The organism is Sphingobium cupriresistens (genome assembly GCF_004152865.1).
Classification (GTDB): domain Bacteria; phylum Pseudomonadota; class Alphaproteobacteria; order Sphingomonadales; family Sphingomonadaceae; genus Sphingobium; species Sphingobium cupriresistens.
Map to the genome: position 1 here is coordinate 169521 of NZ_SEOO01000001.1, position 89504 is coordinate 259024.

Annotated in this window: 90 protein-coding genes, 2 tRNA genes and 1 pseudogene (1 of these 93 only partly in view); 45 read left to right on the forward strand and 48 right to left on the reverse strand. The window is 64.3% G+C overall.

Translation table 11 applies throughout. The features are described 5' to 3' along the window. A protein-coding gene (cyoB, locus tag EWH12_RS00820) for a cytochrome o ubiquinol oxidase subunit I (RefSeq protein ID WP_066600962.1) crosses the window boundary here: on the reverse strand, positions 1-1293 show its 5' portion. Its footprint begins 726 nt before the window's first position; the window shows 1293 of its 2019 coding nt (coding positions 1-1293); it begins with the start codon at positions 1291-1293; the stop codon falls past the left edge of the window. Positions 1294-1349: 56 nt separating this feature from the next. After that, positions 1350-2501, reverse strand: a complete 1152-nt coding sequence (cyoA, locus tag EWH12_RS00825) for a ubiquinol oxidase subunit II (protein ID WP_129925395.1) — start codon at positions 2499-2501, stop codon at positions 1350-1352. A gap of 163 nt (positions 2502-2664) precedes the next feature. On the opposite strand from cyoA, the gene EWH12_RS00830 reads away from it, so the two are divergent. Then, on the forward strand, positions 2665-3999 hold the full coding sequence (locus EWH12_RS00830) for an MFS transporter (protein ID WP_129925396.1): 1335 nt from the start codon (positions 2665-2667) through the stop codon (positions 3997-3999). Here the strand turns inward: EWH12_RS00830 and EWH12_RS00835 are convergent. After that, the gene (locus EWH12_RS00835; RefSeq protein WP_129925397.1) at positions 3996-4856 is read right to left on the reverse strand and encodes a glycosyltransferase family A protein; all 861 of its coding nucleotides are present in this window, start codon (positions 4854-4856) and stop codon (positions 3996-3998) included. The two genes, EWH12_RS00830 and EWH12_RS00835, sit on opposite strands and share 4 nt — an antisense overlap. 4 nt (positions 4857-4860) lie before the next feature. Beyond that, positions 4861-6132: an ammonium transporter gene (locus EWH12_RS00840; protein WP_129925448.1), complete on the reverse strand. Its 1272-nt coding sequence runs from the start codon at positions 6130-6132 to the stop codon at positions 4861-4863. A gap of 408 nt (positions 6133-6540) precedes the next feature. Between EWH12_RS00840 and EWH12_RS00845 the strand changes: the two genes are divergently transcribed. Continuing rightward, positions 6541-6879 (forward strand): hypothetical protein, encoded by a 339-nt coding sequence (locus EWH12_RS00845; RefSeq protein ID WP_066605010.1) that lies wholly within the window; start codon positions 6541-6543, stop codon positions 6877-6879. Positions 6880-7057: 178 nt separating this feature from the next. Here EWH12_RS00845 and EWH12_RS00850 read toward each other — a convergent pair whose 3' ends face one another. Then, positions 7058-8194 (reverse strand): pyridoxal phosphate-dependent aminotransferase, encoded by a 1137-nt coding sequence (locus EWH12_RS00850; protein WP_129925398.1) that lies wholly within the window; start codon positions 8192-8194, stop codon positions 7058-7060. A gap of 59 nt (positions 8195-8253) precedes the next feature. On the opposite strand from EWH12_RS00850, the gene EWH12_RS00855 reads away from it, so the two are divergent. Then, positions 8254-8517 carry a hypothetical protein gene (locus EWH12_RS00855; RefSeq protein ID WP_129925399.1) on the forward strand — a complete coding sequence of 88 codons (264 nt, stop codon included), beginning with the start codon at positions 8254-8256 and terminating at the stop codon, positions 8515-8517. Between the two features lie 129 nt (positions 8518-8646). Here the strand turns inward: EWH12_RS00855 and pgl are convergent, their stop codons facing one another. From pgl to EWH12_RS00880, 5 genes are all read right to left on the reverse strand, one after another. Beyond that, complete coding sequence (gene pgl / locus EWH12_RS00860) at positions 8647-9339, reverse strand: 6-phosphogluconolactonase (protein WP_129925400.1); 693 nt, start codon at positions 9337-9339, stop codon at positions 8647-8649. Between the two features lie 5 nt (positions 9340-9344). After that, positions 9345-9821, reverse strand: coding sequence for a YbaK/EbsC family protein (locus EWH12_RS00865; protein ID WP_066600971.1), 477 nt, complete (start codon positions 9819-9821; stop codon positions 9345-9347). Continuing rightward, a complete protein-coding gene (gene galE, locus EWH12_RS00870) occupies positions 9818-10831 on the reverse strand; it encodes a UDP-glucose 4-epimerase GalE (protein WP_066600972.1) in 1014 nt (337 codons plus the stop codon). Before galE ends, EWH12_RS00865 begins: the two co-directional genes overlap by 4 nt. A gap of 142 nt (positions 10832-10973) precedes the next feature. Further along, the gene (locus tag EWH12_RS00875) at positions 10974-13145 is read right to left on the reverse strand and encodes a 3-hydroxyacyl-CoA dehydrogenase NAD-binding domain-containing protein (RefSeq protein WP_129925401.1); all 2172 of its coding nucleotides are present in this window, start codon (positions 13143-13145) and stop codon (positions 10974-10976) included. 176 nt (positions 13146-13321) lie between these two features. Continuing rightward, positions 13322-14530: an acetyl-CoA C-acetyltransferase gene (locus EWH12_RS00880; RefSeq protein ID WP_129925402.1), complete on the reverse strand. Its 1209-nt coding sequence runs from the start codon at positions 14528-14530 to the stop codon at positions 13322-13324. A gap of 218 nt (positions 14531-14748) precedes the next feature. Here EWH12_RS00880 and EWH12_RS00885 point away from each other — a divergent pair, with 218 nt between their 5' ends. Together EWH12_RS00885 and EWH12_RS00890 are read left to right on the forward strand one after the other, a co-directional pair. After that, on the forward strand, positions 14749-15483 hold the full coding sequence (locus EWH12_RS00885; RefSeq protein ID WP_129925403.1) for a metallophosphoesterase family protein: 735 nt from the start codon (positions 14749-14751) through the stop codon (positions 15481-15483). A gap of 49 nt (positions 15484-15532) precedes the next feature. Beyond that, positions 15533-17194, forward strand: a complete 1662-nt coding sequence (locus tag EWH12_RS00890) for an MFS transporter (protein ID WP_422917705.1) — start codon at positions 15533-15535, stop codon at positions 17192-17194. Here the strand turns inward: EWH12_RS00890 and EWH12_RS00895 are convergent, their stop codons facing one another. Continuing rightward, positions 17195-17797, reverse strand: coding sequence for a nucleotidyltransferase family protein (locus EWH12_RS00895; RefSeq protein WP_066600983.1), 603 nt, complete (start codon positions 17795-17797; stop codon positions 17195-17197). Between the two features lie 157 nt (positions 17798-17954). Between EWH12_RS00895 and folE the strand changes: the two genes are divergently transcribed. The 5 genes from folE (at position 17955) to EWH12_RS00920 (ending at position 24125) form a co-directional block, all read left to right on the forward strand. Then, positions 17955-18560 (forward strand): GTP cyclohydrolase I FolE, encoded by a 606-nt coding sequence (gene folE, locus EWH12_RS00900; RefSeq protein WP_066605013.1) that lies wholly within the window; start codon positions 17955-17957, stop codon positions 18558-18560. Then, the gene (locus EWH12_RS00905; protein WP_129925405.1) at positions 18557-19396 is read left to right on the forward strand and encodes an SDR family oxidoreductase; all 840 of its coding nucleotides are present in this window, start codon (positions 18557-18559) and stop codon (positions 19394-19396) included. The genes folE and EWH12_RS00905 overlap by 4 nt, the downstream gene beginning before the upstream one ends. Positions 19397-19479: 83 nt before the next feature. Then, positions 19480-20259 (forward strand): enoyl-CoA hydratase-related protein, encoded by a 780-nt coding sequence (locus EWH12_RS00910; RefSeq protein WP_129925406.1) that lies wholly within the window; start codon positions 19480-19482, stop codon positions 20257-20259. 258 nt (positions 20260-20517) lie between these two features. Then, a complete protein-coding gene (locus EWH12_RS00915) occupies positions 20518-22902 on the forward strand; it encodes a TonB-dependent receptor (RefSeq protein WP_129925407.1) in 2385 nt (794 codons plus the stop codon). Next, on the forward strand, positions 22902-24125 hold the full coding sequence (locus tag EWH12_RS00920; RefSeq protein WP_129925408.1) for a dipeptidase: 1224 nt from the start codon (positions 22902-22904) through the stop codon (positions 24123-24125). The genes EWH12_RS00915 and EWH12_RS00920 overlap by 1 nt, the downstream gene beginning before the upstream one ends. Before the next feature lie 83 nt (positions 24126-24208). Here the strand turns inward: EWH12_RS00920 and mmsB are convergent, their stop codons facing one another. The 3 genes from mmsB to EWH12_RS00935 form a co-directional block, all read right to left on the reverse strand. Next, a complete protein-coding gene (gene mmsB / locus EWH12_RS00925) occupies positions 24209-25117 on the reverse strand; it encodes a 3-hydroxyisobutyrate dehydrogenase (RefSeq protein WP_269076442.1) in 909 nt (302 codons plus the stop codon). Between the two features lie 4 nt (positions 25118-25121). Next, complete coding sequence (locus tag EWH12_RS00930) at positions 25122-26210, reverse strand: enoyl-CoA hydratase/isomerase family protein (RefSeq protein ID WP_129925409.1); 1089 nt, start codon at positions 26208-26210, stop codon at positions 25122-25124. Positions 26211-26345: 135 nt separating this feature from the next. After that, a complete protein-coding gene (locus EWH12_RS00935; RefSeq protein WP_066605016.1) occupies positions 26346-27485 on the reverse strand; it encodes an acyl-CoA dehydrogenase family protein in 1140 nt (379 codons plus the stop codon). Positions 27486-27638: 153 nt separating this feature from the next. On the opposite strand from EWH12_RS00935, the gene EWH12_RS00940 reads away from it, so the two are divergent. From EWH12_RS00940 to bluB, 5 genes are all read left to right on the forward strand, one after another. After that, positions 27639-28532, forward strand: a complete 894-nt coding sequence (locus EWH12_RS00940; RefSeq protein WP_129925449.1) for a LysR family transcriptional regulator — start codon at positions 27639-27641, stop codon at positions 28530-28532. An 80-nt stretch (positions 28533-28612) separates the two neighbouring features. After that, a complete protein-coding gene (locus EWH12_RS00945) occupies positions 28613-29242 on the forward strand; it encodes a class I SAM-dependent methyltransferase (RefSeq protein ID WP_066600999.1) in 630 nt (209 codons plus the stop codon). Between the two features lie 59 nt (positions 29243-29301). Beyond that, positions 29302-30234 (forward strand): ABC transporter ATP-binding protein, encoded by a 933-nt coding sequence (locus EWH12_RS00950; protein WP_066601000.1) that lies wholly within the window; start codon positions 29302-29304, stop codon positions 30232-30234. Further along, on the forward strand, positions 30231-31001 hold the full coding sequence (locus tag EWH12_RS00955) for an ABC transporter permease (protein ID WP_129925410.1): 771 nt from the start codon (positions 30231-30233) through the stop codon (positions 30999-31001). Before EWH12_RS00950 ends, EWH12_RS00955 begins: the two co-directional genes overlap by 4 nt. Next, on the forward strand, positions 30998-31657 hold the full coding sequence (gene bluB / locus EWH12_RS00960) for a 5,6-dimethylbenzimidazole synthase (protein ID WP_129925411.1): 660 nt from the start codon (positions 30998-31000) through the stop codon (positions 31655-31657). Before EWH12_RS00955 ends, bluB begins: the two co-directional genes overlap by 4 nt. A gap of 31 nt (positions 31658-31688) precedes the next feature. On the opposite strand, the gene EWH12_RS00965 is transcribed toward bluB, so the two are convergent. The 5 genes from EWH12_RS00965 to EWH12_RS00985 form a co-directional block, all read right to left on the reverse strand. Beyond that, positions 31689-32009, reverse strand: a complete 321-nt coding sequence (locus EWH12_RS00965; protein WP_066605019.1) for a hypothetical protein — start codon at positions 32007-32009, stop codon at positions 31689-31691. Between the two features lie 92 nt (positions 32010-32101). Then, positions 32102-33412: an MATE family efflux transporter gene (locus EWH12_RS00970; RefSeq protein WP_066605032.1), complete on the reverse strand. Its 1311-nt coding sequence runs from the start codon at positions 33410-33412 to the stop codon at positions 32102-32104. A gap of 73 nt (positions 33413-33485) precedes the next feature. Beyond that, entirely contained in the window at positions 33486-34421 is a 936-nt protein-coding gene (locus EWH12_RS00975) for a DUF808 domain-containing protein (protein ID WP_066601005.1), read from the reverse strand. Between the two features lie 106 nt (positions 34422-34527). Then, the gene (locus EWH12_RS00980) at positions 34528-34761 is read right to left on the reverse strand and encodes a hypothetical protein (protein WP_129925412.1); all 234 of its coding nucleotides are present in this window, start codon (positions 34759-34761) and stop codon (positions 34528-34530) included. Next, positions 34758-35090, reverse strand: coding sequence for a hypothetical protein (locus EWH12_RS00985; RefSeq protein WP_066605034.1), 333 nt, complete (start codon positions 35088-35090; stop codon positions 34758-34760). The genes EWH12_RS00980 and EWH12_RS00985 overlap by 4 nt, the downstream gene beginning before the upstream one ends. 119 nt (positions 35091-35209) lie before the next feature. Between EWH12_RS00985 and EWH12_RS00990 the strand changes: the two genes are divergently transcribed. Together EWH12_RS00990 and EWH12_RS00995 are read left to right on the forward strand one after the other, a co-directional pair. After that, complete coding sequence (locus EWH12_RS00990; RefSeq protein ID WP_066601010.1) at positions 35210-35515, forward strand: plasmid stabilization protein; 306 nt, start codon at positions 35210-35212, stop codon at positions 35513-35515. 178 nt (positions 35516-35693) lie between these two features. Next, positions 35694-37847: a TonB-dependent siderophore receptor gene (locus EWH12_RS00995; RefSeq protein WP_129925413.1), complete on the forward strand. Its 2154-nt coding sequence runs from the start codon at positions 35694-35696 to the stop codon at positions 37845-37847. A gap of 114 nt (positions 37848-37961) precedes the next feature. Here EWH12_RS00995 and EWH12_RS01000 read toward each other — a convergent pair whose 3' ends face one another. Both EWH12_RS01000 and EWH12_RS01005 read right to left on the reverse strand, forming a co-directional pair. Next, complete coding sequence (locus EWH12_RS01000; protein WP_129925414.1) at positions 37962-38684, reverse strand: head GIN domain-containing protein; 723 nt, start codon at positions 38682-38684, stop codon at positions 37962-37964. Then, on the reverse strand, positions 38636-39400 hold the full coding sequence (locus EWH12_RS01005) for a head GIN domain-containing protein (RefSeq protein WP_129925415.1): 765 nt from the start codon (positions 39398-39400) through the stop codon (positions 38636-38638). Before EWH12_RS01005 ends, EWH12_RS01000 begins: the two co-directional genes overlap by 49 nt. 120 nt (positions 39401-39520) lie before the next feature. On the opposite strand from EWH12_RS01005, the gene EWH12_RS01010 reads away from it, so the two are divergent. Further along, entirely contained in the window at positions 39521-41110 is a 1590-nt protein-coding gene (locus EWH12_RS01010; RefSeq protein WP_129925416.1) for a M28 family metallopeptidase, read from the forward strand. Positions 41111-41140: 30 nt separating this feature from the next. Here EWH12_RS01010 and gloA2 read toward each other — a convergent pair whose 3' ends face one another. Continuing rightward, positions 41141-41527 (reverse strand): SMU1112c/YaeR family gloxylase I-like metalloprotein, encoded by a 387-nt coding sequence (gene gloA2 / locus EWH12_RS01015; protein ID WP_129925417.1) that lies wholly within the window; start codon positions 41525-41527, stop codon positions 41141-41143. Between the two features lie 190 nt (positions 41528-41717). Here gloA2 and hemB point away from each other — a divergent pair, with 190 nt between their 5' ends. The 3 genes from hemB to EWH12_RS01030 are packed head-to-tail and all read left to right on the forward strand — an operon-like array spanning position 41718 to position 45521. Next, a complete protein-coding gene (hemB, locus tag EWH12_RS01020) occupies positions 41718-42713 on the forward strand; it encodes a porphobilinogen synthase (RefSeq protein ID WP_066601022.1) in 996 nt (331 codons plus the stop codon). Continuing rightward, the gene (locus EWH12_RS01025; protein WP_129925418.1) at positions 42713-44920 is read left to right on the forward strand and encodes a fused MFS/spermidine synthase; all 2208 of its coding nucleotides are present in this window, start codon (positions 42713-42715) and stop codon (positions 44918-44920) included. Before hemB ends, EWH12_RS01025 begins: the two co-directional genes overlap by 1 nt. Positions 44921-44933: 13 nt before the next feature. Beyond that, entirely contained in the window at positions 44934-45521 is a 588-nt protein-coding gene (locus tag EWH12_RS01030) for a gamma carbonic anhydrase family protein (RefSeq protein WP_066601028.1), read from the forward strand. Between the two features lie 48 nt (positions 45522-45569). Here EWH12_RS01030 and EWH12_RS01035 read toward each other — a convergent pair whose 3' ends face one another. From EWH12_RS01035 to EWH12_RS01050, 4 genes are all read right to left on the reverse strand, one after another. After that, complete coding sequence (locus EWH12_RS01035; RefSeq protein ID WP_129925450.1) at positions 45570-46877, reverse strand: sensor histidine kinase; 1308 nt, start codon at positions 46875-46877, stop codon at positions 45570-45572. Between the two features lie 171 nt (positions 46878-47048). Then, positions 47049-47714, reverse strand: a complete 666-nt coding sequence (locus EWH12_RS01040) for a response regulator transcription factor (protein ID WP_066601032.1) — start codon at positions 47712-47714, stop codon at positions 47049-47051. A gap of 145 nt (positions 47715-47859) precedes the next feature. After that, positions 47860-48210 carry a hypothetical protein gene (locus tag EWH12_RS01045; RefSeq protein ID WP_129925419.1) on the reverse strand — a complete coding sequence of 117 codons (351 nt, stop codon included), beginning with the start codon at positions 48208-48210 and terminating at the stop codon, positions 47860-47862. 84 nt (positions 48211-48294) lie between these two features. Beyond that, positions 48295-49026: an SIMPL domain-containing protein gene (locus EWH12_RS01050; protein ID WP_129925420.1), complete on the reverse strand. Its 732-nt coding sequence runs from the start codon at positions 49024-49026 to the stop codon at positions 48295-48297. Between the two features lie 138 nt (positions 49027-49164). Between EWH12_RS01050 and EWH12_RS01055 the strand changes: the two genes are divergently transcribed. The 5 genes from EWH12_RS01055 (at position 49165) to EWH12_RS01075 (ending at position 54402) form a co-directional block, all read left to right on the forward strand. Further along, a complete protein-coding gene (locus EWH12_RS01055; RefSeq protein ID WP_129925421.1) occupies positions 49165-50946 on the forward strand; it encodes an ABC-F family ATP-binding cassette domain-containing protein in 1782 nt (593 codons plus the stop codon). Positions 50947-51020: 74 nt separating this feature from the next. Continuing rightward, entirely contained in the window at positions 51021-51740 is a 720-nt protein-coding gene (locus tag EWH12_RS01060; RefSeq protein WP_066601040.1) for a VIT1/CCC1 transporter family protein, read from the forward strand. Between the two features lie 38 nt (positions 51741-51778). Then, positions 51779-52324, forward strand: a complete 546-nt coding sequence (locus EWH12_RS01065; RefSeq protein WP_066601041.1) for a glutathione peroxidase — start codon at positions 51779-51781, stop codon at positions 52322-52324. 59 nt (positions 52325-52383) lie between these two features. Then, positions 52384-53646 carry a M20/M25/M40 family metallo-hydrolase gene (locus EWH12_RS01070; protein WP_408021503.1) on the forward strand — a complete coding sequence of 421 codons (1263 nt, stop codon included), beginning with the start codon at positions 52384-52386 and terminating at the stop codon, positions 53644-53646. Between the two features lie 102 nt (positions 53647-53748). Next, positions 53749-54402 carry a trimeric intracellular cation channel family protein gene (locus EWH12_RS01075; RefSeq protein WP_066601044.1) on the forward strand — a complete coding sequence of 218 codons (654 nt, stop codon included), beginning with the start codon at positions 53749-53751 and terminating at the stop codon, positions 54400-54402. A gap of 45 nt (positions 54403-54447) precedes the next feature. Here EWH12_RS01075 and EWH12_RS01080 read toward each other — a convergent pair whose 3' ends face one another. The 5 genes from EWH12_RS01080 to zwf all read right to left on the reverse strand — a co-directional run bounded on the left by EWH12_RS01080 (position 54448) and on the right by zwf (position 60016). Then, a complete protein-coding gene (locus EWH12_RS01080) occupies positions 54448-54960 on the reverse strand; it encodes a hypothetical protein (protein ID WP_066605038.1) in 513 nt (170 codons plus the stop codon). 52 nt (positions 54961-55012) lie between these two features. Then, positions 55013-55633, reverse strand: coding sequence for a bifunctional 4-hydroxy-2-oxoglutarate aldolase/2-dehydro-3-deoxy-phosphogluconate aldolase (eda, locus tag EWH12_RS01085; RefSeq protein ID WP_066601046.1), 621 nt, complete (start codon positions 55631-55633; stop codon positions 55013-55015). Positions 55634-55635: 2 nt separating this feature from the next. Next, positions 55636-56610 carry a glucokinase gene (gene glk, locus EWH12_RS01090; protein WP_129925422.1) on the reverse strand — a complete coding sequence of 325 codons (975 nt, stop codon included), beginning with the start codon at positions 56608-56610 and terminating at the stop codon, positions 55636-55638. A 111-nt stretch (positions 56611-56721) separates the two neighbouring features. Then, on the reverse strand, positions 56722-58548 hold the full coding sequence (gene edd / locus EWH12_RS01095; protein WP_129925423.1) for a phosphogluconate dehydratase: 1827 nt from the start codon (positions 58546-58548) through the stop codon (positions 56722-56724). Beyond that, the gene (gene zwf, locus EWH12_RS01100; RefSeq protein WP_129925424.1) at positions 58541-60016 is read right to left on the reverse strand and encodes a glucose-6-phosphate dehydrogenase; all 1476 of its coding nucleotides are present in this window, start codon (positions 60014-60016) and stop codon (positions 58541-58543) included. The genes edd and zwf overlap by 8 nt, the downstream gene beginning before the upstream one ends. Before the next feature lie 282 nt (positions 60017-60298). Between zwf and EWH12_RS01105 the strand changes: the two genes are divergently transcribed. The 4 genes from EWH12_RS01105 to EWH12_RS01120 are packed head-to-tail and all read left to right on the forward strand — an operon-like array spanning position 60299 to position 63162. Then, on the forward strand, positions 60299-61120 hold the full coding sequence (locus EWH12_RS01105) for an alpha/beta fold hydrolase (protein ID WP_066601051.1): 822 nt from the start codon (positions 60299-60301) through the stop codon (positions 61118-61120). A gap of 3 nt (positions 61121-61123) precedes the next feature. Further along, entirely contained in the window at positions 61124-61741 is a 618-nt protein-coding gene (locus EWH12_RS01110) for a flavodoxin family protein (protein WP_066601053.1), read from the forward strand. A 51-nt stretch (positions 61742-61792) separates the two neighbouring features. Then, positions 61793-62242, forward strand: coding sequence for a hypothetical protein (locus EWH12_RS01115; protein ID WP_066601054.1), 450 nt, complete (start codon positions 61793-61795; stop codon positions 62240-62242). Continuing rightward, complete coding sequence (locus tag EWH12_RS01120; RefSeq protein ID WP_066601055.1) at positions 62239-63162, forward strand: cation efflux transmembrane domain-containing protein; 924 nt, start codon at positions 62239-62241, stop codon at positions 63160-63162. The genes EWH12_RS01115 and EWH12_RS01120 overlap by 4 nt, the downstream gene beginning before the upstream one ends. Before the next feature lie 4 nt (positions 63163-63166). On the opposite strand, the gene EWH12_RS01125 is transcribed toward EWH12_RS01120, so the two are convergent. Then, positions 63167-63586 carry a MerC domain-containing protein gene (locus tag EWH12_RS01125; protein ID WP_129925425.1) on the reverse strand — a complete coding sequence of 140 codons (420 nt, stop codon included), beginning with the start codon at positions 63584-63586 and terminating at the stop codon, positions 63167-63169. Positions 63587-63739: 153 nt separating this feature from the next. Between EWH12_RS01125 and EWH12_RS01130 the strand changes: the two genes are divergently transcribed. Together EWH12_RS01130 and EWH12_RS01135 are read left to right on the forward strand one after the other, a co-directional pair. Continuing rightward, positions 63740-63824, forward strand: a tRNA-Leu gene (locus EWH12_RS01130). 65 nt (positions 63825-63889) lie between these two features. Beyond that, complete coding sequence (locus EWH12_RS01135) at positions 63890-64075, forward strand: hypothetical protein (RefSeq protein ID WP_129925426.1); 186 nt, start codon at positions 63890-63892, stop codon at positions 64073-64075. A gap of 174 nt (positions 64076-64249) precedes the next feature. On the opposite strand, the gene rplI is transcribed toward EWH12_RS01135, so the two are convergent. Genes rplI through rpsF form a run of 3 tightly spaced genes read right to left on the reverse strand, consistent with a single transcriptional unit; the run spans position 64250 to position 65548 of the window. Beyond that, positions 64250-64855 (reverse strand): 50S ribosomal protein L9, encoded by a 606-nt coding sequence (rplI, locus tag EWH12_RS01140; RefSeq protein ID WP_066601062.1) that lies wholly within the window; start codon positions 64853-64855, stop codon positions 64250-64252. A gap of 14 nt (positions 64856-64869) precedes the next feature. Then, positions 64870-65094 carry a 30S ribosomal protein S18 gene (rpsR, locus tag EWH12_RS01145; RefSeq protein ID WP_004212076.1) on the reverse strand — a complete coding sequence of 75 codons (225 nt, stop codon included), beginning with the start codon at positions 65092-65094 and terminating at the stop codon, positions 64870-64872. Between the two features lie 13 nt (positions 65095-65107). Beyond that, the gene (gene rpsF / locus EWH12_RS01150; RefSeq protein WP_066601064.1) at positions 65108-65548 is read right to left on the reverse strand and encodes a 30S ribosomal protein S6; all 441 of its coding nucleotides are present in this window, start codon (positions 65546-65548) and stop codon (positions 65108-65110) included. A 286-nt stretch (positions 65549-65834) separates the two neighbouring features. On the opposite strand from rpsF, the gene EWH12_RS01155 reads away from it, so the two are divergent. Beyond that, positions 65835-67235, forward strand: a complete 1401-nt coding sequence (locus EWH12_RS01155) for a GntP family permease (protein ID WP_129925427.1) — start codon at positions 65835-65837, stop codon at positions 67233-67235. Positions 67236-67238: 3 nt separating this feature from the next. Here the strand turns inward: EWH12_RS01155 and EWH12_RS01160 are convergent, their stop codons facing one another. The 6 genes from EWH12_RS01160 to EWH12_RS01185 all read right to left on the reverse strand — a co-directional run bounded on the left by EWH12_RS01160 (position 67239) and on the right by EWH12_RS01185 (position 73458). Continuing rightward, positions 67239-67646, reverse strand: a complete 408-nt coding sequence (locus EWH12_RS01160; RefSeq protein ID WP_242495914.1) for a BLUF domain-containing protein — start codon at positions 67644-67646, stop codon at positions 67239-67241. 152 nt (positions 67647-67798) lie between these two features. Then, positions 67799-68170 carry an RcnB family protein gene (locus tag EWH12_RS01165; protein ID WP_129925428.1) on the reverse strand — a complete coding sequence of 124 codons (372 nt, stop codon included), beginning with the start codon at positions 68168-68170 and terminating at the stop codon, positions 67799-67801. Between the two features lie 204 nt (positions 68171-68374). Then, positions 68375-69580 carry an ABC transporter permease gene (locus EWH12_RS01170; protein ID WP_066601070.1) on the reverse strand — a complete coding sequence of 402 codons (1206 nt, stop codon included), beginning with the start codon at positions 69578-69580 and terminating at the stop codon, positions 68375-68377. Positions 69581-69761: 181 nt separating this feature from the next. After that, positions 69762-70466: an ABC transporter ATP-binding protein gene (locus EWH12_RS01175; protein WP_066601071.1), complete on the reverse strand. Its 705-nt coding sequence runs from the start codon at positions 70464-70466 to the stop codon at positions 69762-69764. Positions 70467-70472: 6 nt separating this feature from the next. Beyond that, positions 70473-72005 carry an efflux RND transporter periplasmic adaptor subunit gene (locus EWH12_RS01180; RefSeq protein ID WP_129925429.1) on the reverse strand — a complete coding sequence of 511 codons (1533 nt, stop codon included), beginning with the start codon at positions 72003-72005 and terminating at the stop codon, positions 70473-70475. Continuing rightward, entirely contained in the window at positions 71995-73458 is a 1464-nt protein-coding gene (locus EWH12_RS01185; protein WP_129925430.1) for an efflux transporter outer membrane subunit, read from the reverse strand. Before EWH12_RS01185 ends, EWH12_RS01180 begins: the two co-directional genes overlap by 11 nt. Positions 73459-73640: 182 nt before the next feature. Here EWH12_RS01185 and fabD point away from each other — a divergent pair, with 182 nt between their 5' ends. Beyond that, complete coding sequence (gene fabD / locus EWH12_RS01190; RefSeq protein ID WP_129925431.1) at positions 73641-74576, forward strand: ACP S-malonyltransferase; 936 nt, start codon at positions 73641-73643, stop codon at positions 74574-74576. Positions 74577-74595: 19 nt separating this feature from the next. Further along, positions 74596-75336, forward strand: a complete 741-nt coding sequence (gene fabG / locus EWH12_RS01195) for a 3-oxoacyl-[acyl-carrier-protein] reductase (RefSeq protein WP_066601078.1) — start codon at positions 74596-74598, stop codon at positions 75334-75336. 3 nt (positions 75337-75339) lie between these two features. Here the strand turns inward: fabG and EWH12_RS01200 are convergent, their stop codons facing one another. Continuing rightward, positions 75340-76233: a phosphatase PAP2 family protein gene (locus EWH12_RS01200; RefSeq protein ID WP_165363554.1), complete on the reverse strand. Its 894-nt coding sequence runs from the start codon at positions 76231-76233 to the stop codon at positions 75340-75342. A 503-nt stretch (positions 76234-76736) separates the two neighbouring features. Between EWH12_RS01200 and EWH12_RS01205 the strand changes: the two genes are divergently transcribed. From EWH12_RS01205 to EWH12_RS01220, 4 genes are all read left to right on the forward strand, one after another. Beyond that, complete coding sequence (locus EWH12_RS01205) at positions 76737-76970, forward strand: acyl carrier protein (RefSeq protein WP_007689016.1); 234 nt, start codon at positions 76737-76739, stop codon at positions 76968-76970. A 179-nt stretch (positions 76971-77149) separates the two neighbouring features. Beyond that, positions 77150-78409, forward strand: a complete 1260-nt coding sequence (fabF, locus tag EWH12_RS01210; RefSeq protein ID WP_066601081.1) for a beta-ketoacyl-ACP synthase II — start codon at positions 77150-77152, stop codon at positions 78407-78409. Between the two features lie 22 nt (positions 78410-78431). Further along, on the forward strand, positions 78432-79427 hold the full coding sequence (gene mltG / locus EWH12_RS01215; RefSeq protein WP_066601083.1) for an endolytic transglycosylase MltG: 996 nt from the start codon (positions 78432-78434) through the stop codon (positions 79425-79427). Next, on the forward strand, positions 79424-79795 hold the full coding sequence (locus tag EWH12_RS01220; RefSeq protein ID WP_129925432.1) for a hypothetical protein: 372 nt from the start codon (positions 79424-79426) through the stop codon (positions 79793-79795). Before mltG ends, EWH12_RS01220 begins: the two co-directional genes overlap by 4 nt. Before the next feature lie 14 nt (positions 79796-79809). Here EWH12_RS01220 and EWH12_RS01225 read toward each other — a convergent pair whose 3' ends face one another. After that, positions 79810-80232 carry a sugar transporter gene (locus EWH12_RS01225; protein ID WP_129925433.1) on the reverse strand — a complete coding sequence of 141 codons (423 nt, stop codon included), beginning with the start codon at positions 80230-80232 and terminating at the stop codon, positions 79810-79812. A gap of 87 nt (positions 80233-80319) precedes the next feature. Between EWH12_RS01225 and EWH12_RS01230 the strand changes: the two genes are divergently transcribed. Beyond that, on the forward strand, positions 80320-80838 hold the full coding sequence (locus EWH12_RS01230; RefSeq protein WP_129925434.1) for a 2'-5' RNA ligase family protein: 519 nt from the start codon (positions 80320-80322) through the stop codon (positions 80836-80838). A 125-nt stretch (positions 80839-80963) separates the two neighbouring features. Here EWH12_RS01230 and EWH12_RS01235 read toward each other — a convergent pair whose 3' ends face one another. The 4 genes from EWH12_RS01235 to EWH12_RS01250 form a co-directional block, all read right to left on the reverse strand. Then, positions 80964-81701, reverse strand: a complete 738-nt coding sequence (locus tag EWH12_RS01235; protein ID WP_066601087.1) for a proteasome-type protease — start codon at positions 81699-81701, stop codon at positions 80964-80966. A 79-nt stretch (positions 81702-81780) separates the two neighbouring features. Next, positions 81781-82653: a transglutaminase family protein gene (locus EWH12_RS01240; protein WP_066601088.1), complete on the reverse strand. Its 873-nt coding sequence runs from the start codon at positions 82651-82653 to the stop codon at positions 81781-81783. A 45-nt stretch (positions 82654-82698) separates the two neighbouring features. Then, complete coding sequence (locus EWH12_RS01245; protein ID WP_066601090.1) at positions 82699-83631, reverse strand: alpha-E domain-containing protein; 933 nt, start codon at positions 83629-83631, stop codon at positions 82699-82701. 49 nt (positions 83632-83680) lie between these two features. Continuing rightward, positions 83681-85090, reverse strand: a complete 1410-nt coding sequence (locus EWH12_RS01250; RefSeq protein ID WP_066601093.1) for a circularly permuted type 2 ATP-grasp protein — start codon at positions 85088-85090, stop codon at positions 83681-83683. 220 nt (positions 85091-85310) lie between these two features. Between EWH12_RS01250 and EWH12_RS01255 the strand changes: the two genes are divergently transcribed. The 5 genes from EWH12_RS01255 (at position 85311) to EWH12_RS22590 (ending at position 89011) form a co-directional block, all read left to right on the forward strand. Then, entirely contained in the window at positions 85311-86159 is an 849-nt protein-coding gene (locus EWH12_RS01255; RefSeq protein WP_129925435.1) for an alpha/beta hydrolase, read from the forward strand. A 95-nt stretch (positions 86160-86254) separates the two neighbouring features. Further along, positions 86255-86331: transfer RNA gene (locus EWH12_RS01260), tRNA-Met, on the forward strand. 164 nt (positions 86332-86495) lie between these two features. Continuing rightward, positions 86496-87746 (forward strand): tyrosine-type recombinase/integrase, encoded by a 1251-nt coding sequence (locus EWH12_RS01265; RefSeq protein ID WP_129925436.1) that lies wholly within the window; start codon positions 86496-86498, stop codon positions 87744-87746. Beyond that, positions 87715-88575: a hypothetical protein gene (locus EWH12_RS01270; protein ID WP_129925437.1), complete on the forward strand. Its 861-nt coding sequence runs from the start codon at positions 87715-87717 to the stop codon at positions 88573-88575. The genes EWH12_RS01265 and EWH12_RS01270 overlap by 32 nt, the downstream gene beginning before the upstream one ends. 163 nt (positions 88576-88738) lie before the next feature. Further along, positions 88739-89011: a helix-turn-helix domain-containing protein gene (locus tag EWH12_RS22590; protein WP_242495916.1), complete on the forward strand. Its 273-nt coding sequence runs from the start codon at positions 88739-88741 to the stop codon at positions 89009-89011. A 43-nt stretch (positions 89012-89054) separates the two neighbouring features. Here the strand turns inward: EWH12_RS22590 and istB are convergent. Continuing rightward, a pseudogene (gene istB, locus EWH12_RS01280) lies at positions 89055-89504 on the reverse strand (IS21-like element ISSsp5 family helper ATPase IstB); the annotation flags it as partial.

Consider the following 89504-nt stretch of genomic DNA (forward strand, 5'->3'; position numbering starts at 1 on the left):
CAGGAACAGCGAGTTGTGCAGCACGAAGTCGGCGGGCGGCACGGCGAGCAGCACGCCGGTCATCCCGCCGACGGTGAAGGTCAGCATGAAGGCCACGGTCCACATCATCGGCAGGTCGAACCGGATGCGCCCGCGATACATGGTGAACAGCCAGTTGAACAGCTTGGCGCCAGTCGGGATGGAAATGACCATCGTCGTGATGCCGAAGAAGCTGTTGACGCTGGCGCCCGACCCCATGGTGAAGAAGTGGTGCAGCCACACGAGATAGGACAGGATCGCGATAACGACCGTCGCATAGACCATCGAACTATAGCCGAAGAGCCGCTTGTTCGAAAAAGTCGAGGTGACTTCGGAGAACACGCCGAACAGCGGCAAGATGAGGATATAGACTTCCGGGTGACCCCAGATCCAGATCAGGTTCACATACATCATGGGGTTGCCGCCCATGTCGTTGGTGAAGAAGGCGGTGCCGACATAGCGGTCCAGCGACAGCAGCGCCAGCACGGCGGTCAGCACCGGGAAGGCCGCGACGATCAGTATGTTGGCGCACAGCGAAGTCCAGGTGAAGACCGGCAGCTTCATCATGTTCATGCCCGGCGCGCGCATCTTGACGATGGTCGCGATCAGGTTGACGCCCGACAGCAATGTGCCGATGCCTGCGATCTGCAAGCCCCAGATATAATAATCGACGCCGACCCCTGGCGAATAGGCGATGCCCGACAGCGGCGGATAGGCCAGCCAGCCGGTGCGCGCAAATTCGCCCACGAACAGCGACATCATGACGATCACGGCGCCCGCCGTGGTCATCCAGAAACTGAAATTGTTGAGGAAGGGGAAGGACACGTCGCGCGCGCCGATCTGGAGCGGGACGATATAGTTCATGATGCCCGTAATCATCGGCATCGCGACGAAGAAGATCATGATGACGCCATGCGCCGTGAAAATCTGGTCATAATGATGGGCGTTGAGATAGCCCTCCGACCCGTTGAACGCCATCGCCTGTTGCAGGCGCATCATCACCGCATCGGCAAAGCCGCGCACGAACATGATGAGGCCCAGGATCATGTACATGATGCCGATGCGCTTATGGTCGACGGTGGTGAACCAGTCGCGCCACAACATGCCCCATAATTTATATTTGGTGATGCCCGCGACGACGACGAGGCCGCCGAGCATGACCATGATGAAGGTGCCGACGACGATCGGCTCGTGCAGGGGCAGCGAACTCCAGTCGAGCCGACCGAATATCAGCTTCCAGATGCCGCTATTTTCAGAGGCGGGGGAGGGGGACATGGCGTCTAGCCTTCAGGCGAGAGAGGAAAGAAAGAACGGGGGCAGGGCATGGGCGATCACATGCCTTCATGACCGGCATGGCCACCGCCATGCCCATCGCCGTCCTGCTGGCCGGGGGCTTGCTTGCCCCGCGCGGCCGGGGTGCGGTCCGCGGCCGGGGTCATGCCCGCGGGCTGGGCGATTTCGCCCTTCTTGCCCGGTTCGACCGGATGATAACCGCCGACGTCGATCGTGCCGTCATGGCGTAGCCCTTCGACGTTATGCGCGGACTCCTTGCCCGCGCCGCCTCGGCTGTCGGTCATCATCACCGCGTCCATGCACTTCTTGCCCGGCTGCACGCACATGTTGAGCGCAGCGTGGAAAAGCCTGGGCTCGACGCCGCTGAAATACATCGGCGGCACCTTTTCGCTGGGCTGCTCCAGCTTGACATAAGTCGCCCGGTCCAGCGTCGCGCTGCTGGCCTTCACCTTGGCGACCCACTGGTCGAAACCGGCCTGGTCCACGGCGTGGAAGCGGAAGCGCATGTTGGAGAAACCGGCACCCGAATAATTGGCGGAGAAGCCCTCATAATCGCCCGGCTTGTTGGCGACCGCGTGCAGCACCGTCTGCATCCCCGGCATGGCGTAAATCTGACCAGCGAGCGCGGGCACGAAGAAGCTGTTCATGATGGTCGAGGAGGTGATTTTGAACTCGATCGGCCGGTCGACCGGCGCGGCCAGTTCGTTCACCGTCGCGATGCCCAGTTCAGGGTAGATGAACACCCATTTCCAGTCCATCGCCACCACTTCGACCTGCAACCGCTTGGCGGCCGGATCGACCTTGCGCGCATGATCGACGCGATCGAGCGGGCGATAGGGGTCGAGCAGATGGGTGCTGCTCCACGTCACCGCGCCCAGCGCGATGATGATCAACAGCGGCGCCGACCAGATCAGCAGTTCCAGGCTGGTCGAATGATCCCAGTCGGGGTCATAATCCTCCGCTCGTCCCTTTTCCCGATATTTCCAGGCGAACCAGATGGTCATCGCCATCACCGGAATGATGATCAGCAGCATCAGCGCGGTGGAAATCAGGATCAGGTCGCGTTGCTGCATTGCAACGTCGCCGGCGGGGGACAGGACCACCCAGTTGCATCCGCCCAGCGGCAGCAGCAGGAGTGGCGCGATTCGGCGCAGGAATGCGCGCTTGGTGGCGGGATGACGGGCTATCATGCGGCCCGCATTATCAGGATGGCCGGCGCGCGACATTGGACCTTTTGTCCTATCCCTGTGCATCTGCAAAATAGGGCATGGGTGAATTTATCACCGGGATGATTCGTCGCGCAACGAAGTGCGGCACGGATCGTTCCCGCAGCATGAAGGTCCGTTTTACCCCATGACTTCCGCGACGACCACGCCCAATTCGACCCAGGCGGAACGCGACGTGCGCCAGCTTCATGCCCATGGGCACAAGAAGATCGCGCCCGGCGAGATCGCGATCGGCGTCATCATCGGGCGGACGTCGGAATTTTTCGACTTCTTCGTCTATGCGATCGCGTCCTGCATCGTCTTCCCGGCGCATATCTTCCCCTATATGTCGCCGCTGATGGGGACGCTCTGGTCCTTCGCCATCTTCGCGCTCGCCTTCATCACGCGCCCGATCGGGTCGTTCATCTTCATGGCGGTCGATCGCGCTTATGGTCGCGGCGTCAAGCTGACCATCGCATTGTTCCTGCTGGGCGGATCGACGGCGGCCATCGCCTTCCTTCCGGGCTATGACACGATCGGCCATGGCGCCGCCTTCCTGCTGGCGCTGTTCCGCGCCGGACAGGGCGTGGCGCTGGGCGGCACCTGGGACGGCCTCGCCTCCTTGCTCTCGCTCAACGCGCCGCAGAACAAGCGCGGCTGGTATGCGATGATGCCGCAACTCGGCGCGCCGCTGGCGCTCATGGTGGCGGCCGGCCTGTTCGCCTTCTTCCTCAACACCCTCTCGACCGCGGACTTCCTCGACTGGGGCTGGCGCTATCCCTTCTTCGTCGCCTTCGCGATCAACGTGGTGGCGCTGTTCGCCCGCCTGCGGATCGTCGTGACGCACGAGTTCGAGCGCCTGTTCGAAAGTCGCGAGCTACAGCCTTCGCCGGTTATCGAAACCGTCCGCAGCGAAGGGCGCAACATCGTGATCGGCGCTTTCGCGCCTATGGCCAGCTTCGCGCTGTTCCACATGGTCACCGTGTTCCCGCTGTCCTGGATCGCGCTCTATACCGACCAGCCGCTGGAACGATTCCTGATGATCGAGGTAATCGGCGCGTTCGTCGGCGTGCTGGCGATCATCGTGTCGGGCTTCGTCGCCGACATGGTGGGCCGCCGGACCCTGATTGGATGGTCGGCCGTGGGGATCGCCATCTTCGCCGTCGCCGCGCCCTTGCTGCTGAACGGCGGCGATCTGGGCGAAGTCGCGTTCATGGTGCTGGGCTTCATCCTGCTGGGCCTCAGCTTCGGCCAGTCGTCGGGCATCGTGGCCTCCAACTTCCGCACCGCGACCCGCTATACCGGGTCGGCCCTGACGTCGGACCTCGCCTGGCTGGTGGGCGCGGGTTTCGCGCCACTGGCGGCGCTTTTGGTGTCCGCCGAATTCGGCCTGGCTGCGTCGGGCGTCTATCTTTTGTCGGGTGCGGTGGTGACCGGGGTCGCCCTGTTCGTGAACAAGGAACTGGCCGGCCGCGATCGTTAAGAGGCCGCGCGCATCCTTTTGAGCGCCTTGCGGTCGAACCAGGCGGTGAGGCCGGGGCGCGGGCGGAAACGCGGCAGCCATTCGGAATAGAGGATGGCAAGACGCGCGGGGAGGCCGGCCGGCCCCTCGCGCGTCATGATGTCCGACACGATCCGGTTCTGGTAGAAACGCACCGAATAGTTGACCAGCCGCTTATAATGCATGTGCCAGGTTTGGGGCCGGGCCAGGCTGACCTGTTCGCACAGGAAACCCGCATCGTCGCAGGGCACGACCCCCGCCAGATCCCAGGCGATATCCTTTTGCAGTCCGGTATGCGCCCAGGACGCCACCAGCCCGTCGTCGCCGATCAGGTCGTCGGGCAGGCGCAGCCCGCGGGCGCGGATATCCCGCACGAAATTCCCAGACAGTGCATAGAGATCGCCGAACAGCCCGCCTTCGCTGTGGAGCGTGCCGCGATAGGTTGCCGCCATCCGCCCGTTCATCGGCATTCCCGATGCGGCATTGGCGCGGGGGTGGGCGGCCAGATCGGCGACCAGCGCGTCGATCGAGCCCGCCACGATCTGCGCATCTCCATCCAGGAAGACGACCGCATCCTCGGACCCGGTCAGCAGGTCATGGACCATATGGTTCCAGGTCCGCGACTTGCCGCCCGCCTGAATGTCATGGACGATGACATTAGCCCGGCCGGTCGCCGCTGCCCGCGCCCGCGCGACCGTGGCGTCGGTCGTGCCGTTCACCAGCACATGGAAGATTGTGTCCGCCCGGTCGAGCGGCAGGGACGCCAGGCAGGCGCCGATCCGGCGTTCTTCCTGATGGGCGAAGATGGCGACGGCGACGGAAGAGGGGGGGACCGTCATTGCCTTAACGGAAGTCCCAGCCCTGCTGGCCATGCTGGCTGGCGTCGAGGCCGTCGGCCTCTTCCTGCGCGCTTACCCGCATGGGGATGACGACCGAAACGACCAGCGCGGCGATCGCGCTGCCGACCATCGCCCACAGCGCAACCACGACCAGGCCGATGGCCTGAGAGGTCAAGGCTCCGAGCAGGCTGATATTCGCGTCGAAGCCGACCCCGCCCAGCAGCGGCAGGACGAACAGCGGCAGCAGCAGTATGCCGGTCAGGCCGCCCAGCCCATGGATGGCGAAGACGCTCGCGCCGTCGTCGACCCGGCCGGACAGCAGCCCCATGCCGATGCGGGACACGCAGGCGGCGATGACGCCGATCAGCATCGCGCCGCCGGTGCCGACCAGCGCGGCGCTGGCCGATATGGCGGCGATGCCCGCCAGCGCGCCGGACAGGATGCCCGTCGCACTGGTGCGGGCGCTCAGCATCCGGTCGAGTAGCCCCCAGGTCAGCGCTGCGGCGCAGGCGGCGAAGAGGTGATTGAGGATGGCGGTCGCGGCGTCGTCCGTCGCGCCCAGCGCCCAGCCGCCGACCACGCCGGACAGGCCGATCCAGAGCAGCCCGCCGCCGGCCAGGCTGAGCAGGGGAGCATGGCCGGGATCGGACGGCTCGCGTCGTGGGCCTGCGATCAGGGCGAGAGCGAGCGCGGAAAAGCCCGCCACGCCATGCAGCACCAGCCCGCCGGCGAAATCCATGACTCCCAGGTCCGCGAGCCAGCCGCCGCCCCACACCGCATGGGCGACCGGGGCATAGACCAGCAGCAGCCAGAGCGGGGTGAAGGCGATCCACCAGCCGATCCGCGTCCGCTCCGCCACCGCGCCCACCAGCAGGCAGGCGGCGAGCAGCGCAATCGACAACTGGAACAGGATGAATGCCGATTCGGGCACCGTCAGCCCGTCACGCAACTGGGCGAGATTGGCGAGCAGCAAATTCGCGTCGCCGCCCAGCCAGGCGCTGCCCGGCGCATAGGCGATGCTGTAGCCCGCAATGGCCCAGGTCAGCGCGGCGACCGCCGCGACCGAGGCTCCCTGCGCCGTCACCGACAGGGCGCTGCGCACATTGACCTGCCCCGCATGGCGCAGCATCAATCCCGGCAACGCGGCCAGCAGCACCAGCAGCGCGCACAGGATCATCCAGCCGGTGTCGCCGCTGTCGGCCACGGCCACCTGCGCCCAGGCAGGTTGCGGCATCGCCAGCATGGTCAGAAGGGGCAGGGCGAAGTAAATGCGCATCATCAAAACCCGGCTATGGACAAGTCCGCTGTGTCTAGCGGCGCTCTGGTAAAGTTTTCGATAAGCAAGGTCGATGGCGGTAGAGGATGGCGCGGGGGTGACGCCCGGTCGAAGCGACCGCGACGCGCCACATGGGTCACATTCATGCGACAGCGGCGCGACGCCTACGTGACAGTGATGCGCCGATGGCGGAGCGCCAGGGCTGTCGGGGAGAGGCGGGTTCATCCAGAAGGATAGACCAGACAAAATCCTATGTTGAAAGCCTTCCGTGGACGGGCGTCTGGCTCGTCTTTCCGCCGATGGGTGGCGAGAGGCGGTTTACAGATGCCGCTATGGTAATGGCGCTCCCTTCCCTTTAGAGGGGCGGCGCAGTTCCAAGACATTCATGCAGACGATGGCAGGTAGATGATGGCCCGCAAATATTCGAAACATGGTCGCTACGAAGACGTGGCTGTCGAGGAGGATGCGCCCGCGCCGGTGATAGACTGCTGGCTGTGCGGGCGGCCGACCGGCAAGACAATCGTCTGGCATCATCCTGTTCCCAAAAGCCGGGGCGGGCGCGATGTCGTTCCCATGCATGGCATCTGCCAGCAGACGCTGATCGCCAATTTCACCAATTCCGAATTGCAGCGCCATGGCACGGATGTCGAGGGCCTGCTGGCCCATCCCAATGTGCGCAAATTCGTCGACTGGGTGGCGAACAAAGACCCCGATTTTACCGCGACCACGGCCAAGAAGCAGCGTTAGGGCGCGCGACGATTTGCCTGCTGCGCTCGGATATGAGCAGGATGCCGGGTCAAGCCCGGCATGTGGAAGGGAATGCAGGCGACCGGAAGCGGACTGTCCCGCTTTGCCCTCTTCCGCCTTCGCGGGAGAGGGCTCAGGCAGCAGAACGTCTGCTACCCACCTCACTATCGCCACTAACTTAACGCTCGCCCTGCGCCTGAAACCACGGCGCCATCCGCGTGATCGCGTCCTCCACCCGGTCGGTGGACACCGCGAAGCTGAATCGGATGAAGCGATGGCCGTCCACGGGATCGAAATCGATCCCCGGCGCGGTCGCCACGCCGGTTTCGCGCAGCAGCTTCTGGCAGAAGCGCAGGCTGTCTTGGGTCAGGTGGCCGATGTCGGCATAGATGTAGAAGGCGCCGTCGGGCGGCGCGATGCTGGCCAGGCCCATTGCGGGCAGGGCGTTCAGCAGCAATTGCCGGTTGCGGCGATAGCTGGCGACATGCCCGTCCAGTTCGTCGGTGCAATCGAACGCGGTCAGCCCGGCGCGCTGGGCCAGCACCGGCGGCGTCAGGAACAGATTGCCCATCCGCGCGCGCGCCGCGTCGATCAGGGCGGGCGGCACCACGATCCAGCCCAGCCGCCAGCCGGCCATGCTGTAATATTTGGAAAAGCTGTTCACGATCACCGCGTCGGGCGCATATTCCAGCATGGAGTGAGCCGGTTCGCCAAAACTCAACCCATGATAGATTTCGTCGGAAATGATGCGGATGTCGCGATCGGCGCAGACCGCTGCGATCCGCGCCAGTTCGTCCGACGGGATGATCGTGCCGGTGGGATTGGCCGGGCTGGCGAGGATCAGCCCGTCCGGCGCGGGATCGATCGCCGCCAGCGCATCGGCGCTGATCTGATAGCGTTCGGCCGGGCCGCAGGAGATCTCGACCGGCTCCAGATAGAGCGCCTTTAAATTATTGCGATAGGCGACATAGCCCGGCCGCGCCGTCGCCACCCGCGCGCCCGGCGCGAACAGGCAGGTCAGCGCCAGCACCAGGCCGGGCGACGCGCCGCAGGTCAGCAAAATCTGTTCGGGGTCCACCGCCACGCCATGCCGCTCGCCATAATGGCGGGCGATCCGTTCCTTGAGCGGCATGCTTTCCCAATAGCCCATGGCCTCCGTGTCCAGCACATGATGCGCCGTGGCGATGGCGTCGGCGGGCGCGCCGGTGGAGGGCTGGCCGAATTCCATATGCAGGATGGACCGGCCCGCCGCTTCGAGCGCATGGGCTTCGCGGCTGATGGCGATGGCGTGGAAGGGGGATATGTCGGCGATCATGGCCGCGCTGGGTAGAGGGGCGTCGCAACCATGTCCATGGCCGCTACGTTCTAGCCGGCATGAACCAGACCCTGCTTGCCGCTTTACAATATTATGGTGCGGGCGCGGCGACGATCGCCGCGCTAATCGTATCGCTCAACCTGGGACGACGCATAACCGGATGGGCATTCGTCCTGTTCGTCACCTCCTCGATCGCGCTCACCGCCTGGGGTTTCCTGGACAAGGACAGCGAGGGGATAGGCTGGCAGAATGTCGCCCTGCTGCTCATCAACGCGGTCGGCGTGTGGCGCTATCTGATTTCCAAGCATGAGGTGCGGGATTGAATCCTGTCCTGCAAGGGGAGGGGGACCGTTCGCGAAGCGAATGGTGGAGGGGTGTCACCCTATCGATAGCGCGCTACCCCTCCGTCACGCGCTTCGCGCGCGCCACCCCCCCCCTTTGCAGGGGAGGATTTATGCTTCCGCGATCCACACCTCAACCGGCACGACATCCTGCAACAGCGCCAACCGGATCGGCAATTCCTCGACGACGCCACCCGCCAGCGCGCGATCATAGACCGCTTTCTTGGCCGCGCCGCTGATCTGGAGGAAGATATGGCGGCTCTGCGAAATCCCGTGCGCCGTCAGGGACATACGCTCGTGCGGCGCGAACGGGGGCGTCGCCGCGATCGTCAGCGCTTGGCTCGTCAGCCCTTCGGCCAGTTCCTTGCCTTCCGGGAAAAGCGACGCCGTATGTCCGTCATCGCCCATCCCCAGCAGGATGATGTCCAGCGGCCAGGGCAGGTCGGCGAAGGCCGCCTCGACCGCGGCTTGCCCCGCATAGGCGTTCGCGGCCGGCGTCTTCATCGGCACGAAGCGCGCCTGCGCCGCCGCGCCCCTGAGCAGCGTGTCGCGGACCAGCTTCTCATTGCTGTCGGCGTTGTCGGGCGCGACCCAGCGTTCGTCGACCAGTGTCACCACGACCTTGCCCCAGTCGAGATCGACCTGGCTGAGCGCTTCCAGCACTGGCCGGGGCGAACGGCCACCCGACAATGCGATGCTGGCGACGCCGCGCTGCGCGACCGCATCGGACAGGATCGTGGCGATGCGCGCGGCGATGTCGGCCGCGGCCTGCGCGCCGGTGGCGAAAAGATGTTCAATCGGCATGGGGCTCACTCGGCTGCTTGCGGAATCGTGCAGATGTCGATCCACGTCGCCCCGGTCAAGGCCGCCAGCCGATCGGGCGTCAGTTCGACCGAACTGGTGCGCGATCCGGCCGCGGGAAAGACGGTGGCGAAATCCTTGAGCGACAGATCGCAATAGACGGGCAGGGGAGAGGCGAGGCCGAAGGGGCAGACGCCGCCGACCGGATGGCCAGTGATCGCCTCCACCTCATCCGCGCCCAGCATCCGCGGCTTGGCGCCCAGCGCCGCCTTCGCCTTGCCATTGTTGAGCCGCGCGTCGCCCCGCGCGCAGACCAGCACGACCGTATCGCCCACCCGCAGCGACAGCGTCTTGGCGATCCGCGCCGGTTCGACGCCCAGCGCGGCGGCGGCCTCGATCACCGTTGCGGTGCTGACGCCCTGGTCGATAATCGCCACGTCGGGCGCCCGTTCCGCAAAGAAGGCGCGGACGCTCGCCTCGCTCATCCGCGCCCGCCTGTTTCACGGTCCCCCAGCTTGCGCTCCCACGCCAAAGCATGGGCGACGATCTGGTCCAGATCGGCATGGCGCGGCGTCCAGGGGAAGGTTTTCAGGATCGCGCCATTGTCGGAAATCAGCTTGCCCGGATCGCCCGCCCGACGGCCAACCATGACGCGCTCGATCGGATTGTTGGTCGCCCGATCGACCGCGTCCAGCACCTCCAGCACGGAAAAGCCCCGGCCATAGCCGCAATTGAGCAGATGGTTGCGATCCGGCTCGGCGATCAAGGCCTCCAGCGCCAGCAGATGCGCGGCGGCCAGGTCGGTCACATGGATATAGTCGCGCACGCCCGTCCCGTCCGGCGTATCGAAATCGGTGCCAAATACGGCGACGCTCTCCCGCTTGCCCAGCGCCGCCTCGACCGCGACCTTGATCAGGTGGGTCGCGCCTGCCGTCGATTGGCCCGTCCGTCCCTGCGGGTCCGCGCCCGCGACATTGAAGTAGCGCAGCGCACAAAAATTCATCGGATGCGCCGCCGCCACGTCGCGCAACATATATTCGGTCATCAGCTTGGACATGCCATAGGGATTGATCGGCCGCTGCGGCGTATCCTCCCGCACCGCTTCGACGTCCGGGGTGCCATAGGTGGCGGCGGTGGACGAGAAGATGAAGTGCGGCACGCCCACCCGCACCGCGCTTTCGATCAGGTCACGGGTCTTGGCGCTGTTGTTATGGTAATATTTCAATGGGTTATCAACGGACTCCGGCACGACTACCGATCCTGCGAAATGCATGATCGCCTTGATGTCATGCTTGCGCAAGGTCGCTTCCACCAACGGTTGATCGGCAATATCGCCGCGCACCAGCGGCACGCCGTCCGGCACCGCCCAGTCGAAGCCGGTGACCAGATTGTCGATCACGACCACGCCATAACCGGCATCTTTCAGCGCCAGCACGGCATGGCTGCCGATATAGCCCGCGCCGCCCGTGACTAGAACGGTTGGTTTGATGGTCATGCTCTCGCCCCGGTAACGCATGTGTTCCCGCGAAGGCGGGAACCCAGTCCGGCGGCAGGACGGGATTCCCGCCTTCGCGGGAACATGCTGAATGATGTCCGCTCTCAGCCCTATCCGAGAGTCTCGAACATTTACAGGGGGGTCATGCGGCCTGCGCGGTCGCAGGCCGGTAGAAGGTCGCGCCGCTCGCCGCCATCTCGCGCAGTTGCGCCGTCGGCGCAAAGCGCGGGCCATGTTCCGCCGCCAGCCGGTCCAGCACGGCAACGACATGGGCGATGCCGACGGTGTCCATGTGGCTGAACGGCCCGCCGGTGTAGGGCGCAAAGCCCCAGCCGAAGATCGCGCCGATGTCGCCATCCTCCGGCGTCTCCAGCACGCCTTCCGCGAAGCAACGGGCGCACTCGATCAACTGGCGATAGAGCAGCCGCTCCTTCACCGCCTCGACGCCGGGCTGCTCCGCGGCGCGCGGGAACATCTCGCCCAGCACTGGCGACAGATATTTCTTGCCGCCTGCGGGATAATCGTACCAGCCCTTGCCATTCTTGCGGCCCAGGCGACCGGCCTCGACCATCTGCACCATGATGTCGTCCGAACCCTGCGGCACATAGGCGTCGCCCAGTTCCTTCTTCGCGGCGCTCATGATCTTCCAGCCCAGTTCGATCGACACTTCGTCGCTGACGGCCAGCGGGCCGGTCGGCATCCCCAGTTGCTTGCCGGCATTTTCGATCAGCGCCGGATTGACGCCTTCGCCGACCAGCTCCGCGCCCTCCTGCACATAGGTGCCGAAGCTGCGCGAAGTGTAGAAGCCGCGGCTGTCATGCACGACGATGGGCGTCTTCTTGATCTGGCTGACGAAATCCAGCGCCTTGGCGATGGCGGCGGGGCCGGTCTTCTCGCCCAGGATGATCTCCACCAGCGGCATCTTTTCGACCGGTGAGAAGAAATGGACGCCGATGAAATTCTCCGGCTTCGTCCACGCCTGCGCCAGCTTCGTGATCGGCAGAGTGGAGGTGTTGGACCCGAAGATGGTGTCCGCGCCCAGAACCTCCTCAACCTTTTTGGTGACTTCCGCCTTGATGCTCACATCCTCGAACACCGCTTCGATCACGAAGTCCGCGCCCGCCAGATCGGCATAGTCGGTGGTGGGCGTCACGCGCGCCAGCGTCTGTTCCAGCTTTTCCGGCGTCATGCCCTTGCCCAGGCGCTTCTTCAGCACGTCTTCGACATGCGCCTTGCCCTTCTGCGCATAGGCCAGGTCGCGGTCGAACAGGACGACCTCTATCCCCGCCTGCGCGGCGACGGTGGCGATGCCCGCGCCCATCATGCCCGCGCCCAGCATCGCCAGTTTCTGCGTCGGCGCCTTGGCCTCGCCCTTGGGCCGGCGCGCGCCGCGTTCAGCCGCCTGCTTGTTGACGAACAGGGTACGAATCATGTTGGACGCCTGCGGGTCGGCGGCGACCTTGGCGAAATATTGGCTCTCGATCTGGATCGCCTTGTCCATCGGCAGGGTGATGCCTTCATAGACCGCCGACAGCAAAGCGATCGGCGCGTGCATGTTACGCTGGGTCTGCTTGAGCGTCATCGGCAGCGCTCCGGCCATGGTCTGGACAAAGGCCGGATTGAAGCCGCCTGCGCCGCCGGGCACCTTATAGCCCTTGACGTCCCACGGCTGAGAGGTGGCGTTGGGGTTAGCCTTCACCCACTCCCGCGCCGCTGTGACCGCCGTTCCTTGCGGCACGACCGCATCGACCACCTTCAGCATCGCCGCTTCGGCCGGACGGAACAGCTTGCCCTGAAGCATATACATCAACGCGGCCTGCACGCCCATGATGCGCGGCAGGCGCTGCGACCCGCCGCCGCCGGGGAAAAGGCCGATCAGGATTTCGGGCAGGCCCAGCTGCGTCTTGGGGCTGTCGCCCACGAAACGGCGATGGCAGGCCAGCGCCAGTTCGAAACCGCCACCGACGCAGGCGCCCTCAATGGCGCAGGCGACCGGCTTGCCGCTGGTTTCCAGGCGACGGAACAGCGCGTTCAGCACGAACAGATCGTCGTACAACGCGGCCGGGGCGGGGGCGTCGCCCGCCTTCGCCAGCATCGCCCCGAAAAATTTCAGGTCCATCCCGGCCATGAAGCCGCTATTCTTGCCAGACGCGATGACCGCGCCCTTGATGCCCTCTTCGGACGCGATGCGCGTGATCGCGGCGTCCAGATCGGCCAGGAACTCCGGGCCGATGACGTTCATCGACTGGCCGGGAACGTCGATGGTCAGCGTGGCGATGCCGTCGGCGTCGATGTCGAATGCGATGGTGTTCATTGGTATGGCTACCTTTCCCAACATCCGTTCGTCCTGAGTAGCCCCTTCGACTGCCTGCCAAGGCAGGCGCTCAGGACAGGCACTGAGCGAAGTCGAAATGGCGTATCGAAGGATGCTTCGATACGGGACTTCGACAAGCTCAGTCCCTACTCAGCACGAACGGTTTTATTCTTGTTTCAGATACGCTCGATGATGATGCCGGTGCCCATGCCCGCGCCGACGCACAGGTTGACGAGCGCCGTGCCCTTGCCGGTCCGTTCCAGCTCGTCGAGCGCGGTGCCCAGCACCATCGCCCCGGTCGCGCCCAGCGGATGGCCCATGGCGATCGCGCCGCCATTCACGTTGATCTTGTCATGATCGAGGTTCATCGCCTGCATGTAGCGCAGCACGACCGACGCGAAGGCTTCGTTCAATTCCCACAGGTCGATGTCGGCGGTGGACATGCCTGCGCGGGCGAGCAGCTTGCCGGCGACGAATTCCGGCCCGGTCAGCATGATCAGCGGTTCCGACCCGATCGACGCCATGGCGCGGATGCGGGCGCGGGGCTTCAGCCCATATTTGTCGCCCATATCCTTGTTGCCGACCAGCACAGCCGCTGCGCCATCGACGATGCCGCTGCTGTTGCCGGCATGATGGACATGGTTGACCTTCTCCAGTTCGGGATAGCGCAGCAGCGCCACCGTATCGAAACCGGGCATGTCCTCGCCCAGCGCGGCGAAGCTGGGTTTCAGCGCGCCCAGCGACTGCATCGTCGCGTCGGGGCGCATATGTTCGTCATGGTCCAGCGCCACGCGGCCGATCACGTCCTTGACCGGCACGATCGACCTGGCGAAGCGGCCCTCGTCCCACGCCTGCTTGGCGCGCTTCTGGCTCTCGACCGCATAGGCGTCCGCATCTGCCCGGTTGATGCCGAACTTGGTGGCGATCACGTCCGCGCCTATGCCTTGGGGCGCAAAATAGGTTTTGTAGGCGACCGCCGGGTCCATCGCCCAGGCGCCGCCGTCCGACGCCATCGGCACGCGGCTCATCGATTCGACCCCGCCGCCGATCGCGAACATCGCCTCGCCCGAATAGACTTTCGCGGCGGCCATGTTGACCGCTTCAAGACCGGAGGCGCAGAAGCGGTTGATCTGCACGCCCGGCACGGTCTCCGCGTAGCTGGCGTTCAGCACCGCGACGCGGGCGATATCCGCGCCCTGTTCGCCGACCGGGCTGACGCAACCCAGGATCACGTCGTCAACGTCCGCCGTGTCGATCTGGCTGCGATCGCGCACCGCTTCCAGCACCTGCGTCGCCAGTTGGATGGGCGTGATATCGTGCAGCGATCCGTCGGCCTTGCCCCGGCCACGGGGCGTCCTGACGGCGTCGTAAATATAGGCTTCCATGTTTTTCCCTCTCCGTGGGCTGCCCTGCGGGCGCACTGGATGTGGGGGAAATGTATTTACGTTTACGTAAAGTGCAAGTGTAAATGTATGGGCTTGATGCCGTCCCGCCCTGCCGTAGCGGCAGGGCGAGGCTGTTTCGCAAAACATCCGTACAACTGTCCAACTCCCTGTCGCACGCCGCCCTTTCGCCGTGCGAATCCCTGTGCCATTGACGGGCGATGCGGATCGCCATCCTCTCCGACATTCACGGCAATATCGCCGCGCTCGACGCCGTGTTGGACAATGTCGCAGGGCGGGGCGCGGATGCGATTGTAAACCTGGGCGATATAGTGTCCGGCCCGCTTTCTCCCTGTGAAACCGCCGACCGGCTGATGGCGCTGAACCTGCCCACGATCCGCGGCAATCATGAACGGCAATTGCTGACCCGGTATCCGGGCCATATGGGCGCGTCGGACCGCTATGCCGACGCGGTGCTGCAACCGCGTCATCGCGACTGGATCGCGTCTTTGCCCGAAAGTCTGTGGCTGGCCGACGATGTGCTGATGGTCCATGGCGCGCCGGGCGACGATATTTGCTATTGGCTCGAAACGCTCGATCCTGACGGATTGCGGCCCGCCACAGCCGATGAAGTGGAGGCGCGGGCAGGGGGCGTCGCCGCCCCGCTCATCCTGTGCGGCCACACCCATATCCCGCGCATCCACCATCGGCCGGGCGGCGGGATGATCGTCAATCCCGGCAGCGTCGGCCTGCCCGCTTATGATGACGACCATCCCATTCCGCATAAGGTGGAGACGGGATCGCCCCACGCCCGCTATGCGATCGTCGAGCAGACGGCAGGCGGATGGACGGCCGAACTCATCGCCGTCGGCTATGATTGGGACGCCGCCGCCCGCGCGGCTGAAGCGCACGGCCGGGCCGATTGGGCCGCCGCGCTGCGGACAGGTCGCGCCTAGAAGCGTTGCGCGTCGGCCGTTGCGGCCTATATCCCTCTGCATGGATAGCGTGACGCAAGCCCCGACTCAGCAAACCCCTTCGCCGCTTTCCATCCCCATCTTCCGCGCGATCTGGACCGCCAGCCTCGCGTCGAACTTCGGCGGCCTGATCCAGTCGGTTGGCGCGGCCTGGATGATGACCTCGCTCTCGGCCTCGCCCCAACTGATCGCGCTGGTCCCGGCCGCGACCACCTTGCCGATCATGCTGCTGTCGCTTTGGGCCGGGGCGGTCGCCGACAATCTGGATCGGCGCAAGGTGATGATCGCCTGCCAGGCGTCGATGCTGATCGTGTCCACCGCGCTGGCGCTGACCGCCTGGGCCGGGCTGGTCACGCCCTGGCTGCTGCTGGGTTTCACCTTCCTGATCGGCTGCGCCACCGCGATCAACGGTCCCGCCTGGCAGGCATCGGTCGGCGACATGGTGCCGCGCGCCATCCTGCCCAGCGCGGTCGCGATGAATTCGATGGGCTTCAACCTGGCGCGCAGCGTCGGCCCGGCGCTGGGCGGCGTGATCGTCGCGGCGGCGGGGGCGGCGGCCGCTTTCCTGACCAACGCGGTCAGCTATATCGCGCTGCTGACGGTCCTGTTCCGCTGGCGGCCGGACCTGCCGCCCAAGCTGCTGCCGCGCGAGCGGCTGGGCGTCGCGATGCAGGCGGGCCTCAGCTATGTCGCCATGTCGCCCAATATCCGTCTGGTGCTGTTGCGCGCCGCGGTCTTCGGCGTGGGCGCGAGCGCAGTGTCTGCGCTGATGCCGCTGGTCGCGCGCGACATATTAGGCGGCGGGGCGCTGACCTTCGGCCTGACCAGCGGGGCGTTCGGCATTGGCGCTGTGCTCGCTGCGCTTTCAACCCGTCATCTGCGCGCGCGTTTCTCGGTGGAAACGATGGTGCGGTCGGCCGCGCTGATCCTGGCGCTGGGCACCGCGATCACCGGCGCGAGCGGCTGGCTGGCGCTGGCCTTGTTTGGCTATCTGCTGGCGGGCATGGGCTGGGTGACGGCGCTCGCGACCTTCAACGTGTCGGTGCAGATGTCGGCGCCGCGCTGGGTCGTCGCGCGGGCGGTGTCGCTTTATCAAATGACCGCCTTCGGCGGCATGGCGATCGGCGCATGGATGTTCGGTTGGATCGCCGAGCATCATGGCGTGGTGGAGGCGCTCTATGCCTCCGCCGCCGCGCAATTCGCCGCCGCGACGCTGGGTTTTCTTCGCCCGCTGGCGCAGACTGGAGAGGATAATCTCGACCTCCAGAACAGCTGGCGCGAACCCGATACGGCCGTGCCGGCGGAGCCGCGCAGCGGCCCGGTGGTCGTCACCATCGAATATCGCATCCCGGCCGGTTCGGTCGTCCCCTTCCTGTCCGCGATGAGCGAGCGGCGGCGCATCCGCCGGCGCGATGGCGCCCATGGCTGGACGCTGATGCGCGACCTCGGCGATCCGGCTTTATGGGTGGAGCGCTATCATGTCTCGACCTGGCTCGATTATGTCCGCCACAACCAGCGGCGGACGGTGGCGGACATTGACAATAGCCAGGCCATTCATGCGCTCCATGCCGGGCCGAACCCCCCGGTGGTGCATCGGATGCTGGAGCGCCAGACCGGATCGCTGCCGATCAGTCGCGCGCCCGATCCGCGCGAAATGGGCGATCCGATGACCGATCCGACGCGGTCGAATTGATTATTGCTGTGGCGTTACCGGCCGCCAGCCGGGCAGATCCTCCGGCGTGTCGACGTCGTGCAGGACATTGCCGCTCGTCTCGATCTGGATGCCGTGGCTCAGCAGCGCGCGCGCGCCCTGGTCGCCTTTCAAGGCCAGCAATTCGGGGAAATGCTTGCGCCCGATGAATGCGGGCGGGGAGGAGGAGAAGCCGTCGGTGGAGGCGACCACGGACCTGATATCCTCCGCCGCCAGGCAGATGCGGTTATAATGGGTCTGCGGCACGTCGGGCATGTCGGCCAGGCAGATTAATATGCCGCGTATCTTCATATTGGGCATGACATGTTCGACCGCGCGCACGATGCTGCCCGATATGCCCTCTTCGGGCCGGTCGTTGACGATGATGGTATAGCCGCGCCGGTCCAGCTTGCGGTGGATGACCGGGGCGTCCGCGATCGGGCGCACGACCGCGATCAATTCGGCGAAGGCCATGGACGCGACCGTTTCCAGCACATGGGCGGCGAGCGGCTTGCCGCGCAGGTTGGCCATCAGCTTGTCATCGTCGCCAAAGCGGGAAGATGATCCGGCCGCCAGCAGGACGGCGGCGATCCGTTCAGTGCGCATGATAGGTGAAACGAAAATACATGGTCTTGTGGCGATCCCGATTATCCCTTGATCTGCCACCATGGCGATCTTGTGTCCAGCGGTCCCGAAAGACACTGGCCATTGCAAACCCCAGCCGCCATATGCGACGCCAACAGCATAAGGAGTGGCCCTGTTCATGGCATGTGAACTCGAAACGGAAACCGTCGGCGACGGCAAGGAGCCGGTCCCGGCCGAAGTCAGCGAGGCGATCCGCACCCTGATCCGCTGGTCGGGCGATGCGCCCGAACGCGAAGGGCTGGTGGAAACGCCTGAACGGGTCGCGCGCGCCTGGCGCGAATATTGCCGCGGCTATGGCGACGACCCGGCCTATCATCTCTCGCGCATCTTCCATGAAGTAGGCGGCTATGACGATGTGGTCCTGCTCAAGGGCATTCCGTTTCAGTCGCATTGCGAACATCATATGGCGCCGATCGTGGGCCAGGCGCATATCGCCTATCTGCCCGGCGATTATGTGGTCGGCATTTCCAAGCTCGCCCGCGTCCTCCACGCCTTCGCCAATCGGCTCCAGGTGCAGGAAAGGCTGACGTCCGAAGTCGCCAACTGCATCTGGGATCACCTGAAGCCCCAGGGTGTGGCCGTGGTGATCGAGGCGACCCATGGCTGCATGACCGGGCGCGGCGTGCGCACGCCGGGCGTCATCATGAAGACCAGCCGTATGCTCGGCGTGTTCCGCGACGATGAAAAGTCGCGGGAGGAAGTGCTGAAGCTCATCGCTTCATGAGCGACGACAAGGAACCCGCCTATCGTCCCCTGGGCAAGGCGCGCAGCGACGCCGCGCCGGTCGGTGCGCCGCTGGCGCCCAAGCGGCTGGCGCTCGTCACCGGCGGGCATCGGCGGCTGGGCGGCATCATCGCCGCCGCGCTGGCGAAGGCCGGCCATTCGCTCGCCATCCACGGCAGCCACGACACCCGGCTCGATTCCCATCTGGCGCTGACGTTCGAAGCGGAAGGGACGGAATGGGAGGGCTTCGTGGTCGATTTCGCCGATCCCGAAGGGGCGGAGGAACTGGTGGCCAAGGTGGCGGATCGCTTCGGCCGGCCGCCGGACATATTGATCAACAGCGCCGCTTTGTTCGGGCAGGACCGGCTCGACACGGTCACCGCCGACGACCTGATGCGCCATTATGCCGTCAACTGCGCCGCGCCCACTTTGTTGACCAAGGCGTTCGCCACCATTCCGGCGGGCGTTGGCGATCGCTGCATCGTCAACATTCTCGACCAGCGGATCGACCATCCCCATGCCGACCAGCTGGCCTATACATTGTCCAAGCTGGCGCTGGCCGGACTGACCCGCACCAGCGCCAGCAGCCTGGCGCCCAAAGTGCGGGTAAACGCCGTCGCGCCGGGCCTGACGATCGCGACGCCCGATTATGACGAAGCGCAAATGGAGCGGCTGGCGGAGATGATGCCGCTTGCGCGCCTGCCGCAAGCGGAGCAGATCGCGCAGGCGGTGCTCTATCTGGTCGAAGCGACTGCCGTGACCGGGCAGACGCTCTATGTCGATGGCGGGGCGCACCTTAAAAGCTATGATCGCGACTTCATGCATCTGTGCCGATAGGCTCGGCGCAAATGCGTTGCGTTGGGGCTGGCGAAGCGCCGCCCATGGCAATAGAGCGGTCCCAAAGCTAAAAGGAGACGGCGATGACCTATGAAACCATCCTGGTCGAACAGCGCGACGCGGTGACGCTGATCACGCTTAACCGGCCACAGGCGCTGAACGCGCTCAACAGCCAGGTCTTGAAAGATCTGAGCGCGGCCTTTGGCGCCTTTGACGCCGATCCGACCCAGCGGTGCGCAGTGCTGACCGGCAGCGGCGAAAAGGCGTTTGCGGCAGGCGCCGACATCAAGGAAATGGTCGATAAGGACGCCGCGGACTTCTTCCTGGAGGATTTCTTCTCCGGCTGGCAGACCGGGGTGGTCGCGACCCGCAAGCCGTGGATCGCAGCGGTGCAGGGCTTTGCGCTGGGCGGTGGGTGCGAACTGGCGATGATGGCCGACTTCATCCTGGCCGGCGATACCGCGAAATTCGGCCAGCCCGAAATCAAGCTGGGCGTCGCGCCCGGCATGGGCGGGTCGCAGCGCCTGACCCGCGCGGTGGGCAAGGCCAAGGCTATGGACATGTGCCTGACCGGCCGGATGATGGACGCCGCCGAAGCCGAACGCGCCGGGCTGGTGAGCCGCATCGTCCCGGCCGCCGACCTGCTGGAAGACGCGCTCAAGACCGCCGCGGCGATCGCCGCGATGCCGTCCATGGCGGCGATGGTGAACAAGGAAATGGTCGACATCGCCTTCGAAACCGGCCTGGCCCAGGGCCTGCTGACCGAACGCCGCCTGTTCCAGATATTGACCGCGACGCAGGATAAGAAGGAAGGCATGACCGCCTTCGTCGAAAAGCGGCCAGGCGTCTGGCAGGGGCGCTGAGCGCCTCCATCTGCCCAATATACGGCGTGCTCCCGCGGAGGCGGGAACACGCTGCTCTGTCTCGCCCCGTTGAATATCCCGTCATCCGCTGAGAAATTCTCATTGGTCCATGGCGGGTATTCCCGGCGCTTTCGTTTCACAAGGAAACTGAAGAATGATTTGGCGGGCGCAGCGATGCGTCCGTCCTTGTCGTCCGTGGGAGAGGTGCGGCGCCCATGCGCCCCCTGATCGGCTCGTTGTGAAACAGGGAGCCTTTGCATGTCCGTTATTTCGTCCATCCACCTTTCCTCGCGCGCGGCATTGCTGCTCGCCTGCGCCACCGGCGCGCTGAGCGCCGCCCATGCGCAGGAACCGGTCGGGAGCGACGAGGAAACCATCACCGTCACCGGCCGCCGCATCTCCCAGTCGGCCGACGCGATCGGCGAAGACAAGGTGAGCAATGTCGTGGCGGTCACGCGCGAAGCTTTGCTGTCGGCCCCGTCGGGCATTTCGGGCCTCAAGATGCTGGAGCAGCTGCCCGGCTTCAACGTGCAGACCGACGGTGCGCTCGGCCTCTATGAATTTGGCAACAGCGTCCAGACCCGCGCCTTCAACCTCGACCAGATCGGCTTCGTGGTCGATGGCATCCCCACCGGCCGCAGCGACGCCTTTGGCGGCAGCCCGGTGTTCCGCTATGTCGACAATGAAAATCTGGGCGTGGTGGAGGCCGCGGTCGGCGCGGGCGACGTCGGCCTGCCCAGTTATTCGACGCTCGGCCCGGTCGTGCAATATAACAGTATCGCGCCGCAGGAAGAGATGGGCCTGTTCGTTTCGCAAAGCTTCGGCGATTTCGACATGAAGCGCACCTTCATCCGCGCCAGCACGGGCCAAGTCGGCCCGTTCCGCGCCTATCTCAGCCGCACCAAGCTGGACACCGACCTGTGGCGCGGCGAGGGCACGGTCGATCGCGAACATTGGGAAGGGATGGTCCACGCCGATCTGGGAGGCGACAGTTGGGCGCGCTTCAAATTCGTGTCGAACAAATTTTACGACTTCGATTCTCCGACGCTCAGCCGCAGCCAATATCTGACCGGGACCGACATCGGCGGCAAGAGCGGCCGGGATCGCGGCTATATCTCGGTCGTTCCCAACACCACGCCGGGTTTCGCGCCTGTCGCGGGCGGTCCCGCCTTCAGCAACGCCAACTATGCCTACACGAACACCCTCGCCATCAACGTGCGCGATGACAAGCTCTATGGCGGCACGGTCCATGCCGGCATCGCCGATGGAGTATGGGCCGAAGCTACCGCCTATTATGAGGATAAGGGCGGCTATGGCGTGTCGCCCGACACTTATGCCAACAGCCTGCTGCAATATCAGCGGCAGACGGCGGCGGGCATAGCGCTCAGCGCGCCCAAGGGCACGCAATATGGCCTGTCGACCGTGGGCGGCGAACGCTATGGCCTGACCACCAAGCTGCATTGGGAACTGGGCGTCCAGACGATCGAGGTCGGGCTTTGGGCCGAAGTCGATACCTATCACCGCACCCAGGCGCGTTACAACACGATCGACGGGTCGCCCGCCAGCGCGCCCAATCTGGACGATCTCGTCTATGTCCGCCGCAATTATCAGTCGGAACGCAACACGACCCAGGCCTTCGTCAAGGACCGGATCGCGCTGCTGGACGACAGCCTGATCTTCGACCTGGGCGTCAAGGCGCTGAACATCGACTATCGCTACAGCGGCTATCGCGACTTCAACGATTATTACCGCAATGCCGGCACGACCGCCGCGCCGATTTGGGTCTCCGGCTGGGGTCCGCAGACGCTGCGCACCAGCTATAGCGACGGCTTCCTGCCGATGGCGGGCGTGCTGTACAAATTTGACAACCAGACCCAGATATTCGCCTCCTATGCGGAAAATATGGCGCTGCCCAAGGGGCTGGACGATGTCTTTTCCGTCTCCCTGAACAGCAGCGCGGCCGGCGTGCCTGCGCCTGCGCCGGAACGGTCGCAGAATTTCGAAGCGGGCATCCGCACCAACCAGGGGCAATTCTACGCCTCGCTGGCGGGATATTACACCAAGTTCAAGAACCGCATCCAGTCGATTGGATCGATCCTGCCCGGCACCACCAACGTCATCGAAACCTTCTTCCAGAATGTCGGCCGGGTCAGCGCCTATGGCGCGGAATTCAGCGGCACGTTCAAGCCGTCGGCGCTTAATGGCCTGGCCTATTTCAACCTCAACGCCACGTACAACATTGCGAAGTTCAAGGACGATATCGTCACCGCGACGACCACCTACCAGACCGACGGCAAATATATTCCCGACAGCGCCAAGTGGATCATCAACGGCGGCGTGACCATCGAACCGGCCAGCTGGCTGGTGGGCAACTTCTCCGGCAAATATACCTCGCGTCGCTGGTCGACCTTTGACAATTCGGCCGGGTCCAGCGTCAAGGGCTTCACCGTGTTCAGCGCCTATGTCGATATCGGCGACGGCTTCAGCCTGGGTCCGGTCAAGGGCATGAAGGCGCGGTTCAACGTCGACAATATCTTCGACAAGGATACGCTGTCCTATATCTCGCCATCGGTGACGGGCGACGGCTTCTTCCGCCCGCTGTCCCCGCGCACCTTCCAGTTCACCATTTCGGGCGAAATCTGATGCGGGCAAACTGGATGATGGGGGCGGCGCTTCTGGCGCTGCTCCCCGCCGTCGCACAGGCGCAAGATGTGCCGAAAAAAGTGTATCAGCTTCACCAGAAGCTGATCACCCTCGACAGCCATCTCGACACGCCGGCCTCGCTCGACCTGCCGGGTTGGTCGATCGACGAGGAACATGGCGTCCATAGCGACTATACTCAGGTCGATTTGCCGCGGATGAAGAAGAGCGGCCTGGATGGCGGTTTCTGGGCGATCTATACGGGGCAGGGACCGCTGACGGTCGAGGGGTTCCGCAAGGCGCGCGGCTTCGCAATCCTGCGCGGCCTGTCGATCCGTACCATGGTGGCCGCCGACCCCGCCAATTTCCAGCTCGCGCTGGAGGCGAAGGACGCGGCGCCCATCGCGGCGGCGGGCAAGCGCATCGTCTATATGTCGATCGAGAACGCCTATCCGCTGGGCGAGGACCTGTCGTTGATCGACCTGTTCTACGACATGGGCGTGCGTGTGTCGGGCTTCGCCCATTTCGCGCATAACCAGTTCGCAGACAGCTCGACCGACCCGTCGAAAAAGCCGCGCTATGGCGGGCTTAGCCCGCTGGGCAAGGAATTGCTCAAGGAAATGAACCGGCTGGGTATCGTGCCCGACGCCTCGCACTCGTCGGACCAGGTGCTGGATGACCTGCTGGCGCTCTCGACCACGCCGGTCCTGCTGACCCATTCGGGGTGCAAGGCGGTCTATGACCATCCGCGCAATGTCGATGACGATCATCTCAAGGCGCTGGCGGCCAAGGGCGGCGTCATCCAGATGAACGCCTATGGCGCCTATCTGCGCGCGTCCAAGCCAAACCCGGATCGGCAGAAGGCGCTGATGGCGCTCTATGGCCAGATGCGCGAAGACGCCAAGGTCTCACCGGAAAAGCGCGCCGAACTGCTGGCCAAGCGGCAGGAGATCGACAGGCTCTATCCCGACACCGACAAGCCGACCTTTGATGATTTCATGGCGCACATGCTGCACGCGCTCAAGGTCGTGGGGCCGGATCATGTCGGCATCGGCCTGGACTGGGACGGCGGCGGTGGCGTCGTGGGCATGGAGGATGTGGTCGCCCTGCCCAAGATCACCGACGCGCTGCTCAAGGCCGGCTATAGCGAAGCCGACATCCAGAAAATCTGGTCTGGCAATGTCCTGCGCGTGCTCGCGGCGGCGGAAGCGGCGAAAGGGAAATAGAGTTCCGTTCGCCCTGAGCGAAGTCGAAGGGTCAGGCCGAGCGGAGCGAAGCCGCTTCGCTTCGCTCCGCCCGAAAGGGGGCGTTACTTCCCCTCCAGCATCTCAATCATCAGCGAGAAATCGCGCGCGCCTTCGCCCCGGTTTGCAAGCAACTGATAGAGCGCCTCGGCGGCGTTGCCCATCGGCACGCTGGCCCCGACCGAGGCGGCGGCCTCGGTCGCCAGCTTCAAATCCTTGAGCATCAGGCCGACCGCAAAGCCGCCCTGGTAGCCATTGTCGGCCGGGGTTTGCGGGCCGACGCCGGGGACGGGGCAGTAGCTGGTCATCGACCAGCTCTGGCCGGAAGAGACGCTGGAAATATCGTAGAAGGTCTGCGGATCGAGGCCCAGTTTCTTCGCCATGGCGAAGCTTTCGCATGTGGCGACCATCGTCGCGCCCAGCAGCATATTGTTGCAGATTTTCGCGCCCTGGCCATTGCCTGCGCCGCCGGCATGGATCACCGCCTTGCCCATGGCGGACAGGATCGGCTTGGCCTTGGCGAAGGCCGCATCCGCGCCGCCGACCATGAAGGTCAGCGTGCCGCCATTGGCCGCCGCGATGCCGCCCGAAACAGGCGCGTCGACCATTTCGAATCCCTTGGCGACCGCCGCCTCGATCACCCGCCGCGCGGTGGCGACGTCGATGGTCGAACAGTCGAGGAAGAGCGCGCCGCGCTTGGCCGCGCCGAAAATCTCGCCGGCATAGACGCTCTCGACATGCTTGCCGGCGGGCAGCATGGTGACGACCGCATCGGCCCCGGTCACGGCGTCCGCGGCACTGGTCGCACGGACGGCGCCATGGCCTTCCGCCTTGGCCAATGCCTCTTCGGACAGGTCGAAGGCGCGCACGGCATAGCCGTTTTTCAGCAGGTTGGCGGCCATCCCGCCGCCCATATTGCCAAGGCCGATGAAGGCGATCGTCTGTGTCATGTTCCGGGCTTCCTCTTTCTTAATCTGGTCAGGCGGCGTCCGTGGCCGCCGGCATCGGCGTCCATTGCTTGTCCGCCGGCAGGGGCGCAAAGATCGCGTCGATCATCGCATCGCTCACCCCCTCCAGCGTGGCCGGATTCCATTGCGGCGCATTATCCTTGTCGAAAATCACCGCGCGCACCCCCTCGACGAAATCGGGGCGGCGGATGATCGCGCAGGCGAGGCCATATTCCATCGCCATATTGGCGGCGAAGTCGGTCTTGGCCGCGCCCTCGACCAACTGGCGCAGCGCCACCTTGATCGTCTGGGGCGATTTGGTGGCGAGCACCGCCAGTTGCTTGCCCGACCACTCGCCGCCGTCCGCCTGCAGCGCGGCGACGATCGCCTCCGCCTTGTCGGAGGCGAACAGCCGGTCGATGTCGGCGCGGTGCGCGTCCAGCTTCGATGGCGGCGGGGTTTCGCCATTTTCGTCCAATATCTCGTCCAGCCCCAGAGGGTCGGCCAGGATGCGGGCCTTGATCGCATCCAGCCTGTCCGAGGCGATATAATGGGTGGCGATGCCGACCGCGGCGCAATCCGCCCCGTCGATCCGCGCGCCCGTCGCCGCCAGCCAGGCGCCGACCCGGCCGGGCAGGCGCGGCAGATACCAGCCGCCGCCCACGTCGGGGAACAGGCCGATGCCGGTTTCGGGCATGGCGAAAGTCGTCCGCTCGGTCGCGACGCGATAGCGCGCGGGCAGCGACAGCCCCACGCCCCCGCCCATGACGATGCCATCCATGAACGCGACGATCGGCTTCCCATAGACGAACAGCAGATGGTTCATTCGATATTCGACATGGAAGAAACGCTCCGCCTCGACGCAGTCGGCCTTGGCGCTGTTGGCGATAAGCGCGATGTCGCCGCCCGCGCAGAAGCCACGCGACAATTTGGGATCGCCATCGGCGGCGGGCAGATGATCGATCATCACCGCGACGACCGCATCGTCCTGCGCCCAGCCCAGCAGCGCGTCGTTGATCGCTGCGCACATCTCAGGCGTCAGGGCATGGATCGCCCTGGGCCGGTTCAGGCGGATGCGGCCGACGCCGTTTTCGATGATGGTCAGGACTTGGTCGGTCATTCTTATCTCCTTGCTCGCCCCTTGGGGGGAGCTGGAAGAGGGGGATCGCGCACAGGCCCCTCTCCAATTTCGCCTAGGCGCGTGCCGCGCCAAGGCTAAATATCCTCTCTCCCCCCAAGGGGGAGAGGATCGGGTTCAGCGCAACATATCCCGCGCCACGATCATCCGCATGACCTGGTTGGTGCCTTCCAGAATCGAATGGACGCGCAGGTCGCGCCAGATGCGTTCGATCGGATAGTCCATCAGATAGCCATAGCCGCCATGCAGTTGCAGCGCGCGATCGACCACCGACGATCCGGTGTCGGTGGCGAAGCGTTTCGCCATGGCGGCAAAGCGGGTCTTGTCGGGCGCGTTGTCCGTCACCTTCACGGCCGCGGCATAAAGCAGCGTGCGGGCGGCCTCCAATTCGGTCTGCATGTCGGCCAGGGTGAATTGGGTGTTTTGAAAATCCGCGATCGACTGGCCGAACTGCTTGCGATCCTTGGTATAGCGCACGCTTTCATCGATGCAGCGTTGCGCCCCGCCCAGCGAGCAGGCGCCGATATTGAGGCGACCGCCGTCCAGCCCCATCATCGCGATGCGGAAACCTTCGCCCTCCGCGCCGACCCGATTCTCCATCGGCACGCGGACGGCATCAAAATTGACCTGCGCGGTCGGCTGCGAATGCCAGCCCAGCTTGCGTTCCTGCGCGCCGAAGCTGACGCCGTCCATATCCTTGTCGATCACCAGGCAAGAGATGCCCTTCGGCCCGTCCTCACCCGTGCGGACCATGACGACATAGACGTCATTCTCGCCGCCGCCGGAGATGAACTGTTTGGAACCCGTTACGACATAATGATCGCCGTCCCGGACCGCCTTGGTCTTGAGCGCGGCGGCGTCCGATCCTGCGCCTGCTTCGGTCAGGCAATAGCTGGCCATGCGCGCCATGGGTACGAGATCGGGCAGATATTTGTCTTTCACCGCCTGGTTGCCGAACCGGTCGATCATCCAGGCGCCCATATTATGGATCGAGATGAAGGCGCTGGTGGACGGGCAGCCATAGGCCATCGCTTCCATGATCAGGGCGGATTCCAGCCGACCAAGGCCGATGCCGCCTGATTCCTCCGACACATAAATGCCGCCAAAGCCGAGGTCCGCCGCAGCCCGGATCGTGTCGCGGGGGAAGATATGCTTTTCGTCCCATTCCGCCGCATGGGGCGTGATCGCGTCGGCGGTGAAGCGCTGCGCCATCTCCTGAATGGCGCGCTGGTCCTCGGTCAGGTCGAACTGGGTCATGCTCTCCATACTCCGCCCTCCTGTCCGGTGCGCCGATGATGGGCGTTGCGCAGCAGGATCGCTTTCTCGAACGCTTCTAGCAATGCCGCGTTATTGCAAGCAATGGCGAAGTTGTGCATGGACAGGCTGCAAATTTGCAGGATAGGCGCGCGCATGTTCGACTGGGACGATCTCAGGGTATTTCTGGCGGTCGCCCGCGCGCGCAAGGTTGCGCCTGCCGCCCGCGCGCTGGGCATCGATGCGACCACCATCGCGCGGCGGCTGGCACGGCTGGAAAAGGCGCTCGACGCCGAATTGTTCGAACTGGCTGCCGGGGAACGGACGCTGACTGCGCGCGGGCAGGCGCTGCTCCACCATGCAGAAGGCGCGGAAAGTGCGGCGCTGGCCGCACTGGAGGATGTGAAGGGGCAGGAGCATCGGTTGGCGGGGCAAGTGCGCCTGTCGGTGGCCGAAGGGTTCGGCACCTGGGTATTGGCGCCCGGCATGGGCGATTTCAACCGGCGGCATCCCGGCATCAGGCTGGATCTGGTGACGGCATCCGGCTTTCTCAACCCATCCAACCGTGAGGCCGACATGGCGGTGATGCTGGCGCGGCCGCAGCGTGGGCGGCTGACGGTGCGGCGGCTGGGCGATTATCGGCTGCATTTGTATGCGTCCCCCGCCTATCTGGCGCGGGCCGGCACGCCGGGCGTCCCGGCGGACCTGCGCGACCATGTGCTGGTCGGCTATGTGCCCGAATTCATCTTCTCGCCCGAATTGGATTATCTGGACGAGGTGGAGGCGGGGCTGGAGGCGGCCTTGCGATCGACCAGCATCATCATGCAGCAGCGGATGATCGCGGACGGCGCGGGGATCGGCGTGTTGCCCGACTTCATTGCGCGGCGCGACCCCGGCCTGACGGCGCTGATGGCCGAACGGGTGGAGATTACCCGCAGCTTCTGGCTGGTTATGCATGGCGACCTGCGCAAGCTGGCGCGGATCGGCGCGGTGGCCGACTGGCTGCAGGAACGGGTGGACATGCTGTCGGGCCAGCGCGATGCTGGATGACCTAAGCGAAAGGCAATCGACGCCGCCCCTTGTCCCCGCTAAGGGAGTCGCGATGGAAATAAAGCGGTCGCATTTCGCTTATGCAGCATAAGCCCAAGCGCAGTAGAGCGATCGCCCTGCCGAGCGGGGAATTTCGCGCCCGCGCCACCGAATATCTCGATTTCCTGGCCGCCTGGGTCAAGAAACCGCGCCAGACGGCGTCGGTGGTGCCGTCGAGCCGCTATCTCGCCCGGTTGATGGTGGCGCAGATCGATCCGCTGGATGGTCGCGTGCTGGAACTGGGCGGCGGGACCGGGGTATTCACCCGCGCGATCCTGGAAACCGGCCTGCCGGCAGAAAAGCTGGAGGTGGTGGAGATTAATCCCGCCTTCGCGCGCGGGCTGCGCCGGCATTTTCCCCATGTGTCGATCCTGGAGACGCCCGCGCAGATCGTATCGACCGCGACGGCGGGCCAGGCGGGCGATTATCAGACCGTGGTCAGCGGTCTGCCTCTGCTGGCGATGGACCGTTACATGCACCATGATATCCTGACGGAATCCTTCCGGATGCTGCGGCCCGGCGGCAGCTTCGTTCAGTTCACCTATTCAATGCGCCCGCCGGTGAGCCGCGACGTGATCGACGCGCTGGGGCTGGACGTGGTGCGCGCAGGCCAGACAGTGCGCAATTTCCCGCCCGCGACCGTCTTCCGCTTTTCGAAGCGCGGCGAATAGGTTGCACTAAGCCATTCACCCCCTATCTTTGCCGCAACGCAAAAGGGGCAGAGCCATCCATGGCATCCATCATTGAGATCAAGGGCCTGACGAAACGCTATGCGTCGGGTTTCGAGGCGCTGAAGGGCGTCGATTTGACCATCGAGGAAGGCGAGATTTTCGCGCTACTGGGGCCAAATGGCGCGGGCAAGACGACGATGATATCGATCGTCTGCGGCATTGCGCGCGCCACCGGCGGCAGCGTGACCGTGGCGGGCCACGACATTGTGCGCGACTATCGCGGCGCGCGCACCGCGATCGGGCTTGTGCCGCAGGAATTATCCACCGACCAGTTCGAACGGGTGATCGACACGGTCAATTTCAGCCGCGGCCTGTTCGGCAAGCCCCGCAACGACGCCTATGTCGAGAAGGTGCTGCGCGACCTGTCGCTCTGGGACAAGCGCCACAGCAAGATATTGGAACTGTCCGGCGGCATGAAGCGGCGCGTGATGATCGCCAAGGCGCTGTCTCATGAACCGCGGGTGCTGTTCCTGGACGAGCCGACCGCAGGCGTCGATGTCGAATTGCGCCGGGACATGTGGAAGCTGATCGGCGAACTGCGCCAGACCGGCGTCACCATCATCCTGACGACGCATTATATCGAGGAGGCCGAGGAAATGGCCGACCGGGTGGGCGTCATCAACAAGGGCGAACTGATGCTGGTCGAGGACAAGACCGCGCTGATGAAGAAGCTGGGCAAGAAGACGCTGACGGTCGTGCTGGCCGAACCGATCGACGTGGTGCCCGCGGACCTTGCCGAATGGGGCGTCACGCTGGGCGGGGAAGGCCATGAACTGGACTATATCTTCGACACCCAGGCGGAGCGGACCGGGGTGTCGTCGCTGCTGCGCAAGCTGGGCGACCTGGGCATCGGGTACAAGGATCTGAATACAAGGCAGAGCAGCCTGGAAGACATATTCGTCAGCCTCGTCCATCAGGAGAAGGCCGCATGAGCCTCCAGAATCTGCGCGCCATCGCGTCCATTTATGCGTTCGAGCTGCACCGTTTCCGTCGCACGCTGCTGACCGGTCTGCTGGTCCCGGTCATCACCACCTCGCTCTATTTCGTCGTGTTCGGCGGGGCGATCGGGTCGCGCATGACGGAGGTGGACGGCATCCCCTATGCCGCCTTCATCGTGCCCGGCCTCATCATGATGGCAATGTTCACCGAAAGCATCTTCAACGCCAGTTTCGGCATCTATATGCCAAAATTCACTGGCACCATCTACGAACTTCTGTCCGCGCCGGTGTCCGCGACGGAGACGGTCATCGCCTATGTCGGCGCGGCGGCGACCAAGTCGCTGATCGTGGGGAGCATCATCTTCCTGACCGCACATATGTTCGTGGACGTGCCGGTCGCGCATCCTTTCGCCATGGTTGGCTTCATGCTGCTGATCGCGGTCAGCTTCTGCCTGTTCGGTTTCATCCTGGGGGTCTGGGCGCAGAGTTTCGAACAGTTGCAGGTGATCCCGCTACTGCTCATCATGCCGATGACCTTCCTGGGCGGCGCCTTCTATTCGGTCCATATGCTGGCCGAACCCTGGCGCACGATCACCCTGTTCAACCCGATCGTCTATCTAATCTCCGGCTTCCGCTGGACCTTCTTCGGCAAGGGCGACGTCGCGATCGGGCTGAGCCTGTTGTTCGTCGTGGGGATGCTGGTGGTCTGCATCAGCGTCATCGGATGGATGTTCCGTACCGGATATCGACTGAAGAAATGACGGCGGACGACGGCTTTGTGGCGCCGATCTTCGGCTCGGCGTTCGCCGCGGAACTGGAGACGCTGCTGCATTGGCGCCGCGACGTGCGCCATTTCGAGCGGCGAGCGGTGCGGGAAACCGACATGCGCGACCTGTTGCGCTGCGCCTGCCTGGCGCCGTCGGTCGGCAATGCGCAGCCCTGGCGGTTCATGCGCCTGCGTTCGGCCGCGATTCGCGCCACGTTGGCCGATCATATCGACGACGCCAGCGCCAGCGCTTCCGCCCGCTATGCCGATCCGGCGCAGCGCGACCGGTATCAATCCCTGAAGCTGCACGGGGTACGCGAAGCGCCCGAACTGATGGCGGTGTTCTGCGATGAAGCGCCGTCGGCCGGCCATGGCCTTGGCACCGCCACCATGCCCGAAATGTTGCGCTATTCGACGGTGCTGGCGATCCACAATCTGTGGTTGGCGGCGCGGGTGCGCGGGATCGGCGTGGGTTGGGTGTCGATATTGGAACCGCAGGCTGTCGCCGCCATGCTGGACGTCCCCGTCCACTGGTCGCTGATCGCCCTGCTTTGCATCGGCTATCCGGCCGAACAATGCTCGATACCAGAATTGGAGCGCCGCGGCTGGCAGGCGCGCGAGCCATGGCCGGACCGGCTGTTCGAACGCTAAAACCGACAGTCGCAGCGGCCGGATGCGAGGATCAGGCGGCGGCGCTTTCGGGCGCGACGGCGAACAGGGTCACACCCTTATATTTGTCGTCGCCGTCATTATAAAGGCCATACATCGCCTCGAACGGCTCATCGAGCACCTGTAGATCGGACAGACCGACCAGCTTGAATGTGCCGAGCTTCAACTCGCGCGGCGGGCGGCCGTCGCGGTCTGTCGTCACCGCGTCGATGAACAATTCGTCATGACGGGTGTAAAGGATGTGCGGGGCGAGGGTGACGACCATTTTATTATAGGTCACCTTCAGGCACTTCTGGAGCGCGATGGCTTCAAAAATCTCGGTCGGAGCTTGCATGATGTCGCTTCCCTGACCGATTTTGCCGATTCTTTCAATTGCTTTGTGCGCCGCACCATATCCTTTCCGTGCAATCAATACGATGGATCGTGTCAGGCCGGCGCCAATCTTAGCCGTTCGCGCAGCGTCCAGCGGCTGATGAGCAGTACGGCCACCACGCCCAGGCCGCTGGCGAGGCCCAGCCAGATGCCCAGCCCCTTCATGCCGAACGGGAAGGCGAGCAGAATGCCGACCCCGATGCCTACCACCCAATAGCCGATCAGCGCGAAGATCATCGGCACAGTCGTATCCTGCACCCCGCGCAGCACCCCTGCGCCCACCGCCTGCGCCGCATCGACCAGCTGGAACAGGGCGGCCACGGCCAGGAAACTGATGGCCAATGTCACGGTGCGCGCATTGGCGGGGTTGGACAGGTCGAGGAAAGCCGAAACCAGCGTGCGCGGCATGAAGATCAGCAGCGCGGCGGCGCAGACGGCAAAGCCGGTGCCGATCATCAGCGCCAGCCAGCCCGCCCGGCCGATGCCGGCGCGGTCCTGCCGACCATAGGCGATGCCGACCCGGATCGTCGCCGCCTGGCCGATGCCCATCGGCACCATGAAGACGAGCGCGGCAATCTGGATCGCGACGGCGTGGGCCGCGAGCGAATCGCGGTCGATCAGGCCCATCAGGAAAGCCGAGGCGTTGAACACGCTGGTTTCGAATCCCAGGGTGATCGCGATAGGCAGGCCCAGCGCCCAGACCTGCCGCTGCCGTTCGCGATCGCGGGTCCAGAAACGGCCCATCAGCCGATAGCGGCGGAATCGCCGGTCGATCAGGATGACGGCAAGCAGGCCGAAGAAGAGGAAGCAGGAAGACAGGGTGCTGGCCAGGCCCGCACCGAACAGGCCGAGCGACGGAAAGCCCAAATGGCCGAAAATCAGCGCCCAGCCCATCAAGACGTTGAAGGGAATGGCCCCCAGCATGACGATCAGGCCCCAAATCGGCCGTTCGAGCGCAGCGATGAAATTGCGCAATGTGGTGAAGCCCAAAAAGGGCAGCAGCGCCCATTGCAGGCCATGCATCAAATGCCCGGCCTCACGCGCCAGATCGGCGTCCTGCCCCATCGCCAGCAATATCGTTTCGCATTGCCACAGCAGCAGCCAGGCGGGAGCGACGAAGAAGAGCGCGGCACGCAGGGTCTGATGGACCGTTCGGCGCACGTCGCGCACGCTATGGCGGCGGCGGCCCCGTTCGCTCGCGATCAGGGGCGATGCGGCGGTGACCAGCCCCATGCCGAACAGCAGCAGCGCATGAAACAGGTTGATGGCCAGCGCCCCCGCGGCGACCGCTTCCGCTCCGATCCGGCCGAGCAACAGCAGATCGGTGGCCGCAATCGCCGACCAGGCGATATTGCCAGCGATCATCGGCAGCGCGAGCGCAATCAATGCGCCGGCCTCGATACGCCAGGGGGAGGGGTGGGTCACGTTTGCGGTGGGCTCAATGCTTCTTTGACGGCAACAGATGCAGCGCGCCAACAATGATCCCGCCGATCACCAGCCCGACGATCGCGCCGCCGATGGCGTTGACCAGCCAGTCGAGGAAGCCGCCGATCGCGGGCATGGCATGGGCCGCGCCCTCCGCGACATGATGGATCGCGCCGGGGATGAGGTCGAGGTGAAATTCATGCAGGCCATGGACGATCAATCCGCCGCCGACCCACAACATCGCCGCGGTGCCGACCACAGACAGGATCGCCATCAGCACCGGCATCGCTTTCACCAGCGCGCGGCCCAGCGCCTGCGTGCCCGCGCCCTTTTTGGTGGCGAGATGCAGCCCGATATCGTCCATCTTCACGATAAGGCCGACGACGCCATAGACGCCTGCGGTGATGAGGATGGCGACGACCACCAGGATCAGCGCCTGTTCCCATACCGGCTCGGTCGCGACGGTGCCCAGCGAAATCGCCATGATTTCGCCGGACAGGATGAAGTCGGTGCGGATCGCGCTCGATACCTTCTGGTTTTCCAATTCGGCGGAACTGTGCGTCTCCACCACTTCCTGCGCAACATCATGGCCGCCCTGGACAGCCTCCAGCAGCTTTTCCACGGCCTCGAAACACAGGAACGCGCCGCCCAGCATCAGCAGCGGGGGCAGCAGCCAGGGCGCGACGGCGCTGATCAACAGCGCGGCAGGTAGCAGGAAGAGCAATTTGTTGCGCAGCGATCCCTTGGCGATCTTCCAAATGATCGGCAATTCGCGGTCGGGAGTCAGGCCCATTACATATTTGGGGGTGACGGCGGCATCGTCGATCACCACCCCCGCAGCTTTCGTTCCGGCGCGACCGGCCGCCGCCGCCACGTCGTCCAGCGACGTCGCCGTCAATTTGGCGATGCCCGCCACGTCATCGAGCAGCGCGATCAGACCCGAAGGCATAGATAATATATCCCCTGTTGCAGGCGGCGATGTCGCCCTTATGCCGCCTCATAAGGGGCGCGCGTCGGGGGAGCAATGGACTGCGTTCATGCGATAGGAGGGGGGCTCAGTAATTGCCTGGCGGGTCGCTGGCCGGGAAGGATTCGTCGGATTGTTCGTCCACCTTGTCCCATTCCCTGGACGATACGCCCTGTTGCGGCCCCGCATCGCGCACCACGCCCGATGAACCTACCGGGCCGCGATCGTCGGGCGCGGCGCCATCACCCATCCAGTCGCGCCATCCCTTGATTGCAAAGGCGCCAAGACCCGTGACGATGGCCAGTTTCAACAGCCCTTTCATATATCTTTCTCCTGCCCATGATGCAGATGAACCCAATCCGCGCGATCATGTCCCACCGCATCGGAAGTCAGCCTGATTTCGCCCTCTTCGTCCGATCCGCCGAATTCGTTCGGTTCGGCGGCAGGTTGCGCAATCGCCCAGCGCTCGCGTAGCGCGGCATCGATCATCGCGCCCCACATGCCCACATCGCCCGCTTCGCGCATCGCGGCATCCGGCTCCTTGAGGATCGCGAGGATGCTGGCGGCGTCCTCTATCCGGGCCTGCCATTCGCCGGGAGCCGCTGCGGCGAGGTGACGCGCCAGACGTTCGATGAGCGTGTGGTTTTCCATATCGATCGAACGCGCATCGGCGGTCGCCGTTCCGCTTGTTCGTGACGGTATCGCATCGATGTGAACCGGCATAGCGATGGCGTGTTGGAAGGGTGCGGGGACGACCAAGGAGATGGGTCATGCCTCAAGGGGACAAGAGCAGCTATACCGACAAGCAAAAGCGCAAGGCGCAACATATCGAGGAAGGTTATGAGGATCGCGGCGTGTCCAAGGACGAGGCCGAGCGCCGGGCCTGGGCCACAGTGAACAAGGAATCGGGCGGCGGCAACAAGTCCGGCTCCGGCCGGGGCAAGCCCGATACTCATGTCGCGTCGCGCAAGGGCGGCCGCAAGGGTGGAGCCGCATCGGCCGGACGACCTGCCACGGATCGTTCCGCTGCCGCAAAGAAAGGCTGGGAAACCCGGCGACGACGCGGCCATGGCTGATCTTTTGTGAGGCAAATGCGACGCTGTCGCAAAAAAAGACGCGCAGATTGCTCAATCTGGCTCCAGATAATATTGCGAAACATTATTAATAACATTATTGCATCCCGTCACGGATGCCGTCGCGGCTTTGGAGTCTATCCATCGCTGAGGGCCGGCACCGCAAGATCGGGGGCTTTAGATGATTCGCAGATATTCTCTCTTCCTGACCGCGTCGCTGGTCGGCGTCGCCGTCATGCCGGCCACGGCGCAGGCGCAAGTGGCGGCCGACGCTGCGCCGCCGGAGGAGCAGATCATCGTCACCGGCGCATACACGCTGCCCGACAAGATCGACACCGCCACAGGGCTTGGCCTGACTGTTCGGGAAACGCCGCAGTCTGTAACCATCCTGACCGCTCAACGCATTATCGACCAAAATCTGGTCACCGCCGCCGATGTGTTGCGCAATGGCGTCGGCATATCGGTCAACAATCTCGACGATCTGCGCAACCAGTTTTATGCGCGCGGTTTTGAAATTCGCAATTTCCAATATGACGGCATTCCGCTGGCCTGGACCCTGGCGGGCGGCGCGGGCGAAACCAGCACGGACGTCTCCGTCTATGAACGGGTGGAGATCGTGCGCGGCGCAACCGGCCTGCTGACCGGCGCAGGCGACCCGTCGGCGTCGATCAACTTCGTGCGCAAACACGCCGACGCCACCGACCTGACCGGCTATGTCAACGCCAGCTATGGCAGTTGGGACCGCTGGCGCGTATCGGGCGATGTCAGCACGCCAATCACAGCCGACGGCCGGATCCGCGCGCGCGTGGTCGGCCGCTACGAGCAGGGCGACAGCTATATCGACCGATTCAGCGACAAGCGGATCATTCTCTATGGCGTCGTCGACGCTGATCTGACCGACAATACGCTGGTCCGCGCCGGGATCAGCCATCAGGACACCAATCGCGATTCGCCGTCCTGGGGCAACCTGCCGACCTTCTACGCCGATGGCACGCTCACCGACTGGTCACGTTCGAAGAGCACGACCGGGGACTGGACCTATTGGAACACGATCAACCAGAATATCTTCGCGACGATCCGCCAGGAGATCGGCGAACACTGGACGGTCGCCGCCAATTATAATCGCCTGAAAAATGCCGAAAAGGCGCAACTCCTCTATTTGTCGGGGGCCGTCGATAAGGCGACCGGCACCATCCAATACGCCTTCCCCTACAAGGATCATGGCGAAAGCATCCAGAATGCGTATGATGTTCAGGTCAAGGGCAGCGTCAACCTGTTCGGCCGCGACCATGAAGTCGTACTGGGCGGGATGAAGAGCATCCAGAAACGCTTTACCGACAGCTTCAGCGCGCTGGCATTCCCCGCCGGGCCGAATTTCGTCGCGGAAACGGGCGCGGCCTATGAGAATCCGGGTTTTTCGACCACGGCGTTTCGCGCGGTCGAGGAAAAGATCACGCAGAGCGGCGTCTATGGCGCGGTCCGCCTGAACCTGGCCGACCAGTTCAAGCTGATCGGCGGCGGCCGCCTGGCGACGTGGAGGCAGAAAGGGCTGAGTTATGGCGTCACCAGCGATTATGGCGACAAGAATGTGTTCATTCCCTATGTCGGCGCGCTCTTCGACGTCACCCCCAGCCATCGCCTCTATGCCAGCTATACCAGGATATTCCAGCCGCAGAGCGCGCTCGACGCCAATCTGCGGCAACTCGATCCGCTGGAGGGCAACGCCTATGAAATCGGCTTGAAAAGCGCCTTTTTCGACGAGAAGCTGCAAACCTCGATCGCCCTGTTCCGTATCGAGCAGGACAATCTGGCCCAGGTCGATCTGACCGCGCCGCCGATCACGCCGCCCGGCGGCCTGCCGCAGCAACCCTCGATCGCGATCGACGGCACGCGGAGCGAGGGTTTCGAATTCGAAGTCAATGGCAGCCCGCTGGAGAACTGGAACCTCAATTTCGGCTATAGTCAGTTCAAGGCGAAGGATTCCGATGGCGATGCCGTATCGGTCAATCAGCCGCGCAAGTTGCTCAAGCTGTTCACCACTTACACCTTCCCGGACATCCTGTCGGGCTTCACTTTCGGCGGCGGCGTGAATTATCGCAGCAAGGCCTATTCGGCGGGCCTCAATACGGTCACCGGCGCTCCGTTCAACTTCCAGCAGGATGGCTATGCCCTGGTCAGCCTGATGGCGCGACTGGCCGTGAACGAACAGCTTTCGGTCCAGGCGAATCTGGAGAATCTGACCGACAAGACCTATTTCGCGCAGATCGGTTTCTACGATCAATATCGCTACGGTCCGCCGCGCAATGTCACGATCAGCGCAAATTATCAGTTCTGATCGACCGCGAATGACAGACATGGACGGCCGGGGGAGCGATCCTCCGGCCTTTTTGGTCATCGACCAAAGGTCGGGCGCGCATCCAATGCCGCGCTTGTCGACGGCGAACCCCTGCTAGAAGTTCTCGCCGCCACATCGCACGCGGCCGGTGCCGCGATTATCGACGGTGCAGGCGGCCTTGCCTGTGATGGTGACGTCGCCCGATCCTGACGTCGTCACCTTCGCGGTAACGTCGGCTGTCAGGGTGCTGCTGCCCGGTCCTTCGTTGCTGATGCTGGCTTGGCGCGCGATCAGCGGCTCGGCCGCCAGCGCGCCGGGACCGTTGACGCGGATATTGGCGACGCCGGTGCGCCCGGCCATCGTCACCCGGCCGCCGCCCGACAGCGTTAGGTCGATCCGGTCCAATTCGACTTTCGCGACATTGATATCGCCATTGCCGCCGAGCACGATCTGCCCCAGCAATCCTTTCATGCGATCGATCGATATCGAGCCGCCGCCGGTCAACACGATCCGTTCGACCATGCCGGTGGACAGGCGCAGCGTGGCCGCGCCGCCGCTCTTTTCGCCCGGCCGCGCCCGGTCCATGCCGATGGTGAGCAGCCGGCCCGACACGTCGACCTTCAGCCGGTCGAGCGCGCTCTGGTCGCCCTCCGCCCGCGCCGATGCGCCTGCGCCGGTAGTCAGGATGACGGTGACGGGCGCATCCACGCGGATCGCGTCAAAGCTGGTGATGGTGTAGCCGCGTGTCGCGGCACTAGCGGGCGCGGCGAGGAACAGCGCGGTCGCCGTCAGGGTGCGCAACGCGCTTCGCCCGGTCCTACGCCGCTTGTCGTACATCGCGCCTTGCCCTTCACCTTCACGTCGCCCGGACCCATGATGCTGATAGCAACCCTGCCGTCGGAGGCAATGTCGATGTCGCCCGCGCCCAGGATCGACAGGTCCGCCGTGCCGACCTTCAGCGCTTCGGCGTTGATGTCACCCGCGCCGGTGATCGACATTTTCGCCGTGTCGGCGGCGCCCGCAATCTTCACCGATCCCGCGCCGGTGATGTCGGCGCTCAGCGTCTTGACCGCCACCGTGCCGATGCGGAAATCGCCCGCGCCGGTCAGGGACAGGTCCAGCCGGTCGCCCTGCGCCTTGTCCAGGTCGAAATCGCCTGCGCCTGTTAACGCGGCGGCGGCGATGGCGGGCATCGTCACATGAACCGTGGCCCCCTTGTCCCCATCCTTGCGGCCCCAGCTCCAGTCGCCCTTGGACTTCCGGCCGATCACCAGCTTGCCATCCTTGACCCGGATATCGAGGTCGGCGACCGCCCTGGCATCGCCGTCCGCCTTCACCGCAAAGCCGCTGCCGATGGTGACGGCGACATTGTCCGGGCCGGTCGCGTCGATTTCCGTGAAATCCCTGAGCGTCGCCCAATCTTGCGTGCTGCGGGCCACTTCGTCGGCAGCGGGCGATTCGTCGGTGCGCGAACAGGCGGTGGTGGACAGCGCAATGGCGGTCAAGGCCATGCCGGTCAGGGCCAGCGTCAACAGGGGCAAGGGGCGGGGCATCACAATCTCCTCATCGTGTGTTGCTTGAGCAATACACGTTGTCCGTGGCGGTTCCAAGCCCCTTGTTCGTCGAACGGGTTCAGGCATGATAGATGACTGAAATTACGGAGTGTCCCGTCCATGCGCCTTTCCCTTCTCGCTCTTCCCCTGCTCGCGATGATCGCCGCAACCCCCGTCAGCGCGGCGCCGGAGGGGGACGCCGGCGCGCGCTGGTGGGCGCATGTCCAGGCGCTGGCCAATGACGGCATGGAAGGGCGCGGCACCGGCACGCCGGGCTATGATCGCGCGGCCGACTATGTGATCGCCCAGTTCAAGGCATTGGGCCTGAAACCCGCGGGGATCGACGGCTACAAGCAGCCGGTCGCCTTTATCGAGCAGGTGATCCTGGCGGACCAGAGCCGCGCGTCGCTGGTCGGGCCGCAGGGCGAAACGGCGCTGGCGGTGCCGGGCGACCTGATCTTTTCCGGGAGCGGCGGCCCGGTGCCCGAAAGCATCGACGCGCCGATGGTGTTCGCCGGCTATGGCCTGCACCTGCCCGAAGCGGGGCATGACGATTTCGCCGGGCTGGACCTCAAGGGCAAGATCGTCGTCGTGCTGTCGGGCGGCCCGTCCACCATTTCCGGCGCGCTCAAGTCCCATGCCCGTTCCGAACGCGCGCATTGGCTGGCCGAGCAGGGCGCGCTGGGCCTCATCACGCTGGTCACGCCCAAACAGGTGGAGATTCCGTGGGTCCGCCGGGTGGCGCTGGCGGGCGCGCCCGCGCTCTATTATGCCGACGCGACCCTGCGCGAAACGCAGACGCCTTTCCTCGGCGCGCAGCTCGATCCGGCCAAGTCGGCGCAATTCTTCGCCGGGACGGACAATGATTTCGCTGCGATCGCCGCCGCGGCCGACGCCTCCGCCGCGGTCGCCAGCTTCCCGCTCGCGCTGCGTTTCAAGGCGCAGGTGGCGGCCAAGCGCCGCGACCTGTCGTCGCCCAACCTGATCGCCGTGCTGCCGGGCAGCGACCCGAAATTGCGGCCGGAACATGTCGTGCTGTCGGCGCATCTGGATGGCTATGGTGTCGGCACGCCGATCAAGGGCGACGCCATCTATAATGGCGCGTTCGACAATGCATCGGGCGTCGCCAGCCTGCTGGAGATCGCGAAGGCGCTCAAGGCCAGCAAGGTGAAGCCCAAGCGGTCGATCCTGTTCGCGATCGTCACGGCGGAGGAGAAAGGGCTGCTGGGCGCGCGCTATTTCGCGCGGCGGCCGACCGTGTCGCAGTCCAGCATCGTCGCCGACCTGAATTTCGACATGGCGCTGCCGATCTTCCCGCTGACCAGCGTGACGCCGATCGGCTATGACCAAAGCTCGCTCGGCCAGGATGCGGCGGCGGTGAGCGCGCAGATGAACCTGCCGATCACGCCCGATCCCTTCCCCGATCGCAACGTCTTCATCCGGTCCGACCAATATGCCTTCATCCGCGAAGGCATTCCGGCGCTCTTCTTCAAATATGGGTTCAAGGCCGGCACGCCGGAGGCAAACGCCGAAAAGGCATGGCGGGCGAACCTCTATCATTCGCCGTTCGACGATCTGAACCAGCCGGTCATGCCTGCCGAAAGCGCGAAGCTGAACGCCTATGTGACCGCGGTCACGCTGCGCGTCGCCAATGCGGATGCGCGCCCGGCGTGGAATGACGACAGTTTCTTCAAGCGGTTCGCGAAATAAGCCACCTGCTCCCTCGAAGGCGGGAGCACGTCAGCTTTTTACCTGCTCATAAAGTTCGAGCGGCAGACCGTCGGGGTCGGCGAAGAAGGTGAAGCGCTGGCCGGTATATTCGTCGATGCGGATCGGTTCGCATCGGACCCCTGCCGCGTAGAGTCGCGCCACCTCCGCGTCGATGTCCGCGACCGTGAAGGCCAGGTGGCGCAGCCCGCAGGCTTCCGGGCGGCTGGGCCGGGCCGGGGGCGCGGGGAAGGAGAAAAGCTCGATCTGCGCATTGCCCGCGTCGAGATCGCATTTCCACGATCGCCGCTCGGCGCGCCACACTTCGCGGATGACGGGCAGGCCCAATATGTCGCGATAGAAGGCGCGCGAACGGTCATAGTCGGAACAGATGAGGGCGATGTGATGGATGGCGCGCATCCATCGCTCATAGGCGATGGCTGTGCGGCGCGCCAGTTTCGATCGGTTCAGGCGACGCGGCGCTGCTGCCCGACGTCGAACAGCCAGGCTTCCGCTTCCTCCACCGAGGCGAATATCTCGGCGTCGTCGCGCACGCTATGGGCAATGTGCCCCGCTTGATCCCTTGGCTCACGCCGCCTACACCCGCGCCATGACCTACGCACCCTATCCGGCGCTGCGCCTGCGCCGCACCCGCGCCTCGGCCTGGAGCCGGGCGATGCACGCTGAAAACCGCCTGTCGCCGAGCGATTTCCTCTGGCCGCTGTTCGTCACCGAAGGGGCCGGGGTGGAAGAGCCGATCGCTGCGCTGCCCGGCGTGTCGCGCTGGTCGGTGGATCGGATGGTGGAACGGGCGAAGGAAGCGCGCGCCGCGGGCATCCCCTGCCTCGCCCTGTTCCCCAACACGCAAGCGCAGCGACGCAGCGACGACGGGGCCGAAGCGCTCAATCCCGACAATCTGATGTGCCGGGCGATCCGCGCGATCAAGGACGCGGTGCCTGATATCGGCGTGCTGACCGATGTGGCGCTAGACCCCTATACCGCCCATGGGCAGGACGGGTTGCTGGACGACACGGGCTATGTCCTGAACGACGCGACGATCGACGTGCTGATCGGCCAGTCGCTCAACCAGGCGGCGGCGGGCGCGGACATCATCGCGCCCAGCGACATGATGGACGGCCGCGTCGGCGCGATCCGCGCGGCGCTGGAACAGGACGGCCACCCCAATGTCCAGATCATGGCCTATGCCGCCAAATATGCGAGCGCCTTTTACGGTCCGTTCCGCGACGCGGTGGGATCGCGCGGGTTGCTGAAGGGCGACAAGAAAAATTACCAGATGGACCCGGCCAATGGCGAGGAAGCGTTGCGCGAAGTTGCGCTCGACCTGGCGGAGGGGGCGGACAGCGTGATGGTGAAGCCAGGCCTGCCCTATCTGGATATCGTCGCGCGGGTGCGCGATCGCTTCGCCGTGCCGGTCTTCGCCTATCAGGTGTCGGGCGAATATGCGATGATCGAACATGCCGCCGCTGCGGGGGCGGGAGACCGCGACGCGCTGATTTTAGAGACATTGCTGGCGTTCAAGCGGGCAGGATGCAGCGGCGTGCTGACCTATCACGCGCTCCACGCGGCCAGGCTGCTGGGGGCCTGATGCGGATCGGAACCCGCCCGCGCTTCGTTGTCACGATCTGCGCGGGCTCGTTTCTGCTCTTCCTGGTCCAGCCGATGATCGCCCGCATGGCGTTGCCGCGCCTGGGCGGCGCGCCGTCGGTGTGGAATTCGGCCATGTTGGTTTATCAGGCGCTGCTGCTGGGCGGCTATGCTTATGCCCATATGCTGGGGCGTTTCCCGGCGCGGCGGCAGGCGCTGATCCACCTTAGCCTTTTCCTGGTCGCCGCCATCTTCCTGCCGATCGGCCTGATGGGCTGGCAACCGCCGCAGGACATGGAGCCGGCGCTGTGGGTGCTGTGGCTGCTGGCCGCGTCGATCGGCCCGCTGTTCTTCGTCGTCGCGGCGCAAGCCCCGCTGCTGCAACGCTGGTTCGCGCTGGCGGACGGGCGCGATCCCTATCCGCTCTATGCCGCGTCCAACCTCGGCAGTTTCGCGGGGCTTATCGCTTATCCCCTGCTGGTCGAGCCGTTGCTGACTTTGAAGGCGCAAAGCCTCCTCTGGTCGCTCTGCTACGGCGCGCTGTTCTTCCTGGTCTATGCCAGCGCCCGCCGCCTGCCGCCTGGCGGCGCGGGCGAAGTCACGGCGCAGGCGAGCGATGCGCCGCGGCCCGACGGGCGCAGGATGCTGCACTGGATGGCGCTGGCGGCCGTGCCGTCTGGCCTGATGATGTCGACCAGCCTCTACCTCACCACCGACATCGTCGCGATGCCGCTGCTCTGGGTGCTGCCGCTCGGCCTTTATCTGCTCAGCTTCACGGTCGCCTTTGCGGCGCGGCGCGGCGCGGCCGACTTCAGCATCCTGATCGCGCCGCTTATACTGCTCATCGGCGCGTGCATCGCCTTTACCGGCGGCATCCATTTCCCGGTTTTCATCGCGCTGGGCATTCTGGCGGTCCTGTTCGTCGTCGCCATCGCGCTCCATGCGCGCCTCTACGACCTGCGGCCCGAACCGGCCCATCTCACCCGCTTCTACCTGCTGATGTCAGTGGGGGGCATGGTCGGCGGGTTGTTCTGCGCGCTGCTGGCCCCGCTGATCTTCGACTGGACCTATGAATATCCGATCCTGCTGATCGCCGCGGCGCTGTTGCTGCCGGCGCGCGAAGCGACGCTGCGCCTGCCTCAGCTGCTGTGGGAAGATGCGCGTCGCCGCGTCTGGCTCGCGCCGCTCATGCTGCTGCTGGGCCTGGCGCTGTCGATGGTGGGCGGCGGGCTGGCCCTGGGCGACGCCACGCCGCCGCTGGTCAAATCGCTCAGCTTCTGCGCGATCATCGTGATGGCGATCCTGACGCTGGGCCAGCGGTTCATGACCGCGGCGATGCTGGTCTATCTGATGCTGTGCCTGAGCGGCTGGGAAAAACTGTCCCAGTCGGCCAGCGGGATGCTGACGCGCAGCTATTTCGGCGTCTATGGCGTCGCCAATAAGAGCGCGACCGAACGTATCCTGTTCCACGGCACGACATTGCACGGCGTCCAGAATCTGGAGCCAGGCCGTGAACGCCACCCGACCAGCTATTATGCGCCCAAGTCCGGTGTCGGGCTGGCGCTGGGCCATGCGCCGGACCTGTTCGGGGGCAAAGCCCGGATCGACGTTGTCGGACTGGGGGCGGGGACGCTTGCCTGCTATGCGCGCCCCGGCCAAACTTGGCGTTTCTACGAAATTGATCCGGCCATTGTCGCGATCGCGCGCGATCCAGCCGATTTCAGCTTCCTGGCGCGGTGCCAGCCGCGCGCCGACATCGTTATCGGCGACGCGCGCATGACGCTGGCGCGTCAGCCGGCGGGCGGTGCGGACATAGTGGTGATCGACGCCTTCTCGTCCGATTCGATTCCGATGCATCTGCTGACGCGCGAAGCGATGGCGATCTATGGCCGCCGCCTCGCGCCGGGCGGGCTGCTGCTGATCCACATTTCCAACCGCTATCTCGACCTGCGGCCGGTTGTGGCGGGCGATGCGATGGCTGGCGGCTGGCACGCGCGTCTGCGCCATTACAAGCCCGCCAAGCGCGACGCCGCGCGTCGTTACGCCGCATCGATTTGGGTCGCCCTGTCGCGCGATCCGTCGCAACTGGACCGGCTGGCGCGTGTGTCGGATGGCGAAACATGGCGATGGCTTAATCCAACGCCCGGTTTTTCCGCCTGGACCGACGATCATGCCAGTATCCTGCCGGTATTGAAGATCAGACCATGAGAGGAGAGCCATAATGGCCGCTACCGAGTATCCAGATGTCAGCATCATCCCCTTCAACGGCAAGGCGCCGGTCATCCACCCCAGCGCATTCGTCGCGCCGGGATGCCGCATCATCGGCGATGTCGAGATCGGCGAGGACGCCAGCATCTGGTATAATTGCGTCATCCGCGGCGACGTGAACCGGGTGCGGATCGGCGCGCGGAGCAACGTCCAGGACGGCACCGTGATCCATTGCGACAACCCCGGCGACCGCGCCGATGGCCGTCCTGCCGACGGTTGGCCCGCGATCATCGGTGACGATGTGCTGATCGGCCATATGGCGATGATCCACGGCTGCGTGTTGCAGGATCGCGCCTTTGTCGGCCTGGGGGCTGTCGTGATGAGCGGCTGCACAGTCGAAAGCGACGCGATGCTGGCGGCGGGCGCCTTGCTGTCGCCTGGCAAGACGGTGCTGCACCGTCAGCTTTGGGCCGGCCGTCCCGCCAAATATATGCGTGACCTGTCCGATGCCGCGCTGATCGACATGCGCGAGGGCGTGGATCATTATGTCCATAGCGCCAAAGCGCATAAGGGCGCGGTCAGGGCGATCGGGAACGCATAGCGGCGGCGGTTACTGGCCCCCAACCGACCGTTGCCGGATGACGGCGCGTCACGCCGCGGGCAGGCGCAGCCGCACCAGCAATCCGCCCAGATCCTCGCTTTCCTCCAGCGCGACGGTGCCGCCATAGATTTCCGCGACGTCGCGGACGATGGCGAGGCCGAGGCCTGTGCCGGGCTTGCCGGAATCAAGGCGCACGCCGCGGTCGAAGATGCGGACCCGTTCGGTTTCGGGGATCCCCATGCCGTCATCCTCGACCAATATTTCCACCATGCCGCCCGCACGCGCGACGACGGTGGCGAAGACGCTGCCGCCGCCATATTTAGCCGCGTTTTCGATGAGGTTGCCGAGCATTTCGTCAAGATCCTGGCGTTCGACGCGGACCGCAGCGTCCTTATAGCCGTCCATGTCGACACGGGCGTCGGGATAGAGACGCTGGACGGCGCGTTCCACGGCCGTCAGGCTGGGCCACACGTCCGCCCGGCTCTGCGCCGCGCCGCGCCGGCCGACGGCGCGGGCGCGGGCGAGATGATGATCGACCTGCCGCCGCATCGTTGTCGCTTCGCGGATCACCGCGTCGCCCAGGTCCGGCGCTTTGGCCGTGGCCGCGTTCATGATGACGGTCAGCGGCGTCTTGAGCGCATGGGCGAGATTGCCGGCATGGGTGCGCGCTTCCTCCGCTTGCCGCTCATTGTGGGCCAGCAGGGCGTTCAATTCCTCGACCATGGGCAACACTTCGGCGGGCATGGGTTCGGTGACGCGGCTTTTGTGGCCGTCGCGCATACGGATGATCTCCAGCCGCACCTTGCGCAGCGGGCGCAAGCCATAAATGGTCTGGAGCGTCGCCAGCATGAACAGGCCGAGCGCCAGCAACGCGAAGCTGTTGAACAGGGTGGAGCGCAACGTCTTGATCTGCGCGTCGAGCCCTTCGCGCGCCTGGCCGACCATGAACAGCCAGCGCGTGTCGGAGCCGGGGAGAACGACGGTGCGCTCCATCACGCGCAGATCCTCGCCGGGGAATTGCTTGCTGTCATAGGTGTGGAGGTGGCGGTCATGATGTTCCGCCGGCACCTTGAGCGCGCGGTCCCACAGCGAGCGAGAGCGCCAATCCTCATGCCCCTTGGCGCTGATCTGGTAATAGAGGCCGCTATTGGGTTCCAGGAAGCGCTGGTCGGCGAGTTCGCGGTTGAACAGGACTTCGCCATCCGGGCCGATTTCCGACGCTGCGATCATCGCGGTCAGGACATAGTTCATGCCGTCGTCGAAATTGCGTGTGATCGCGTCGCTCAGCACCCGGTCCAGCGCCACGCCGCCGCCCAGCAGCAGCACGCTGATCCACAGCGCGGCAATGCCGATCATCCGCCGGCTGATGGAGCCGGTGGAGCGGACGGGGGGCGGGGATGCGGGATCGGTCATATTTTCAGACTGTTCCCATATCCGTTCGCCCTGAGCTTGTCGAAGGGCCGTCCTTCTTAAGAAAGTGCTGGGCTTCGACAGCCTCAGTCCGAACGGAGTAGGGCGGAAGGCTGATTACCGCCCCGGCTCGTCCAGACTGTAGCCAAGACCGCGAATGGTGGTGATGACGTCGGCGCCCAATTTCTTGCGGATACGCGTCACGAACACTTCGATCGTATTGGAATCACGGTCGAAATCCTGATCGTAAATATGTTCGATCAATTCGGTGCGGCTGACCACCTTGCCCTTGTGATGGAGCAGATAGCTGAGCAGCTTATATTCCTGCGCGGTGAGCTTCACCGGGTCGCCCTTAAGCGTCACCTTGCCCGATCGCGTGTCGAGGCGAACGTCGCCGGCGGTGAGTTCGCTAGACGCATTGCCCGATGCGCGGCGGATGAGCGCACGCAGGCGGGCGATCAGTTCCTCGCTCTGAAAAGGCTTGGCGAGATAATCGTCGGCGCCCGCGTCAAGCCCGGCGACCTTGTCCGACCAGCTGTCGCGCGCGGTTAGCACCAGCACCGGGAAGGCGCGGCCTTCCTTGCGCCAGCGGTCCAGCACCGTCAAACCGTCGATGGTCGGCAGGCCAAGGTCGAGCACGACCGCGTCATAGCTTTCGGTCGCGCCGAGGAAATGGCCATCCTCGCCATCGGTGGCGAGGTCCACGGCATAGCCTGCGCCCTCCAGCGTGTTCCTGAGCTGCTGGCCCAGATTTGGTTCATCCTCGACGATCAGCAGACGCATGAAAGGCCCTTTTCTTTTTTAGAGCGATTTCTAATCAGATGGAATCATCTGATGACTCGGAAATCGCGTAAAACCAATAATCTAGAGCGGTTGATCCGATGCAATCGGATCGCAAACCGCTCTAGAATTGCGGCATGGGCGGATGTTAGCGCGCCATGCCGATGATATCGCCCGTCCGGCCATCCGCATCAACCCACATCACCTTGCCGTCCTTCACATATTTCAGGCGGTAGCGGTTGGAGGACGGGTTGAATTCGCTGCCGACATAGGTTGCGCCGCCCATGGTGGCGTCGACCCGGCGCTTGATCATGGCGAAGGGCATGACCTGACCGTCGAGCATCGCCCGGCGCGCGGCGTCCTGTTCATCGCGGCGATTGCCCGCATCGGCGGCCGGGATGGCGACGCCAAGAGCAAGCGCGGCGGCGATCGCAACGGTCAGAGAGCGGGGCAGGCTGTTCCACTTCATATTCATGGGCATGGCATAGGCGAAGGGCATTGAACAGGTGGTGAATGGCGCGCAGATGAACAGAAATGGCGGCGATGCCCAGGCGCCGCCGCCTTTTATCCGCGCTATGGGCGCTTATTTGTCCAGCGCATACTGGACCGTCAGCGTGACCGAGGCGCTGACCTGGCCGGGTTCGATCGGGGTCGAAGGGGCCGAATCCGCCTTGAAGCGGGCGCTCTGCATCATCGGCATGGGCGGCTGGCCGCCGCTGTTGCTTTCGCTGATCGACACGAGGCGCGCGTTGCGGAAGCCAGCGGCTTGGGCATAGAAATCGGCTTGGGCCTTGGCGCTTTTGAGCGCGGCGCCGCGGGCCTGCTGGATCAGCGGCGAGGGGTCTTCGATCGAAAAGGTCGGGCCGTTGATGTTGGTGGCGCCGGCCGCGACCATGGCGTCGAGCGAAGCGCCCACTTTCTTGATGTCGCGCAGCTTCACGGTCAACTGGTTGGACGCTTCATAGCCGATGAAGCGCGGGCCTTCGGGCTGGCCGTCGCGGTTGCTATAATCATATTGGGCGGACAGGTTTATGCCGCTGGTCTGGATATCCTTCTTGGCGATCCCGGCCTTGGCCAGCGCGGCGATCAGCTTTTCGGTCTTGGCGGCATTGTCCTGCATCGCGGCCTGCGCGGTCAGCGCACGGGTCTGGACGCCGGTGCCGACGGTCGCGACATTGGGCGCGGCTTCGACGCTTTCGGTGACGTTCAATGTCACGACCGGCGCCGTCTCGGCGATGGTGACGCTGGTCTGGGCAAGCGCCGCCACGGGAAGGGCGGCAACGCCGAGCGCCATCAGGGCGAGAGCGGATTTCATCGAATATTCTCCTCTGCGATTATGCGCCCCTTTTTGGCCGGGGTGCGATGAATGGACGCTGTCGCACGTTGAAAGCCGTCCGACAGCTTTCCGGTTCCGCTCTTGCTACGAGGCATGACAGGCTTTAGCTGCACCGCCATGGCAGCACCTATTCTCTCGTTCGAAAATCTTGGCCTTTCGCAAGGCTCTCACTGGTTGTTCCGTGGCCTCAATATCGCCGTGGGGGCGAAGGACCGGCTGGCGCTGATCGGCCGCAACGGCGTAGGCAAGACGACCCTGCTCAAATTGCTGGGCGGGCAGATCGAGGCGGACGAGGGCGTACGGTCGGTGCAGCCGGGCGCGCGGGTCATCACGCTGGAGCAGGATCCGGACGTCACGCCCTTCGCCACGCTGCATGATTTCGCGCTGGCGGGCGAATTTGCGCCGGCCCCGCATGAGGTGGAGGCGATCGCCGACCAACTGGGCATCGACTTGTCGCGCGAAGCCAGGACGGCAAGCGGGGGCGAGCGCCGCCGCGCCGCCATCGCCCGCGCGCTGGCGAGCGAGCCGGACCTGCTGCTGCTGGACGAGCCGACCAACCATCTGGACATCGCCGCAATCGACTGGATCGAAAACTGGATGGCACGGTACAATGGCGCCTTCATCGTCATCAGCCATGACCGCGCCTTCCTGACGCGGCTGACCCGCCAGACCTTGTGGCTGGATCGTGGGCAGATGCGCCGTAACGAGATCGGCTTTGGCGGGTTCGAACAGTGGATGGAGGCCGTCTATGCCGAAGAGGCGCGGGCGGCCGAGAAGCTGGACGCGAAGCTGAAGATCGAGGCGCACTGGCTGGAGCGCGGCGTCACCGCGCGGCGCAAGCGGAACCAGGGGCGGCTGGCCAAGCTGTGGGAAATGCGCGAGACGCGCGCCGCGATGAACGGGCCGCAGGGGATAGCGAAGATCGCCGTCGCCAGCGACGACAGCAAGACCAAGAGCGTCATCAAGGCCGAGCATGTCACGAAGAGTTTCGGAGAGCGCACGATCATCGACGACCTGTCGATCCGGGTGCAGCGCGGCGACCGGATCGGCATCGTCGGCGGCAATGGCGCGGGCAAATCGACGCTGCTCAAGCTGCTGACTGGCGAACTGGCGCCCGACAGCGGCAGCGTGACGCTGGCCAAGACGCTGGACATGATCTTCATCGACCAGCAGCGCAGCCTGATGCAGGGCGACAAGACCGTGCGCGACGTGTTGGCCGAGGGGGGCGACTGGATCGACGTGCGCGGCGTGCGCAAGCATATCCACGGCTATCTGAAGGACTTTCTGTTCGACCCGTCGCTGGCGGAAGCAAAGGTCGCGACATTGTCGGGCGGCGAGCGGTCGCGCCTGCTGTTCGCGCGGGAATTTGCGCGCGAATCTAACCTGCTGGTGCTGGACGAGCCGACCAACGATCTGGACCTGGAAACGCTCGACCTGTTGCAGGAAGTGATTGCCGACTATGACGGCACGGTCCTGATCGTGAGCCATGATCGCGATTTTCTGGACCGCACCGTTACCGTGACGCTGGGGCTGGACGGGACCGGCGTGGTCGATGTGATCGTCGGCGGCTATGCCGACTGGATCGCCAAGCGTGATCCGCGCAAGGCGGCCAGGATCGAGAAGAAGGCGGTGAGCGCTGCCCCGCCGCCCAAGCCGGTATCGACCAAGCTGACCTATAAGGATCAACGTGATCTGGAATTGCTGCCCAAAACCATCGAGCAGTTGGAAGCGACGATCGCAGGGCATGAGGAGGCGCTGGCCGACCCGGCGCTCTACACGCGCGATCGGAAACGGTTCGACATGTTGACGGGCGCGATCGAGAGGGCGCGGACGGAAAAGGACGCTGCCGAGATGCGCTGGCTGGAATTGGCGGAAAAGGCGGAAGGAATGGCGGGGTAGCATTTCCCGCCTTCCTTTCGACAGGCTCACGGCGCATGGATGCCGGGATAGGGGCCAGGCGAAGGGGTTGATCGATGGACGCGCAGACCGACACCGCAATCGACCAGCCCCATCATGCCGTTCATTATGTGAACCGCGTCGGCTGGTTGCGCGCGACCGTGCTGGGGGCCAATGACGGGATCGTGTCCACCGCCAGCCTGATGACCGGCGTCGCCGCGTCGGGGGCTGACAGCCAGACTATATTGCTGACCGGCATTGCGGCGCTGGTGGCGGGCGCGATGTCGATGGCGGCGGGCGAATATGTGTCCGTCAGCGCGCAATCCGATACTGAACGCGCCGACCTTGCCAAGGAGCGCAAGGCGCTGGCGACCCAGCCCCATGCCGAATGGGTGGAGTTGCGCAATATCTATGTCGAACGCGGCCTGACGCCCGATCTGGCGGGGCAGGTGGCGCAGCAGTTGATGGCGGCCGATGCGCTGGGCGCTCATGCGCGCGACGAATTGGGCATATCCGATCTGGCGACGGCGCGGCCGGTGCAGGCGGCGTTGGCGTCGGCCGGCAGCTTCGCCGCGGGCGCCGCGCCGCCGGTGCTGGCCGCCGCGCTGGCCCCGGCGGGCCATGCGATTGTCGTGATCGTCATCGTCTGTCTGCTCTGTCTTGTCCTGCTGGGGCATGTCGGGGCGCGGCTGGGCGGGGCGAAGCCGTCGCGGTCGATCGCGCGCACGCTGTTCTGGGGCGCATTGGCGATGGCGGTGACGGCGGTTGCAGGGCATCTGTTCGGCGCGGCGATTTAATGGCAGGTTCGCGCTAATTTCATCTAAGGAGACGATATATGACCGATATTCAGCAGATTGCGCTCAAGACCATCAAGGGCGCCGACGCCAGCCTGGCCGATTATGCGGGCAAGGTGGTGCTGGCGGTCAATGTCGCGTCCAAATGCGGACTGACCCCGCAATATGAGGGGCTGGAAAAGCTTTATGCCGATTATAGGGATAAGGGCCTGGTCGTCGCAGGCTTCCCCGCCAATGATTTCGGCGCGCAGGAACCGGGCAGCAATGACGAGATCGCAACCTTTTGCACCACCAATTTCGGCGTCGATTTCCCAATGTTCGAAAAGATCGTCGTTAGCGGGCCGGACAAGCATCCGCTTTATGCCGCGCTGACCAGCGCGCAGCCGGACGCGCAGGGCGAGGGCGACGCCTTCCGCGAAAAGCTCAAGGGCTATGGCATGACCCCCAATCCGGTGCCCGAAGTGCTGTGGAATTTCGAGAAGTTCCTGATCGCCAAGGACGGCAGCGTCGCCGCGCGTTTCGACCCCACGACTGCGCCCAATGACCCGGCGCTGGTCGCGGCGATCGAGGCGGAACTGGCCAAGTGAATCGACAAAAACTGATTCGGGCTTTGGTGACGGGCGCGCTGCTGATGGGCAGCGCGCCTATGGCCCATGCCGCGCTCAGCCCGGCGGAGCAGAAGATGGGCGCGACGGTCGATGCCGGCTATGAACCGTCCGTCGCGTTGCTGGAAAAGCTGGTCAACCAGAATAGCGGGTCGATGAATTTCCCCGGCGTGAAGGCGGTGGCCGACATGCTGCGCTCCGAATATGAGGCGCTGGGCTTTACCGTCACCTGGAAGCCGATGGATGCGGCCAAGCGGGCGGGGCATCTGATCGCGGTGCACAAGGGGAAGGCGGGCGGCGCCAAGATGCTGCTGATCGGCCATCTCGATACGGTGTTCGAGCCGGATTCGCCGTTCCAGACCTTCAAGCGCGATGGCGATTGGGCCACTGGTCCCGGCGTCGCCGACGACAAGGGCGGGGTCGTTACGATGCTGCTGGCGCTCAAGGCGATGCAGGCGGCCGGCACGCTGAAAAACGCGAACATCGAAGTGGTGCTGACCGGGGATGAGGAGGATTCGGGCGATCCGGTTTCGATCGCCCGCGCCGATCTGGTGGCCGCTGGCAAGCGCGCCGATGTGGCATTGGATTTCGAAGGCTTGTCGCAGGAAAATGGCAAGGATATGGGGTCGATCGCGCGGCGATCCTCCAACAGTTGGACGCTGACCGCGACGGGCAAGTCTGGCCATAGTTCGGGCATTTTTTCGGCCAGCGCGGGCGACGGAGCGGTTTATGAACTGGCGCGGATCATAGTCGCGTTTCGCAGGGAACTGCCCGAACCCAATCTGACCTTCAACGTCGGCCTGATCGGCGGCGGGCAGAGCGCGGATGTCGACAAGGACGGCGTGCGCATCGCCGTGACCGGCAAGACCAACATCATCCCGCCGGTCGCGGTGGCTAAGGGCGATTTCCGCACGCTGAGCGAAGAGCAGACGAAGCGGGTTCAGGCGAAGATGCAGGCGATCGTCGAGGCAGGGCATTTGACGGGCACATCGGCCAGCATCGCGTTCGACCTGGGCTATCCATCGATGGCGCCAACGCAGGGGAACAAGGCGCTGCTGGGCAAGCTGAACGGCGTCAATGCGGATCTGGGCCTGCCGGAAATGGCGGCGCTCGATCCGTTGAAGCGCGGGGCGGGCGACATCAGCTTCGTTGCGGCCGACACGGACGGACTGGTGGGCCTTGGCCTGGCGTCCAGCGGCGATCACAGCCCGGCGGAGAAGGCCGACCTTTCGACCATGAAGCGCCAGGCCAAGCGCGCCGCGATATTGATGAGCCGGCTGGCGGTGGAGAAGGGGCGGAAATAGGGGAGGCTGCGTAGGATGGGATGGCAGAGGAGCGTATTCCCGCCTGCGCGGGAACACGCATTCTGGGCTTCAATCATGCCAGGAAAGGGGGTAGATCGCGCCATGCTCCCACCCACGCCCCTGCTCGCCACATCGATCGGCCCGGTGCTTGAAACATTGAGTATCGTTGGCACTTTCGTATTTGCCGCGTCCGGCGCGCTGGCGGCGGCGCGGTTGCGGCAGACGCTGGTCACCTTCGCCTTCTTCGCGCTAGTGACCGGGGTCGGTGGCGGCACGGTGCGCGACCTGCTGATCGACGCGCCGGTCTTCTGGGTGGTTGATCCGGTGCCGGCCATCGCCTGCATGGGCGCGGCGTTGCTGGTGTGGTTCACCCCGCGCAAATTCTGGAGCGAACGGGCGCTCGACTGGCTGGACGCGATCGGGCTGGCCGCCTTCGCCGTGTTCGGCGCGGCCAAGGCGATGAGTTTCGGCGTGCCGCCTTTCGTCGCGGGGATGATGGGCGTCGTCACCGGCTGCGTCGGCGGCATCATGCGCGACCTGCTGGCGGGCGAGCCGTCGATCCTGTTGCGGCCCGAACTTTACGTCACGGCGGCGGCCTTCGCATCGGGCCTGTTCGTCGCGTTGCGCTGGATCGGGCTGGACGTGCCGGTCGCCGGCGTCATCGCCGCGCTGCTGGGCTTCCTGCTGCGGGCGATGGCGATCCGGCGCGGGTTGGGCCTGCCGGTCTACCGGGATGAAGAGCGTCAGATTTTGTGACGACGTTATGCCACCGGAGGTCGGACCGATGTCGACCGCCCATAATCAAGGTTGCGGCAGCCGCCCCTTCATAGCGTCGATGCGATCATTCTGCTGGTCCACCAGCGCCAGCGCGGCGCTACGGGCCGCGTCGATATCTTCCAGCCCGCCCGCCGCCTTGCCATCGGCCACGGCGTTGCTGCGCTGGACATAGAGGGTGTCGAGGCTGGCGAGCGCCGACACGCTGTCGTTGCGCGCGGATTCGAGAGCGCTGATCGCGACCTGCGCCGCAACCCAGACATCGCTCGACACGCCTGCGCCCTTCGCCGCGCCCACCGCCCGGTCGGCGCGCGCATAGGCGGCGTCGAAGGCGGCGGCGCCCTTGTCCGCCTGGGCGACATGGCGCGTGATTTCCGCCGACAGCGCCGCATCGGCCGGCACCGACGGGGCGGGCGGCGCGACCTGCGCCATCGGCGCACTTTCGATTGGCCGCTTGGCGAGCGAGGGGTAGCTTTGCGGCGCCCCCGCACAACCAGACAGGAACAGGGCCAGGGCGGTGAAGAGGCGGCGCGGTGTCATGACCTGCATCTAGGGCGGCGCGCGATCCGGCGCAATGGCGCGCGCGCCGTCTTTACCGCGGCAGCGCAGCGGCTTCGCGAGCCAGCGCTTCGATCTTCGCCGCGTCCACCGGCCCCTTGGGCACGACCCAGCTGCCGCCGACGCATTTGATGAAGGGCTGGGCCAGCCATTCGGGTGCGTTTTGCGGTGTGATGCCGCCGGTCGGGCAAAAGCGCGCGGTGTGGAGGGGCGCTGCCAAAGCCTTCAAGGCCGGCAGCCCGCCGGACGTTTCGGCCGGGAAGAATTTGAAATGGGTCAGCCCCATGTCCATGCCGCGCATGATGTCGCCAGCTGTGGCGGTGCCGGGCAGAAAGGGGATTTTCGCAGCGATCGCGGCCTTGCCCAGCGGCTTGGTGAGGCCGGGGCTGACGATGAAGCGGGCGCCCGCCTCCATCGCCGCATCCAGCTGCGCCGGGTTCAGCACCGTGCCCGCGCCGACGACCGCGCCCTCGACCTTCGCCATTTCGCGGATCACGTCCAGCGCGGCGGGGGTGCGCAGCGTCACTTCCAGCGCGGGCAGGCCGCCCGCGACCAGCGCGCGCGCGATCGTCAGCGCGTCTTCGACCCTGTCCACCACCAGCACCGGGATCACCGGGGCCAGTTCCATCACCTGTTCGACGGTCAACTTGCTCATCATCACTTCTCCCGGAATGCGGCGGCGGCCCCGAACAGGCCGATTTCATCATGGATGGCCATGCGGATCGGTACGGTCGCCATCAGGCTTTCGAACCGGCCCTTGGCCTTGAAACGAGTGTGGAAGCCGCTGTACGGAAGGAAATCGCGCATCCGCTGGGTCAGGCCTCCGGCCAGCACGACGCCGTGGGGTCCATGGGCCAGCGCCAGGTCGCCCGCGACCGATCCGTAGCAGAGACAAAAGCGCTCCAGCGCCGCTCGCGCGAAGGGATCGCCATCCTCCAGCGCGGCCTGCCACAATTCAGGGTCTTCCATCAGCACGACCCGGTCATGGCCGATCGTGGCCAAGGCCTTGTAGATATAGTTGAGGCCAGGCCCCGACACGATCCGCTCGGTCGATACGCGCAGGAACTTGTCGCGCAGATAGGAGAGGATTTTCTCCTCGATAGGATCGAGCGGGGCGAAGTCGAGATGGCCGCCCTCCGTCGCGATGACATGGGGATGGCCCTGGTCGTAGGCGATCAACGCGACGCCCAGGCCGGTGCCGGGGCCAAGGATGGTGACTCCGCCATCGGTGGGGAAGGGACGATCCTCGCCGAACAGCAACGGCAGATTCTCGGCCGGCAGGCGCGACACGGCATGAGCCACAGCCTCGAAATCATTTACGAGGCGGACGGTATCGACGCCGATGTCGTCGGCCAGCGTATCGGCGCGGATCACCCAATTGCTGTTGGTCAGCTTGATGACGTCCCGCCCGATGGCGGTGGCGAATGCGATCGAGGCGGCGCGGGGCAGGTCGCCATCGCCTGCCTTCTGCTCGTCTTCGGCGAACGCCGCCCAGCAGCTTTGCAGGCTGGGATAGTCGGCGACCTTATATTTGCGCACGGTGCCAAGCGTCGGCACGCCTTTGGCGTCCAGCGACGCGCGAGCGAAACGGGCGTTGGTTCCGCCGATGTCGGCGGCGATGATGTCGGTCATGTCACTCTCCATCCGTTCGCCCTGAGCTTGTCGAAGGGCAACTCTTCTTTGGAGAAGAGAAGGGCTTCGACAGGCCCTCCCGAATAAGTCGAGGGGCCGAACGGGTCTAAATCAAATCTCGCTTTCCATCGCCGCCAGGATCGGCGACGCGCCCTGCTCGGCGAGGTCGCTGTGATGGCGGAACAGGGCGAACAGTTCGCGGCCGGTGTCGTAGGGCGGGGGCGGGGCGGGAGGAATGTCCCGCGCTTCCCATGTCGCCGCATCGACCAGCGCATCGACCGCGCCGGTCTGCGCGCAGACCCGCACCAGATCGCCGTCGCGCAGCTTGCCGATCGGACCGCCGCCCAGGGCTTCGGGTGACAGGTGGATGGCGGCAGGCACCTTGCCGGAGGCACCGGACATGCGCCCGTCAGTCAGCAATGCGACCTTGAACTCACGATCCTGCAATACGCCCAGCGCCGGGGTCAGCTTGTGCAGTTCGGGCATCCCGTTGGCCTTTGGCCCCTGGAAGCGGACGACGACCACGACGTCGCGCTCCAGTTCGCCCGCCTTGAAGGCGCGCAGCACATCGTCCTGATCCTGGAATATGGCGGCGGGCGCCTCGATCGTCCAGCGTACCTGATCGACCGCGCTGACCTTCATGACGCAACGGCCGAGGTTGCCCTGGAGCAGCTTCATGCCGCCATCCGCGCTGAACGGATTGGCGACCGGGCGCAGCATCGCCTCATCGCGCGATGCCGGCACGTCGCGCCATTGCAGCGCTTCGTCCTCCAGCACCGGCTCCTTGCCATAGTCGGTCAGGTCGGCGCGCGCGACCGTCATGACGTCACGGTGCAGCAGGCCATTATCCAGCAATTCCCGTATGATATAGGCCATGCCGCCCGCGGCGTGGAAATGGTTTACGTCGCCCGACCCGTTAGGATAGACCCGCGCCAGCAGCGGCACCACGTCGGAAATCTCGGCGAAATCGGTCCAGTCGACATGGATGCCCGCCGCCCGCGCGATGGCGGGCACATGGATCGCATGGTTGGTGGAGCCGCCCGTCGCCATCAGGCCGATGATCGCGTTGACGATCGCCTTTTCATCGACGCAGTGGCCCAGCGGGCGATAATCGTCGCCATCCCAGCCGATCGATGCAATGCGATGCGTCGCCGCGCGGGTCAGTTCGCTGCGAAGCTTCGTGCCCGGATTGACGAAGGCGGAGCCGGGCATGTGCAGGCCCATCATCTCCATCATCATCTGGTTGCTGTTGGCCGTGCCGTAAAAGGTGCAGGTGCCCGCGCCATGATAGGAGGCGCTTTCGGATTCGAGCAGTTCGTCCCTGCCGACCTTGCCTTCGGCATAAAGCTGGCGGATGCGCACCTTTTCCTTATTGGCCAGGCCCGACGGCATCGGCCCGGCCGGGATCAGGATCGTGGGCAGATGCCCGAAACGCAGCGCGCCGATCAGCAGTCCCGGCACGATCTTGTCGCAAATGCCCAGCAGCAGCGTGCCTTCGAACATCGCATGGCTCAGCGACACGGCGGTCGACAGCGCGATCGTGTCGCGGCTGAACAGCGACAGGTCCATGCCCGCCTGTCCCTGCGTCACGCCGTCGCACATGGCGGGTACGCCGCCCGCAACCTGCGCCGTGGCGCCGACTTCGCGCGCCGCGATCTTGATCTGCTCAGGATAGCGGCCATAGGGCTGATGCGCCGACAGCATGTCGTTATACGACGTCACGATGCCGATATTCATCGCCCGGCCGGTGCGGATCACCGCCTTGTCCTCGCCGCTCGCGGCAAAGCCATGGGCCAGGTTGCCGCAGGACAGTTGATCGCGATTGGTGCCCGCGTCGCGTCCGCGCTCGATCAGGTCGAGATATTTCAGGCGCGACGCGGCGCTGCGCTGGACGATGCGCTCCGTCACCTTGGCGATTACGGGATGTAGGTCAGTCATGCCAGCTGGCTCCGTCACGTTCGATAAGGGCAATGGCCGAAGACGGACCCCAGTTCCCCGAAGAATAGGCGGCGGGCTTCACATTGGCCTCTCTCCACCCATCGATGATGCTATCGATCCAGGCCCATTGCGCCTCCACCTCGTCACGGCGCACGAACAGGGTCTGATCGCCCGCCAGCAGGTCCAGGATCAGCCGTTCATAGGCGATGCGGCGGCGCTGCCCGGCGAAGGCGGCGGTCAGCGACACGTCCAGCGTCACCTCCTCCAACTGCACCTGCCGCTCCAGCCCCGGCCGCTTGGTCATGATCTGCAGGCGGATATATTCTTCCGGCTGCAACCGGATGACCAATGTGTTCGGCTCCAACCCCGTGCCGCCGGCGCCATGCTGTCCGTCGCGGCCGAAGATGCTGTGCCGCACCGGCTTGAACTGGATGACAATTTCGGACTGGCGCGCGGGCATCCGCTTGCCGGTGCGCAGGTAGAAGGGCACGCCCTGCCAGCGCCAGTTGTCGATATAGGCTTTCAGCGCCACGAAGGTTTCGGTGTCGGACGGCTGGCCCAGTTCGTCGGCATAGCCGGTGACGATCTGGCCACCGACGGCGCCCGGCGTATATTGGCCGCGCACGCTCAAATGCTTCACCGTATCGGCGCTCATCGGGCGGAGCGACCGCAGCGCCTTCACCTTCTCGTCGCGCACCGCGGTCGGGTCCATCCGCGCGGGCGGCTCCATCGCGATGATCGACAATATCTGGAGCATGTGATTCTGCACCATGTCGCGCAGCGCGCCGACCCCGTCATAGTAAGAGACGCGGCCTTCCAGCCCCACCGTCTCGCCGACCGTGATCTGCACATGGTCGATCGCCGTGGTGTTCCACAAGGGTTCGAACATGACATTGCCAAAGCGCAGCGCGAGCAGGTTCTGGACCGTTTCCTTGCCCAGATAATGGTCGACGCGGAAAATCTGTTCTTCGACGAACAGCGCGCCGATCCCGTCATTGACGATTTTGGAGGAGGCCAGATCCTTGCCGATCGGCTTTTCCATCGCGATCCGGGTGTGCGGCGTGATCAGGCCGGCCTCGCTAAGCCCCTGCGCGGTCGGGGCGAACAGCGATGGCGGTGTGGACAGGTACACGGACAGGCCGCGCTCCAGCCGGCCATCGATCCGTTCGGCCAGTTTTGCGAATTGATCGGCATTGCCGGCATCGACCGGCTGATAACCGATCAGGGCCACGAAGCGCGCTGCGACATCCCCGTCATAGCGGTCGGCGGGCAGGAATTGGCGCAGCGCGGCATCGACTTCCTTGCGGAAGGCCTCGTCGTCCATATCCGACCGGCCCGACGCCACGATCAGGAAGTCGTCGGGCAGCAACCCGTCCGACAGAAGATTATAGAGCGACGGAAATATCATCCGGCGGGCCAGGTCACCCGTGGCGCCAAATAGCAGGAACGTAGCAGACGGCTCGGTCAAAGGATGGTCCTTCTCCGTTTGAAGATTGTCTATGTCTGCACGAAGGCGCCCTTATAACGGCCGCGGATCGTTACGCAAGAAGGCTATCGTGCAAGTCGCCCTGCCGCAACAAGATGGCGCGACAAGGCGGAAAGCGGCGGGAACTTCCAGTGCCGTCATGCGATTGGAACGTGGACATGCCGAACGGGTCGATCACCCGGAAGCATGATCGCTGTATGAAGGGCAGGCTCCACGGTCTGCCTGAAATCCTATCATAATCGACAAAAATCAGGAGAATGTCTGATGGCCCAGGTCGCAACCCGCGATGGCGCGTCGCTGCACGTCAAGGATATGGGCAACGGCCCGCCGGTCGTGCTGATTCACGGCTGGCCGCTAACTGGCGATATGTGGGAATATCAGACGTTGGCGCTCCTGGAGGCTGGCTATCGAGTCATCACCTATGACCGGCGCGGCTTTGGTCATAGCAGCCATCCCGCCACCGGCTATGACTATGACATATTCGCCGACGATCTGGCGGACATACTCGACCATCTCGACCTGCGACAGGCCTCACTGGTCGGCTTCTCGATGGGCGGGGGCGAAATCGCCCGCTACCTTTCGCGCCATGGCGCCGGGCGGATCGCGCGCGTCGCACTGGTCGCATCGGTCGTGCCGTACCTTCTACAGGATGACAGCAACCCCAACGGCGTGGATATCGGCGTGTTGCAGGACATGAAGGACCAGGTTCGCACGGACCGCTTCGCTTTCCTCCAGAGCTTCGCCAAGACCTTTTATGGCGTCGGCTGGGTTAGCCGCCCGGTCAGCCAGGGCCTGCTCGACTGGAGCTTCCAGTTGGGCGTGATGGCCAGTCCCAAGGCGACGATCGATTGTATCGACGCCTTTGGACAGACCGATTTTCGCGGCGACCTTGCCGCCTTCACCGTGCCCACGCTCATCATCCATGGCGCCTCCGACAAGACCGTGCCGATCGATACCAGCGGCCGCGCAGCTGCGGCGGGCATCCCGCACGCCCGCTTCATCGAATATGATGGCGAACCGCATGGCCTGTTCGCCACCGCGCCCGACCGGCTCAACGCCGATCTCCTCGATTTTCTGGGAATCTGAGCCATGGCGATCACGGTGCAACCGCTCAACTGCACGTTGAAGCGCGATACGGGCGAGCCGAGTTCGACCGAAGCGATGATCGCCGTGCTGACGAAGGAATTCGAAGCGCTGGGCGTAGAGGTAGCGGACACGATTCGTGTCGCCTCCCGCAATGTGCTGGCCGGGGTGACATCGGACGAGGGGGAGGGCGATGATTGGCCCGCCATCCGCGCTCAGATTCTCGCCGCCGACATCCTCATCCTGGGTACGCCGATCTGGATGGGGCAGGCGGGCAGCGTCGCCAAGCGCGCGCTGGAGCGGATGGACGCCTTCCTCTCCGAAACGGACGATCAGGGGCGGATGCCCAGCTATGGCAAGGTTGCGGTCGCGGCGATCGTGGGCAATGAGGATGGCGCCCATGCCGCTTCGGCGCAGATATTCCAGGCGCTTAACGATGTCGGCTGGACGATTCCCGCCGTCGCCGCCTGCTATTGGGTGGGAGAGGCGATGGGATCGGTCGATTTCAAAGAGTTGAAGGACACGCCCAAGATGGTCGCCAAGACCGCAAAGATGGTGGCGGGCAATGCGGCGCATCTGGCGGCTTTGCTCAAGGCGAATCCCTTTCCCGGCGAAAAGCGCTAAGCCGGGCGGTATAGGGGAACCGGGGCTTCCAGTATCCGTTTTCCCATCGAAATGAAAATCCTGGCCCTTTGCTGCTTAAGCCTGCTGGTCGCGTGCGACGCCTTGCCGCGCGATCCGGCGGGCAGCAGCGATGCCATCGGCCATAACGGCGTGATGCGCGTCGGGCTGGTGAGGGGCGACGGCGATTTCGGACGAGCAGCCGCCGCGCGCCTGCTCGATCGTCTGTCGCGCCAGACCGGGGCGCACCCCGCGATCCGGCCCGGCGCCACCGAGCCTCTGTTTCAGGCGCTGGAGCGCGGCGACCTCGACCTCGTCCTTACGCCGCTGGATCGCAAGAGCCCTTGGATGACGCGCGTGTCGCTCAGCCCGCCGATCGCGACGCAGAGCTATAAAGACAATCGTCTTGATTATTACGCCGTCATGCGCAACGGCGAAAATCGCTGGATCATGACAGTCGAAAGCGCCGCCCGCGCCGCCGCCGATCCGGGTGCGGGGCGATGACCAGCGCCGACGACCTGCCCGACGATATCGTCAAGACGCTGCGTCAGGCGGAGCGGCTGGAATATAGGAATATCTTCTGGACCATCAGCGTCGTCGCCGTGATGGGCCTGACCATGGGACAGAGCCAGACGATGAAGACCGCCTGGATCGAGGATACGCTCGGTCTCGTCCCGCCGATAGCCTTCCTCGTCGCTGCGCGTATGGAACGGCGCGGCCATCGGTCCGCGCGCTTCCCCTTTGGTTTTGAGCGGGTCAACGGCCTAGGCTTTTTCCTCGCCGCGGTGGCGCTGGCGGCGACCGGCGCGCTGCTGCTGTGGGATTCGGTGATGACGCTGGCGCGCGCCGAACACGCCACGGTGGCGTCGGTTCGCCTGTTCGGCCGTGACATATGGCTCGGCTGGCTGATGCTGGGTGCGCAACTCTATTCGCTGATCCCGCCGCTCATCATCGGGCGCAAGGAATTGCCGCTGGCGGAAAAACTGTCCGACAAGCTGCTCCATACCGATGCGCTGATGAACAAGGCGAACTGGCTGACCGGTGCGGCGGGCATTGCGGGGGTGATCGGGCTGGGTCTGGGTTGGTGGTGGGCCGATTCGCTCGCTGCGGCTATCATCTCGCTCGACATCATCAGCGACGGTGTGAAGGCGCTGCGCTCCTCCACCGCCGAACTGATCGACGGCGCGCCGCGCGCCTTGTCCAGTCCCGCCCTGTCCCCGGACGCGCAGGCCTTGGGTCAGCGACTGGAAGCGCGCTATCCCGGCGCGACCGTGCGGCTGCGCGAAACCGGCAGGCTGATTCGCGCCGAAGTCCATGGTCATGCCGTGCCGCAGGAACCACTAGATCATGCCGATCATTGGCCGGCCGAGGAGGAACGGCTGTGGCGGCTGGCGCAACTCAGCTTTGTACCGCCCCGTCGCTAAAGGATCAGGCGTGCAACGGACCGCGTCCGCGCCGCCAATTGAGAATATGCGCGCCTGCCAACAGCGTGCTGCCAGCCACCGTCCAAGCGGCCTCTGCGATCGCACCCTTCGCCGCCAGCGCCCCCATCGCCATGAGCCCAAGTCCGGCGACGCCGAACGGCAGCAGGCTGCGCGCGCGATGTCGGCGCCAGCCTCGCGCCAGCGCGAACAGGCTGGTCGGCGCCGCCAGCGCCAGCATGACGAGGTGGAAGGATTCGCCCGGATCGACGCGGCTGGCGACGGCGGGGAGCAATGCGAACAGCAATGGCAGGGCCAGACAGTGCAAGGTGCAAAGCGACGAGGCGCAGACCGCCAACCCATCGAGCAACGCTATCCGCCGGGGCAGGGATTGACCGATTTTCTGCCGATCTTCGCAAGAAGTCATAGCAATTTCCTAATGATATAACATAACATATATTTGTCGCATGTGCTCATGTCGGGTGGTGCTGTCAACCGGGACTGGAAGACTTTTCCGCCTGTTGCCGATTTTCGGCTGGACGCCCGCGCCGGATTTTGTCATCTGGCCGGAACCAGCCGTGCGGGCGTGGTGAAACTGGTAGACGCGCCGGACTCAAAATCCGGTTCCGCAAGGAGTGTCGGTTCGATTCCGACCGCCCGCACCACTGGCTCTCCCTATCATGGCGACGCGACTATCGCGGGCTGTGCGCGACCATGCTATGGTCGCTGCATGAAGGCTCGCCGCATCCTGCTGCCCTTGCTGTTCGGCCTGGCTGTCCTAATCGTCATCAGCGTGGGCGACGCCCTGTTCTGGAGCGTGTCCCACGCGCTCGAAAAGCTGCCGCCACGTCTGCTGACGGTCGCGGTTTTGACAAGCCTGTGGCTGGTGCATGTGTACAAGCGGACGGCACGCTGATCCTGCGGCGCCGGCTAGGGTTGGGGATGGCCGCTAACGATCGGTAGCGGACCTTATTCCCCTCCCGATTACCGGAGGGGAATGGCAGTGCACCACCCAAATCCGCCATGATTGCGGCCAATAAAAAAGCCGCCCGTTGCGGGGCGGCTTTCTTGTTCTTTCTGTCGGAAGACATCAGGCCTCTTCGGCCGGCTCTTCTTCGTCGTCGCTGGTGACCGAGGCGATTTCGCCCGGTTCCGCGTTGGGATCATAATCCTCGGTGAAGCCGCTCTCGTCCTTTTCGAACAGGTCGGCCATCACATCGACGCCCTGCGACTGAAGCTCTGCTTCTTCAGGCGAACGGGCGACGTTGACGGTGATCGTCACGGCGACTTCGGGGTGCAGCGCGACCTTGACGTCGAACACGCCCAGCGTCTTGATCGGGCGTTCCAGCACGACCATCGCCTTGGTGACGTTGGTCACGCCATCGGCGTGCAGCGCGTCGACGATGTCGCGCACCGCGACCGAACCGTACAGCGCGCCGGCGTTGGACGACTGGCGGATCAGGATGATCTGCTTGCCGTTGACGCCATCGGCGGCGGCTTCGGCGTCCGTGCGACGTGCGGCGTTGTCGGCCTCGATCTTCGCGCGGTTGGCCTCAAAGACCTTCTTGTTGGCGTTATTGGACCGCAGCGCCTTCTTGTTGGGCAGCAGGAAGTTACGTGCGTAACCGTCCTTGACGGTCACGACGTCGCCGATTGCGCCCAGCTTCTCGATGCGTTCGAGCAGGATGATTTCCATGGGTTTCTACTCCCTTACTTCACGATGTAGGGCAGGAGGCCCAAGTGACGGGCGCGCTTGATGGCCTGGGCCAGTTCGCGCTGCTTCTTGGCCGAAACGGCCGTGATGCGGCTGGGGACGATCTTGCCGCGCTCGGACACGAAGCCCTGGAGCAGACGGACGTCCTTATAATCGATCTTCGGCGCATCCTTGGCGGCGAAGGGGCAGCTCTTGCGGCGGCGGAAAAACGGGCGTGCCATGTCTCAGATCTCCTTATTCAGCAGCCGGGGCGTCTTCGCGGTCGCGGCGCGGGCCACGATCTTCGCGGTCGCCACGGGGGCCACGGTCACCACGATCGCCGCGGGGACCACGGTCACCACGTTCGGGGCGGTCCTGCTTGCGCATCATCACCGACGGGCCGGTTTCCAGCTCGTCGACCTTGACGGTCATGTAGCGGATGATGTCTTCGTTGATCTGGGTCTGGCGCTCCAGTTCCGCGATCACGCCGCCTGGGGCGTCGATGTTCAGCATCACATAGTGCGCTTTGCGGTTCTTGGCGATCTTGTACGCGAGGCTACGCAGGCCCCAGGTCTCGACCTTGGTCACCTTGCCTTCATTTTCCTCGACGATCTTCGTGGCGGTTTCCGCCAGAGCGTCCACCTGCGCTTGTGCCAGATCCTGGCGCGCAAGGAACACATGCTCGTAAAGAGCCATGGGTATTACCTCATCTGTTGGCCGATCGCTGACGCCCACCCCATGTGGAACGCCCCTCCGGCTGTCGTCTTGCATAAGCGCAGTCCCGCCGAGTCACCCCGCCGTTCGTGCGAAGGCGCGCCTATGACGGAAAGGGATATGAAAGGCAAGAGGGCATCGGCGCGCAGCATCCGGGCAAAAAGCCCGTCGGCCTGAGCTTGTCGAAGGCTCTTACTTCTTTCTATTGTCGCAAGAAGAGGTAAGGCGCTTCGACAGGCTCAGTGCGAACGGGTGAGAGGGTTAGCTTATGGCAGTCGCGATCGCAGCATTATCCCTCATCCTGCTGATGATCGCCGCCTATCGGGGCATGAGCGTCATCGTCATGGCGCCGCTGCTGGCAATGCTGGCCGTGTTCCTGACCGATCCCGCCGCCGTCCCGGCCGCCTTTTCCGGCCTGTTCATGGAACGGGTGGCGAGCTTTCTCAAACTCTATTTCCCGGTTTTTCTGCTGGGCGCGCTGTTCGGCAAGCTGGTCGAGATTTCCGGCTTTTCCCGCGCGATCGTGACGGCGGTGATCGGCGTCATCGGCGCGGGCCGCGCGATTCCCGCGATCATGGCGGTGACGGCGCTGCTGACCTATGGCGGGGTGTCGGTGTTCGTCGCGGTCTTCGCCGTCTATCCCTTCGCCGCGGAGATGTTCCGCCGCGCCGACATTCCCAAGCGGTTGGCGCCCGCCACCATCGGGCTGGGCGCGCTGACCTTCACCATGGATGCGCTGCCGGGCACGCCGCAGATCCAGAACATCATCCCCACCAGCTTTTTTGGCACGACGACATGGGCGGCGCCGGTGCTGGGCCTGATTGGATCAGTCTTCATAGCGGCGACCGGCCTTGCTTATCTGGGCTGGCGGCGCCGGGCGATGCTGGCGGCGGGAGAGGGCTATGGCGCGCCCGAAACGCTCGTCAACGAACCGGAAGCGGTCGAGGAGGAAGCGTCTGTCCATCCGCTAATCGCGCTCTTGCCGCTGGTGGTGGTGGGCGTGGGTAATCTGCTGTTGACGCTGGCCATCCCGCGTTGGGTGGCGGGGGAAGAGGTGTCGCTGTCGCTGTCCGGCATGGCGGAACCAGTAACGGTAAAGGTGGCGCAGGTTTCCGCACTTTGGGCGGTCGAGGGCGCGCTGCTGCTGGGGATCGGCACCATCCTGCTGTTCGCATTCCGCACCGTGGCGAAGCGCTTTGCCGACGGGTCAAGGGCGGCGGTCGGCGGCGCGTTGCTGGCGGGCATGAACACGGCGGTCGAATATGGGTTCGGCGCGGTGATCGCCGCGCTGCCGGGCTTTCTGGTGGTCAAGGACGCGCTGCGGTTCATCCCCAATCCGCTGGTCAACGAAGCCATCACCGTGACCTCGCTCGCCGGCATCACCGGGTCGGCGTCGGGCGGGCTGTCGATCGCGCTCGCCGCAATGGCGGAACAGTTCGTAGCGGCGGGCGATGCGGCCGGCATACCGCGCGACGTGCTGCACCGCGTCGCCTCCATGGCGTCGGGCGGCATGGACAGCCTGCCGCATAATGGCGCGGTCATCACGTTGCTCGCGGTGACCGGCCTCACCCATCGCCAGGCCTATAAGGACATCTTCGCGCTGACGCTCATCAAGACGGTGACGGTCTTCATCGTAATCACGGTCTATTATGTGACAGGGCTGGTATGAGGCTCAGGCCGCAGGACGGTGCAGGTCAGCCGATCCAATGAAATGCGCGCGGGTGGAAGGCCCGGCTTGCACCAGCAAGGCGGCGACCTTGTCCTTCAGATCGGCCGAAGGGCGCGCAGGATCATCATAAGCCATCGCCCATTCGCCAAATTCCCGCGCGTCGATCGGTCCCTCGCGCAGCTTGACGACGGCGCGGTGGCGCGGATCGGCGTGGATGCGGGTGAAGATGCGATCGACGGCATCCTTAGGCCCTTCCAGCACCTGCAAAAATCGTCGCGAATTGAACAGCAGCAGGCCCGTGACATCGTTCCGCCGATTGTTGATCGCGGACATTTGGGCCATGGCCGCGCATTGCTGCGACGTGACCGTGCCGACGACGGTGCTGATATACATGATCTGATATAAGGACATGGACATTCCCGACATGGCCCCCCGGCTCAGCCCATATGCGGCGAAATCCCTTAATATCGGGTATTTAACTTCGATCATGAGCGATGACGCGAAAATGCCCCAGGGGGGAGAGAGAACCCCTGGGACATTGCGCGCCTTCCGGGCTGCGAAAGTTACCGGATCGCGCTGCCGACGACCGCGCCGATCAGGCCACTGGTGATCGCGATCAGCACCGCGTCATTGCCCGAACGAACCCAGTGATAGCCGCGCGGCGGGGCCGACAGGCGATAGTCGCGATAATTGTTCACGACGCGATAGTTGGTCGCATAGCGGCGATCGAAACGCTGACCCTTGGCCCAGCGGCGATGATTGTCCTTGCGCACGACGGTCTGTTTCTTGACGACGGTGCGACCATTGGCTTTATGCTTCACGACCTTGCGCGTCACTTCCTGGCGATGTTGCGGCGCAGCCTGCGCTTGGGCGGAGACGATGGGGCTGGCGACCAGGGTGGTGGTGGCCAGAGCCATGAGGATTTTCCTGAACATGATGAACTCCTTTGCCTTGTTACGGGCGCCATTCCGTGGCGTCGAAGACAGAGATAGGGGCCGCCTGTCGCGACGATGTGTCATGGGCAGGGTTAGATTGTCGGAAATTGTAACAATCTCAAATTTAAGCTGAACCGTCGTTCATCTGTGGCTGATTTCGGATGATTTGCGGCTGCGGACCATGCCGGGCCACACCCGCGACCGCTATTCGTGCCGCAGCGCGTCGATCGGGTTGAGCGCCGCCGCCCGCCGCGCCGGGAAATAGCCGAACACCACCCCGATCGCCGCCGAAAAGACGAAAGCGATAAAATTGACCTTGATGTCGAACAGGAAGGGCACCTGCATCAGCGGCGCGATGGCGGCGGTCGCGATCAACGCCAGGAACAAGCCTATCAGGCCGCCCAGGCAGGACAGCACGATCGCCTCCACCAGGAATTGCAGCAGCACTTCGCGGGCGACCGCGCCGATGGCCAAGCGAATGCCGATCTCCCGCGTGCGCTCCGTCACCGACACCAGCATGATGTTCATGATGCCGATGCCGCCCACAAGCAGCGAAATCGCCGCCACCGCGCCGACGATCTGGGTCAGGATCGTGGTGGTGCCGGTCAGCGTGTCGCTGATCTGCTTGGTGTCGAAGACGTTGAAATTATCCTGGTCGCCCGCCTTGACCTTGCGCCGTTCGCGCATGAGTTCCTCTAGGCTCGACTGGACGGTGCTGGTGTCATAGGCGTCGTCCACCGCGACCATGATCTGGCTGATGTCGCGATCGCCGGTGAAGCGACGCTGCACGAACTTGATCGGCATGACGACGACATCGTCCTGGTCGCCGAAACCGCCCTGGCCGCGCGTCGCCAGCACGCCGACGACCTGGCAGGACACGCCCTTGATCCGCATCCGCTTGCCGACCGGCTCCGTCCCCTGGAACAGGTTGGTGCGCACCGTATTGCCGATGATGCAGACGGATTTGCCCGCTTCCTCCTCATCCGGCAGGAACAGGCGGCCGTCGGCCACTTTCCATTGCTGCACCTCCGAATAGGCCGACGTCGTGCCATAGACGGTGGTGGACCAGTTATTGCCTTCATAGATGGCGGTGCCGCTCGACTGCACCACCGGCGCAACCGCGCGCACGCCGGTCAACTGGTTTTCGATCGCGGTGAGATCGCGCTCCTTGAAATCGGGCGGACGCGGACCGCCGCCGCCGCGGCCGAAACCCTGGCCGGGGCGCAACTGGAGCACATTGGCGCCCAGCGAACTAATCTGTTCGCGCACGGCGGCGGTCGCGCCATTGCCCAGCGTCACCATGGTCACGACCGCGGCGACGCCGATGATGATGCCCAACGTGGTCAGGAACGACCGCAGCTTGTGCCGGTTGATCGCGCGAAAGGCGAGCGTGATGGTGGTGCCTAGCATCCCAATGCTCCTCGCCCCCTGGGGGAGAGGATAGCGGAGCTTGCCAGCCTGCTGGCTAGCGTCGCTTGGAGAGGGGGGAGTGACCTGCCGGCCCCCCTCTTCCAACTCCGCCTAAGTCGCTTCGCGCCTAAGGCTGCGTATCTTTCTCCCCGGCGGGGAGAAGGTTTTGCGGTGTAGGTCATCACGCCGCCACCTTCTGTTCCACCCGTTCGACCAGCCCGTCCTTGAAATGGACGATGGTGCGGGCGAAGGCGGCCATGTCGGGCTCGTGCGTCACCATCAGCACGGTAATGCCGCTGTTGCGGTTGAGGTCGGTCAGCAATTCCATGATCTCCACCGACCGTTCCGAATCAAGGTTGCCGGTCGGTTCGTCCGCCAGCAGCACGTCGGGATGGGTCACGATGGCGCGGGCGATGGCCACGCGCTGCTGCTGGCCGCCGGACAGTTCGGCCGGCGTATGGTCCCACCAGTCCTTGAGGCCCACCTTGTCGAGCGCGGCCATGCCCATGTCGTAGCGGGTCTTCTTGTCCTCGCCGCGATAGAGCAGGGGCAGTTCGACATTTTCCAGCGCGGTGGTGCGCGACAGCAGGTTGAAGCCCTGGAACACGAAGCCGAGATAGCGGCGGCGCAGCAGCGCGCGCTGGTCGCGGTCCAGCGTTTCGACATGGCGGCCCTTGAACAGAAACTCCCCGCCTGAGGGCACGTCCAGGCAGCCCAATATGTTCATCGTCGTCGACTTGCCGGATCCCGACGGCCCCATGACCGCGACGAAATCGCCCTGCGCTATGTCGATGTCGATGCCCTTAAGCGCCTGGAATGCGGTCGGGCCTTGCCCATAGACCTTGGTCACGCCGCGCATGGAGATGATCGGATCAGCGATCGACATGGCGCGTCAGTTTCCGCTCTGCCGGCCGGCGCCGCGCTCTTGCCGGGATGCGGCCTGGCCGTTGGCGGGCGCGACTGGCGCGGTTTCGGGCGCGGCGTCGCCTGAATTGCCCAGCTTGCCGACGCTGGCAGGGGTGCCGTCGGCCGACGGATTGCTCTGGCGGCGGTCTGGCGCCTTGGTGTCGCCGCCCGTATCGGCCTTCTGGTCCTCCGCCGGCGCTTCCTGCCCGGCTGCCAGTTGGCCGGTGATGACGCGCATCCCTGCCTTCAATGCGCCGCCGGTGACGGCGGTGCGCGACCCGTCGCTGGCGCCCACGGTCACCTGTAGCGCCTTGGGATTGCCGTCCTCGCCGACGATATAGACGGTCTGGCTGCTACCCGCGCCGAAATTGACCTGGCGCTTGGCCCCGCCGCGGCGCATCCGGCCCGGACCCGGCAGGACGCTGGTGATGCCGCCGCCCTGCGCCGTGGCGCTGGGCTTGAAGCGCAGCGCGCTGTTGGGGACGAGCAGGACGTTCTGCAACTCCTGCGTCACGATATCTGCGGTCGCGGTCATGCCGGGGCGCAGCGTCTCGTCGTCATTATCGACCGACAGCACGGCGGTATAGGCGACCACCGTGCCCGTCGTCGACGTGGTGGTGGTCGTGGAGGAGGATGAACTGCTGGCGCTGTTCGACCCGACATTGACCCGCGTGACCTTCGCCGGGAAGGTGCGGCCGGGGAAGGCGTCCACCGCGAAGGTGGCGCTCTGGCCTTCCTTCACCTGGCCGACATCGGCCTCGTCCACAGACACCTCGACTTCCATTTGCGTTAGGTCTTCGGCCAGGGTGAACAGCACCGGCGCGTTCAGCGACGCGGCGACGGTCTGGCCCGGTTCGATGTCGCGCGACAGGACGACGCCGTTCACCGGCGACACGATCTGCGCGATCGACAGGTTGGTCTGCGCTGTCGAAAGCTGCGCGCGCGACACGTCCACCTGCGCCTGCTGCGATCGCAGCGTGGCCAGCGCCGATTGATAATCCGCTCGCGCGGCGTCGATTTCGGTCTTGGCCGGCACCTTCCCGCCGGACAGAGTGAAGACGTTCAATTGGCGATCCAGCGTGGCCTTCGTCAAGGCGACCTGCGCCTGCGCCTGCGCGACGCTGGCCTGCGACGACACGAGCTGCGCGCGATTCTGGTTGATCGTATCGACGAGGCGGCGCGTGTCCAGTTCTGCCAGCTTCTGCCCTTTGGTCACGCGATCGTTGACGTCCACATAGACGGCGGTGATCTTGCCCGACTGCTCGGACCCGACATCGACCTGGTTGATGGGCTTGAGGTTGCCGGTGGCCGATACGCTGACGGTCAGGTCGCCGGTGCGCACTTCGCGCGTCGCATAATCGGGCCTGTCGCCGCCGGAGAAACAACGCGCGAGCAGCAGGATAGCGACCAGTAGAACCACACCGATGCCGCCGCGGATCACCCATTTGCGCCACGGCTTTTCCGGCTTCGCGCCCAGAAAATCGTCCAGATCCTGATCCTTGGTCACATCATTGCTCATTTGGGCGGTTGTCCATGCTCTGCCAGCCGCCGCCCAGCGCATTATACAATTGGGCGATGGCCAGAACCTCGTCGGATTGCGCGGAAGCCAGGCTGTTGCGCGCGTTCAATAGGGCGGATTCGCTGGTCAGCAGCGTCTGGAAGTCGGTCAGGCCCGCCTGATACTGGCTGCGCGCCAGGATTGCGGCGTTGTTCGATGCGTCATAGGCGACGGCGAACTCCGCCTTGCGCGCGCGGGCGCTGGTGAGCTGCGCCATGGCGTTCTCGACATCCTCCAGCGCGGTGAGAACGCTCTGTTTATAGGCGGCGAAGGCGGCGTCGGTCGCGGCCTTCTGCGCCCGCACCTGCGATTGCAGCCGCCCGCCGTCGAAGATCGTCTGCGCCACATTGGCGAACACCCCGCCGGTGATCAGGCTGAACAGGTCGCTGAACGCATTGGAGGTGGTGCCGATATTGCCGCTGATGCCCAGCGAGGGGTAAAGCTGCGCCTGCGCCACGCCGATCCGCGCGGTGGCGGCGGCCAGCGCCCGTTCGGCGCTGCGTACATCGGGCCGCTGTCGCAGCGTGTCGGCCGGGATTCCGATCGCGATCTGCGTCGAGGCGACGGGAATGGGGGCTGGGGTTTCCAGCGCGCGGGTCGCGTCGCCCGGCGCTTGCCCCGTCAGCACCGCGATGCGGTTCAGGCTGCCCCTCAGGCCCGCCTCGATCTGCGGAATGGTCGCCTTGGTCTGGGCGAGTTGCGCCCTGGCCTGCTGCTCGTCCAGCGAGGAGACGAGGCCCGCCTGCAACCGCCAGTTGGCGATATTATAATTATCCTGCTGCACCGCCTGGCTTTCGCGCGCGATCCGCAACTGTTCCTGCGCCAGCCGCGCCTGGACATAGTTGGTGGCCAGTTCGGACAGGATCGTCATGCGGACATTGGCGAGGTCGTATCCCGACGCGGCCAGGTCCGCCCGCGCGGCTTCGGCGGTGCGGGACAGTTCGCCAAACAGGTCGATCTGCCAGCTCGCATTGGCGCCCAGCGAATAGGTGCTCGACCATTTGCTCGCCCCAGTGCTGATGACGTTGCCGCTGTCATCGACGCGGGTGCCTCCCGCCTGGCTGCGGTAATTCTTGCCGCCGCTGCCCGATCCGCTGATCTGCGGCAGGAAGCTGGCATTGGCCTGGCGCAGCGCTTCCCGCGCCTGCCGCAACCGCGCCTGCGCCTGGACGATGTCCAGATTATTGGCGATTGCCTGGTCGATCAGGCTGGTGAGCGTCGGATCATTCAGCCGCGTCCACCAACTGGCAAGGTCGGCGTCGCTCGCCGGCGCTCCGCTGCCCTGGCTATAGGCTGCCGGCAGGCCCAGCGTAGCGCCCTGCGGCGCGCGATAGTCCGGCCCCGCCGCGCAGGCGGCCAAAAGCGCAGGCAGGAGCAGCGCCGTACCGCTGATCAAGCTTATGCGATATCGCACCTTTTCCTTGCACTCCGTCGTCGTTAAAGGGGCGGCCACGCTGCCCCGATCGCAAAAGGGGGTGAGACGTCCGGCCCCTGACTGCCGCAGGGGCATGTACGGCTCAATGACATTTATGTCTCAAAGTGTATCGTGGTTGAATTTGGGCGCTTTTTGCGCATTTTGTGGTCAGGGGATAATGGATGCGGGCATTTCTTTTTCCGGGGCAGGGCAGCCAGTCCGTCGGCATGGGCAAGGCGCTGGCCGATGCCAGCCCGGCGGCGCGCGAGTTGTTTCAGGAGGTCGATGACGCGCTGGCGCAGAATCTGTTCCGCATCATGGTGGAGGGGCCGGACAGCGACCTGACCCTGACCGAAAACGCGCAGCCCGCGATCATGGCCAACGCCATCGCCACGCTGCGCGTAATGCAGAAAGAAGGTGGCTTCACCCTAGCCGACAAGGGCGATTATGTCGCCGGCCACAGCCTGGGCGAATATAGTGCGCTCTGCGCGGTCGAAGCGTTCGACATCACCACCACCGCGCGCCTGCTCAAGCTGCGCGGCCAGGCGATGCAGGCGGCCGTGCCAGTGGGCAAGGGCGCGATGGCGGCGTTGCTGGGCGCGGACATCGACAAGGCGCAGGCGCTGGCCGATGCCGCGGCGCAGGGCGAAGTCTGCACCGTCGCCAACGACAATGACCCAAGCCAGGTCGTGATTTCCGGCCACCGCGGCGCGATCGAACGGGCGATCGCCATGGTCAAGGATCATGGCATCAAACGCGGCGTGCTGCTGCCCGTGTCGGCGCCTTTCCACTGTCCGCTGATGCAGCCCGCCGCCGACGCGATGGCGGAAGCCTTGGCCAGTGCGGCGATCAACGCGCCGCTGCTGCCGGTCTACGCCAATGTCCTGGCCGCGCCGATCGCCGACGGCGAAGAGATCAAGGCTCGCCTGGTCGAACAGGTCACCGGCCGCGTCCGCTGGCGCGAATCCATCGCCGCCATGTGGGACGCGGGCGTCACCGACTTCGTGGAAGTGGGTGGCAAGGTGCTCGGCCCCATGGTCAAGCGCATTGCGCCTGACGCGACCGTGCGCAGCATCGTGACGATGGACGATATCGAGGCGGCGCTGGCGGCTTTTTAACAGGACGGGAAATAAAGACATGTTCGACCTAACAGGCATGACCGCGCTGGTGACCGGCGCATCGGGGGGCATCGGCTCCGCCATCGCCAAGGCACTGGCCGCGCAGGGCGCGACCCTCGCGCTTTCGGGCAGCAATGAGGAGAAGCTCAAGGCCTTCGCCGCCGAACTAGGGGGCGATCACAAGACGATCGTCTGCAACCTGTCCGATCCCGCCTCCGTCGACGCGCTCGTGCCGCAGGCGGTCGAAGCGCTGGGCGGCCGGGTCGACATCCTCGTCAACAATGCTGGCATCACCCGCGACAACCTGATCCTGCGGATGAAGGATGAGGAATGGAGCCAGGTGATCCAGGTCAATCTGGAGGCCGCGTTCCGGCTGGTCCGCGCCGCCGCCAAGCCGATGATGAAGGCGCGCTTCGGCCGCATCATCTCCATCACCTCGGTCGTCGGCGTCACCGGCAATCCGGGCCAGTCCAACTATTGCGCGTCTAAGGCGGGCATCATCGGCATGTCCAAGTCGCTGGGCCAGGAACTCGCCAGCCGCGGCATCACCGTCAACTGCGTCGCGCCCGGCTTCATCCGATCGGCCATGACGGACGCGCTGAACGATGCGCAGAAGAGCGCTATCCTGACCAAGATTCCGGTCGGCGATCTGGGGGACGGCGACGATATCGGCGCGGCGGTCGTCTATCTGGCGAGCAAGGAGGCCGGTTATGTCAACGGCCAGACGCTGCATGTGAATGGCGGCATGGCGATGATCTGATCGTCACGCGCTTTGCGCAACGCTCACTTGGACCTTCATATGAATGCGCGGTCGCACGCGAATGTGGATGGTCCGGCTTGCCACGCACAGGCTGAGGCCCGCGATCACGGCGCCGGCGATCACGTCGCTGAAATAATGGGCGCCGTCCACGGGCGTCGCGATCAAGGTAAGCGTGGCGACCATCATGCCGCCATAGCGCGCGGTCATGATGGTCGCACGGGAAAAGCCCCAGCAGAAGATGACGGCGAGCGCGCCATGATAGCTGGGGAAGGTGATGATGCCTTCCATATGATCCAGGGAGAGCAGGCGCAGCGACCCGTCACGAAGTCCCGTGATATCGGCCATGTGGACGAATGCGGCGGCCGGGCGAAGATGGGGATAGTCGGCCGGATGAAGGCCGTAATGGACGTAGGCGGCGACCGCCGGCATCAGGCCTGATAGCAGGATGATCGCCAGTCCAGCTATCATGGCGGCCTGAATGGTCGTCCGTAACGCCGCCAGCCTGCCGCACAGTCCCAGTATGAGAATCAGGACAATCATCTGAGGGATGAGGGTGCGATAGGCAAGGTTGAGCGGTGTGGCGAGCAACGGATGGGAATCGAGCCATCGCATCCAGGCCAGCCAGTCCAGTCCCATGGCGCGGTCCCATCCGGCTAGGCGGGCATCCCATAGCGGGCCTGCTCGCGCTGCGATCATATAGGACAGGGACGCGCCTGCCGCACTGAACAACAGCATCAATTGAAGGGCGGTGACCATGGCGAAAATTTTCGCGTTGGTGCGAATCTGGAGGTAAAAAGTCGCTAGAGCGCCCAGCAAGAGGGCAAAGCCGAGCGGCGGAAGAAGACCGGGAATCGACCAGGTGAACGGGTCGGACAATTGCAGCGGCGCCATGATCATGATCGTCAGGACCAGGCAAAGCCAGGCTGCATCGTCACATCCGTCTGAATGTTGATGGGTGATCACACGCGCCTGATCCATAAGGAGGCTCTAGGCGTTTCTCGCTAAAACAAGGTTAATGCGAGCGTCGCCAGCCTCATATCACCCGCGTTTCTATGGGGCACCAGGACATCGCGGGGGCCGAGCGAATCCATCGTTCCATGATTGGTGCGCAACAGGTGGAACGGGCCGATCACCTACGCTCCCAGCATCATTATCGCCGTCAGCGGGACGCGCGCGTGACGCAAGGGGCTGGAAAGGAGGGCGCACCCCTTGCATAAGCGGCTGAATCTTGGCGAACGGACGGCTATCGATCGGCAATGAGCCTTTTTTGTTGCCGGATCGTCGTGTCAGGCAATGTGGGGGCTTGGCGACCTAGCCTCTTGCCTCTATCGGAGCTTGGCACTAGGGCTGCCTTAACGGTTGTTCAGACCACCAACGATACCAGTCAAGAAGGACCACTCATGAGTGAGACCGCGGATCGCGTAAAGAAAATCGTCGTCGAGCATCTGGGCGTTGAAGCCGAAAAGGTGACCGAGGATGCCAGCTTCATCGACGATCTGGGCGCGGACAGCCTGGATATCGTGGAACTGGTGATGGCGTTCGAAGAAGAATTCGGCGTCGAAATCCCCGACGATGCGGCTGAGAAGATTGCGACCGTCAAGGACGCGATCGACTATATCGACAGCAAGCAGTAAGGCGTCTTGTGGCCCGCGCCATGCGCGGCGGGCCGCTTTTCGCACAAGGAAATGGCTCCTCCTGTCCGGCCAAGCCGGGGCGTGGGGAGCTTTTTCGTATCTGGCGCGCCGTTCACAAGTCCGTTGCGACGGGTTAGGGATGGGCGGTGCGGACTAAATTGATATTTCGGAGCTAGGATATGCGTCGTGTCGTCGTAACCGGCCTTGGCATGGTCAGCCCGCTGGGCGGGGATGTCGAAACCACCTGGAAGAACATCATCGCGTCGAAATCCGGCGCGGCGACGATCACGCGGTTCGACCCGACCGACTATAAGTGCCGCATCGCCTGCGAAGTGAAGCCCAAGGACCATGAATATGGTTATGATCCGGGGCTGGACGTCGATCACAAGATCCAGCGACAGGTCGACCTGTTCATCGTGTTCGGCATTTCCGCCGCCAGCCAGGCGCTGCGCGACGCGGGCCTCGACAATATGTCGGAGGAAGAACGGCTGCGCGCCGGTTGCTCCATCGGTTCGGGCATTGGCGGCCTGCCGGGCATCGAAAGCGAATCGCTGGTGCTGGCGAATAAGGGGCCGAGCCGGGTTTCCCCGCACTTCGTCCATGGCCGCCTCATCAACCTGATCTCCGGCCAGGTGTCGATCAAATATGGCCTGATGGGTCCGAACCATGCGGTCGTCACCGCCTGTTCGACCGGCGCCCATTCGATCGGCGACGCTGCGCGCATGATCGCGATGGACGATGCCGACGTGATGCTGGCGGGCGGCGCGGAAAGCGCGATCTGCCCGATCGGCATCGCCGGCTTCGCCCAGGCGCGCGCGCTCAGCACCAATTTCAACGACACGCCCGAAAAGGCCAGCCGCCCCTATGACGTCAACCGCGACGGCTTCGTCATGGGCGAAGGCGCGGGCGTGGTCGTGCTCGAAGAATATGAACATGCCAGGAAGCGCGGCGCGAAAATCTATGCCGAAGTGATCGGCTACGGCCTGTCGGGCGACGCCTATCACGTCACCGCCCCCCACCCGGAAGGCAGCGGCGGCTTCCGCTCGATGCAGATGGCGCTCAAAAAGTCGGGCCTGTCCCTGGATGACATCGACTATGTGAACGCCCACGGCACCTCGACCCCGCTGGGCGACGAGCTGGAACTGGGCGCGGTCAAGCGGCTGTTTGGCGATCACCTCAGCACTATGTCGATGTCGTCCACCAAGTCGGCGATCGGCCATCTGCTGGGCGGCGCGGGTGCGGTGGAGAGCATCTTTTGCATCCTCGCCATGCGCGACGGGATCGTGCCACCGACGCTCAACCTCGACGAGCCGAGCGAGAGCTGCAAGGGCGTGGACCTGGTCCCGCACGTCGCCAAGGAGCGCAAGGTGCGCGCGGTGCTGAACAACTCCTTTGGTTTCGGCGGCACCAACGCTTCGCTTATCATGAAGGCGATCTGACTTTGATCTCAGGCTGACGGCTATGGCGAAACGATCAGGCAATCCCGCACGCCGCCTCGCCGGCATCGTCCTGCTGATCGGCCTGGCCGTCGCGGCCTTCATCGCCTTTCGCTTCGTCCATGGCTGGAGCGAGCAGGGACCAGCGGTCCAGGATGTCAGCATCACCGTGCCCGAAGGGGCGACCCTGTCCGACGCGGCGGTGCTGCTGAAACGGGCCGGCGCGGTGCGCTCGGCCGACGCTTTCCTGACGCGGGCCAAAGTGTTTGGCGCGGGCAAGTCGATCAAGGCGGGCGAATTCGTCATCCCCGCCGGCGCGAGCAACAGCGACATCCTGTCCATCCTGCAAGGCGGCAAAACGCTGACCCGGCTCATCACCATTCCCGAAGGCATGCCCTCGCTCCTGGTGCATGAACGGCTGATGGCGAACGACCAGTTGACCGGCAGCATCCCGGTGCCGGAGGAGGGCAGCGTGCTGCCCGACAGCTACGCCTTTGACAAAGGCGAGTCGCGCGCCGCCGTGCTCAAGCGGATGCAGGCGGCGATGGACAAGGCGCTGGCCCAGCTTTGGGCCGAACGCGCGCCCGAAACCGTCGCCAAATCGCCCAGGGAAGCGATCATTCTGGCCAGTATCGTCGAAAAGGAAACCGGCGTTCCGTCCGAACGGCCAATGGTCGCGGGCGTCTATGGTAACCGGCTGCGCACCAATATGATGCTACAGGCCGACCCGACGATCATCTACCCCATCACCCGCGGCAAGCCGCTCGGCCGCCGTATCCGCAAGTCGGAAATCGCGGCGGTCAACGATTACAACACCTATGCCATGGTCGGCCTGCCCAAGGGGCCGATCGCCAATCCGGGGCGGCTGTCGATCCTGGCGGTGCTGCACCCGGCGCAGACCAAGGCGCTCTATTTCGTCGCCGACGGCAAGGGCGGCCACATCTTCGCCGACACCTACCAGCAGCATAATGAAAATGTGCGTAAATGGTTCGAGATTCGCAGGGCGCGCGGGGAATTGTGAGAGCGCTATACCAGCATTTATGGCCGCTCGCCGCGGCGTTGCTGCCGTTCAACGCCGACGCCCAAACCCATGATCCGGCGATCCGTCATTCCGCGCGCTGCCTGATCGCGGTGGCCTCGCTGGCGTCGAGCGAGGATGCGACGCTGAAAATGTCCGGCCTGATGGGTTCGCTCTTCTTCGCCGGTCAGATTTTCGGCGCGGAGCCGGATATCGATCTTGCAAGACTGATGAAGCGCGAGGCGATCGATATCGACGAACGCCTGACCAAGGAACTGCTCGTCCAATGTGGCGGCGAACTGCAGCGGCGCGGCGGTCAGATCAGCGCGGCAGGGGAAGCCCTGAAGGCGATGAGCGGCAACGCGCGCTGATCCGGCGGCTTAACTCAGCGCAATATGCCCTTCGCCACCAGCGACCGGGCATAGAGCCATGCGAACAAAGCGACGGCGAAGATCAGGGCGGGGAAGGGGATGGTGACCGCCCAGCCCTTTTCCGCCAGCAGGTTCGTGCCGAGAAACGTATATCCGAACTGCGCAATCACGCAGACCAGCGAGATCAGGAACAGAAACGCTGCAATCGCCTTGCGCAGCAGCAGCGCGATCGCGCCCAGCGTGCCGGTCGCCACGGCGATGGCATAGACGATCCAGACCCAGGCAGGCATCAGCGCAAAGGCGCGCGCGCCCGCCGGGTCGGTCCGCGCCAGCGCATCAAGGTCCATTGTATATTGCATGGTGAAGGCGGTTATGCCCATCAGCCCCCATAGCAACAGGATGATGCCGATGATCGTGACGCTGCGCGACGTGGCCATGATGTCCCCCTCCTTGCCTCGCGCCGCTGCGCCGTGCAGGACGCTAGGGGCCAATGATACACCCGATCGCGGCGGACAGGAAGACACATGACGATAGCGGAACATAGCGCCCCGATCATCGTCACCGCGCTGATGGGCGCGGCCGACTTCGCCTGGGCGGACGGGCTGCGCCGCGCCCATTTCCCGCCGCAGCGCAACTTGCTGTCGGCGCATGTCACACTGTTCCACCATCTGCCGCCCTCGTTGCTGCCAGAACTGGCGGATCGGCTGAAAGGGCTGTGCCGCGGTCCGGCCCCCGCCGCGACGCTCGCCGCCGTCATGGCGCTGGGGCAGGGGGTCGCCTATCGCATCGACAGTCCCGGCCTGATGGCGATGCGCGACGAATTGGCCGACGCCTTCACCGGCCTGCTGACGCCGCAGGACCAGGCCCGCCCGCGCCTCCACGTCACGGTCCAGAACAAGGTCAAGCCGGACGTGGCGAAAGCGCTGGCGACGCAGTTGGCGGCGGATTTCCGCCCGCGCCCCTTCACCATCGCCGGCCTCGCAGCCTGGCATTATCGCGGCGGGCCGTGGGATTTGGCGATGAAGGCGATGTTCAGGGGGTAGCGACCCTCGATAGGGCGACATCTCCCGTCAGGCCTTTTGAGGAATTACTATCGACGACCAGGGGAGACATGTTTCCATCCCGCTGGCGGGAGGAGGTTAGGGAGGTGGCAACACATCCCTGTCTCTCAATCCAATACGTTGGGCAGATCCTCGAAGCCCTTGCGCAGCGCGGCGCTCCAGCTTTGGGAGATCATCGCGAACTCCTCATTATCCGCCTCGATGCGGGTGCGGACGCGGAAGTCGAACGCATCCGTCGCAATCACCGTCAGGTCGAGCGGCATCCCGACCGAGAGGTTGGAGCGCAGCGTCGAATCCATCGACACCAGCACCGCCTTGGTCGCATCCTCCAGCGTGGTTTCGCGCTGGATGATGCGATCCAGGATGGGCTTGCCATATTTATGCTCACCGATCTGGAAGAAGGGCGTGTCTTCGGTTGCTTCGATGAAATTGCCGGCGGAATAGATGAGGTAGAGGCGCGGCTTGCCGCCCTTGCGCTGGCCCGCGATCATGATCGATGCGCCCGAACCCGATCCACCCATCTCGATATTCTCGCGATAGCGCTGTTGCATCTTCTGCATCGCGTCGCCCACGATCTGCGCCGCGCGGTGCATGGTGTCGCAATTCAGGATCGTTTCGACGTCGGGGTCGAGCTTCGATTCCTTGATCGCCTTGCTCAGCGTCGCCTTCACCCCCTGGGTAATCGACAGATTGCCCGAACACATCAGCGTGATCGCGCGTTCGCCCGGCACATGATAGGTGAAGCTCTTCCGGAAGCGCGCGATATTGTCCATGCCCGCATTGGTGCGGGTGTCGGACAGCATGACCAGTCCCTGATCGACGCGCACGGCCACACAATAAGTCACGGCCCGCTGGCCCCCTGTGTTCTGTCTGTCGCGATTCGCCCCATCATCGGATGCACCATATGACCTGCGATCGCGTCGATTAACCCGTCTGTTCGGGCGGCGGGACGCTTTGTTGTTGCTGCCGTTGCAGCTGTCGTTCCTCGACGCCGTCCTCCGCCTGCGCGATACGGACGTCCGCGTCAATCCAGATATCGCCCGCGACCGTGACGGAGCCACGGATCGGCGCGGCGTCATCGGCGTCCAGACCGCTGGCGAGGCGGAGATAGCGTTCGGTGACGCACACCCGGTTGGAAGGGTCAAATCCGATCCAGCCCAGGCCCGGCACATGGGCTTCGGCCCAGCCATGGGTTTCGTGCAGCGCGCTGCCGTCGCCGGCGAGGAGATAGCCCGACACATAGCGGGCGGGTCGGCCGATCGCGCGGGCGGCGGCGATGAAAATATGGGCATGGTCCTGACACACGCCTGCGCCGAGCGCGAAGGCCTGCGCTGCGGTGGTGGCGGAGGTGGTGACGCCGGACCGATACTGCACCGCATCGCTGACCGCTGCGGAGAGCGCGTGGAGCTGCGCCAGCGGGCTTTCGCCGGTCGGCGCCGCGCGGGCCATGGCGGCGATGCCGTCCGATGCTTGGGTGAGCGGCGTATCGCGCAGGAAATAGCGCAGGTCGACGCGGCTATCGGGAGAACCGACGACGCCATGGCTTTCGCGCGTGTCGACCAGCCCCTCCGCCACGATGACCGCATGGTCGAGCCGATCATGGCGGATCCAGATCGTCTCCATTTCGCCATAGCTGTTGCGCCGGAAGTTGGTGAGCGGCGCGTCATTGATGCTGACCTGCCAGTCGAGCACGGTCTGCGCGGGCGTATCGACCGGCATCAGCTTCAGCCGCATCGCCACACGGCCAGCGGTCGCGGCGTAGCGATAGACGGTCTGGTGGCGAACGAGCAATTTCATGAAGTCCCCCTTACCCAGTATGCGCCCCGGCCGTCCCTTCCCCGATCAGCCGAAATGATAGGCTTGGGCGATTTCCCCGCCCAGCCGGTTCGTCATCGACAGGCCGTGTTGCACCGTTTCGTGCAGGCCGAAGCGGAAGATTTCGCCGCTGTCCAACTTCTCCAGCGCAACGACCATGTCCTGCACCGTATCGTGGCAGGCGGCGCGCGCGTTGTGCCAGCCCGCCAAGCGATTGAGCCGATAGGCCAGTTGGTCGTAGCAATAGGCGACGCTGCGCGGGAACATGCGGTTGAGCATCAGGAAATCGGTGATCTGCCAGGGCGTGTAGGTGCCGCCATAGACATGATGATAGGCGCGGCTGCCCGACAGGGCGTGCAGTACCGAAGTCCATTGATAATGGTCGCGATTGCCGCCGATCACTTCGGTTTCGGGCAGCAGGACATAATATTTGACGTCCAGCAGGCGCAGCGTCATTTGCGCCCGCTCCAGCGCGGAGCCGCAGCGCAGGAAGTCGTGCCCCTCGTTACGCAACTGGCCCGAATGGGCTGCGCCGCGGAAGGTCATGACGCGGGTCTTGACCCAGTCGATCAGCGTGGGCAGTTGCTGCCGCGCTTCGCCGACATCATAGCTGTCCAGCTTGCGCCAGCCATCGTTGAGCGCTTCCCACATATCCTGCGTCAACATGGTTCGGGCGGACTTGGCGTTGGCGCGCGCCTTGAGCAGACAGGAACGGATCGAACTGGGATTGTCTGCGTCCAGCATCAGGAAGGAGACGGCGTCGCTTTCGGTGACGATCGTGCCTTCGGGGAAGCGATGCTCCGCCCCGGTCGCGCGGACGACCGAGCGCCATTCGTCGCGATGATGCGCGCCGGGGAGGATCGCCATGCGCTGTCCCATGGTCAGCAGCCGCGCGGTGGCCTCCGCCCGCTCCATATAGCGCGCCATCCAGAAGAGATTTTCGGCGGTCCGGCTCAGCATGGGGTGATGCCCTGTCTTTGTGTGGGACTGGTGAAGAATATCGCCATCATCAATCCTGCAACACCCAGGTATCTTTCACCCCGCCGCCCTGGCTGGAATTGACCACCAGCGATCCTTCGGTCAGCGCGACGCGGGTGAGGCCGCCGGGAACAAGGCGAAGCTGCTTGCCGACCAGGCAATAGGGGCGGAAATCGGCGTGGCGGCCGACGACCGCCGCGGGACCGAGCGTCGGCACGGTCGACAGGTCGAGTGTGGGCTGGGCGATGAACTCGCCCGGATTGGCCTTGATCCGCGCAGCATAGGCGGCCACTTCGTCCTTGGTCGATTTGGGGCCGATCAACATGCCATATCCGCCCGATCCATGGACTTCCTTGCCCACCAGTTCGTGCAGATTCTCCAGCACATAGGCCATCTCGTCGGGCTTGCCGCACTGCCAGGTCTGGATATTGTCCAGGATCGGCTTTTCGCCCAGGTAGAAGCGGATCATTTCCGGCACGTAGATATAGACCGCCTTGTCGTCGGCGATCCCCGCGCCCGGCGCCGAGGCCAGCGTGACGCCGCCGTTGCGATAGACGTTGAAGATGCCCGGCACGCCCAGCAGACTGTCGGGGCGGAACACCAAAGGATCGAGATATTCGTCGTCGATGCGGCGATAGATGACGTCTACCGCTTTTGGCCCCAGCGTGGTCTTCATCCACACCCGGTCTTCGTCAACGAACAGGTCGGCCGGCTCCACCAGTTCGACGCCCATCAGGTCGGCCAGGAAGCTATGCTCATAATAAGCGCTGTTGAGCGAACCGGGGGTCAGCACGACGACGACCGGATCGCCCTTGCACGCTGGCGGCGCGACTTCCTTCAGGCTTTTGAGCAATTCGGCGGGATAATCGTCCACCGGCGCGACGATCCCCTGCGCGAACAGTTCGGGGAACATCCGCGTCATGATCTCGCGATTTTCGAGCATGTAGGACACGCCTGATGGGGTGCGGCAATTATCCTCCAGCACTTCGAAACTGCCCGGCCCGGTGCGCACGATGTCGATGCCCACGATATGGCTATAGACCTTCCCCGGCGGGGTGAAGTCGGCCATTTCGGCGAGATAGGCGCTGTTCTTGTAGATGATGTCGGCGGGCATGATGCCGGCCTTCACGATTTCACCGCGATGATAGACGTCGTGCAGGAAGGCGTTCAGCGCCCGCGCCCGCTGGCGGATGCCCTTGTCCAGCACGCGCCATTCGTTCGCGGTGAAGATGCGCGGCAACAGGTCGAAGGGGATCAGCCGTTCGGGATCGCCGCCCTCGCCATAGACGGCGAAGGTGATGCCGATGCGGCGAAATATCGCCTCGGCCTCATCCATGCGGCGATTGAGTCCGGCAATGCCCGTTCGCTCTACCCATTTCTGCACTTCGTCATAACAGGGGCGTATCGAACCATCCGGCTCAAACATTTCATGGAAGGGCAATTGGACGTTCCTCCCTCGGCCGACAGGGCCGGTTGTGCATTGCAATATTAGTGCGCCGCCCTGTGGCGATTGCAAGGCAAAAATGGCGAGCGAGCAAAAGGTTGCCGGCGCGTTCATGATATATAGTGGAAAACGGGCCGAGTTTCGTTTCTGCGCTCGACCATCCACGGCTTCGCGCATCCGTTCCCAAAGGGAAGATTAAAGTGGAAGAAAAGCAAGGATGAGCCATTTCAGCCGAACCACGGCATCATGGGCGATTGCTGCGACGCTGACCCTGACCGGCTGCGCCAGCGCGGTGCGCGAACATATCTACAAGGCGGATGAGACGCAGATAGACATCGCGCGATGGACCCATGTCCGGCCCCAGTCGCTGCCGGTGCGGACGGCGGACGGGCTTGCCCTGACCGGCTATTACTGGCCGGGCGACCCGATGGATCGCGACGTCATTCTCTTCTTCCACGGCCGGGGATCGAACCAGGGCGTTGCGGCGCGCTATGCCGAACATCTGATCGGCCGGGGCGACCATGTCATCGTGGTGTCCTATCGCGGCTTTGGCGGCAATCCGGGCAGCCCGACCCAGGCCGGGCTGATGACCGACGGTCGCGCCTATGTCGATCGCGCTCGCCAGTTGGTGGGTTCGAACGCACACATTTTCCTGGTCGGCCATTCGCTGGGCGGCGCGGTGGCGCTGCATGTGGCGGCGACGGTGCCGGTCGCGGGCGTCGTCACCCTTTCAACCTTCGACAAGCTGACCGAATCCGCGCCGGCGGGCGTGGGCGCGCTGTTGCCCGACAAGTGGAACAATCTGGACGCGGCGACCAAGATCGGCGCGCCGCTGGTGATGATGCACGGCACCGCGGACGACCGGGTGGACATGGGCCAGGCCGCCGCGCTGTTCGCCGCCGCCCGATCCCCCACCGACTGGCTGATCGCGCCGGGCGCGGGCCATAATCCCGACATGACACGCATCGCCCCACTGGTCAGTGAAGCGGTGGAGGCCGTGGATTCGGGCGCTTTGGGCCGCTATCCTGCGGCCTTGCCCGCCGGGTGGGACATCCGGCGGAAATGATCGCACAAGATTTGCGCAAACCCCGTTGACCGACCCGTCCTCGCTGCGTATAGCGCCGCCTCACCGCAGGGCACGGCCCTGACGGAGCCCATTGGGGCGGAGTAGCTCAGCTGGTTAGAGCAGCGGAATCATAATCCGCGTGTCGGGGGTTCAAGTCCCTCCTCCGCTACCAATAACCTGTTTGGCGAAGGTCGCCAAAGGTTGAAAAAATCCCTGATTTCCGTTAGTTTATGGGCAATCGCTGGTTGTCAGCGACCGCCTTTGTCTGCCTGCAATTGTGGAAGATGGGGGCCTAATCGGGGGGCTTTGAGAGGCCCCACGGAAGCGAGGCCCCCAATGGCACTAACCGACACCGCAATCCGCAACGCCAAGCCCAAGGAAAAGCCCTATAAAGTCTCAGATTCGCAGGGCTTGTATCTGCTGGTCAATCCGAGAGGCAGCAAACTCTGGCGCGTCAAATATCGAATCAACGGCGTGGAGCGGAAACTCGCACTGGGGTCTTATCCTGAAATCACGCTGGCCGAGGCGCGTTCGGCGCGTGATGCGGCCCGAAGGCAACTGGCCCATTCGGTCGATCCCAACTTTGCCAAGCGTCAAGCTCGGATTGAGGCGAGTATGCGGGCGGAAAACAGCTTCGCCAAAGTGGCTGAGGAGTTGATTGCCAAGCGGGAAAAAGAAGGCGTATCGCCGCGCACATTGGAAAAATATCGCTGGCTTATAAAGTTGCTTGGCGATGAGTTTGGACGCAGGCCGGTCGCTGAAATCAGCCCTGCTGAATTGCTGTATGAGATCAAACATCACGAACGGCGGGGCCGCTATGAAACCGCCAAGCGGCTGCGTTCTTTCTCCAGCCGCGTTTTCCGATATGCTGCTGCCACGGCGCGGGCCGAGCGCGATCCCGCACAACTATTGTTGGGCGCGCTCATCCAGCCAAGGGCAAAGCATTTTGCAGCGATCACCGATCCGGTCGAGTTTGGCGCGTTGCTCAGGGCAATCGAGGATTATCAGGGCGATCCTGCCGTCATGTATGCCTTGAAACTGACCCCGCACCTGTTTCAGCGTCCCGGTGAACTGCGACAGATGGAATGGGCAGAGATCAATTTCGAGAAGGCGATTTGGACGCTTCCGCCTGAAAAGATGAAAATGCGGCAACCCCACGCGGTGCCGTTGTCGCGGCAGGCGCTGGAGATTCTCGGAAGTATGCGCACGCTCACCGGGAAGGGAAAATATGTGTTCCCTTCTGTTCGGACGCGAGCGCGCCCGATCTCCGAAAACACCGTCACCGCCGCGTTGCGCCGTATGGGCTATTCCGGCGACCAAATGACCGCCCACGGCTTCCGCACATCCGCATCCTCTCTGCTAAACGAATCCGGCAAGTGGAATCCCGATGCCATTGAGCGGGCATTGGCACACATGGTGTCCGGTGAAATCCGCCGCATTTATAACCAGTCGGCCTATTGGCGCGAGCGTGTCGAGATGGCGCAATGGTGGAGCGACTATCTGGACGGGTTACGGGATGGAGGTAACGTCAATTTCCATCTCGCGGGAGAGTATCATGGACCATCAGAAGGAACTTCTTCCTCTTAGAATTATCGCGGCACGGTTCATTAACACGAATGAACGGGAAGGCTTGGACGAACTCGACCGCATCACGGCGGATGTCTATCGTCGCGTCTACTGGCGATATATGCGCCTATGGTCCGCCTTCACGGCCACCTTGTTCGCCACTGTCATAACCCTGCTTCCGGGAATAGGCTTTACCCTTGCCGGTGTTGAGGGCGGCGAGGTTGTCGCGATCATCGGTCTGATCCCTTTTTGTCTCTTGCTTGGGGTTCTTTGCCGTTGGAGAATTCTCCAATATGGCGGCATGACCGCGCGAAAGCCGCAAAAAGCGGTTTATGCCAACCCCGACGACCGTGCTGTTCGTAATCTGGAACGCCTGTTTGCTGTGCTTCAACAGGAAACGACCCCTCGTTCTTTTTTCCGAATGAAGAATGGAGGGGAACGGCAAATTGATGAACGCTATTTCTTCGGTAGCCTTCGCGCGGCGCTCGTGTCCAAGGAGCGGCCATTACGGGATATGTTTCTCAACCCGGTGGGCCTTTGGTTTTCCCGTGAGCTTTTCTTGGAGGCCGATGTTGCCGCTTTGATCGCGCAAGCCAAAGCCGAACCGAATCGTTCAGGAACGAACAAAACCTACGACTACACCGACGCGATTATGTCGTTGATCGAGCATCCCGACATCCGCGCTATGGAGGTGCCAAAGCGCGGCAATCAGACGAAGATCAAGAACCTGTTGGAAGCTTGGTATGGATCGAAGCGTCAGGATGCACCCAGCGAAACGCAATTGATGCTTTACGCCAAGGACGTTCTCAACGTGATCGAGAAAAATCGTCGTGCCAATGCACGGCGCTGATTACCGATGAATGACGGAAATTAGCTGGTGTCGGCCTTTGCCTTTTGCCGGTGAAGCCATGGAACTGGCTGATTTCTGGGATTTTGAGCGCCGATCCACGTATCTGCGAACCTGTGCAACTTGGCATGTCTCTCGCCGCGAGTCGGCAAGCAAGGAGACGCACATGGAACCCATAGCCATATCCATCAATGATACCGCCAAGGCGCTCGGCGTCGGAAGATCGTCAGTTTACGCCCTCATAAAATCAGGGGGCCTGCAAGCCATCAAGATCGGCAGGCGCACCCTGCTGACCACTGAGTCCATCCGGCGTCTGGCGCAATGGTCGCGTCCGTCAATGTGGTGTAAAATCGGGTGTGTGTCAACGGCGGAGCAAAAGTCGGCCATTCGGCGGCGTAAAACCAGGCCATCGTGTTACATGCCGGGGGGAGTGGCGTGAGGGCGTAGCCCGAGGGCCACTCCCCCCGGCATTGGTGTAATTTTCAGGGTCTGGTTTTGGCCTTGCGGGCCCGGCTGTGCGCGAGGCGATAGCTTTCGCCGTTCATCTCGAGGATGCTGACGTGATGGGTCAGGCGATCGAGGAGCGCGCCTGTGAGACGCTCAGATCCGAAGGTTTCGGTCCATTCGTCGAAGGGCAGGTTGCTGGTGATGAAGGTGGAGCCGCGTTCGTAACGCTGGGAGATCAGCTCGAACAGCAGTTCCGCGCCGGTCTTGGAGAGCGGCACAAAGCCCAGTTCGTCGATGATGAGCAGCTTGTATCCGGCCATCTGCTTCTGGAAGCGCAGAAGACGGCGCTCGTCGCGGGCCTCCATCATTTCGCTGACCAGCGCTGCCGCGGTGGTGAAGCCCACCGACAATCCTTTCTGGCATGCTGCCAGTCCGAGCCCCAACGCTACATGCGTCTTTCCGGTGCCTGATGGCCCCAGAGCGAT

Bases quoted from the DNA above. Each gene is read 5' to 3' on its own strand.
- cyoA (WP_129925395.1), bottom strand. From the start codon at position 2,501: ATGATAGCCCGTCATCCCGCCACCAAGCGCGCATTCCTGCGCCGAATC.
- EWH12_RS00830 (WP_129925396.1), top strand. From the start codon at position 2,665: ATGACTTCCGCGACGACCACGCCCAATTCGACCCAGGCGGAACGCGAC.
- EWH12_RS00835 (WP_129925397.1), bottom strand. From the start codon at position 4,856: ATGACGGTCCCCCCCTCTTCCGTCGCCGTCGCCATCTTCGCCCATCAG.
- EWH12_RS00840 (WP_129925448.1), bottom strand. From the start codon at position 6,132: ATGCGCATTTACTTCGCCCTGCCCCTTCTGACCATGCTGGCGATGCCG.
- EWH12_RS00845 (WP_066605010.1), top strand. From the start codon at position 6,541: ATGGCCCGCAAATATTCGAAACATGGTCGCTACGAAGACGTGGCTGTC.
- EWH12_RS00850 (WP_129925398.1), bottom strand. From the start codon at position 8,194: ATGATCGCCGACATATCCCCCTTCCACGCCATCGCCATCAGCCGCGAA.
- EWH12_RS00855 (WP_129925399.1), top strand. From the start codon at position 8,254: ATGAACCAGACCCTGCTTGCCGCTTTACAATATTATGGTGCGGGCGCG.
- pgl (WP_129925400.1), bottom strand. From the start codon at position 9,339: ATGCCGATTGAACATCTTTTCGCCACCGGCGCGCAGGCCGCGGCCGAC.
- EWH12_RS00865 (WP_066600971.1), bottom strand. From the start codon at position 9,821: ATGAGCGAGGCGAGCGTCCGCGCCTTCTTTGCGGAACGGGCGCCCGAC.
- galE (WP_066600972.1), bottom strand. From the start codon at position 10,831: ATGACCATCAAACCAACCGTTCTAGTCACGGGCGGCGCGGGCTATATC.
- EWH12_RS00875 (WP_129925401.1), bottom strand. From the start codon at position 13,145: ATGAACACCATCGCATTCGACATCGACGCCGACGGCATCGCCACGCTG.
- EWH12_RS00880 (WP_129925402.1), bottom strand. From the start codon at position 14,530: ATGGAAGCCTATATTTACGACGCCGTCAGGACGCCCCGTGGCCGGGGC.
- EWH12_RS00885 (WP_129925403.1), top strand. From the start codon at position 14,749: ATGCGGATCGCCATCCTCTCCGACATTCACGGCAATATCGCCGCGCTC.
- EWH12_RS00895 (WP_066600983.1), bottom strand. From the start codon at position 17,797: ATGCGCACTGAACGGATCGCCGCCGTCCTGCTGGCGGCCGGATCATCT.
- folE (WP_066605013.1), top strand. From the start codon at position 17,955: ATGGCATGTGAACTCGAAACGGAAACCGTCGGCGACGGCAAGGAGCCG.
- EWH12_RS00905 (WP_129925405.1), top strand. From the start codon at position 18,557: ATGAGCGACGACAAGGAACCCGCCTATCGTCCCCTGGGCAAGGCGCGC.
- EWH12_RS00910 (WP_129925406.1), top strand. From the start codon at position 19,480: ATGACCTATGAAACCATCCTGGTCGAACAGCGCGACGCGGTGACGCTG.
- EWH12_RS00915 (WP_129925407.1), top strand. From the start codon at position 20,518: ATGTCCGTTATTTCGTCCATCCACCTTTCCTCGCGCGCGGCATTGCTG.
- EWH12_RS00920 (WP_129925408.1), top strand. From the start codon at position 22,902: ATGCGGGCAAACTGGATGATGGGGGCGGCGCTTCTGGCGCTGCTCCCC.
- EWH12_RS00930 (WP_129925409.1), bottom strand. From the start codon at position 26,210: ATGACCGACCAAGTCCTGACCATCATCGAAAACGGCGTCGGCCGCATC.
- EWH12_RS00935 (WP_066605016.1), bottom strand. From the start codon at position 27,485: ATGACCCAGTTCGACCTGACCGAGGACCAGCGCGCCATTCAGGAGATG.
- EWH12_RS00940 (WP_129925449.1), top strand. From the start codon at position 27,639: ATGTTCGACTGGGACGATCTCAGGGTATTTCTGGCGGTCGCCCGCGCG.
- EWH12_RS00945 (WP_066600999.1), top strand. From the start codon at position 28,613: ATGCAGCATAAGCCCAAGCGCAGTAGAGCGATCGCCCTGCCGAGCGGG.
- EWH12_RS00950 (WP_066601000.1), top strand. From the start codon at position 29,302: ATGGCATCCATCATTGAGATCAAGGGCCTGACGAAACGCTATGCGTCG.
- EWH12_RS00955 (WP_129925410.1), top strand. From the start codon at position 30,231: ATGAGCCTCCAGAATCTGCGCGCCATCGCGTCCATTTATGCGTTCGAG.
- bluB (WP_129925411.1), top strand. From the start codon at position 30,998: ATGACGGCGGACGACGGCTTTGTGGCGCCGATCTTCGGCTCGGCGTTC.
- EWH12_RS00965 (WP_066605019.1), bottom strand. From the start codon at position 32,009: ATGCAAGCTCCGACCGAGATTTTTGAAGCCATCGCGCTCCAGAAGTGC.
- EWH12_RS00970 (WP_066605032.1), bottom strand. From the start codon at position 33,412: ATGATCGCTGGCAATATCGCCTGGTCGGCGATTGCGGCCACCGATCTG.
- EWH12_RS00975 (WP_066601005.1), bottom strand. From the start codon at position 34,421: ATGCCTTCGGGTCTGATCGCGCTGCTCGATGACGTGGCGGGCATCGCC.
- EWH12_RS00980 (WP_129925412.1), bottom strand. From the start codon at position 34,761: ATGAAAGGGCTGTTGAAACTGGCCATCGTCACGGGTCTTGGCGCCTTT.
- EWH12_RS00985 (WP_066605034.1), bottom strand. From the start codon at position 35,090: ATGGAAAACCACACGCTCATCGAACGTCTGGCGCGTCACCTCGCCGCA.
- EWH12_RS00990 (WP_066601010.1), top strand. From the start codon at position 35,210: ATGCCTCAAGGGGACAAGAGCAGCTATACCGACAAGCAAAAGCGCAAG.
- EWH12_RS00995 (WP_129925413.1), top strand. From the start codon at position 35,694: ATGATTCGCAGATATTCTCTCTTCCTGACCGCGTCGCTGGTCGGCGTC.
- EWH12_RS01000 (WP_129925414.1), bottom strand. From the start codon at position 38,684: ATGTACGACAAGCGGCGTAGGACCGGGCGAAGCGCGTTGCGCACCCTG.
- EWH12_RS01005 (WP_129925415.1), bottom strand. From the start codon at position 39,400: ATGCCCCGCCCCTTGCCCCTGTTGACGCTGGCCCTGACCGGCATGGCC.
- EWH12_RS01010 (WP_129925416.1), top strand. From the start codon at position 39,521: ATGCGCCTTTCCCTTCTCGCTCTTCCCCTGCTCGCGATGATCGCCGCA.
- gloA2 (WP_129925417.1), bottom strand. From the start codon at position 41,527: ATGCGCGCCATCCATCACATCGCCCTCATCTGTTCCGACTATGACCGT.
- hemB (WP_066601022.1), top strand. From the start codon at position 41,718: ATGACCTACGCACCCTATCCGGCGCTGCGCCTGCGCCGCACCCGCGCC.
- EWH12_RS01025 (WP_129925418.1), top strand. From the start codon at position 42,713: ATGCGGATCGGAACCCGCCCGCGCTTCGTTGTCACGATCTGCGCGGGC.
- EWH12_RS01030 (WP_066601028.1), top strand. From the start codon at position 44,934: ATGGCCGCTACCGAGTATCCAGATGTCAGCATCATCCCCTTCAACGGC.
- EWH12_RS01035 (WP_129925450.1), bottom strand. From the start codon at position 46,877: ATGATCGGCATTGCCGCGCTGTGGATCAGCGTGCTGCTGCTGGGCGGC.
- EWH12_RS01040 (WP_066601032.1), bottom strand. From the start codon at position 47,714: ATGCGTCTGCTGATCGTCGAGGATGAACCAAATCTGGGCCAGCAGCTC.
- EWH12_RS01045 (WP_129925419.1), bottom strand. From the start codon at position 48,210: ATGCCCTTCGCCTATGCCATGCCCATGAATATGAAGTGGAACAGCCTG.
- EWH12_RS01050 (WP_129925420.1), bottom strand. From the start codon at position 49,026: ATGAAATCCGCTCTCGCCCTGATGGCGCTCGGCGTTGCCGCCCTTCCC.
- EWH12_RS01055 (WP_129925421.1), top strand. From the start codon at position 49,165: ATGGCAGCACCTATTCTCTCGTTCGAAAATCTTGGCCTTTCGCAAGGC.
- EWH12_RS01060 (WP_066601040.1), top strand. From the start codon at position 51,021: ATGGACGCGCAGACCGACACCGCAATCGACCAGCCCCATCATGCCGTT.
- EWH12_RS01065 (WP_066601041.1), top strand. From the start codon at position 51,779: ATGACCGATATTCAGCAGATTGCGCTCAAGACCATCAAGGGCGCCGAC.
- EWH12_RS01070 (WP_408021503.1), top strand. From the start codon at position 52,384: ATGGCCCATGCCGCGCTCAGCCCGGCGGAGCAGAAGATGGGCGCGACG.
- EWH12_RS01075 (WP_066601044.1), top strand. From the start codon at position 53,749: ATGCTCCCACCCACGCCCCTGCTCGCCACATCGATCGGCCCGGTGCTT.
- EWH12_RS01080 (WP_066605038.1), bottom strand. From the start codon at position 54,960: ATGACACCGCGCCGCCTCTTCACCGCCCTGGCCCTGTTCCTGTCTGGT.
- eda (WP_066601046.1), bottom strand. From the start codon at position 55,633: ATGAGCAAGTTGACCGTCGAACAGGTGATGGAACTGGCCCCGGTGATC.
- glk (WP_129925422.1), bottom strand. From the start codon at position 56,610: ATGACCGACATCATCGCCGCCGACATCGGCGGAACCAACGCCCGTTTC.
- edd (WP_129925423.1), bottom strand. From the start codon at position 58,548: ATGACTGACCTACATCCCGTAATCGCCAAGGTGACGGAGCGCATCGTC.
- EWH12_RS01105 (WP_066601051.1), top strand. From the start codon at position 60,299: ATGGCCCAGGTCGCAACCCGCGATGGCGCGTCGCTGCACGTCAAGGAT.
- EWH12_RS01110 (WP_066601053.1), top strand. From the start codon at position 61,124: ATGGCGATCACGGTGCAACCGCTCAACTGCACGTTGAAGCGCGATACG.
- EWH12_RS01115 (WP_066601054.1), top strand. From the start codon at position 61,793: ATGAAAATCCTGGCCCTTTGCTGCTTAAGCCTGCTGGTCGCGTGCGAC.
- EWH12_RS01120 (WP_066601055.1), top strand. From the start codon at position 62,239: ATGACCAGCGCCGACGACCTGCCCGACGATATCGTCAAGACGCTGCGT.
- EWH12_RS01125 (WP_129925425.1), bottom strand. From the start codon at position 63,586: ATGACTTCTTGCGAAGATCGGCAGAAAATCGGTCAATCCCTGCCCCGG.
- EWH12_RS01135 (WP_129925426.1), top strand. From the start codon at position 63,890: ATGAAGGCTCGCCGCATCCTGCTGCCCTTGCTGTTCGGCCTGGCTGTC.
- rplI (WP_066601062.1), bottom strand. From the start codon at position 64,855: ATGGAAATCATCCTGCTCGAACGCATCGAGAAGCTGGGCGCAATCGGC.
- rpsR (WP_004212076.1), bottom strand. From the start codon at position 65,094: ATGGCACGCCCGTTTTTCCGCCGCCGCAAGAGCTGCCCCTTCGCCGCC.
- rpsF (WP_066601064.1), bottom strand. From the start codon at position 65,548: ATGGCTCTTTACGAGCATGTGTTCCTTGCGCGCCAGGATCTGGCACAA.
- EWH12_RS01155 (WP_129925427.1), top strand. From the start codon at position 65,835: ATGGCAGTCGCGATCGCAGCATTATCCCTCATCCTGCTGATGATCGCC.
- EWH12_RS01160 (WP_242495914.1), bottom strand. From the start codon at position 67,646: ATGTCCTTATATCAGATCATGTATATCAGCACCGTCGTCGGCACGGTC.
- EWH12_RS01165 (WP_129925428.1), bottom strand. From the start codon at position 68,170: ATGTTCAGGAAAATCCTCATGGCTCTGGCCACCACCACCCTGGTCGCC.
- EWH12_RS01170 (WP_066601070.1), bottom strand. From the start codon at position 69,580: ATGCTAGGCACCACCATCACGCTCGCCTTTCGCGCGATCAACCGGCAC.
- EWH12_RS01175 (WP_066601071.1), bottom strand. From the start codon at position 70,466: ATGTCGATCGCTGATCCGATCATCTCCATGCGCGGCGTGACCAAGGTC.
- EWH12_RS01180 (WP_129925429.1), bottom strand. From the start codon at position 72,005: ATGAGCAATGATGTGACCAAGGATCAGGATCTGGACGATTTTCTGGGC.
- fabD (WP_129925431.1), top strand. From the start codon at position 73,641: ATGCGGGCATTTCTTTTTCCGGGGCAGGGCAGCCAGTCCGTCGGCATG.
- fabG (WP_066601078.1), top strand. From the start codon at position 74,596: ATGTTCGACCTAACAGGCATGACCGCGCTGGTGACCGGCGCATCGGGG.
- EWH12_RS01200 (WP_165363554.1), bottom strand. From the start codon at position 76,233: ATGATCATGGCGCCGCTGCAATTGTCCGACCCGTTCACCTGGTCGATT.
- EWH12_RS01205 (WP_007689016.1), top strand. From the start codon at position 76,737: ATGAGTGAGACCGCGGATCGCGTAAAGAAAATCGTCGTCGAGCATCTG.
- fabF (WP_066601081.1), top strand. From the start codon at position 77,150: ATGCGTCGTGTCGTCGTAACCGGCCTTGGCATGGTCAGCCCGCTGGGC.
- mltG (WP_066601083.1), top strand. From the start codon at position 78,432: ATGGCGAAACGATCAGGCAATCCCGCACGCCGCCTCGCCGGCATCGTC.
- EWH12_RS01225 (WP_129925433.1), bottom strand. From the start codon at position 80,232: ATGGCCACGTCGCGCAGCGTCACGATCATCGGCATCATCCTGTTGCTA.
- EWH12_RS01230 (WP_129925434.1), top strand. From the start codon at position 80,320: ATGACGATAGCGGAACATAGCGCCCCGATCATCGTCACCGCGCTGATG.
- EWH12_RS01240 (WP_066601088.1), bottom strand. From the start codon at position 82,653: ATGAAATTGCTCGTTCGCCACCAGACCGTCTATCGCTACGCCGCGACC.
- EWH12_RS01245 (WP_066601090.1), bottom strand. From the start codon at position 83,631: ATGCTGAGCCGGACCGCCGAAAATCTCTTCTGGATGGCGCGCTATATG.
- EWH12_RS01255 (WP_129925435.1), top strand. From the start codon at position 85,311: ATGAGCCATTTCAGCCGAACCACGGCATCATGGGCGATTGCTGCGACG.
- EWH12_RS01265 (WP_129925436.1), top strand. From the start codon at position 86,496: ATGGCACTAACCGACACCGCAATCCGCAACGCCAAGCCCAAGGAAAAG.
- EWH12_RS01270 (WP_129925437.1), top strand. From the start codon at position 87,715: ATGGACCATCAGAAGGAACTTCTTCCTCTTAGAATTATCGCGGCACGG.
- EWH12_RS22590 (WP_242495916.1), top strand. From the start codon at position 88,739: ATGGAACCCATAGCCATATCCATCAATGATACCGCCAAGGCGCTCGGC.